The organism is Caproiciproducens sp. LBM24188 (genome assembly GCF_054130445.1).
Genome location: NZ_CP196862.1, coordinates 634,384 through 749,726 on the forward strand (window position 1 = coordinate 634,384; position 115,343 = coordinate 749,726).

The following is a 115,343-nucleotide window of genomic DNA, read 5'->3' on the forward strand; positions in this document are numbered from 1 at the left end:
CTCCCGTAAACCCGTGGCGGCCCTGTGAATTTCAGAAGGAAGAACGGCCAATCATTTTTAATAAAGTTCAGGATTTATGATTTTGCCTTGGAATGGAAAGGGAGAAATGCCTTGAAGCTGAAACTGACCGCTGTTGTTCTTGCGCTTTCGCTGCTCCTTTCCGGGTGCTCGTTTGCGGGCCTGGACGCGGAAACCTTGATGCGCCCGCCCAAGCCCACCGGGGAAAAGGCAGGCATCCATGCGCTGCTGGAAAGCAAGGCCGGCGAAAAGATTACGCTGAAATATCCCAGCAGCGGCGACTACCGCTCCGCCATTATTACCCACGATATCTGCGGGGATAAAAAAGACGAAGCCATGGCGATTTACCAGAAAGGCGACGAGTCCACCGGAACCAACCTGATGTTCATGATGAAGCAGGACGGCCAGTGGACGGGAGTCGGCTTTTTCAACAACCCTGCGGCACAGGTGGATAAGGTCTGCTTCGGTGACCTGAACGGCGACGGAAAAGACGACGTGGTGGTCGGCTGGGGCAGCAGCCTGAACAGCACCAGCACGATCTGTGTATATTATTATAAAAATGGAAAAATGAACGAGCTGAAGCTGAATCAGCCCTATACGGAGATGACCGTGATGGATTTCGACGGGGATGGCTGCGATGAAATCTTTACCGCCAATGTCAGCTCCGGGGACGACCCTGCCCTTGCACGGCTGTATTCCGTCCGGAAAAATACGGCGGAGATTATCGGTTCCTGCCGGATGGACAGCGGGGTAAGCAAATATGCCTCTATGCAGTCGGGCCTGATTAACGAAAAGCAGAACGGCGTTGTGTTGGACGGCTTTAAAAATGCCACGACCCTGGTTACAGAGCTTTTGTACTGGGACAAAACGTCAAAAACGCTGTGCTCCCCGTTTTATGATGGAAAGACGAAAAGCGCCAATACGGCGCAGCGCAGCACTTCGGTAGTGTCCAAAGATATTAACGGGGATAAAATTATTGAAGTGCCCCTGGTTAGCCTGATGCCCGGTTATACCGGATCTTCAGCGGACGATGCGGCTTATATGACCAACTGGAACCGCTACGACACCAAGACCAACACGTTTGTGCGCGTTATGAGCATGGTGGTGAATTATTCCGACGGCTATTGGTTCCTAATCCCCGACGTGTGGCAGGGGAAAATTACGACGAAAACCGACACCGCAACCCGGACGATCACATTTTATGAATGGTCGCCCGCAAAGAAGAACCCGGTCGGGGTAACCGGCGCGCCGCTGCTGAAAATTCAGGTTTTCTCTCAGGCGGAATGGGAGAAAGGTATGGGCACATCCGGCTTTTTCAAGCTTCTTGACAACAACAATCTTGTTTTTGCGGCAAGCTGCCCGTCCCCGGGCCGGCCGCTTTCGTTGAGTACGGAGGACGTAAAGGCCAGCTTTCAACTGATTAATTCGGATTAGGCGCTGCGCCAAGACCGGAACGGAGGAATAAATCGATGAAAAGAATACTGGTGGCGGAGGATGAACAGGCAATCCGCGAATTTGTAGTCATCAATCTAAAACGAGCCGGATACGACTGTCTTGAGGCGGCCAACGGCGACGAGGCCATGCAGATTTATAATCGGGAGCAGGGCAATATTGACGTTGCCGTGCTGGATATTATGATGCCCGGGCAGATGGACGGTCTGGCGGTATGCAAGGAGCTGCGTGCCAAAAGCGGTTCCATCGGCATTATTCTTCTTACGGCTAAAACGCAGGAGATGGATAAGGTAAGCGGGCTGATGATGGGCGCAGACGACTATGTGACAAAACCGTTCAGCCCCAGCGAATTGGTGGCCCGCGTAGATGCTGTTTACCGGCGCGTTGCGCTGGAACAGATGCGCAATGAAAACAATTTCAAGGAAGAGATTGTATCCGGCGACTTTTCGCTGAACCTGCGCAACCGTACGCTGATGAAGAAGGGCGTTCCGGTGGAACTGACGCAGGTGGAATTTCAGATTATGGAGTATTTCTTTTCCAACCCGAAAACGGCGTTGGACCGCACCGATATTTTAAAGCATGTGTGGGGCGACGCGTATTTCGGGGAAGAAAAAATTGTGGACGTCAATATCCGCAGACTGCGGATGAAAATTGAGGAAGAGCCTTCCAACCCACAGCACATCATTACGGTCTGGGGGCTGGGCTATAAATGGGAGGCATAAAGCGGGCAAGGCATTGACCGCTGCTTAAGCCGGCAATCTTTTTGGAGGGGTGAGCAGATGAAGGCAACAGGAATTATCAAGCGATGGCTGCTGAACAGCCTCGGCGTCATCCTGCTGATTTTAGTGATGCTTGTCCTGACGCTTTCGCTGGTCATTCAAAGCTATGTGTATAACGGCATTCAGCAGGCCATTAACGGCCGCTCGGGCGAGCTGACCAATGTGTTTGCTGATTACGGCAGAAAATCCGCCAAGGAATTCAGCACGGCCGCGCGAAACTATGTGGAAAACTTTCCGAATAAGGAAAGTATGGAGCTGATGGTTTACAATTCCAACGGGAAAATCATTATTACATCGGTCGGGTTTGACCCGGACCAGACGCAGCCAATGCCGGACTACAAAGCCGCGCTCAAAAGCGCGGACGGTTATGGCACCTGGACGGGCAAGCTGACCAGCGGGGAAAAGGTGATGGCGGTTACCCGTGTGATGCGCAACGATTACGGCAGTTTTGTCGGGGCCATCCGCTATGTGGTTTCGCTGGAGGAAGCCGACCGCCAGGTGTTTCTGATTGTCGGTATGCTGATTCTGGCCGGGCTTCTGGTTATCCTTTTTGTCATCATTTCCAGTTATTACTTTATGAATTCCATTATTTCGCCGATTAAGGAAATCGGCGCGACCGCTAAGCGCATTGCGCAGGGTGACTTTAATGTGCGCATTCGCAAGCAGAACGACGACGAAATTGGCCGCCTGTGCGACACGATTAATGAAATGGCGGACGAACTGGGCATGGCGGAAAAAATGAAGAACGATTTTATCTCCTCCGTTTCGCACGAACTGCGCACACCGCTTACAGCAATTAAGGGCTGGGCAGAAACCATGCAGGGCGGCGACATTGACCGCCAGACGCAGGAGCGGGGCATGTCCATCATCATTCATGAATCGGAGCGCCTTTCCGGCATTGTGGAGGAACTGCTCGACTTTTCCCGCATGCAGAGCGGCCGCATGACGCTTACCATGGATAAAATCGATATCCTCGCCGAACTGGGCGAGGCGGTTTACATGTTCAGTGAGCGGGCGAAAAACGAACATAAATTTCTGCTTTACGAAGAACCGGAAATTTTGTCGCCGGTTCTGGGCGATATCAATCGGTTAAGGCAGGTTTTTATTAATATTATTGACAACGCCCTAAAATATACCAGCGAGGGCGGCACCATCAGTGTGACCGCATCCGAATCGGACGGCATGATCCGCGTGGTCATCAGCGACAACGGCTGCGGAATCCCGGCGGAGCACCTGCCGAATGTAAAAAAGAAGTTCTACAAGGCAAATCAGACTATCCGCGGTTCCGGCATTGGGCTTGCCCTTGCGGATGAAATCATGGCGCTTCATTCCGGCAGTCTGGAAATTGAAAGCCACGAGGGTGTGGGCACCGCGGTGACGATTGCCATTCCGACCCTGAAACAGCTCGAAACCAAATTTACCGAAAACGAGGAAATGAAAGAAGAAAGGAATACCGAATTCAATGGCTAGAGAACAAACTAAATGCATCACCTCCATCGGCGGGCAGGCTCTTGTGGAGGGCATTATGATGCGCGGCCCGAAAAAAACCGAGGTCGCTGTGCGCCAGAGCGACGGAACAATTTCCCTGCAGCAAATGGAAACCCAGCCGCTCGGCGCAAAATATCCGTTTTTGAAATGGCCGTTTTTGCGCGGCATTGCGGCTCTGGTGGATTCGCTGGGGGCCGGGTATAAGGCGCTTGCCTACTCCGTGGAAAAATCCGGTTTGGAGGAGGACGAAGAGCCTTCGAAATTTGACCGGTGGGTCCAGGAGAAGTTCGGCGATAAAATGATGGGCGCAATTATGACGGCCTCCACTATACTGGGGGTTCTGCTGGCCATTGTACTGTTTTTCGCACTGCCAACCGTTCTTTTTAACCTGGTACGCGACTATATTTCCGGGCCGGCGATCAACGTGTGGCGTTCACCGGTGGAAGGAATTATGCGGATTCTGATTTTCCTGATTTACATCATTCTGGTATCCCGTATGCCGGAAATCCACCGTTTGTTTGAATACCACGGCGCGGAACATAAGACTATTTTCTGCTATGAAAACAATGAGGAGCTTACGGTGGAGAATGTGCGCCGCCACAGCCGCTTTCATCCCCGCTGCGGCACCAGTTTTATCGTTATTATGCTGATTTTGGGCATTTTGATCGGCTTTTTTATCCCGTTTTCCAACCCGGTTCTGCGCACGGTGGTGAAGCTGCTGTGCATTCCGATCGTTGTTGGGCTTGGCTACGAGATGATTCGGTTCTGCGGCCGGAACGACAACTGGCTGACGCACATTGTTTCCGCCCCCGGCATGTGGGTGCAGCATATTACAACCAAAGAACCGGACGACAGCATGATTGAAGTCGCCATTGCGGCGATGCAGGAGGTCATTCCGGAAAACGGAGAGGATAAGATTGTTCTGTGAGTGTTTGTAAAACGGAGTCCGGCGCAGCAACGCTGGGGCAGGTTTACCGGAAGGGCCGCCGCGCGCTTTCCCAGGCGGGAGTCGACAGCCCCGGGTTTGACGCGGACTGCCTGTTCCAAAAGGCGTTCGGTCTGGACCGCCAGAACCGCATCCTTCGGGATGACCAGCCCGCCGAACCGGAAAAAACGGAACAGTATTTGTGCGATATCCACGCGCGGGCAGAGGGCACCCCGCTGCAGTACCTGCTGGGGAAATGGCCGTTTCTGGATCTGGAACTTCGTGTGGGCGAAGGTGTGCTGATTCCCCGCGAGGAAACCGAGCTTTTGGTTCGCACCGCAGCGGAACTGCTTCAGCGCGTTGCTGCTCCCCGCATCATCGACCTCTGTTCCGGAACGGGGGCGGTGGCGCTCGGCCTTTCTACGCTTTTGCCCAGTGCGAAAATTACCGCCGCGGAGCTTTATTCCGGGGCGTATTCTTATTTGACGCGCAACGTGGCGGAAACCGGCCTTTCCCATGTGGAGCCCGTGCAGCTTGATGTGCTGGCTCCGGAAAGCGCGCAGTGTTATTCTGAATGGGACGGCATCGTTTCCAACCCGCCTTATGTGCGCACGGACGAGCTCCCAATCCTTCAGCGCGAGGTGCGCAGGGAGCCGGTCACAGCGCTGGAGGGTGGGGCGGACGGCCTGCTGTTTTACCGTGCCATTGCGCAAAACTGGCTGCCCCGGCTGAAACCGGGCGGCGTCGTTGCGGTGGAAATCGGAGAGCAGCAGGCGCAGGAGGTATCTGCCCTGTTCCGCACACAGGGCATTACACAGATTCGCGTGCACCGGGATTTCAACGGGCTGGAGCGGGTTGTCTGTGGAATCAAAGGAGAGAAATGTTAAACATTTGTTCGAAATTCTTGCCGGATTCTATTGATTTTATCCCCAAAATCGGATATAATTTTGAAATGAAATCAATTTGACACGCCTGCGGCAACGGGAGAAAACCGGAAGGGCGCTTCGGCAACGAAGGGCTCAAAACCGGGATCTGTGAAAGGATGGTTATCGATATGGCGACGACGGAGAAAACGGATAAGAGAGCAGCTCTGGAAACGGCGCTTGCACAAATAGAAAAGCAGTTCGGCAAGGGCGCGGTGATGCGCCTGGGCCAGAACGAGGCAATGCACGTGGAAGCGATTCCGACCGGTTCGCTTTCGCTGGATCTGGCGCTGGGTATCGGCGGGCTTCCCCGCGGCCGTATCGTGGAAATTTACGGGCCGGAAAGTTCCGGTAAAACAACACTGGCGCTGCATTGCATTGCGCAGGGGCAGAAAAACGGCGGCAACGCGGCGTTCATCGACGTCGAACACGCGCTGGACCCGGTGTATGCCCGCGCACTTGGCGTAGATGTGGATTCCCTGTTGGTTTCCCAGCCGGACACTGGTGAACAGGCGCTTGAAATTACGGAGGCACTCGTGCGTTCCGGTGCAATCGACGTCATCGTCATCGACTCCGTTGCGGCGCTGGTTCCCCGCGCGGAAATTGAAGGCGAAATGGGCGACAGCCATGTGGGCCTTCAGGCACGCCTAATGAGCCAGGCGCTCCGCAAACTGGCGGGTGCCATTTCCAAATCCAACTGTGTTGCCATTTTTATCAACCAGCTGCGTGAAAAAGTGGGCGTTATGTACGGCAGCCCCGAAGTAACCCCCGGCGGGCGTGCACTGAAGTTTTACGCTTCCGTCCGCATTGACATTCGAAAGATTGAAACCCTGAAGAACGGGACGGAACAAATCGGTTCGCGTACCCGTGCAAAAGTGGTAAAGAATAAAATTGCCCCGCCGTTCCGTGAAGCCGAATTTGACGTAATGTACGGCAGGGGAATTTCCCGTACGGGCGAGCTGTTGGACCTTGCCGTTAAGCTGGACATTATTCAGAAGAGCGGCGCGTGGTTCTCGTACAAGGAAAACCGCCTTGGGCAGGGCCGCGACAACGTGAAAACTTTCCTCGAGGAAAACACAGAAATAGCGAATGAGATTGAGCAGCAGGTCCGGGATAATATTGCGAAGCTTTACGCCAAGAACACGCCTGCTCCGGCCTCGGTGGCCAAACCAGTAGCGGTGGAAGCGCCCGCGGCGGCAAAGCCGGCTTCTTCCCGCGCGAAAAATGTCAACATCGACGTTGACGCGGATGACTGAGCATGCTCGTTACAGCGATTGAACCCCGCAGAAAAGGGCTTTCCGCGCTGTTTCTGGACGGCGAGTTTGCTATGAATCTGGATACGGAAACCCTGCTGAAAGCCGGGATGAAGCCCGGCGTGGAACTGGATGACGAGCAGCTTCACACGCTGATTCAGTCCAGTGACCGCCGCCGCGCGGAGGAAAAGGCACTTTTTTTGCTGGAACACCGCAGCCATTCCCAAAAGGAGCTGGCAGACAAAATCAGCCGCGTTGCCTCCCGGGAAGCCGCGGAGGCTGCTGCCGCGCGCATGGCGGAGCTTGGCCTGGTGGATGATGAAGCCTACGCGAAATCCCTTGCCGCCGAACTGTTGAACCGCAAGGGATATTCCGCCGCGCGTGCGCGGCAGGAGCTGCAGCGCAGGGGCATTGACCGGGAACTGGCCCAACAGGTGGTGGAGGAATCCGCACCCGACCCAGTCGAGAAACTGATGGAGCTGATTCAACGGCGCTATGCCGGGAATTTGGCGGAGGAAAAGGGCCGCCGCCGCTGCATAGCCGCTTTGCAGCGGCTTGGCTATCATTGGGATGATATCCGCACGGCGCTGCGTCGTGTGGGCGGCGAAGTGGAGTAGCTTTCCCGCCTTTGGGCGGATAAAATTATCGGAATGATCCAATATAAAATGATTCATAATTAACAGACAGGGGAAGTTTGAAATATCTTTCAAACATAAAGTTTTGTCTTTCCCGCAAAAAAGCAGGGCGGGAATTTGGTATACGGCGCAACGCCGTACATGCCTGCACCGTCAAAACCTCCGGTCGACCGTGAAAGGATGGTCACAACAAACATGGCATATCGAATCGGAATGGTGAGCCTCGGCTGCGCCAAAAATCAGGTGGACGCAGAAATGATGATGGCGTCGCTGAAAAAATCCGGTTATCTTCTGGCAAACGACCCCGCAATGGCGGATGTCGCCATCGTCAATACCTGCGGCTTTATCGACGCCGCCAAACAGGAGTCCATCGATGAGATTCTGGAGTTGGCCAAGCTGAAGGCCGAAGGGAAAATTAAGGCGATTGTGGTCACTGGCTGCATGGCGGAACGCTACCGCGAGGAAATCCGCAAAGAGCTTCCGGAAGTGGATGCAGTCGTCGGCATCGGCGCAGACAGCGGAATTGCCGAAGTAATCCAGCAGGTGCTGGATGGCAAAAAAACAGAAACGTTCCCGGAAAAGACGCTGCTGCCGCTGGAAGGGGAACGCGCCCTTTCCACCCCTAGCTATTTCGCTTACCTGAAAATTGCGGAGGGCTGCGACAACCGCTGCGCTTACTGTGCCATTCCGTTTATCCGCGGGGCGTACCGTTCCCGCACCATGGAAAATATTCTGGAGGAAGCGCGCGGGCTTGCTCGGAACGGTGTGAAGGAATTGGTGCTGATCGCGCAGGATACGACTAAATACGGCCGCGACTTGACCGGTAAGCTGATGCTTCCGCAGCTGCTGCGCGAGCTTTGCAAAATCGAAGGAATCGAATGGATTCGTATTCTGTATTGTTACCCGGATGCCATTACGGACGAATTGATTGACACCATCGCTTCGGAGCCGAAAATTGTCAAATATATCGACCTTCCGCTCCAGCACTGCAGTGCGCGGCTTTTAAAGGCGATGCGCCGTTCCGGCAGCCGTGAGGAGCTGACGGCGCTGATTCAGAAAATGCGCGCACGCATTCCGAATTTGATTCTGCGCACCACTTTGATTACCGGTTTCCCCGGGGAAACCGAGGAAGACTTTACCGAACTTGCAGAATTTGTGCGCGAAATTAAATTCGAACGCCTTGGCTGCTTTGCCTATTCCAGGGAGGAAGGCACCGCGGCCGCCGAAATGCCTGACCAAATTGACGACGAAGTCAAGCAGCACCGCATGGAGCTGATTATGGAAGAGCAGATGGGGCTGATGCAGGAATGGGGCGAAAGCTTCATCGGAAAGACCCAGCGCATTCTGGTAGAGGGCTTCGACCGTTACGCGGAGTGCTGGTTCGGCCGTTCTTACGCGGATGCGCCGGACATTGACGGCAAGGTTTTCTTTACGGTATCGGGCAAAAAGCCGAAGCCAGGCGATTTTATACAGGTCAAAATCACGGATTGCGTGGATGGCGACCTGACCGGCGAACAACTGAACTGAAGGAGGCGCCGTAATTGAATCTTCCCAATAAACTAACCCTTTTTCGAATGATACTGGTTCCGTTTTTTGTGGCGGCCGTTTTGGTGCCCGCCCTGCCGAACCACTATTTGTGGGCGCTTTTGCTGTTCCTTATTGCATCGTACACCGATCATTTGGATGGCAAGCTGGCGCGCAAATATAATCAGGTCACCAATTTCGGCAAATTCCTTGACCCGGTTGCAGATAAAATACTGGTGATTTCCGCGCTGGTTTGTTTTGTTCAGCTCGGGTTTGCGCAGACCTGGTGTGTTCTTCTCATCATCGCACGGGAGTTTATTGTGACCTCTATCCGTTTGGTCGCGGTGGACGGGGGAAAGGTGATTGCCGCCAACAAGTGGGGCAAAACCAAAACCGTCAGCCAGCTGATTTCTATCTCCGTCATCCTGCTGCTGCAGTATCTGCTTGAGCTTTCCATCGGCAGTGCACTGCTTTTCCAGATGATCGGCGATATTACGATTTATATTGCCACGCTGCTGACCGTAATTTCCGGCGTTACCTATGTTCAGCAGAATTTCGCATTGATCCGCACTGCGAAATAATGGTTTGGAAAATATGTCTTATTGATTCATACGCTTCTTGTCCACCCTTTCGAAGCATGGTGGAGGCACATAGATTTTCTTGTGAAAAATGTGCAAGAAAACAGCCTTATAAATAGTAAACATATCATATAAGTATATAAAATTGAATATAAACGACAGCGAAACCTTCCGCCGAAGGGTTTACATTGCCGAGTGTTTGGTATATACTATTGTCACATTCTTTACGATTGTTAATATACTGTGTTATAGTATTGAATCGAAAAATGCGTTGAACGGAAGAAGTACCCGCAGAGGAAGCACCAGAGAGAAGGCGTCACCGGCTGAAAGCGCCTTTTGCAGAGCATGCGGCAAAATGCATCCGTGAGCAGGCGGAGGGAACCGGGAGCATTCCCCTAGTATCCCCGCACGGCAGGCACCGTTACCGGCCCCAAAGCGATAAAACGGAGTGGAACCGCGGCAAAATTGGCCGCCTCCGTCCCTTTTGGGGCGAAGGCGGCTTTTTGTGCGGGCGGATGATTTCTCGCTCCGTGGAGATCATACTGGAGGGTATTATGTTTCGTCAGCTAAAAGAAGAACTCGATTCCATTATTGACCGCGACCCCGCCGCAAGGTCAAGGCTGGAAGTGTATTTTCTGTACTCCGGGTTCAAAGCGGTTCGCGCTTACCGCCGGGCGCACTGGTTTTATCAGCACAACATGAAGTTTATTGCCCGGTATATTTCCCAGCGTGCCCGCCACAAAACGGGAATTGAAATCCACCCCGGCGCAAAAATCGGGAAGGGCCTTTTCATTGACCACGGCATGGGCGTGGTCATTGGGGAGACCACCGAAATCGGCGACAACTGCACCCTGTATCAGGGGGTAACTCTTGGCGGAACCGGCAAGGATCACGGCAAACGCCATCCGACTCTGGGGAACAATGTGATGGTGGGTTCGGGGGCAAAAATTCTGGGGCCGTTCCGTGTGGGCGACAACGCCCGCGTGGCAGCGGGCGCCGTCGTGCTGGACGAAGTGCCGGACAACGCTACCGCCGTGGGTGTACCGGCGCGGGTGGTCCGCCTGAACGGCCAGCGCATTGGTGACCTGGACCAGATTCACGTTTCGGACCCGGTTTCACAGGAACTTTGCCGTATGAGTTTTGAATTAGAGAAAATGCAGAAGCGTTTAAATGATATTAACTGCCTGAGAGAGACAAAATAGGGGGAAAGAATTTTTTCACCCGGACTTGGCTGATTGGCCAGATTTGGGTAAGAATGCCAACCTTTTTGAAAGGGCTTGCATCTTTGCTTAGAACAGGAAACCCGGAAAGGATATGAAATAAAATGGAAATTTACAACACGCTGACGCGCCAAAAAGAAGAGTTTGTTCCCATTACTGCCGGTGAGGTGAAAATTTACGCGTGCGGGCCGACCGTTTACAACTACATCCATATTGGAAACGCCCGGCCAATCTGCGTATTCGATGTGCTTCGGCGCTACCTGGAATACCGCGGCATGAAGGTGACCTATGTTCAGAACTTCACCGACATCGATGACAAAATCATTCGAAAGGCGAATGAAGAGGGCACGGATTACCTGACGGTTTCCCGGCGGTTCATCGACGAATACCGCACGGACGCGAAGGGCCTGAATGTCCGCCCAGCCACCATTCACCCGTTGGCCACCGAAAATATTGATGAAATTATTCAGATGGTTTCCGACCTGATTGACAAGGGATATGCGTATCCTGCGGAAAATGGCGACGTTTACTTCCGCACTCTGAAAGACCCGAATTACGGAAAACTGTCGCATCAGCCGCTGGAGGATCTTCAGACCGGCGCGCGTATTGCAACCGGAGAAATTAAGGAAGACGCCATGGACTTTGCCCTTTGGAAGGGCGCAAAGCCAGGCGAGCCGAGTTGGACCTCCCCGTGGGGCGAAGGCCGCCCGGGTTGGCACATTGAGTGCTCTTCCATGGTGCGCCGCTATTTGGGCAAAACCATCGACATTCACTGCGGCGGACAGGACCTGATTTTCCCGCACCATGAAAACGAGATTGCGCAGAGCGAATGCTGCAACGGCGCGCCGTTTGCCAACTACTGGATGCATAACGGCTATATCAATGTGGACAACCGCAAAATGAGCAAGAGCCTGAACAACTTCTTTACGGTCCGCGATGTGGCGCAGCAGTATGGTTACGAGCCCATCCGCTATCTGATGGTTTCTTCCCACTACCGCACGCCCATCAACTACAGCGCGGAAATTATTGAACAGTGCAAATCTGCGCTGGAACGCCTGTATAACTGCCGCGACAACCTGGAATTCCTGATGAAGAACGTCCCCTCCGGGCAGAAAGAGGGCGAACGCGAAGTGATGCGCCGCCTGGAAGGATATCAGGACCACTTTATCGAAGCGATGGAAGACGACCTGAACACTGCGGACGCCGTTTCCGCACTGTTTGACCTTGCGCGCGACATCAATACCAATATCAACGCTTCCACTAATCCGTCCAAAGAGCTTTGCTCTTTCGCACTGAAGCTCTTTACCGAACTCGCGGATGTGCTCGGTCTGCTGTATCAGAAGAAGGAAGAAACCCACGACGAGGAAATCGAAGCGCTGATCGCACAGCGCGCGGAAGCAAGGAAGAATAAAGACTGGGCCACGGCCGACCGTATCCGCGACGAACTCAAGGCGCGCCATGTCATTTTGGAGGATACCCCGCAAGGCATCAAGTGGAAATTTGAATCGTAATCCGTGCGTTTCAGTTCAGTGAAGAAGGGAATCGGTTTGGCAAAGGACAACAATAAAACGAATGTGATGCGGATTTTGGATAAAGCCAAAATCCCCTATCGATTTTATTTTTACGACCACGAGGACGGAAAAATCGACGGCGTTTCGGTTGCACACAAGCTGGGGCAGAACGAAGAGCAGGTGTTTAAAACCCTGGTGACCCGCGGCGCAAGCCGAGAGTTTTACGTGTTCGTGGTGCCAGTGGCAAAGGAATTGGACTTGAAAGCGTGCGCCAGAAGCGTTGGTGAAAAATCGGTCGAAATGATTCGTGTGGATGAGATTAACAAGGTGACCGGTTATATCCGCGGGGGCTGTTCCCCCATTGGAATGAAGAAACAATTCAAAACCGTGATTGACCAAAGCTGCGAAAAAGTCCCCACCATGATTGTCAGTGCCGGGAAAATCGGCGCGCAGGTGGAACTGGAACCCAAAGCGCTGCTGGAGCTGATTGGCGGCTCCGTGGCGGCGATTGCGGAGGAATAACAGACTTACCGGCTGGTTTTATAAAATGAGTCTGGGATTTCCAAAAGCGTGCTGCGGAATGAATTTTTATTCATTCAACAGCACGCTTTTTTCGCCCCGCGAAGTGGCTGCTCGGTGTTGCGGTTTCGTTTCCGACTCCTCTTTTTGACAGATACCGATTTTGTCTATTCCTTTTTTTCGTACGGCTGTTATACTGAAACTGTAAGATCGTTGTTTGATATTGTTTGAGGAGTAAGGTATGGAATACAGGCATAAATTTATGAGGGGAACCGTCCGGTCTATCATCAACAAAGCAATCAACGACATCCGAACGGACCCGCGCCGCGGAATCCGGAATTTGGCGGATTTGGGCGAGTTATTTTCCACTTCACCGGTACAAAGGAAATTTATTGCGCTTGTCCGGAGTGTGTTAAAGCATCCGTGCAATCCGTACAATGAATTGATAGTAAAGATGATTCGCAACGTGGAAACGGAATCTTTGCAGACGCTTAGTTTGAATTTCGGGTATACTGCGCTCAGCTACGGAGCGAAAACACTACGGAAGCGCCAAACAGAGCTCGGATGCCGGATTCCGTGGCTGCTGATTTACCGGTTCGACCAAGCGGAAAGCCAAATGGATGCCCGCGAACAGCTGCTTTCTCTGGTAGCCCAGGGGGCGGAACTCGGTATCTTTTCGTTTCTGCTTCAGCCGTCGAACGTACAAGACCTGGCAACAGCGGGCGAAATCTGCCGTGCCTGCCCGGAATGCCTGTTCTGCATTGCCGCTCCGGCGGCGCTTCTGGCACAGGGGCAGGAAGATTCGCTTCTGCAGATTCCCAATCTGCTGCTGATGGTGGAAATGACGGGTGCCCGCGATTGGCCCGTTTCCCAGTGGGAAGCGGTCGAGCACGTGTTTCACCGCCTGCGGGAGGCTGAGCGCTGCTTCGGCTATTACGCCTATTACAGCGAAGAGGACGTGAAATTTTTCACGTCGCCTGGATTTACACGCCGCATGATCCAGAACGACTGCCTGATTGGGTCTTATATAAACCGCACCCCCGGCTTGGAAGCACTGGAAGACCGCGTTTACAGCTATGTGTGCAGTGAGCGAGGTAGAAACGGAAAACCGCTGTTTGTCATGGACTTTTACCGGGATATTGACTATGTGGCAAAATCCGTTTCCGGCGGGGACTATCTTGTCATTTCTGGGGGCGACGGCACGCCTCAGGTGGAAATCTCCCTTTTGGAAAAAATACGTGGCAATCATCGCCTGCAATCCGCGCAGTAAACCCAAGGATGAAAAGAAAGATACAATTTGTTCATGGTTCTTTCAGGAATCCGAAAAAAGCTTGCTTTATAATAAGTGTATTGTGAATTACGAAAGGACAGCTGAAGAATGGATCGATTCAGACAATGGATGATGGGACGCTATGGCCCCGATCAGCTTACGTACGCCCTTCTGATTGGATATCTGGTGTTGTATTTGGTTGCCCAGATTGCCCGTTTTGGGATTCTGGCCCTGATTGCCATGATTCTGCTTGTACTGGCAGTTGTGCGCATGTTTTCCCGCAACACAACCCAGCGGTACCGTGAAAATCAGGCGTTCCTTCGATTTTGGAATCCGATTTCCGGGTGGTTCCGCCGGATGAAGTATAACCTCCAGGATCGGCAGGCAAACCGGATTTTTAAATGCCCGAACTGCTCCAGCCGGTTGCGGGTGCCCAGAGGCCGGGGAAAAGTAGAGGTAACCTGCCCGGTGTGCAGAACGCGGTTTATTAAAAAAACCTGATTTTGGCCTGCGAAAGAAAGCTTTCATAAACTAGATAAAATCCGCATTCCTTCAAAAAGGGGTGCGGATTTTTTTACCTGCCTGTAAAAAAACGGTGCTGCCGAAACTTCGAAAATTGCGGGATAAATGCAGGACAAAGAACTTCGTTTTAAAAGGCAAATGCTAATTCTTGTATATTTAAACATTAATTTCGTATTTTCGTTTCTTTATTTTTCTAAAAAAGATTGAAAAACAAAGGGTAATTTTATATAATCATTTATATTCCGGAATAATTTCCTGCTCTTAAAGGCTCGCCGGAAAATGCTTCGTCTTAGGGGGGCGTTCGCAAATGGCGGACAGTAATCAAAATGAGATGGTAAAACAGTATGATGAACTGATTTGCAAGCTTCCGGGTGTACTGAATTCAAGCGTTGTATTTTCGGACAGGGGTCTTTCGGAAATTCATGTTCTGGCGGACGACAGCAGGGCGCCAAAGCAGATTGCACGGGATATTCAGTCTGCCATCAGCGCGCAGTACGGGACGAATATCGACCATAAGCTGATCAGCATTGCGCAGATCCCGGCCCAAAACCCGTCTTGTTCACGAACTCGCCTAATTTTTGAAGAAATCAATATTTCCAAAAACAAGGAGCGCTCCTGCGCTACGGTTACGCTGACCGACGGGGAACATTCCTTTTCCGGAACGGCTTCCGCCCTGAATGACCGGCTTGAAGTCAACAAAATGATCTGTCAGGCCACATTGGGCGCCGTTGAAAATTATATGAAGGAGGCCGTTCAGCTTTCCGTCGCCGACGTCAAGATGTTTGACCTAAGCGGGGAAAAGGCAATTGCGGTCTGTGTTGCGGTAAAAAGCCGCGGCCAAGTGGAACGCCTGATTGGCAGTTCTTTTCAGGGTGACGATGCCGGAATGGCCGTAGTAAAGGCGACCCTGGATGCGCTGAACCGCAGGATTGCGACGGCGTAAGGCCCCTTACGGATTGTTTTTTTTATGTTGTTAAAAATCGGGTTTGCAGCAATCAGCACGGTACTGATTTTATAAGCGAAGCGGATATAGCCTGTTCTGCTAGCGTATGAACAGAGTCCAATACAATGGAGGGCTATATCGATGAAAGCAAAAATTATGACAGCCGCTATGGCAATTCTGTCTGTACTGGCTACCGCCGGCGCATTCTTCTCTTGGCAGTAATTTGAATTTTTGCAAACCCGATTTTTTATATTAAAGGGGGAAAGTATGAGTCAATCTTCTAAAATTTATGCCTGCTTTATTTCTACCATTGGACTTATTCTTGGCTCATATTGTACCTACTCGTATGTTCTATCGGTCATGGGAACCTCCGGCACAAAGGGGATAAAGGAAGAATTACTCTCCACTGCGGTCCTTTTTTTGCTTTATATTGTGTGCCGGTGCTTCCCCATTTATATACGCAGCGATTATGCGGTGGACATGTCGTTTATTTGCAGTCTGGCCATGCTGTTGTATCGGGGGCCGGCTGCTGCAGCGGCAATGGCGTTTGTCAGCACACCGTTTGTTGCGGTGCAGACCAGCATGGACCCGAAAAAATGGCACCACATCTTTAATGTTCCGTTTATCAAAACAGCATTTAACGCGGGAAATTATACAATATCGATTTATTTGGCCGGTTCCGTTTATCAAGCCTTGGGCGGAAGCATAGGAAAGATTCAGCTTCCCAGAATGCTGCTCCCCATGATTGTGGCGGCTTTTATGTTCTTTCTCTCAAACGGTGTAATTCTTTTGCTCTTGTTTTCGATTATGAACAAGGTTCCCTTTTTCCCACAGCTCATCAAGATTTTAATCGATTTTTTGCCGAATCTGGCGGCCGCTACTCCGTTGGGCTTTTTCATTGCATGGTGCATGACGCTGGACGGTGGAGCATACCTGGTGGTTCTTTTTATGCTGCCGCTCATGCTGGCCCGCTACAGCTTTGTTTTGTACCTGGATGTAAAAAATAATTATTATAACATGGTCAAAACGCTTTCCGCCGCGCTGGAAGCGAAGGACTGCTACACGGAGGGGCATTCCCACCGTGTGGAAATCTATTCGGAAAAAATCGCCCGGAAAATGCGGCTGTCGAATCGCTCCATCGAGGATATCCGGGTCGCCGCCCTGCTGCACGATATCGGAAAAATCGGGATTGACGACAGTATTCTGAACAAACCGGGCTACCTTACCCCGGAGGAGCGCAGTGTGATTATCCTGCATCCTCAGATTGGGGATAATATTCTGAAAAATGTAAAACTGAGCCATTTAACCCGTGAAATTATCCTGCACCACCACGAGCGTTATGACGGAATGGGGTATCCGGGTCATACCAAGGGAGACGAAATCCCTTTGGAAGCCTATATTGTTTCCGCCGCAGACGCTTATGATGCGATGACCAGTGACCGCCCTTACTGCAACAGCCGGCCTGTGGAACAGGCCATGCAGATTCTGAATGAGGAAAGCGGCAGGCAGTTTCATCCCAAGGTGGTAGAGGCGTTTTTACAGGTGCTGCAGGAAGAAAAAATAACGGCGGAGGAGCGAAAAGCGGTATGATTCTGCTGATATTTGCCCTTGTGGGAGGATTGGCTGCGGTCGTAGAAAATCTGCGCCGCGGCACAAAACCGACGTTGGAGGGCCTGGTCTGCATCCGGGCGTTGTGGCTGCCGATCGTCGGATTCCTGCTTCATGGGCTGATCAGCTGGGCCCCAGCATTCGCGCTAAGGTTTGCGGGACCGCTGATGTCGGCGTACTATTTTTGCATCCTGCTATTTCTGTTTCTCAACCGGTGGGAGAAAATTCCTATGCTTTTTATGGCGCTGGGCTCTCTCTGCAATTTCAGCGTCATCGCGGCAAATGGGTTCCGCATGCCGATTTCCCCCCTAGCGCTTACCGTGTATCCGGGCATGACGCCTGAAGCAGTCTATGCGGAAAAGGTAAATTACTTTGTTGCGGTGAACGGGGCGAACCTTTATCCGCTTGGGGATATTATTCCCGTGCCGCTTGGCCGGCTGGGCGGCTTTGCAAGCGTGGGTGACCTTCTACTGGGGGTTGGGCTGATGTTGTTTTTATGGAAGGTTTTGGCGCCGCCGCGGCGGGAACAACCAAATTCTGCCGAAGCGGGGCAATAAACGGGCACTGCTGCAAAACGGATTAACAGAAAGAGGATACCGCGGGATGATGCAGATTCATTTTGCGGTACCCTTTTCTGTTTCCTCCACATACCGGTTCCCTTTTTGAAACGCATATGATACAATAAATGAATAGTTCCCATTTATTACGGATTGATAGGAAGAAAGAAGGAAAGCGAATGGACGCTGCGCAAAGACGGCAGCAGATTTTAGAACTGCTGAAACAAAGTACCACACCGGTAAGCGCAGGAAAACTGGCTGCTGAGTTCCATGTGAGCCGGCAGATTATTGTAGGGGATATCGCACTGCTCCGTGCGGCAAACGAGGAAATTTCCGCTACCCCAAGGGGTTATATCATGAACCGCAGTACGCCCACGGAGGGAATGATTCATACCATTGCATGCCGGCACAGCCGCGAGAACCTCGGGGAAGAGCTGTATACCATTGTAGACAGCGGCTGCGGGGTGATCGATGTGATTGTGGAGCACCCTGTTTATGGTCAGTTGTCCGGCCAGCTGCAGATTTATTCCCGCTTCGACGTCGACAACTTTTTGGACCGGCTGTCGAAAAACCATGCTGCCCCGCTCAGCAACCTGACGGATGGAATCCATCTGCATACGGTGCTGTGCCGTTCGGAACAGGCATACGAAATCATGCTGGATCAGTTGAGAAAAAAGAATATTTTATTTCAAAAATAGACTTGACATTCCGGACACGTTTCTTTAAAATAGTCATTACAGGTGTAAAGACACATGTAATGACTATTTTTATAAGAGAAAGGAACGGAATTATGAAACGTGATTCAAAACTGCAGACCATTACCATTGCCGCCCTGCTGAGCGCGATCGGCATTGTTATTCCTATGTTTTGCCCAAAAATCGTTTTGGAACCGGCTTCCTTTACCTTGGCAAGCCATGTTCCGGTCTTTATTGCGGTATTTATTTCTCCGGTTGTGGCGATTGCCGTATCACTGGTAAGCGCCGTCGGATTTTTATTTGCAGGCTTCCCGTTGGTTGTGGTATTGCGTGCACTGAGTCACCTGGTGTTTGCGACGATAGGTGCACTGATCCTGAAAAAATCCCCCAATGCCCTGCAAACTATGGGCAAATCCGCCCTGTTTGGCTTCTTCCTGTCCATCATCCACGCGGCCTGCGAGGTGGTTGTGGTCACGCTGTTCTATTTTGGCAATGGAATGTCAAAGGCTTATTACGCGCAGGGCTATGTCGTTTCGGTGCTGCTTCTGGTTGGGGTCGGTTCGGTGATTCACAGTATGGTCGATTATTCCATTTCCATGGTGGTTTGGAAACCGCTGGTGAATGTCATCACGATTCCGGTCAGTGCAAAGGTTTTGCCGAGCCGCCGCAAGCCGGTTTCCGACCAGTAATCACAGCAGATATTAAAAATAATAAAGAACACGATTCGATAAATAAAACATAAAAATATGAAAAGCTGTCTGGCACTTCATTGACAGACAGCTTTTCTATATTACTCTAAAAACATTAATAAAATCGTAAAAATATCCAAAATTTTTATAAAAAAGATAGTACAAAAGGTAAATAATGTGACATAAAATGCAGTTTTGCTAAAAAGTTTTTCGAATGACAGATAATGTTGTGGCAGTATGACGGTGATTTTATCGAGCCAATTGTTACAAGAATCACAAGAAAGTAGTATAATAGACATACTTGTGAATGTGAGCAGATTTTTGTGAAAAAAATGAGGGGGTATCTAATTGCAAGTTGCAGCATTCCTGATTTGTTTTCCGTTTATTGCAGCAGTTGTTCTTGCACTGATGAAGAAACACGGGAAACCAAGAAAATATGTCGTTTTTGGCAGCAGCGCCCTGATTGTGGCCGCCATGCTGTACTTTGTCATCGGGCTGTTAAGCTCGGGCAAAGCGGTGGAGTATCTCGAAAACACGCATACCATCGATCTCATAATGTTGATTGGTGAAATCTTTCTTATGTGTTTGGTGGTTTTCCTGTCGTTCCGTCATAAAAAATATTATGCGGCCCTTTTGTCTGTGGTGCAGACCGGCCTGATTGCCTGGCTGGATCTTTCCGGTGCGGACGAAACGGAAAAGTTTCACATTTATGCAGATAAACTCACAGTTGTTATGTGCCTCATTATCGGAATCGTCGGCACCATGATTTGTGTGTACGCGGTTGGTTATATGAAGGATTACCACTCACATCACACGGAATTTAAGGACCGTCGTTCCTTTTTCTTTGCTATGCTTTTTGTGTTCCTGGGCGCCATGTTCGGTCTGGTGCTTTCCAGCAATTTGACCTGGATCTATTTCTTCTGGGAAATTACCAGCGTCTGCTCGTTCCTACTGATTGGCTACAATCAGTCCGAACAGGCAATCAACAATTCCTTTAAGGCTTTGTGGATGAACCTGTTGGGCGGCTTGGGCTTTGCACTCGCAATTGCCTACTGCTCGCTGGTGCTGCATGTATCGAACCTAGAGGAACTTGTCACAGCCAAACCGGCTGCGGGGGCTGTGCTAATTCCTGTGATTTTGCTTGCTTTTGCAGGGTTGACCAAAAGCGCGCAGATGCCGTTTTCCGGCTGGCTGCTGGGCGCCATGGTCGCTCCAACGCCGACTTCCGCATTGCTGCATTCCGCAACAATGGTAAAGGCCGGTGTGTACTTACTGATCCGTCTGGCTCCTGCCATGTGCGGAAACGCTGCCGGGTTCATGGTAACCACGGTGGGTGGATTTACATTCTTTGTTGCTTCTTTGCTCGCTATTTCGCAGAGCGACGGCAAAAAGGTTTTGGCGTATTCCACGATTTCCAATCTTGGTTTAATTGCCGCGTGCGCTGGGATCGGAATGCACGAAGCGGTCTGGGCGGCTATGCTGCTCATGATGTTCCATGCGGTGTCTAAGTCCATGCTGTTCCTGTCTGTTGGTGCGGTGGAAAACCGGACTGGCAGCCGCAATATTGAAGATATGCACGGACTCATTGTCCGTCTTCCTGGCTTGGCGTTCATCATGATCATCGGTATTGCCGGCATGTTCCTTGCACCGTTCGGCATGCTGATTTCCAAATGGGCGGCTTTGAAGGCGTTCATTGATTCCAACAATATTCTGCTGGTTGTTTTCCTGGTATTCGGCAGCGCCTCCACGCTGTTCTACTGGACGAAATGGTTGGGCAAGCTGATTGCTGTGCCGCACCAGTCGGGTCACCTGACCAATACCACCAAAGTCAGCCAGTGGTTCGCCCTGATTACCCACGCAGTCATTATGATTGCGCTGGTCATTACGTTCCCACTGGTATCGCATAGTTTGGTGGAGCCTTTCCTTGCGGATATGTTCCACAACACCGTGCCGGATATTATCAGCACCGGCAACATCAATATCATGTTGATGATGCTGTGCCTGATCGTGATTCTGCCGGTTGCCGCACGAATCCTTACGTTCGGTAAGAAAGACACGCGCGTGTTGTCCTACATGAGCGGTGCAAACGCCGGGGACGACCGTTCCTTTGTGGATTCGTTCGGGAACAAAAAGGATCTGTACCTTGCCAACTGGTATATGGAGGACTATTTCGGCGAGAATAAGCTGCTGAAGCCTTCACTGATTCTTTCTTCCGCGGCAATCGTTATTGTTATGGTTATTGCGATTGGGGGTGCAATCGGATGAACATCTCCGTGGTGTCATTGTTGCTATACTTAATTCTCGGCCCGTTTGCGGGCGGCCTTTTAGCCGGTATCGACCGCAAAATCACGGCTCGGATGCAGGGCAGAAAGGGCCCTTCGGTGCTCCAGCCCTTCTACGACCTTTACAAGCTGTTCAACAAACAGTCCGTTGTGGTAAACGATCTTCAAGATTTTCTGGTTGCCGGATTTTTGGTGTTCATTATTTTTACCGGCTGCCTGTTCTTCTCCGGCGGCGACCTGCTGCTGGTGTTCTTTGCGCTGACTTTGGCAGGCATCTTCTTTGTGATGTCGGCCTGCTCGGCAAGTTCTCCGTATGGTTCCATGGCTTCCCAAAGGGAACTGATGCAGATGATGGCTTACGAGCCGATGGTGCTTTTGGTGGCAATCGGATTCTATATTGTAACCGGTAGCTTTGCCGTCAAGGACATCATCCATTTCAGCAATATTCCGGCGGTTGCCTATATGCCCGGCATTTACCTTGGATTTTTATGGGTGCTGGTCATTAAGTTCCGCAAGTCCCCGTTTGACCTCAGCACAACGCATCATGCACATCAAGAAATGGTCAAGGGGCTTACCACGGAGCTTTCCGGCAATATTCTTGCTCTGGTGGAAGTTTCCCACTGGTATGAAAACGTGTTCCTGCTGGGCGTAGTTGGCTTGTTCTTTGCCACTTCCGACTGGTGGAGCGCGATCGTGGTGATAGTAACCGTGGCAATTTCTTATTTCCTTGAAATTTTGGTTGATAACGTATTTCCCCGCGTCAAATGGGATTTCATGCTGAAAAGCACATGGATTGTTACCCTGGTCGCCGGGGTGATCAATCTGATGGTCATCAGCTTGATCAAGTTGAGATAAGGGGGCAGAAAATCCATGTTAAAAGTATCTAAGTCACCGTGGCTTCTGCACTACGATGGTTCCAGCTGCAACGGCTGCGATATTGAGGTGTTGGCTTGCCTTACGCCTCTTTATGATGTGGAGCGTTTCGGCATCATCAATACCGGAAACCCGAAACACGCCGATATCTTCCTGATTACGGGCGGCATTAACAAGCAGAACGAATCCGTTGTAAAGCAGATTTATTCCCAGATGCCGAATCCAAAAGTTGTGGTGGCAGTCGGCATTTGCGCCTGCAACGGCGGGGTTTTCAAAGATTGTTACAATATTATGGGCGGCGTTGATAAAGTTATTCCGGTTGACATTTATGTGCCGGGCTGCGCCGCAAGGCCGGAATCCATTATGGACGGTGTGGTGAAAGCCATCGCCCTGTTGGACGAAAAGCGTAAATCAGTTGGAAAGGAAGCGGCAGAATGACAGACGGGGAATTGATTACCATTACACTGAGCGACCTGGTGCCGAAAGTACTGCAGATGAAACACGACGGTTACCGTCTGGCCCAAATCTGCGCGGTCCGTACCAAAGAAGGATATGAACTGAGCTATTCCTTTGCCAAGGAATATGACATGGTGAACCTTCGCCTTGCAATCGGGGAAGACGATGAGGTAACCAGCATCAGCGATATTTATGAGCCGGCATTCCTTTACGAAAATGAAATGGTGGACCTGTTCGGCGTGAAAATCAAGCTGATTTCACTCGATTACCAGGGCAAGCTGTACCGCATTGCTAAGGAAACGCCCTTTAAATAAAGGAGGAATATACCATGTCTACCCGAAGCGTTGTACCGTTTGGGCCGCAGCATCCGGTTCTGCCGGAGCCAATCCACCTTGACCTTGTGCTTGAAGACGAAAAGGTGGTCGAGGCGGTTCCTTCCATCGGTTTTATTCACCGCGGGCTGGAAAGCCTTGTGGGTAAAAAGGATTTTAACGATTACACTTATATAGCGGAACGTATTTGTGGAATTTGCAGCTTTATGCACGGTATGAGTTACTGCGAAGCTGTGGAACACATTATGAACATTGAAATTCCGGAACGCGCCAAGTACCTGCGCACCATCTGGTGCGAACTGTCACGTCTGCACAGCCACCTGCTGTGGTTGGGCCTTCTGGCCGACGGGTTCGGCTTTGAAAGCCTGTTTATGCAGAGCTGGCGTCTGCGCGAAAATATTCTGGATATGGTCGAAGCTTCCACCGGCGGTCGTCTGATTTCCTCCGTCAATAAGATTGGCGGTCAGCTTAAGGATGTTCCGAACGACATGATTCGCGGATTTGTGGCCAAGCTGAAGGATATGGAAAAGGATATCCGCGAGATGACCGATACGTTCCTGAACGATTACACAGTCAATTCCCGTCTGCGCGGCGTTGGCATACTGACCAAGCAGCAGGCGCTGGATCTTGGCGCAGTGGGCCCGTTCATGCGTGCAAGCGGCATTGCCCTGGACACCCGCAAACGCGGCTACGCAGCGTATTCCAACATTGAACTGGAACCCATTACCAGCGATATCGGGGACTGCTATGCCCGCACCTATGTGCGTATTCAGGAAATTTTCCAGTCCATCGACATCATCCGTCAGGCCGCGGAAAAAATTCCGGACGGCGAGGTGGCAGTGCCGGTTAAGGGCTTCCCGAGCGGGGAATACTTTATGCGCGTGGAGCAGCCCCGCGGCGAGGCTATTTATTACGTGAAGGCCAACGGAACCAAGTTCCTCGACCGTTTCCGTGTGCGCACCCCAACCTTCGCCAACCTGCCTGGCATGCTGGAAACATTGAAGGGTTGTCAGCTGGCTGACGTTCCGATGATGATTCTGACGATTGACCCGTGCATCAGCTGCACCGAAAGGTAAGGGGGGTTCGTAATGAATATTTTTTCTTTTGCGAAAACAGAGCTGAAAAACCTGTTCTCCACGCCTGCAACCCGGGCCTATCCGCTGGAACCGCGGAACTACCCGGAGCGCACGAGAGGGCATGTTGTAATTGATATTAACACCTGCGTCCTGTGCGGCATGTGCTCCAGAAAATGCCCTGCAGATGCGATTAAGGTTGACCGCGCGGCGGGCACCTGGTCGATTGAACGCTTTGGCTGCGTACAGTGCGGCAACTGCGTGGTAAGCTGCCCGAAAAAGTGCCTGAGCATGGGCCAAGCTTATACGGAACCGGACGCACAGAAGCGTACGGATACCTTTACCAAACCGGCAGATCAGATGAAGCCCCCGGTGGCACCCGCGGCAAAGCCTGCAGCGGCTGCAGCTGCCAAACCGCAAAAGCCGGCGGAATCGGCTGCCTCTGCGGCGGAAGAGAAAAAGAATGCCTAAGGGGATCCACTGATTTCAGCTATTTTAAAGCCGAAAAGATTCGTAGCTTTGAATGGGCTGTTTGATGATGGAATCAGCGGTTTTCTAGGGATTTTTTCCGGTTTCGGTTATCGGTGCGGATTTTCATGGCCGCCCGTGATCGAATCGGGGATTGCCGGAGGCAGTGCCATAAGGCAATAGAAAGTAAAGTATAGGAATACCATGACGCTATCAATTTTTGTTCTTGGCGTGGTGCAGGGAGTCGGTTACCGTCCCTTTGTGGCGCGCCTTGCCGAGGAGCTCGGCGTAAAAGGTACGGTTCGAAATAACAGCGGCGTCGTTGAAATTACCGCCGCCGCCGACAAACAGGCGATGGAGAATTTTCTCCATCGCCTTAAATCGCAACAGCCGTCCGGTGCACAGGTGGCGCGCGTTGTCACCCGGCCGGTGCCGGAGCAGCAATTTGCGGACTTTCGGATTATCGAAAGCTCCCGCAGTAATGCAGAAACGCCGCTGTTCCCGCCTGACCTGCCGATTTGTGAGGACTGCCTGAATGAGATGAGGAACCCCGCCGACCGGCGTTACCGTTACCCGTTTATCAGTTGTGTGGCCTGCGGCCCGCGGTACAGCATTTTGGAAAGCCTTCCTTATGACCGGGAAGGCATTACCATGCGGGACTTTCCTATGTGCGGCGACTGTGAAACGGAGTATACCACACAGACGCGCCGCCGTCATGCACAGACCATTTCCTGCCTGGAATGCGGTCCGCAGCTTTTGTTTTCCCACGGCGAGGAAACGCGGAGCAAAGAAGACGCCCTGCAGAAAGGGATTTCCCTGCTTCAGAGTGGGGCGGTGCTGGCGCTGAAAGGAATCGGTGGGTACCAGTTTGCCTGTCTGCCCACGAATCCGGAAGCAGTGGAGCGTCTGCGTCAAATCAAGCGGCGCGATAAAAAGCCGTTTGCGGTCATGTTCCCAAACATGGAATCCATCCGTGCGGTGTGTTCCGTCAGCGAAGAAGAAGAAACGCTGCTCCGCTCCCCTGCAAGGCCGATTGTTCTGCTTGGGAAAAAGGCGGAACCGTTTTGCGACGGGGTGAGTGGCGAAAGCCGCTTTTTGGGGGCTTTTCTGCCCTACACGGGGCTGCATCAGCTTCTTACAGACGCGTGCGGCCCGTTGGTCATGACCAGCGGCAACCTTTCGGGCGAACCAATTCTCATCCGGGATGAGGACGTGCTGAATTTGGAGCCGGACCTGCTGGGCGGTGTGCTTTACCATACGCGGCGGATCGTAACCCCGCTGGATGATTCCGTTGCGCGGGTCATCTGCGGAACGCCGCAGTTAATCCGGCGAAGCCGGGGCTATGTTCCTGCACCGCTGTTTTTGGAGCAGCAGGCGGAAAAGCCGATTCTCGCCATGGGCGGCGACCTAAAAGCCTGTTTCTGTCTGATGCAGGGCGGGCGCGCCTACTTGAGCCAGTATTTCGGCGATTTGGAGGAGTACGCTTCGGAGCAGGTTTACCGGCAGAACTTAACCCGTATGGAACGGATTTTCGGCATTTCGCCCGCGGCGGCGGTGTGTGACTTGCACCCGGGTTACCGGACGGGCAAAATTGCAGAACAAACCGGCTTGCCGTTGCTGAAAATCCAGCACCATCACGCGCACGTTGCTTCAGTGATGGCAGAGTATGGGCTGAGCCATTGCCTGGGTGCGGCGTTTGACGGCACCGGGTACGGGACGGACGGCTGCGTCTGGGGCGGCGAGTTCCTGTACTGCCGGGGCACTTCGTTTGAACGGGTTGCCCAGCTCAGCTATGTCACGCTCTGTGGCGGCGATGCTGCGTCGAAGGATGCGGCGTTAACCGCGCTTTGTTACCGGCTTGCGGCGGGGGAGGAAACGGACGACCCGCGCGCCCCCATGGTGCGCGCCGCGCTGAACCATCGCATCAACACGGCGGAAAGCTCCAGCATGGGGCGTCTGTTTGATGCCGTAAGCGCACTGCTGGGCATCCGAAGCTATAACACCTACGAAGGGGAATGTGCCATTGCGCTGGAAAACGCAGCGGCTCAGGCGAAAACACAGGAAATAATCCCCTACCCGTTGGACTTTGAGATCAAAGAGGATCGTGGTATAATGAAACTGGACCAGGTTGCTCTGGTACAGTCCATTGCAAAAGCCGTTCGTCAAGGCGTAGAAGTGCCCGCGATTACACTGGGCTTCCATCTTGCGCTGGCCCGTGCCGTGCAGGAGGTTTTCCGTACGGTGCGGCGAAAAAACGGCGAAACGGTCGCTGCCCTCAGCGGCGGTGTGTTTTCCAACCGCCTGCTAACGGAGGAATGTGTGCGTCTTCTGACGGAGGACGGATTTACGGTTTATCTAAATTCCGATGTTCCCTGCGGCGACGGCGGAATTAGTTTGGGACAAGCATGGCTGGCGGCGCAGATGGTACCGGAAACAGACGGTTCTCAGTGGTCCCGAAAGGATGGTTGAATAAAATGTGTGTTGCATTGCCGGGAAAAGTAGTCCGTGTGGACGGAACTAAGGCACAGGTGGATTTTAGTGGAAATCTGGTTACCGCGGAAGCGGGTCTGGTAAAAATTAAGCCGGGCGATTATGTGCTGGTTCATGCGGGCTGTATTCTGCAGGTGCTTTCCGAAGAAGAGGGAAACAGCATCAGCGCATTATTTAAGGAAATCGAAAGCTTATGACAAAATATCAGGAATATCTGCAAAACTATGATGGTGAACCCATGCGTATCATGGAGGTATGTGGTACGCATACGGCGGCGATTTCGCACTGCGGGATTCACAGCATTCTTTCTCCGAAAATCAAACTGATTTCCGGGCCGGGCTGCCCGGTGTGCGTAACGGTAACCGCATATATCGACCGGCTGGTGGAACTGGCGCTGACCCCCGGCTGTGTTGTGGTGTCGTTTGGCGATTTGCTGCGGGTCCGTGGAAGCAGCCGGAGCCTGAACGACGCAAAGGCGTTGGGCGGGCAGGTGCGCATGGTGTACACACCGATGGATACCTTAAAGCTTGCGGCGGCGGAACCGGATAAAACCTTTATTTTTGCTGCGGTCGGCTTTGAAACAACCGCCCCGGTTTATGCGATGCTGCTGGAAGAGGCACTTCGTGCCGGAATCCAGAACATTCGTCTGTTGACTTCGCTGAAAACAATGCCGCCGGTTATTGACTGGGTCTGCGCTAATCAGGGCGGCATCGATGGTTTTCTGGCACCCGGTCACGTGAGCGTTATAACCGGGAGTGAGATTTTCCGCCCTCTGGCAGAACGGTACTCCATTCCGTTCGTGGTTTCCGGCTTTGAACCGGAACAGATTCTGCTTTCGCTTTACGCTTTGGTGAAATGCAGGGGAATGGGCAAGGCCCTGAATCTGTATCCGTCCGTGGTCACCCCTGGTGGGAACCATACGGCACAGCAGTCGGTGGAAAAATACTTTATGCCGTGCGATGCTTCCTGGCGTGGAATGGGGTTGATTCCCGGTTCCGGACTATGTCTGCGCCCGGAATACCAGCAGTTTGATTCCGGCAGCGTGGCGCTGACGGAAGACCATGACGCTAACCCCGCCTGCTGCTGCGCAAAGGTGTTGACCGGCGCAATCGGGCCGCGGCAGTGCCCGTTGTTTGGCAAAGTCTGCACACCGCAGTCCCCGCAGGGCGCTTGCATGGTGTCCACGGAAGGCAGCTGCTATCAATATTATGTAAACAAAAGAGAATAAAGGGCAAATAGATGGAAAGGGAAATCGCTTTCTATATATTTCCAATTATACTTGGTATGGTAAAATATGGAAAGTGCTATTGCTTTACATAACTCTGCATCTGTAAAGCGTTACTCCTTTTCACACTTTATTTTGGGGCGGTTTTTCGCCTCATTCGTCAATTCCTTTTCCATTTTGTCGAACGAGTTTGGTGTTGAAATTTTATTCCGGATGCTCAGACCGGTATCTGCGAGAGGATGGTCATCAATATGAAAATTACATTGGCGCATGGAAGCGGAGGAAAAGCAACTTCAGAGCTGATTCATGAAATCTTTGCAAACCGGTTCAATAATCCGGTTTTGGCAAAGATGGAGGATTCCGCCGTGGTGCCTGGTGCGGAAACCATTGCCATGACAACGGACAGCTTTGTGGTGACCCCCGTGTTTTTTCCGGGCGGCAATATTGGGCGGCTGTCCGTATGCGGAACCGTTAACGATCTTCTGATGAACGGCGCCGAGCCGAAATATCTGACCTGCGGGTTTATTATTGAAGAGGGTGCCGACAGCGAGGATTTGGCCCGCATTGCCGATTCCATGGCGGAAACGGCCCGCGAAGCCGGCGTTTCCCTTGTGGCCGGCGACACGAAAGTAATCGACGGCAAAGGCGGGGTGTATATCAATACAGCGGGCGTTGGTTTTGTTCCGCGCGGCCGGGTAGTGAGCGCTTCCCAATGTGAAACCGGCGATGTGGTGCTGCTTTCCGGTTATTTGGGGGAACACCACGCGGCGATATTAAGCTCCCGTATGGGCATTGAAAATCAGATTCAAAGCGACTGCGCGCCGTTGAACGAAATTGTAAACGCGTTGTTCCGTGCAGGGGTGCGGGTTAAAGCGATGCGCGATGTGACGCGCGGAGGGCTTGCCACCGTGCTGAACGAATTTGCGCAGTCCTCTGGCTGCTGCATAGAGCTTGAAGAAGACCGGCTTCCGGTTTCTCAGGCGGTAAAAGGCTTTTGCGGAATTCTTGGGCTGGACCCGCTTTACATGGGAAACGAAGGAAAGCTGGTGGCGGTCGTGGAACGGGAAGACGCCGAAAAAGCGCTGCAGGCCATGCGCTCCGCCCAATACGGAGCCAATGCCGCCCAAATCGGAAGTGTCATTTCCGGGCAGACCGGAACGGTTTTGGTGAAAACCGGAATCGGCGGAACCCGAATTGTCACGGAACTGTATGGCGAGGGTTTGCCGCGTATTTGCTGATGGATAGACGATAAAAGCAGGAAAAAGCGAGGATGCTTTTTCCTGCTTTTATGTTTTTTCCGGGGAATTATTGGTGCTGGTTTTGCTGCTTTTCGTGCCTGAACTTATTCGGGCACGGATTTCCGCGCCAATCCACGTGGCGATCGGCAAAATGATTTCATAAGGAACGGAAGAGATGGCACCATATGGAACAAAATTGAAAAACTGCTCCAAGTCCTTGTACAGCAACTGCATTAATGTGATGATGAGGATTGCGCATGATGCGGTAAAGGCTTTGTAATTCGGTAGTTTGAAAATGTGACTGAGTCCTAACGACGAAGCATACAGGCATACGCAAAACTTAATAGAGCCGTTCAGCATTAGATTAATACCGATTAATACTTCAAAACGGGAAAAGAATTCTTTTAGCGATATAATGCTGACCGCTTCATAGGATGGAAAGTAATACATGTTGGTGGAAAGGCCTAATATGGCTACGTCTCGGACCGCTACAATAATATAAATAATGGTGTTGAAAACGAGAGCTTTCAGAAAAATTTTTTTAATATTTTCTTCTGGCTGCATATTGGAAATAAGAGAGAGGCACAGGACTGATTCTCCAAGCGGCAGAATCAGTCTAATGGCTGATACTTTAAGGATCGCAGGAAAATCGGAATTCATTACGGGAAGCATGTTGCTGAATTCCATATTTTTGAATCCTGCGAAAAAAGTGAATAAAATAAAAGTAACAATCACGAGCCAAGTGAATTTTGCAAGGCGTGCGATATTTTCAGGGCCGCGTGTCACGACCAGAGCGCCAACCAGAACCATAAACGCAGCGGTGATCAGTTCTGGTGTTTCAGCCAAATTGACCACACGGATAAAAACAGCTAAAATCTTGGTCAGCTGGCTGGCAAGCAGAATGGCGTACATGGTATAAATGGCCGTAATAATACGTCCAACTATTTTACCGAAAACTGCGTCATTGATTTCAAACAGATTTTTTCCAGGATATAGCTTTATTAGTCGGTCATAGATGCAAATTATTGGAAGAAATAAAAGCGCAGAAATCAGAATACAGATCCAGAAATCCTGTTTCACTTCTTTGTTGCTGGCGGTGACCACCAGACTGCCGGTCCAGAACATAAACAGGATGCTCTGCATTTGTTTTCTTGTAATTTTTTGGTTACTCATAATACTACCTCATGGTATCTTCAACATGGATTGAATCGCGTGCTGTATCACTGTGGTAATGGCAGGAAACTGAACCCCCATCACAATCATAATGTTTACAATGAGAGTGATGAGATAAACCGGGATAGAGAAAAACAGCCCTTTGGTTTTCTTTTCTCGAATCGCTGGGATCAGATCTGTGAAGATTAACACGGCATAAAAAGCGCCGATTATCAAATAATTATCCATTTTCACTCACCTTAATTTTGTCTTTTGCAACGCCGGTGTTGTCAATTTTTACCCTGGCAGTAACTTTGCATTTTGCTTTTATAAATTCCTGATCCCACTTATCTTTTACTTTATTCCAATAATCCGGATGGTACTGACTTATCGTTTTTCCAAAGCAGAAAATATCGCATCCAAAGTTTTTCTGGGTTTTTTCAACAAGCTGTTGAATCCCACTCTCCACGTATTTTTGGGCGGAAGCTTCCAATTTTTCAATCCCGTCCTGTGTAACATAATTTTTTACGGTTGTGTCATCTGCAAGCGAGGCTTGCACTTCTACATTGATATTCATCGTAACCTGGTCGCCTTGAATCTCGGGGGTTATTTTGGTTTTACTGCCGAAAATCTCGAGCGTAATATTTTGGCCGTCGTTTTCGGGGCTGAATACTAACAGGCCGCCCTGCACTTTATTTCGGACAAATAAAAAGAATTTCGTATCTTCTCGTTTGATATATCCGACCAGCTTGTCTTTTTTAAAAATGGCGGATCCATCCAGTTCGGCGGTTTCAAGTTCGCCCTGCTGTATGGGCTTAATGGTCGCAAGAACCAAAGCACAGCCGTCGCCGTCCAGAAGATTAGCTGCTTCGTATAGCTGAACGTTTGGGGATTCTGAGAGGTTTTCTTTGCTTTCTGAAATTGCTTTCCAAATGTCCAGTGAAATCAGAGTACTGGAGACTCCTTGCCTCTGAAGCATTTCGCCCGCAGTGGGTGCGGTGGATACGACCGGAATCATGGTAATGCGCAGCTCCTGGTCACGGAGCACAAAGTCAAAGATAGGCGCCACACCGCTTGCAGCAAGATCCTTACTGATTACCAAAATTTTTGCATCCGGGAAATACAGCCTTCGTTCGCTGTCTGCGACGGCGTTTCGAATCGCCTCAAAGATTGTTTTTCCTTGGGTGATTAAATATCTCGGCTTGGGCTGCTGCTCTTTCGGGTCTAAAAATTCAAAGGTCACTTCATACGGATATCCGTCTTTCCCTTTATCCACTGCAAAACCGGTTACTATAGCGATCTCTTCCAGTTCACGGTAGTTCCAGCAGCCGGTCATGCACAGCATGGAAACGGTCAGCAAGGCCACCAGAAATACTTTCAATGTTTTCATTGGGAATCTCCTTTGCTGGCATTGCGTATTCTGTTCGGGGAAAGATACTTCGGCCTTGTAATCATATTCTTCCATGAAGTACGGTGAAGAATATCCTTTCGATCTTGTTGGTCATTCGAATAGGCACTGGTCAAAATCGGTACACCAAACGAAGTAACACTGAAAATGTAAGCCAAAAAGGCCAGCATTCCAAACATGTACCCATATAGCCCTATAAATCCGCTAAGGAACAATAAAATGAAGCGCAGTGGAACGCCAATGCCCTTAATTAAAGGAACCATTAATCCGGCAATTCCGGTGACAGCTACAATAATAATCAGCGGCGCGCTCACAATTTTTGCCTGCACAGCGGCTTGTCCAATAACCAGAGCGCCGACGATGCTTAGCGCTGTTCCCATATTGCCCGGCATTCTGGAGCCGGACTCCCGCAGCATTTCAAATATGACGAGCATAAAGGTGCCCTCCACTATGGTCGGGAAAGGGACGCCCTGACGGGCAGCGGCGATACTCATAATCAGGGAAGTTGGAAGCATTTCCTGATGGAAGGTAGCGAGGGAAAGGTACAAAGCGGGCATGCTGATAGAAAAAATAAAGGCGAGAATACGCAGTATACGGTTGATAGAGGCAAACATGTAATTGATAAAATAATCCTCATCACTCTGAAAATATTCAATAAAGAGATGGGGAACGGTTAAAACCACGGGGGTTCCGTCTACTACCAGCGCAACGCGGCCCTCCAGCAGTTTGGCGGCGATAACATCGGCCCGTTCCGAACTGCCAATCGTTTCAATGGGAGAATTCGGTTTATCCTTAATAATTTCACTGATATAGTTCACGTCTAAAATGCCGTCAATATTAATTTTTTGCAGCCGGGATTTTAACTCTTTCAATACTTCCGGCGCTGCAATTCCGTCAATGTAGCAGATGCAGGCGTGCGTTTTCGTGCGCACACCCAGGTTTAGATATTCCATTTTGAAATCCGGAGTGCGAATGCGCCGCCGTAGCAGGGAAAGATTCACCATAAGCGATTCGGTAAAGCCCTCCCGTGGTCCTTTTAGAACTCTTTCATTTTCCGGTTCCTCAATGGAGCGGCTCTGCCATCCCTTTGTGTTCAGCACCAGAGCCTCCATAAATCCGTCTGCTAGAAGGACGGTGTCGCCGTAAACAATGGCTTGTACGATTTTTTCCATGTCGGTGGTTTTTTCTACGCTATCGGAAAGCGTAATATTCTTTGCAATCAAATCGATTAAATCCGGTTCTTTTTTATCCGGGCGATATTCTAAAAGCGGACGGATGATATCCTGATTGATTAGCCGGTTATTTACCATACCGTCACTAAAAAACAGACAGAATTTTATTGCCGGGTCGGTCGGTGTTTCCAACTGGCGCATCGTCAGCGTATCATTATTTTTAAAAATGGTGCGGATTAGCACAATATTGTCTGTCAGGCTGGTTGTTAGCTTTGACTCTTCCACAATTTGACTGCTAAGTTTGCCGGATTCCAAAAAAATCGCCTTCTTTTCGTCAGTGTGATTTCTTCATGAAATGATTGCTGCTGAAATAATAATATTTACGAGAAAAAGAAAATTATTCATAAGGCAGTGTCAGGCGGCGGGCATTTAATCATTCCGAAGCAAGGCGGCGACGGCATATTTGCATAAAAAGGCACAGCCGAAAACGGTGCTTTTACGCCATTCGGGCTGTGCTCTTTGTATTTTGAACGAAGAAAGGCTACTTTAGACTTGTTTGCAACATGGCGTAAATTCTGAAAAGAAAGAAAACCACCCATAAAACAGGGCAGGAAAACCGTTCCCATCGTTTTTTCAAAGAAACACCGGAATCAAGACTGGTGTTTCTTGGTTCCTCCCAACGTTTTTTACAAACGGGGCCTAAGTATCGTTATGTTTTTTATATTTCATCTTGGTTGCCATGCCACCCCGGATATGCCGCTGTGCTTTATTGATTTCAAGTATCTGTTTTACTTGCCGGTACAGCTGGGGGTCCACATATTTTAATCGCTGTGAGACGTCTTTATGTACGGTGGATTTGCTGACCCCGAACTTTTTCGCCGCGCCGCGAACGGTGGTCTTGTTTTCAATTATGTATTCGCCGAGCTCCACGGCGCGCTCCTCAACAACACCTTTCACTGTTACACCCTCCAAACAAATCCGATTGCTAAATAGGTATGCTTGGAAGGGGAAAAATAGTACAACAGATGCCTGCCGAAAACAGCATGTTTTAGGCAGGAAGAACGGGCACTGGTGTCGGCACCCATGGAAACAGTGTAGGCCGGAGCGAATTTTGGGGAATTCTTGGATATAGGAAGGAAAGTTTGTCATGGCAGAGCTTTGAAAAGTTTATCGAGTACAGGTTGGAAGTGAAGCTAGAAGCATGTCGAATGAGAAGCAGCAGCCTTCTGGAGGAACAAATTTATCAAATGAATATTTATACAATGCGTGCTCTCTTTTAAGGAGGTACAAGAAAAATTTTGCAGAAATTGAGGTAATATTTTCTAAATTGATGCAGTTTTAATTTCAATATGTAATTATCTTTCTTGATTTATTTTGTATAATTGTTATCAAAAATGTAATGAGGACGGAGACAATGTGAGTACAGCCTAAAAATAAAATGGAAGCTGAATGAATCCTGGAATGAAAACGATTTGAATTAACAGTAGCATGTCGATTAAGGCAATTTGCTATTTCCCATGAGAGTAATGTATATCGTAATGATCGCCGACGCTGTGGATGCGATTACATCTGGCCGACCTTATAAGCAGCCTACTCAAGAAATGAAGGATGCAATCACAATACTAAGAAATGACGAAGGAAAATACCATCCAGAGTACCTTACTTGGTTGGAGAACATACTGCAATAGAGTTTGCAATATTGCATTACTGTCCGCTGCCAGATGCAGTACAGAATATAAGGTATCCTCAGTCTTTCTATGAAATAGACCTACTGATGCGAACGATAATGGTTCGAGAAAGCAACACTACATAGGTACAATCGAAAAAAGGAAGCATCGCTATTTTTCAGCGATGCTTCCTTTTGCTTTTAGTCCACTGTTGCCACTAGTTCGATTTCAGCCAAAACGTTTTTTGGTAGTGTTTTGACCGCAACACACGAACGAGCCGGTTTTGAAATAAAGTACTTGCCATAAATCTCATTAAAAGCAGAAAAATCATCCATGTTTGCGATAAAGCAAGTTGTTTTGATTACATTTTCAAAACTGCTTCCAGCTTCCTGAAGTAATGCGGCAAGGTTTTTTATAATTTGCGTGGTTTGTGCTTGAATTCCATCGGGCACTTCTCCTGTTTCAGGGTTAATCGGAATTTGCCCCGATGTATAGAATATTCCGTTGACAATAACCCCCTGAGAATATGGGCCAATGGCACTTGGAGCTTTTTCTGTGTTAATTACCGTTTTCATTCTCATTCTCCCTTAATTTCCTTTTTGAATTTTTGATATATCGATAGATGCTCTGTTCAGAGACATTTAATGCCTCCGCTGCAACCATTACCGCTCCCTTCATTAAAAAGAGTCCTTTTGCCTGCATTTCTGCAACAATATCCTGCTTTTCCTGAATGGATAGCTGATCCACAGAATTGGATTTTGTATGCTCCTGAATGATGTTATTAGTCATATCCTCTAAGGAGAGGTTGAAATTTTCCCGAATGTATTCATCCTGTGGAATGGTCAAAAACTCACTAATCAGGTCTTTTGCTTTTAGCAGTCCGCTGATATCAATATTCACGCAAAACAGGCCAATCAATTTACCTTCATTTGTTATAAAGTATGTTGAAGAACGAAATGTCTTTCCATTATTCCCTTTGCCAATGTAATTGCATACATATGGCTCATTATGATAATCATGATTGCTGACCAGTTCCAGCGCGTAATCTGTAATGGGCCCGCCAACTTTACGGCCGGTGAGACTGGGTTCCGTAATATATAGGATGGATTGTTCTGCGTTGGACAAGTCTGAAATTACCACCTCACAATAGCTTCCAACTGTTTTCGAAATGAATTCAGCCATAGGAATGTACTGCATCAGTATTTTCTTACTATCCATAACAATGTCCTCTCACTTTACCAATATGATAATTTATTTTTATTAATACGACTTTACAAGCCATATTATAACAGAATAATCTTGAAAAATCAAAGTAAAAATAATAAATTTTTATTATTTGTTTTTAGGAAAAGACTTAATATTATAAGAATTATTCTTATTTTTATCGAATCCATTGTTGAATTTAATATTTTTAACATTAATATTGCAATAATTTTATTGCTAATTTTTGTTGAGATAAACAAACTTAAAAAAATAATTTATCATCCGTTGACCAGATAAAAAATATTATTATACTTAAGTCGCAAATTTCGGACAAATAATTGTATGTTGTGAAAAGAGGCTATTTTTTATGACGCAATCCAATTCTGAGTATAAAAAAGATTCCAAACTGATTACTGCTCATTATGCGGAAAACTATGAGCATTATTACAACGCAATCGTGCCGCCTATTTTTATGAACTCATTAAATGTTTTTGAGCACATTGATGCGTATTACGATTGTGATACCAAGGATATCAATACATACGTTTATGGCAGAGTGCAAAATCCAACGGTTCGTATTGTGGAAGAAAAAATCGCCGCATTGGAGCATGGCGCGAAAGCTGCACTGTTTGCTTCCGGTATGGCCGCCACAACTACAGCGATTCTTTCTACATGCAAAATGGGAAGCAACGTTGTTTGTTTAAGAAACGCATATGGGCCGGTAAAAACATTTCTAGATAACTACTGTGTAAAACACATGGGAATGACCGTTACTTATGTGAAAGGTGATTCGCTTGAAGAATACGAACAAGCGGTTACTGATAAAACAGATTTGATTATGTTGGAAAGCCCGTCCTCCGTTGTCTTTTCTTTGCAGGATATTCGCGGCGTGGTAAAAATCGCTCACCAGCATGGTGCCAAGACGATTATCGATAATACATTCTGCACACCGATTTATCAGCAGCCTTTGGACATGGGTGTCGATCTGGTCATGCATACGCTTTCCAAATACATGGGAGGCCACAGCGATCTTATCGGCGGAGTTCTGGCTTCAAAAGATGAGGACTTAATGAATTACATGCTGGATCAAAGAGAGCTGATCGGCGGTATCATCGGGCCTGTGGAAGCCTGGTTGGTATTGCGCGGACTGCGCAGCTTGGAAGTGCGGATCGCACAGCATAATCAAACAGCGCTGAAAGTTGCAAAATACCTTGAAAATCACCCCAAGGTGAAACGGGTCTATTATCCCGGTTTGAAATCACACCCGCAATATGAACTTATGAAAACTCAACAAACTGGAAACACCGGTTTACTAAGCTTCGAGATAAATGGTACGGTAGAACAGGCAAAAGCCGTTGTTAACAACTTGTCGATTTTTAAAATAGGAGTGTCATGGGGCGGTTTTGAAAGCCTTGCATGCATGCCGCAGCTTCGCCTCGATGAGAAAACCTGCAACTGGTTGGGAGCTGGTCAGGGTATTATCCGTTTACACTGTGGCTTGGAAGGGGCTGAAAATCTAATCGCGGATCTTGCTTCAGCCCTTGAAAAGATATAAATGTGGATTTGAGTTGAATCTGAACGTAGGAGGGGGAAAAGGTAACCGTGGATAAGAAAAAAACTTTTAGGAGGAAATGTATGAAAACCAGAAAAGTCGCAGCTTTCTTGGCCACTATTATGGCAGTTTCATCAACTTTTGTAGGTTGTAGTAATGGGACGAATTCTAGCAGCAATAATGCGCAAGACAATTCAGGGAACGTCACGATTACAATGGTTGAATCTTTAACCAGTCCTGAACGTACGGCAGTGCTCCGCGAAATTGCCGATAAATATCAGGAGTCGCATAAAGGGGTTACTGTTAACATCATTTCTCCTCCACTCGAAAACGCAGATACAAAAATCACTCAAATGCTTCAGGAACAGCAGGATGTTGATATTGTCGAAGTACGTGACAGTACCTTAACTCAGTTTGCAACAAACAAGTGGATTGCAGCGCTCGAAAAATACGTGGATCAGTGGGATGAAAAAGATACGCTCACGACTTCCGCCAAAGAGGCAATGAAAACATTCCAGAACACAGATTATCTCATTCCTTATGGATTCTATCACAGAGCAATCTTTTATCGGAAAGACTGGTTCCAGAAAGCCGGTCTGGAAGCACCGAAAACCTGGCAGGATATCTATGATGCGGGCAAGAAGCTGACGGATGCTTCCAACTCGAAGTACGGATACTCCTTCCGTGGAGGCTCAAGCGGCTATCAGTATGCCGACACATTGTACTGGAGCTACATAGGTGTGGAAGAGCTGGCAAATCCAAATGCAGGCTACTATACCAAGGAAGGCAACGGTAAGACCATTTTTACACTGCCTAAAGTAAAGGAAGCATTACACTTCTACAAATCCTTGTTCAAAGACGTTTCCCCGAAAGATTCCGTTGCATGGGGATTCTCTGAAATGGTTCAGGGCTTTGTCGGCGGTACCACCGCGATGCTGATACAAGATCCTGAGGTTATTGCCACATGCTCCTCCAGCATGAAAGACGACGAATGGGATATGGTTGCGTTCCCCGCAGGACCTTCCGGAGAAGCTGTGTCGCCGAATGGCTTTGCCGGATGGGGGTTAACTTCCTTCAGTAAGCACCCCGATCAGGCCGCTGATTTCCTGCTCTTCCTGTCGAATTCGGAGAACAACACATATTTCGCGAAGAAGTATTCCACGATCCCGATTCATTCGGATGCAGCAGAAAAAGACAGCTATTTCTCAACTGGCAAATTCGCACTTTATTTGAAAACAGAAGAACAGCCGGACGTATATAAATATGCAATTCAGCCACAAATGTACGAAGCATTTGCACAGTGCAAAACAGAAGTCGATAAGAAATATCAGCAGTATTTGAATGACACAATTACCGACGATCAGCTGCTGAAATGGCTGGATGAGTTCTGGACAGAGGCATACAAAGCCGAAGGCAAGAAATGGTAAACTAGCAGAGCTCTCTATAAAAGCCACAGAGTGGTCATATCGACCACTCTGTCTTTTTCATAGAAGAGAAGCGGGGGGTTACAATGAACAAAAAAATTACGCTGAAACGAAAAAATGGTCTATTTATTTTTCTAATGTTATTACCTGCTGTTGCCTTGCCCTTAATCTTTACCTACTATCCTATGATAAAAGGAGGATTAATGGCGTTCCAAAGCTATAATCTGGTAAACATTAATAATATAAAATGGATTGGGTTCGATAACTTTACAAATTTGTTTTCTGGTTCGGAACAGGATGACTTTAAATTAGCGCTGTGGAATACTGTTAAGTGGGTGTTTATTTCACTTGCCTTTCAGTTTTTAATTGGTTTTGCCTTAGCACTGTTGCTTAAAAAGACGTTCCATGGATCAGCAGTTTACCAGGGCCTGATTTTTTTTCCGTGGGCCGTCTCGGGATTTTTAATTGGAATTATGTGGCGCTGGATGTTTAACGGTACGTCAGGCGTCATTAACGATATTTTGATTCGTATGGGCATCCTTGATCAGCCGTTTGGATTTTTAGCCAACACATCTACTTCTTTGGCGTCCGTAATCGTCGCAAATATTTGGTACGGAATTCCGTTCTTTACCATTATGATTACTGCTGCGTTGCGTGGGGTTGCTCCGGAATTGTATGAGGCAGCTGACGTTGACGGTGCAAATGTTTTTATTAAATTCTTCAAAATTACAGTTCCTTCTATTAAATCCGTTTTAATGTTGACGGTCTTATTGCGCGTCATTTGGATTTTCAACTTCCCAGATTTAATTTATTCTATGACAAACGGAGGTCCGGGCGGATCCTCCAACATCATCACCTCGTTAATGATGCAAAAGGTACAGAGCCTGGATTACGGTGCTGCATCGGCAATTGGACTTTTATGTATTCTGTTTTTGAGCGTCTATACCATCATTTATCTGCTGTTTACAAAGTTTACAGGCTTTGTAAAGTAAACATGAAAGATTAAGAAGGGAAATCAGCCAATTGCTTCAAGCGACGAGGAAAAGCTTGCGTTTGCTTCTGGCAGAAAGGTTTAGGCCCGCAACTTGTGCCGGGGTCAGACCGTCAAGAGCGGAATGAGGGCGGACAAAATTGTAAAAGAAGAGAAAAACCGCGATAAGATTGTTGGCGGAATCGAACGAGGCAAATCCCTGTTTGGTTTTGTACCACGCCTTGAATTGCTTGTTAAAGCATTCGATCAGGTTGTTGGTAATATCATCGCTGAAGCTCTGGACCCGGATATGTTTCACGCCAAGCACTGCTTTTACAGGAACTTTGTAAGCACTGTAGCGGTCGGTGACGATGGCTCCGGGTTTACCGAGATGTTTAACGGAATTTAGTAAGGAAAACGCCTGAGGGCTGTCCCTGTGCCTGGAAAGGTGGAAGCTGAGAACAAAGCGGGTTTCGCTGTCCACAATTAACCAGAGGTAATACTTCATGCCTCGGATTTTTACTACAGTTTCGTCCGCGTGCCATTCGTCGGAGTTGAAATTGAGCGTTGGCATCAGTTCAAGCGCGATGTTTTGAAACAAAGGCGCGAATTTCGTACACCAGTTACTGATAGTAGTGTGGGAAACCTGAATATTCATGACAGTACGCAGAATCAAAGCAATATTACGGAAAGAGTTTTTTCCCAGATAAAACATCGACAGTGCCGTCAGGATAACATGCACTGGATAACGCATCCGCTTGAAATCTGTTTTCCCCGACAGCTTCGACATGGAAGGTGCCGTAACGGCAGCCGGTTTCGGCACAAAAATGGAATGGCCGCACTTCTTGTCGCAGCATTGGTAGTTTGAGTAGTATTTGTGGTCATGGTGAAGGAACATGGCTTTTCCGCAGACAGGGCAAGTCGGATAAGGACGCACGCGCGGCCTTCCGGGTTTGTCAGCCGCATGGGCATCCGGCGCAAATTGATGCCCGCATACACGGCAAAGATATTTCTGGTTTCCATATTTATCTTTGCCATAACGATAAAAGTTTTGATGGTTGTTGCATTTCGGACAGCAAATCTGGTATGATTTTGTCATGAGGACTCGTCTCCTTTCGGGAGTACATTGTTTTGTGTCAAAACCATTGTACCAGAAGGGCTGACGAGTCCTCAACTTTCATTTAACTTTACAATACGAGTTTACAGATTCGGAGGAATAAGGAATGAAAGGACATCAGGCAAGTAAAGCAATTGGAAAAACAATTAAATACTTATTCTTATCATTATATCTGATCATTGTTATTTTTCCGTTTCTTTGGATGCTGCTGACATCATTAAAATCCTCTCAGGGTGAAATTTATGCATTTCCTGTGAGATATTTACCGCAGGCTCCTTCCTTTGTGAATTACAGTTCTATGTTATGGAAAGGCAATTTCTCACGTTATATGCTCAATTCCTTTATTGTTTCGGGCATTGCTGGAGTCGGGTCTGTATTTATCGGAATTTTAGCGGCATATGTCATTTCCCGCTATCGGTTCAAAGGCCAGGGAGCCATTCTGTTCTTCTTTTTATTTACACAGATGATTCCTATGTTCATTATGCTGGCACCTCTTTATCAGATGCTTTCCAAGATGAACATGCTGAATAATATCTGGACCCTCGCCCTTCTCTATGTTAATATGATGATACCATTTTCGGTTGTTACACTTCGAGGATTTTTTTCAGGGATTTCTTCTACGATAGAAGAGGCTGCCCAAATTGACGGCTGTGGAAGATTGCGTGCGCTATTTAATGTTATTGTACCTATTATGCTGCCGGGTATTGCCGCTACATTCATTTTCGCTTTTATCAATTCCTGGAACGAACTTTTTATGGCCATTATGTTTATCGATGTAGACCAGTTCAAAACCATTCCTGTTGGATTGAATGCACTCATTTTAAAGTACGATATTAAATGGGGTGAAATGTCCGCTGGAGCGATTATGGCACTAGTCCCAACGATTATCTTATTCTCATTTGCACAGAAATATATGGTTGAAGGTCTATCCGCAGGAGCGGTTAAGGGTTAAGCTAAAATAAAATCATATAAAACAGGCTGTTACAAAGTAAAAATTTGCAGCAGCCTGTTTTCACATTTAAGACTCCCCTTCATATGCGAATGCTTGAATAACTTATTTGCTCTGCTGCCGAAATTGATTGGGATGGTTTAATGAAATACTGGTTGGTAGATTTGGCACAGGATGGATTCTATGCAGAAAATCTCAAGAATCCGCAGAGCTACCGCATTCGCTATCGGACTTATCCGGATGTGTAGGAGTGAGAATAATATGTCCGGCATAACAGTTTCAGGGATTCTCAAATTAGACGGTTAATGGAAATTCAAATTAAAAATTGGATGGTTATGGAACAACCAAGAGCAACAGAAAATCCTCCACGGAAATGGCCTGTTTCATAGGTACTTGGGGGTTTACCAATTTCGATATTTTTTATTAGAAATTATATGGTAATATTCTTGCCATTTATATAAAATTGAGATAAAATGAAAAATATGTAAAGTGAGTGGTGTGCTTGAAAAAAGTTCTTTACTGTGCTTCTACTATTGAACATATCAAAAATTTTCATATTCCGTACTTAAAAGCCTTTCATGATAACGGATATGAAGTATGGGTTCTTTCAAATAAAACCGAAATCCTACCATATACAGAATATGTAGTGGCATGCCCACTTCAAAAGAACTTTATCAGTGTTACAAATATTAAAACGATTTTTACCATTAGAGAGTTAATAAGAAAACAAAATTTCGATATTATAAGTACACATACCACCCTAGCAAGTGTAGTTGTTCGGGCAGGTATTATGCTATTAAAAAGAAGACCGAGGGTCTTTAATACATGCCATGGCTATCTTTTCAATGAAAAGGATGGTTTAAAAAAATGGCTGTATCTCCTGCCAGAAAAAATTTGCGCTTCCGTTACAAATAATGTAATGGTTATGAATCATGAAGATTATGAGATTGCAAAAAGACATAAGCTTTATAAAAACAACCTATATTTTATTAAAGGAATGGGTATCGATTTATCTCAGTTTTATCAAGCATCACAACATGAAAAAATGGTACAGCGCATAGCACATGGTTATTCTGAAAATGATTTCTTATTTGTTTATGCAGCCGAGTTTTCAAAACGTAAAAATCAAAAGTTGCTCATAAAGGCTTTTGCTAATGTATGCGGAAAGATGCCTAATGCTAAGCTCTTATTAGCCGGAAGCGGGGCACTTTTAGAGAATTGTAAAAAACTTGCTGAACAATTACATATAAACGGACAGATACGCTTTTTAGGATATGTAGAAGATATGCGGGGCTTATATATTATGTGTGATGTTTCTGTAACAACTTCAAGAATTGAAGGGTTACCTTTCAATGTTATGGAGTCGATGGCCTGTGGACTGCCCGTAATAGCAAGTGATATCAAAGGACATAGGGAGCTTGTGGAGGATGGAAAAACAGGCGTTTTATTTAAAAGCGAGGATAAAAATATAACCCAATTAGAAAATGCGCTTTTAATGTTGTATTCATGTCCAGATAAGCGCAAAACATTTTGTAATGCAGGAATTGAAAAAGTTAAAGAATATGCATTGCAAAAAGTAAAAGGTCAAATTGAACAAATTTATGCAATAAATGATCGAGGGAATCTATGATAAATTTTCTAAATAGGGAAGAAAATACTTCGTTTTCAGATGGTGAACAAGCTGTTTCAGACCAAATCAATCTAAAAAAAGTTTGTGCTTTTATTTTATCAGGATATATCATTTTAGCGCTCCTTTTCTACATTTTAGCCGGGGAGCAGCTGCATTTTCGCAGTTCCAGAGGAAATGTTAAAATGCCAGTGCCAAATTTCGGCACTGTGGAAATGGTAGCAGGAGCTAAGGTTGAACAGACTTTTACGCCGAACATACAGCGCTTTAAACAGGTTTCTGTTACATGGGGTACTTATGGCCGTCGCAATAAAGGGACAGTTTTGATTGAATTGTACAATTTGAAGGATAACAATAAAATTCTATCGCAAACGGTTGATGTTTCTAAGTTGACAGAGGGAGCCGTTACTACGGTGGCTTCTGAAAAATATTTAGAAAACCTATACGGAGTTCCGCTGCTTCTTCGGATTACTTCCCCGGATTCTGTTACTGGCAGTGCCGTTTCTCCAATGATGAAGACAGATGCGGAGCCCAAAGCGGGGCAACAGTTGTATTTGAACGGCAAGGCAGTCAATGGGGTACTGGCCTTTTCTGCAGAAGGGCAGGATTACATCTGGCTTGGGTTACACTACTGGAAATTTATAGCTTCTGGTGGTATTTTGTTGGCGGCCTATCTGATTTATATCCTGATGCGGGCAAAGAGAAAGCAAAAAAGTGTTCTTCTGAACGCTCTTGTTGCTATGAAAAAGTACCGGTTTCTGATTCATCAACTGGTCTCTAGAGATTTCAAAACAAAATATAAACGTTCTATTCTCGGCGTATTCTGGAGCTTCTTGAACCCGTTGCTGATGATGGCTGTACAGTATTATGTTTTTTCAACGATTTTCAAAACAGATATTGTTTTTTACCAAGTGTACCTGCTTACAGGTATTATTATGTTTAACTTTTTTTCTGAAGCGTGTGGTATGGCCCTTACTTCTATCCTAGGAAATTCCAGTCTAATCACCAAAGTTTATGTACCAAAATACATTTATCCATTGACGCGTACCCTGTCTTCTTTGGTCAATCTGGCAATTTCACTGATTCCACTGTTTGCGGTAGTGTTCTTTTCTGGTGTGCCATTTACACAATCCTTCTTACTGTTTCCATTTTTTTTACTATGCTTGGCTGTTTTTTGTTTGGGGTTGGGAATGATGCTGGCGGCCGGCATGGTGTTTTTCAGAGATGTACAGTTCCTGTGGGGTGTTTTCAGTATGATGTGGATGTATGCTACGCCTATTTTCTACCCTGAAAGCATTTTGCCGGACCAGTTCAAGTTTGTGTTGCAGATTAATCCACTTTACTATTTTATAACCTTTGCCCGTACCTGCATTATCAACGGTATTTCACCGGAACCGATTGCATATGTTCAGTCGTTTCTGCTTGCGCTGGGAATGTTACTTGTGGGAGCTTTTGTTTTTAAGAAAACGCAGGATAAGTTTATCCTGTATATTTGATTAGGAGCAGTGCCATGTCTGAAAATATGATTGAAATACAGAATGTATCCATGCGGTTTCGGTTTGCCAATGACAAGATTATGTCCCTAAAAGAGTTTGTGACTGCAAAACTACGCGGAAAGCTAGCTTACAAAGACTTTTGGGCACTGAAAAATGTTTCCTTTGATGTTAAAAAAGGAGAAGTAGTGGGAATAATTGGCCGAAATGGAGCAGGGAAAAGTACATTGCTGAAAATCATTTCTAGCATTTTGAAGCCAACAGAGGGAACTGCGATTTGCCATGGGAATGTCGTCCCTATGTTGGAACTGGGCTCTGGATTTGACGCCGATTTAACAGGTCGTGAAAATATTTTTTTAAATGGTGCCATTCTAGGATATACAAAGGAATTTTTGGAAAGCAAATATCAGGAAATTCTGGATTTTTCAGAATTAGGACAGTTTATTGATATGCCGATCCGCAATTATTCTTCTGGGATGATGATGCGTCTAGCATTTTCTATTGCCACGTTAGTTAATCCGGAAATCTTAATTGTGGATGAAATTCTTTCTGTTGGAGACGAGGCATTTCAGAAAAAAAGTTATGCCCGTATGATGGAACTAATGAGTGGCGGCACAACAGTCCTTTTGGTATCTCATGATTTAGAGCAAATTCGCAACATGTGTAGTCGTGTTGTTTGGTTAGAACACGGTAGTGTACATATGTTTGGAAATGCGCAGGAGGTCTGTAATGCCTACTCGCTTTAATGACTTTTCGGATGTCCGGCTGTATGTAATATATCATAAAAACATGATTATGCCGGAGATCCCTGCACTAACTTTTTTACGTTCTGATTTACATGAGAAGGACAATATTGCAGACAAAAAAGATTACTGTGAACTGCGAGCTCAATATTATGTCTGGAAAAATCAAAAATCCGACTATGCCGGATTTTTTCATTATCGCAGGTATCTGGAATTCACAGAGGAAAAACTTGTTCATTTGCCGGCCGGGAAAAGGCCTGTTCCTTATAGAATTCAGCGCTTTCCTCAGAGAAATCAGTATAAAGAGAGGGTGTTTGGATCCATTATACCTAAATTTGATGTGATTGCACCGGTATGGGAATATACAGGAATATCTGTATGGGAACGCTATGCGACTGCTTCCGGACAACGAGGAAATGACCTGAAGCTAGTATATGATATTATCCGTGAAAAATATCCAGCTTATTTATCTGCCGCAAATGAATATCTGGATGGAAAAGGCGAATATTACGGTAATATTTTTATTATGAAATGGCAATGTTTTGATGATTACTGCCGGTGGCTTTTTGGCATTTTAGAAGAATTTGATAAAAAAGTGCAGAACCCCTTGCCCAGAACAGATGGATATTTGGGGGAGAGGCTTTTTGGAATCTATTTCACCTGGCTGTACCATCAGCCTGGAATACGGTGTGCGGAACTGCCGAGGATTCATTTTTATGAATATGATGATAGAAATCATGCGTTTTTGTGTGCGAAATTTGTCAATTTCTTTCTACCACCTGGCAGTAAAAGGCGTGCAACGCTGCGGCGTTTTGCTGTAAATTAAAATGATTTTGGAGGATTAACATGAGCGATATTAAAATTTTCGTATCACACCGGATTGATCAGGATAGTGTTACGATTGACAATCCGCTTTACGTGAATGTACGCTGTGGCGCAGTTTATGATAAACGTTCTCCTGAAGAAATCGGCGGCATGCTAGGGGATGATACGGGGGATAATATTTCGGAAAAAAGAGATTCTTTCTGTGAATTAACGGTTCAGTATTGGGCTTGGAAAAATATTCAGGCCGATTATTATGGATTGTGTCATTATAGAAGATATTTATCTTTTAGTAGTAAAATATTTAAAACTAATACTTACGGCGTGATTCCAAAGGCTTTTTTAGATACACAAGTAATTAAAACATTTTCTCTTGTAGAAGATGTAATGAGAGAATGTATTGAACAATATGATATTATTACAGCTGTTCCAGTAGATGTCAGGATGCTCTCTCCTGAAATTAAAAATATATATGATTATTGCCACTTAAGCAATAATGATTTTAATTTAGATGATATAGAACTTCTGTTAGATGTAATCAAAGAATTATATCCTAATTTTTATGAAATTGCAGTTAACTACTATAAACAACCATATTCTCGATGGTATAACTGCTTTATTATGAAAAAGGAGATTTTTCATAATTTTTGTAAATGGCAATTCAATATTCTTTTTACACTTGAGACTCGACTTAAAATGGATAGATATTCAGCTCAAATGAAACGTGAACTTGGTTTCTTTGGAGAACATCTATACGGAATTTATTTTAATTACTTGAAGAGTAATTTTAATTATAATATTTTGGAGAAACAGATACTTTTTATCGAGAATACAGAAAAAGAAATTCAATTAAGACCTTTTTGTGAAGAAAACAATATTCCTATAGTGCTTATGTCAAGCAATTTCTATGTTCCTTACTTGAGTGTTGTCATACAATCTATCATTCAACATGCAAATGAAAAAAACAATTATGATATTATAGTATTAAACAAAGAGATTACTTCTGATAATAAAGACATTTTGTTAGGTATGTGTTCAAAGTACAATAATATATCACTACGATTTTATGATCCCTCTAGTAAAACCAATAATAGAAACTTTTATGTTGCAGCATCAACTTATTCTGAAGAAGCATATTATCGCCTTTTGGTACCTTGGATTTTAAAAGATTTTGAGAAAGCTATTGTTCTTGATTGTGACTTAATTGTCAAACGGGATTTAGCTGATTTGTTAAACGTTCCAATGACATCTGATCAATGTATTGCTGCTGTAAAAGATGTAGTATATCAAGGAATGCTTAACGGAATCGAACCAGATTTGAAAATATATTGCAAAAATGAGATGAAGCTTAAAAATCCATATAATTATGTAAATACTGGTGTTATGGTTTACAATTTAGTTGCTATTCGAAATATAATGACTGAAGAAAAAATTCTTAATTTTGCTTCATCACATAAATTTCGGATTCAAGAGCAAGATATTTTAAATGTTATATATGAAGATCATATTTATTTGTTGGATTTGCGTTGGAACTATTATGTTAAGGTAAATGAAATAATCAAAACTTGTATCACCTATGCACCTGCGGAATCTGCTATGATATATGATGAATGTCGTAAGACACCGTATATTATCCATTATGCTAATAATCCAAAGCCATGGAATGCACCTTCTGTTGATTTGGGCTATGAATGGTGGCAATATGCCAGACTATCGCCGTATTATGAAGAGATTATTTTACGCATGACAGCTTCAAATGAGACTCGTCTGGCTGTATGCGATTTGCAAAGTAGATTAGGCTTATTTGATCACCGAACAGGTGCTCGCAAACTAGCCGACAAGCTTTTACCCAAAGGAAGTCGACGTAGGGAATTTGCAAAAAAGCTATTACCAAAAGGTTCTCGCCGCTGGAACTTCTGTAAGCAAATCTATTTTATCATTCGTCCAAAGTACAGACCGAAAAAGCAGGAGGATGACGAATTGGAAGACATCGCGTAAAGATGGTGCTCTGAAAGATGATTAACATTCGAATTTTTGTATCGCGCCGATTGGATATCGACAGTTTGAATATTTCTAATCCTTTGTACATTCCAGTGCATTGCGGAGCTTTTCGTCAATCAATTACTTCCCCTTATCTCGGGGATAATACCGGCGACAATATTTCTGAAAAGCAGCCATATTATTCTGAACTGACCGTGCAGTATTGGGCATGGAAAAATCAACAGGCAGATTATTACGGCTTGTGCCATTACCGCCGGTATTTATCTTTTTCGGACAAACGATACCGTACAAATGAGCAAAACATGGTTGTAGAGCCTATATTATCACCGGGAGCAATTCGGCGGCACAAATTGATGGATAGTAGTAAAATGCAAAGCGTTATTAGTAAATATGATGCTATCGTATCAGAAAGCGCTGATGTTACGAAGATTCCCATTCCAAGTGGTGGATTTCCAAAAACAGTCCGGGAACTTTGGGAAGGACATAACGGAGTCTTTATTTACAAAAAGGATTTAAATGTTCTTTTGCAGGTTATACACGATTTACATCCGGAATATATGGATTCTGCGTTGAAATATCTGTCTGGTTCGGCGCATAGAGGTTATAATTGCTATATTCTACGGCGCGATTTGTTTTTTACAATGTGCCAGTTCCAATTTGATGTTTTAGATGAATTAGAGCGCCGTATAGATATAAGTACATATCAGGGAAATCTGAAACGGGTTTTCGGATATATGGGCGAGATCATGTATGGTATTTATATTTATGATTTGCAGCAGAAGGGTATTTATAAAGTGCAGGAACTTCAGTTGGTTTATTTTGAGGAAACACGACAGCTAAAGAATTTTATGCATAGGGTTTGGTTGATCGCATTAGCTTACCTAACATTTGCATTAAGACACAGTTCCGAAATTATTTTACCCAAGGGTTCAGTAAGACGAGAGAAGGTAAAGAAATTTATAAAGCGTTTACGCGGTATTTAAAATGAAAGTGAGTGGATTTTGATGAAGGCAGTCATTCTAGCAGGCGGATTTGGTACGCGTATCAGTGAGGAAAGTCATTTAAAACCAAAGCCGATGATTGAAGTTGGCGATCAGCCGATTCTCTGGCATATAATGAAATATTATTCCTATTACGGAGTAAACGAGTTTATTATTTGCGCGGGCTATAAGCAGCATGTGATCAAGGAATACTTTGCAAATTATTATCTTCACCGGTCTGATATTACTTTTGACTTTACGAATCATAACCATATTACCGTACATAACAATGTTGCTGAGCCATGGAAAGTAACCGTTGTAGATACCGGCTTAAACACGATGACTGGCGGACGAATCAAACGTATTAAAAATTATATCGATGACGAGCCATTTATGATGACTTACGGAGATGGCGTTTGTGACGTGGATTTGGACAAGTTATTGGCTTTTCATAAGAAGCATGGAAAGTTGGCAACGATGACAGCGATTCAGCCTGGTGGGCGTTTCGGGACGCTGGAAATAAAGGATGATTTTACTATTTCAAGGTTTGCGGAAAAACGGAAAGAAGACGGTGGCTGGATTAACGGTGGATTTATGGTACTTGAGCCAAAGGTAATCGATTATATTGAAGATGACAGTACTACCTTCGAGAGAGAGCCACTCGAAAAACTTTCAGAAGAGGGACAATTGGTTGCTTATCAACATGACGGATTCTGGCAATGCATGGATACTCTTCGTGACAAAGAAAAATTAGAGTCTTTATGGATGTCTGGAAAAGCGCCCTGGATGAAGTGGTAAGGAGAATACAATGACAAATTTAGAATTTTTTCGTGGAAAAAGAGTGTTTGTAACCGGCCATACTGGCTTTAAAGGGTCTTGGCTTTGTCGTATTCTTTTAAATGCTGGCGCTGAAGTTACTGGATACTCTTTACCTGCACCTACTGAGCCAAACTTGTTTTCTATGGCGGATTTAGAAAACAATATGAATTCTATCATTGGAGACATTCGTGATGAAGCAAGTTTAAAGAAATCCTTTGACATGGCGCAACCGGAAATTGTTTTACATCTGGCTGCACAACCTATTGTTCGAGAAAGCTATCAATCACCTGCCTATACATACGAAACAAATGTGATGGGTACGGTTAATATTCTGGAATGTATCCGGCAAAACACCTGTGTGAAAAGTTTTTTAAATGTAACCACAGATAAAGTATATCAAAACAATGAATGGCATTGGGGATATCGTGAAAATGAGCCTTTGGACGGATATGATCCGTATTCCAATTCAAAAAGTTGCTCTGAACTGGTAACCCACAGCTATAAAAACAGTTTTTTTTCGGATGGTTCGGTAGCAATCAGTACCGCACGCGCAGGAAATGTTATTGGCGGCGGGGATTTTGCTAAGGACCGTATTATTCCGGACTGTGTGCGCGCTGTGCAAAAAAAAGAAACGATTATCGTAAGAAATCCTCACTCTACCAGACCATATCAGCATGTACTTGAACCGTTGTTTGCGTATCTAATGATTGTGCAAAAGCAGTACCAAGATAGGAAATATGCAGATTGGTATAATGTTGGTCCCGATGAATGTGATTGTGTTACAACAGGAGAATTGGTTGATTTGTTCTGCAAAACATGGGGCGAAGGAGCATCATGGGAGGATCGATGGACAGGTGGCCCACACGAAGCAAATTTTTTAAAACTGGATTGTTCTAAGATTAAAGCAACTTTTGACTGGAAGCCTACTTGGCATATCACGGATGCTATTGAGAATACCTGTAATTGGACAAAAGTATGGCTTTCTGGGCAGGATATTCCATCTGAAATGGATCGGCAAATTAAAGAATATAGGGAGAAAATGCAATGAAAAAAGTTGTTATATCTGGGGCAAATGGTTTTGTCGGTGGAGCCGTAACCCGCGAATTAATTTCGCACAACATAGAAGTCATAGCATTGGATATGGAGGGTTGCAGCGGAAATCTGCCCAAGTCTCCTTTAGTTACTTTTATCCCGATGTCTCTGGATAATCTAACTTTGCTAAAGGATAAAATACAGGTCGGTTGTTGTGATACATTTTTTCACTTTGCTTGGGCCGGTTCCGCTGGCTCCGCCCGTGCGGATACAGCTCTTCAATTAAAAAATGCTCAATGGACAATAGACTGCTTGCGTTTCGCTAAGGAACTTGGATGCAGAAGGTTTATATGTGCAGGCAGCATAATGGAACATGAGACCATTGCTGCTGCGTTTTCAGCAGGCAATAAACCTGGTCTGGGATATATTTATGGAAGTGGTAAATTGGTAGCACATACCATGTGCAAATCGGTAGCTGCCGACATTGGTATGGATTTAGTATGGGCACAGATTACAAATGCCTACGGCGCTGGGGAACGTTCTCCTCGCTTCGTGAATACTACTTTGCGCAAAATCATTCATGGGGAACCGTTGCAATTTACTGCCGGTACACAGAACTATGACTTTGTTTATATCGATGATGTGGCACGTGCATTTCGTTTAATTGGAGAAAATGGGAAACCGTTTTGTGAATACATTATAGGTAGTTCGAATGCTAAACCTCTTAGAGAATTTGTATTGGAAATGAAATCAGCGGTAGCACCGGAAAAAGAGTTTATTTTCGGAGATATACCATTTACCGGAATTAACTTACCGCTTTCTGCTTTTGATTGTTCCAAAACAGAAGAAGATACTGGATTTAAATCTCAAATAAGCTTTGCAGAAGGCTGTAAGCGTACTTTGGACTGGTTGAAAGAGGTGGAAAAATGATGCAAAAGTTTTCTTTTCAACAAACTGATATTAACGGCTTGATTTTAGTTAAGCCTTTTGTGGCAGAAGACGTTCGCGGTTATTTCATCAAAGACTACTCTCAGGAAGTGTTTGAGCAAAATGGAGTAACACATGACTTAAAAGAAGTATTTTATACGAATTCACATAGAGGAGTGATTCGTGCATTGCATTTTCAGCGCGAAAAGCAACAGCCTAAATTGGTTCGTTGCGTATGGGGACACGTCTATGATGTAGTAGTCGATTTGCGCAAAAATTCGCCTACCTTTAAAAAATGGCTTGGTTTTGAACTTTCAGAAGAAAACAAAGATGAGTTGTTGGTTCCTGCTGGCTGTGCTCATGGATATTTAGTATTGGAGCATTCTGTGGTTTCATATAAATGCGCGGAAAAGTTTTATGGAGAGTACGATGATGGTATCAAGTGGAACGACCCGGAAATCGGTGTGAAATGGCCGCTTGAACGTGTAGATAATCAGATTATTTTAGCAGATAAAGATAAGAATCTTCAAACATTTTCAGAGTTTATGGAAAAGTACGGTGGCTTTTAAATGGATTATTTAGTAGTAGGCTGTGGTCTATCTGGTTGCGTGGTAGCGCGGAATCTAGCCGAACGGGGTCATAAAGTTACCATATGGGAACGAAGGGATCATGTTGCGGGGAATATGTATGATTATGTGGATTCATATGGTATTTTAGTACACAAATATGGTCCACATACCTTTCACACCAAGAAAAAAGATTTGTACGATTATATATGTCGCTTTGCTAGCTGGGAAGATTATAAACTTACCTGCATGGCTGAAATCGATGGTATCGTAACGCCGACTCCGTTCAATTTTCAAACGATTGATGATTTTTATGACCCTGAGCAAGCAATGACACTGAAAGCGCATATCAAAGCAGCTTTCGGGGATAGGCAGACAGCGACTGTGGTGGAAGTGATACAGCATGAAGACCCATTAATTCGAGCATATGGCCAGTTCTTGTTTAACAAGGATTACAGCCTGTATACCGCAAAACAGTGGGGTGTATCGCCTGACAAAATTGATGTCAGCATTTTGCAGCGTGTTCCGTTACGTTTTTCTTATGATGTAGGCTATTTTGATGATGAGTATCAGGTTATGCCTCGGTCAAGTTATACGGATTTTTTCAAGAGCCTGATAGACCATCCTAATATTACAGTCGAATTCAATATTGATGCGGCTACGCGCCTTTCAATCAAAGATTCTCAACTGTTTCTTGATGATCAGGCCTGTCCATGTCCGGTTGTTTATACGGGAGCTCTTGATGAACTATTTGACTGTGTAGTAGGACCACTGCCCTACCGTTCTTTACACTTTGAATGGATGCACGAGGACATTGAAAGTAAGCAGAAAGCACCTGTGGTTGCTTATCCGCAGGCGGAAGGATATACCCGCATTACTGAATATAAAAAATTGCCAGTACAAAAGGTAAGAGGTACTACTTATGCGGTAGAGTATCCCCTACCTTATCATAGTGGCAGTCAATCAGAACCGTACTATCCAGTTTTAACTGAAGAAAGCAAACGGCAGTATGCCAGCTACAAGAAATTAGCCAATAAGGTTGATAACCTTTATTATTGCGGACGTTTGGCAGACTTCAAATACTATAATATGGATCAGGCGCTAGAACGGGCTTTGGAATTATGTAATATATTATAAGATTGTAAGTATGATAAGAATGAAGAAAAATGTAGCCAGGTTCTGTCACCTCCATGGCTTTCTCTTTCTTCCGCCGCAATATAAACCGTTAATTTATGAGTCATGCTCACTTATACCAAACTTTCTCCACACCTTTATATAACTTAGCCGGGCGCCACGGCACGCTTTTCTAGAAATCCGATTGTTAAAAAAGTATGCTTGGGGAAAATCGTGTAACAGAGACTGCACCGAAAGAAATGCTTTGAAAATTTGATAAAGCATAACCCGATCCAAATTTCCTTCTTGGTTCCTTTAAATCCAGAGGAAGAAATAGAAAGAGGCTTGACGGCAATCCAGCAGCCTGATATTATAAAATTAAGTTGCGCGGCTGTTGCGCAAATAGTTGTAGATTTTATTTGGAATATGAGGCGTCAAGCAGTATGAGCCAAAATGGACAGCGGTCATACACGATCGGTGATATCGCAAAAGAGTTGGGGGTTAGTAAAACCACCATATCCCGTGCCATTTCCGGAAAAGGTAGAATCAGCAAGGAAACTCAGGAACGCGTTCGACAATTTATTATCGAACACAATTATCAGCCGAATATCATGGCCAAAGGACTTGCACAGAATAAAACCTTTAACATTGGACTTGCTATGCCGGAGGAGTTCGGAATTGGGGACCTTCCTTTTTTTCAGCATAGCGTAAATGGAATCTGCCAGACAGCAGCGCAAAACGACTATGATGTCATCTTGTTTCGCATTACCAGCGACAATCTGTCGCAGATGAAGCGAATTATTAAAAATCATAAAGTCGATGGAATCATTCTCACCAGAACACAATGTGACGATTATCCGGTACGGTTGCTCAAGGAAAATGGGATTCCTTTTGTGGTTATCGGTTCTTCCTTGGATACCGAAGTGACGCATGCGGACAATGACCATATCAGCGCGTGCAAAATGCTCACCGAATTGCTGCTGAACCGTGGATTGAAGCATTTTGCGTTGATTGGCGGCAACATGGAGTACTTTGTCAATAAAAGTCGGCTCCGTGGCTACCAGATGGCCTTCGAAGAGCATCCTGGAGAAGAAGTTACCAGTGTCACCTATTTGAACGTAATCAAGGAGTTTCAAATTGTGAAAGCAGTCGATGACGCGTTATCGGTCGGTACAGACTGCATTGTCTGTATGGATGATTTTATCTGTTCCCGTGTTGTTGCGCAGTTAAGCGAGCGATCTGTCCGAATTCCGGACGATGTATCGGTTGCTACGTTCTACAGCAGCATGCTGTTGGAACATAATAATCCGCTGATTACCGGCTTGGAATTTGACGCGGCAAAAATCGGCGGAATTGCGTGTCAAATGTTGATCGATATATTGGATGGAAAGCATGTGAGCGACTATGTAAGCCCCGATTACCGTCTTTTTATGGGCAATTCCGTCAAATAGAGAATAGAGAGGCAACAAAAAAGTGCTGCAGAAAATGCGGCACTTTTTTGTTGCGCTAGTTGCGCAAATGAATTCAATGGCAGTTGTATATATTTCATAAAATAGTATTAAATTGGTTGTGTAATATAGAATGTTGACACATTATTGATCGGCTGTGTCAAGAGAAGTTCGCAATTTAGGGGCTCCACGAAATAAATTAAGCTGCGTTTAGCAGAAGTGTCTGAATCGATTTAGGATTCAAATATGCTCTGGAAACGGACCAATCTTCAGCGTATTCCATGAGATATGTTGTTACCAGCCGCAAGTAGGAATCGTTGTTTGGAAATATCCCAACGACGTTGGTTCTGCGCCGGATTTCCTTGTTCAGCCGTTCCAGCATATTGGTCGATGAAATTTTACGGGCATCAAGCTCGGGGAATGCATAGAAAGCCAGTGAGTCCTCCAGCCCATCTTCCAGAAGCTCGATTGCCTTGGGAAACCGCTTCCCATATTGCTCCGACAACTGCTTTGCGCGCTGTTGGGCTAATTGGAGAGAAGGTGCCAGCCAGATTTCTTTTAGTTGGGCTGCAAAGGATTCTTTTTCTTTCTGCGGTATATGAGCCAGAATATTTCGCATGAAATGCACTTTGCAGCGCTGCCAGGATGCGCCGGGAAAACTTTCTCGGATGGCGGCAATCAGCCCTTTGTTCGCATCGGAAACCACCAGCAGCGGCGTTTTCAAACCGCGATCCAAAAGACTTTGAAACAACTGGGAATAGCTCTCTTTGGATTCATCCAGCATCGGTTCTACGGCGAGAATGTCCCTGTGTCCTTGCTCGTTGACGCCGCAGACAACCATCACCGCCATGCTGACGACACGGCCATCCATACGGACTTTTTCGTACAGGGCATCCGTCCAAATGACAGGATAACGAGTATCCGTCAGAGAATGGTTGCGAAATTCCTGTACCTGTTCATTGAGTCCTTTTGTCATCTCACTGACCTGACTGCGGGAGAGGTTCTCTATCCCCAGACTGTGAGCCAGCTTTTCCATCTTCCGTGTAGACACGCCCTGCACGAACGCCTCCTGAATAACCTGTATCAGCGCCGCCTCGCTGCGTTTGCGTTCCGTGACAAAGAAAGGGATGTATCCCTGACTGCGCAGCTTTGGCACCATGAGATACATCGTCCCTACGCGAGCATCCAGCCGCCGGGGGCGATATCCGCAGCGGTAGTCGCTTCGAGACGGATTATGCGCATTCTTTTCCGCTCCCACAAGGCCGGAAACCTCCGCCTCCATCAGTTGAGCGCAGAGCCATTCCAGCATACTGAGCATCGGGTCGGGCTCCGCCATACATTTCAGTAGCAATTCCGTAAGATCTGTGTTATTCTTTCCTTGAGTCATTGGGGCCAACTCCTTCTTTGAATGTCTCGATACCATTCATTTTATCGGAGTCCCAATGGCTTTTCTATACCTTCGCGAAATTGCGAACTTTATTGTACTCTATCAAGGACAACCGGTTGCGCTATAGGCAATCGAATGGACCGAATTATTTATGAAGGAGACAGTGAGTATGAAAAAGGTCATCGCGATGTTGCTTACTCTCGCTCTGACTGCCGGGTTACTTTCTGGGTGCGGCCAGGCTAACAGCAACTCATCCGCTGCTAGTGCAGCCACAAGCGCACCCTCATCTACAGCCGACACAGCAAGCCATAAACTAACCGTTTGGTGCTGGGATATGAATTTCAATGGTGCTGCCATGAATAAAGCCGCTGAAATTTACAAGAAGACCGACCCGAATTTTGAACTGGAAGTGGTCGACCAAGGGGACTGGGATACCGTTCAGACAAAATTATCCACGATTGCTTCTTCGAAAGATTACTCTCAGCTGCCGGATATTATCCTGATTCAGGATAACGCATTCCAGAAAAACTATAAGGGCTACCCCGATGTTTTTGTGGACCTGACCAACAAAATTGATTACAGCAAGTTTGCGGAAGGAAAAACCAAGTATTCGGTGGTAGACGGCAAAAACTACGGTGTGCCGTTTGACAACGGCGCTGTCATTTACGGTTATCGAACCGATATTTTGGAACAAGCTGGTTATACCATTGATCAGTTCACGAACATCACATGGTCAACCTGGTTAAAGCAGGCGAAGGATGTTCTCCAAAAGACCGGAAAACCACTTCTTTCCTGCCAGGCGGGTTCTTCCGATATTATCAATATGATGCTGCAGTCCGCCGGTGCCTCTTTGTTTGATGCGCAGGGCAATGTCAATATTGTGAATAATGACGTTCTTTACAAAGTAGCAGATACATATATGCAGATGCTGAAGGACGGAACCTGCATCGAGTGCACCGACTGGTCCGGCTACACGGACTCTTTCACAAGCGGTTCTGTTGCAGGCACCATGACCGGCTGCTGGATTGCGGCCACCATACAGAAAGCCGAGGATCAGAAAGGAAAATGGAAGATTACTAATATTCCTTCCTTGGATGGCGTGAAAGGCGCAACCAACTACTCGAATAACGGCGGGTCCACCTGGGCGGTTACTTCTAATTGCAAGAATGTAGATCTTGCGGCAGACTTCTTCGCAAAGACATTCGCAGGTTCCACCGACCTGTATGATGGTGTTGCGAATGCAGGCGTTCTGGCAACTTATCTGCCGGCGGCGAAATCCTCCGTTTACAGCCAGCCAAACGAATTCTTCGGTGGTCAGCCGATTATGCAGATCATTACCGAATATGCAAGCCATGTTCCGGCAATCAATGGCGGTGCGTACTATTACGATGCCCGCGATGCGGTCTGCAACGCAATCGTTAAAATTCAGTCCGGTACCGATGCCAAAACAGCATTCCAGGAAGCAGAGGATACTGTGAATTTCAGCATGGGCAAAAATTAACTTTTCCGGAATAATCATTTCATGATTGTTGTACGGCGGAGAATACCGCGCGGTATTTTCCGCCGTATATTCACATTATTTATGAAAAGGGGATCTTCCCGTGAAGATAATGCGAAAAAATTACGATGCAAATAGCGATACGGGGAGCAGCAAGGCGGCCGTTTTACCTTCCACGCAGGATTCTGGCCATCGGCTTACGCTCAAAAGACGCCAGTCATTGGCTGGCTGGATCTATATCTTCCCGGCTGCGCTCCTAATCGTTGTAATGAGCTTTTATCCTATGATTCAGGCGCTGATCCTGTCATTCAAGACGGGTGTCAGCAACAATATGAAGTGGGCGGGGGTCTATAACTATACCCGTTTGGTTCAGGATAAAGTTTTTATTCAAGCGCTTTTGAATACCTTCATTTACCTGTTGATTCAGGTTCCTATCATGCTGATTCTGGCATTGATTTTGGCATCCATCCTGAACAAACCGTCGCTCAAATGCAAAGGGCTTTTCCGCACCCTGATTTTCCTGCCCTGCGCAACTTCGCTCGTATCGTACTCCATCATTTTCCGCACCTTGTTTGCCATCAACGGTTATATTAATACGGTCCTGATTCATTTGGGAATCCTCTCGACCGCGTACAACTTCCTCGGGCATCCGAACAGCGCACGCATTGTGATTATTATCGCATTAATCTGGCGCTGGACCGGATACAACATGGTTTTCTATCTGTCCGGTTTGCAAAACATCGATTCATCGGTTTACGAAGCGGCAAAGCTGGATGGTGCGTCCAAATCGCAGACCTTCTGGAAGATTACGGTACCGCTTTTAAAGCCTATGATTTTGTTGACCGCAATCATGTCTACCAACGGAACGCTTCAGCTGTTCGATGAATCTGTCAACATTACCAGCGGCGGACCGGCAAACGCCTCCATTACCTTGTCCCATTACATCTATAACCTGTCGTTTAAGTACATGCCGAACTTTGGATATGCAGCGGCGATTTCCTATGTGATTCTGGTCATTGTGGCTGTTTTGGCGTTCCTGCAAATGAAAGTGGGTGATACGCGTGACTAATCAAACCAGAAAACATAAAAATCCCAAAGATGTCAGTGTTGGAAACTATATCTTTCTGATTATCGTTTGTATTATTTCCGTATTCCCACTGTTTTGGATGTTTGTTGCATCTACAAACAAAAGCGTTGATGTCGTTTCGGGCACGCTGATTCCCGGCACCTATATTGCGGAAAACTATAAAAAACTGATTGCGGGCACCAACCTTTGGACGGCTATGTGGAATTCGTTCAAATATTCCGTTACCTTAACGTTCTTCTGTCTGGTGGTTTGCTCGTTGGCAGGCTATGGCTTCGAAGTGTATCACAATAAGGCGAAGGACCGGTTGTTTTCGGTGATTTTGCTGGCGATGATGGTCCCCTTTGCGGCCACCATGATTCCGCTTTATCAAATGTGTTCCGAGATGGGGCTGCTCAATACAACAGCTGGCTTTATTTTACCAACCATTTCTACGCCGTTTATGATTATGCTGTTCCGTCAAAATTCCCGCTCTTTCCCGCACGATATTATTGAAGCGTCCAGAATTGATGGTTTGGGTGAATTACAGATTTTTTTGAGGATGTATATCCCGACGCAGAAATCCACATTTGCGGCTGCTATGACCATTACCTTTATGAACGCATGGAACAGCTACCTGTGGCCGAAGGTGATTATGCTGAAGAACGACAGCATTACTATACCGATGTTGATTGCCGGCTTGAAATCTGGTTATGTTACGGACTACGGTGTGTTAATGCTTGCAGTTTTGTTCTGCACGCTGCCTACGGTTCTAATTTTCTTTGTTCTTCAAAAACAGTTTGCACAGGGCATTACAGGCTCCGTGAAATAAGAGCAAGGTATCAATCGAAATAAACACCATAGACGTGTAAAAAATCATGTTTTACGAATGAGCAGCATTCTTTTCGGCTTAAGGAATTGAAGAACCGGGTTGTTGTAACCGGGGAAGTCCTGGTTTCCGGCCAAATTCGATGCAGGGCACTGGGTACCCACGGTCATGTAGGATTCGATTCCGTGGGATACCGGATAGCGAAGTCCGTGCTCGTAAGCTCTTTACGTTCCACATGAAAGGGATTTATATATGGACAAAATGATTTTAAACTTGATTCACCGGCCCGAAATGGTGCCGGAGTATGCTGAAAAAATAACCGGCCGCGGTAAGGCGGAAGATATCGGGCGAAAGTCCCTCCTTACAGAGAGCCTGGATATTTTCAAAACCCAGCAGCGCCTGGCCCATGAAAATGGGCTGAAGACCACGATTCAAATGACCTATTCAAGCCTTTTCAATGAGGAAGCGGTTCGTCTTGCCAAGGAACATCACAAACAATATGGGGACGAAATTGCATTGACCCTTCTGGGTTTGCCCTGCAAGGAATTCCGCGAAAAGTACAAAACCAAGGACTTTTGCATTTGGATGTTTTCCTTGGAAGATAAAAAGACGATTGTGCGCGATGTTTTTGAAAAGTTCCATGAATGCTTTGGCTTTTACCCAGAATCGACCGGTTCCTATTTTATGGATGCGGAACTGATTAACTACATCAAAGAAACTTATCCGACCGTCAAATGTGCCGTGGCCACTTGCTGGGAAGAGGGTCCGAAGGCGTACCATACCTGCAACAACAGTTGGTATACTTTTCTGGACGGAGGCCCGTGGGCCCCGTGGATTCCGTCGAAGGCGAACTCGCATGCACCGGCTGCCAACGCGGCGGAAGACAGCGGTATTGTCGCCATTCCGCATTTAAGCCGTGATTTGATTGCGTGCTATGACGGCAATGGTTCCAACTTCGGCACGCACCCGCAAAATGTTCTGCGTGGTATGATTTACCGGGATGGGGAGTATCCGTATCTGTATAATCTGATTGATCAATTCCGTTATCAGGCGAAGTTTAACAATGGTTATTCTTATAACATGATGTTTGTCGGCCCGGGCTGGATGAATAAAATGGGCCGGTGGGAAGCCCCCTATGAGTTGCTGTACAAAGCGTATAGCGATGGATGTGCCTATTATGGCCAATTAAAGAAGGAAGGCAAACTTGCCGATATGACCATGAGCGAGTTCGCCGACTACTACCGGATGAAAAAAAATTATACAGAGCCGGAGTGTGCGCTTTGGCGGGATATCCTCTATGGCAGCAAAAAACAGGTGTTTTGGTACTGTGACCCCTATATGCGCGCCTGCGTCAATATGGATGAGGGCGGAGCAGTGGTTGACTTAAGACCCTATGTCGCAAAAATTGACTGGCCGGTCGGAATCGGGACAAAGCATGTGCAGAACGCCAGTTATCCGTTCCTAATTCAGGAAAAATACCGCGCAGGCTATTTTACGCATTACGCCGGCGAAGGAACCGTGCGCAGTGCGAAGATGGTACATAACGGAGAACAGGTTGACCTTTGCCTGTGCCGCACGAAGGCACATTTTACACAGGAAGGCAAGTGCCGGATCCTCACTTTAGACCCTGTGGAGATTGAATTTTCGGACTTGACCATAAAATTACAGACAGTCATTACATTTGAAGAGGGCAGCAGCCGGATTCGCTTTGACCGCAAAATTATAGAGATGAGCGACCCAAATGCCGAGGTATCCATTGATGAATACATGGTTGCATGCTATGGTACCACCGAGTATCCGGAGGACATGACACCACTGACCCTGGAACTCGCGAAAGATGATGTAAAAACGAAGCTGGCGTTTGCATACAAATGCCGCGAGCAGTCAATGGATGGCGCCGATTATACGGCCTGCATTCTTCCACCGATTGATACTCGCGTTTCTCTGACCTGCCAGGGAAGAGAGAAAACGGGATATTTTAAAGAGGGTTACGCATTCAGCCCCATGTTTACGCTTGGCTACACCGGGAAATTGAAAAATGGGGAGGTCTTCACAACATGGCTCAATCTGGAAAAGGCCGATTAAACTATCGCTGCCCATCCTGCTTTATGCGTGATTTGGACATCGATATGTTTTACGATAAGGAAAAGGACGAATTCTATTGCATACGCTGCCAGTATACCGGTAACGAGAAAGATGTTCTGGAAAAAAACGAAATGGCTCGCTTTCGTTACCGCGATATGTGCAAGCGGTACGAACTCGATGATTTTGAGAAGTTTGACGATTAGAATAATTGCAGCCAATCTGCACCGATTGGCTGCAATTACTGTTATATAGCAGGAGTGTGTGGAATGAAACAATGGTATGTTGGAATGGACTGTTCCTCGTTGGAAGAGGTGGAGCAGTGCGGAGGCCGGTTCTTTGACCGTGGGAAGGAAGAAGACGTGATACAGATTCTGAAACACTACGGCGCAAATCTGATCCGTCTTCGTCTTTGGAACAATCCTTATTCCGAGTCCGGGGAACCGTATGGTGGCGGTACGAACGATTTTCCCCGTACGGTGCGCCTTGCCAGGCGGGCGGCAGAGTTGGGGATGGACTGGTTGCTGGACTTTCACTACTCAGATTTTTGGACGGACCCGCAAAAGCAGTATTTGCCCAAAGCCTGGCGCGGCATGTGCGGTGCAGAACTGGAGCAGGCCGTATATTGTTACACAAAGGAAACGCTGCAAAGTTTAGAGAATCAAAAACTGCTGCCGCATATTGTTTCTGTCGGGAATGAAATTACAAATGGTTTGCTTTGGTCAAAGGAAAAGAAACCGGGACCCGCGGAAATTGCCAGGCTGGTCAGTGCCGGTATACATGCAGTAAAAGAAGTTTCGGAAACAATACTGGTTATGATACATTTGGACAACGGCGGCCGAAACGACCTTTACCGCGCATGGTTCGACCGCTATTTTGAGTATGACGGTTCAGATTTTGACTTGATTGGCTTAAGCTATTATCCCTTCTGGCATGGGTCGCTGGAAGATCTTCAGAATAACATGAATGACCTGGCGCAGCGCTATGGCAAAGCGATGATTGTTGCAGAAACCAGCATGGCGTTTACACTGGAAGATTATTTAAGTAAGTCGGAGCGCGCGGCCGCCGTCGGGCGTGGTTTAGCCGTAACGCCGGAACTTGCGAAACGGGTGCCGTTCCCGGCAACACCCCAAGGGCAGGCCGACTTTCTTCGTGCACTGATGAAGAAAATTCATGATGTCCCCGGCCAGTTGGGGCGTGGGTTTATCTACTGGGAACCGGCGTGGCTTCCGGTAGAAGGTTCCGCTTGGGCGCTTGAACCAGGCTGCAAATATATCGGCGAAACGGGCAGCGGCGGGAACGAATGGGCGAATCAGGCGCTGTTTGATTATCGGGGGAACCGCCTTCCTGCATTGGAAACCATACGGGATTTCTACCGTAATCTCCAAAAAGAATCATTTTGATTTTATAGGCCCCTGTGATTGGATTTCCTCAAAATCATAAACGCAGGGGCCGGTCTGTCACACCCGACAAACCGGCCCCGTGAATTTATATGTGGATTACTCCTCACGTACCAACAGCACATCATATGGACTCAAGTGTTCCGCTGCGCTTAAAAGATTGCCGGACAAAAGATCCGTTTTCCCCTCGAATTCTTTCGGAAGGGGAAGGGTCCGGTCCGTTAGGTTGATGATGAAATAATAGCGTCTTTGACCGATGGTGCGGCAGGTTACTTCCAATTCTGTGGCTTCGTCTATAACCGGAGAAACGAGGGCAGCATTCACAACCTGGTCCAACACTTTCGCCAATGCTTCCTCAGGAAGCTGCGTTCCAACATAGAATGTATTCCCCCGGCCGAATTCATGTTTGGTCACAGCCGGCGAGTCTGCATAAAAATTGCTGGTGTAATCGGCCAAACTGGTCGCACCTTCCAGATGAATGATGTCGCACAGCAGATTACAGGTTGACGTGGTTCCGTCGGTAAATTTCAAGGTGTTGGTTTGCTCCGGCGCAAGTGCATCAATTTCTTCCACCCAGATTCCGGCCATCTTGCGCAGGGGACCGGGATACCCGCCAAGGTGGATATTGTCCGATTGATCCACAAGGCCGCTCATGAAACCCGTCACCAAAGTTCCGCCGTTTTTCACATATGTTTCCAGTGCTTCCTGCATGCCGTCTTTTACCATATACAAGACCGGGGCAACAACAGCTTTGTACCGGGAGAAATCTGCGTCTACCGGAATTATATCCACAGGAATGTTTCTCTTATAAAAATAGCTGTAATATTGGTGGATTTGATCCACATACTTCAAATCCTGGCTGGGGCCACTGGTATATTCCAGTGCCCAGTAATTATCCCAATCGAAAATAATGCCAACCTGAGCAGGGTTCTCCGCACCCAAAAACTGATCGCCTAATGCCGCGAGTTCTTTGCCCAGCTGAGCCACTTCGCGGAAGACCCGGGTGTTCTTTGTACCCACATGCTCAATGACCGCGCCATGGAATTTTTCACAGCCGCCGACGGAACGGCGAAGCTGGAAAAACTGGATGGTGTCCGCGCCGTGGGCCAGTGTTTGGTAACTTTGCGCCCGCATTTGGCCGGGCTTTTTCAGGGAGTTGTACGGCTGCCAGTTTTGCTGGCTTGGCGTTTGTTCCATCAGCATGAACGGTCTGCCTTTTAACCCCCGCATTAAGTCGTGGCTCATCGCCACCAGGCTCCACGGCGTGTTGTAAGCAGGGTAGTTGTCCCACGACACAATATCCATTTCTTTTGCCCATTTAAAATAATCTAGATTTTTGTAGGTGCCCATCAGATTGGTTGTAATTGGCGTGTTCGCATCAAAGCGGCGGATGGCGTCGCGCTCCATTTTGAAGTTTTCAAGTATGCTGTCGGAGTTAAAGCGGCGGTAATCGATGGAGATGCCCGCGAAGGCTGTTTTGTTGGGGCCAAGTTCCTCGCTCAGGGCGTTGGGAAGCACGATTTCATCCCAGTCGTAAATTGTGTGTCCCCAGAATTCCAGATTCCATGCTTGATTCAGTGCCTCAAGGGTCTTGTACTTTTGTTTCAGCCAGACCCGAAACGCCTTTTCACAGTTTTCACAAAAACATTCTCCGCCGTATTCATTGTTGACATGCCAGCAAACCACATGCTTGTTGCTGCCGTAACGTTCCGCCAGCTTTTCCGCCATGCGGCGTGCGAATTTTTGATAGACCAAACTGTTCGGGCAGGCGTTGTGGCGCTGCCCAAATTTGTGGTGGCGTCCCTCGTAGTCGGTCCGCATGACCTCCGGATACTTTTTCACCATCCACGCGGGCACAGCGGCGGTGGAAGTAGCCAGAACAATGTTGTAATTTTCCCTGCTGAGCATCTCGATGATCTCATCCAGCTCGTCAAAATTGTAGGTATCCTCTGCGGGTTGAATTTTTGCCCACGAGAATACATTGATGGTTACGCTGTTTATATGCGCATCGCGGAAGAAGTGCATATCCTCGGTCCAGATTTCTTTCGGCCATTGGTTAGGATTGTAGTCCCCGCCGTATAAAATTTGCTGAAATACTTTTTCCATCCATTTGCCTCCAGTTTGGCATTATTTTAAATCGAATGATTTTATTATAGGGGAAACAATCAAAACAAGGTATAATAGGTTAAGCTAAATAATATAACATTTCGAAACAAGGTGGATGTAACATGCCGATCTATTTTAGCTTATCCCCACACAACCTTCCACTTACGGTTGACAGTATTGGCAACCAATGGAATCAGGAGCATGTGCGGCGTGCCAGGGGCTATCCCCATTATCACTGGCTGCAAACAAATCGTGGCGTTGGAGAAATTGACTTGAGCGGAAAACGGCTGGTCCTGCCGCAGGGGTGCGGCATTTTGATTGCGCCGTTTGTTCCCCACGTGTATTATTCGAAAGAAGGGGAGTGGACCACCTCGTTTGTAACCTTTGCGGGGGAACTTGCTTCCGGCATTAATAAAATTGTTGGGTATGAACCGTACATTCTGGCGCAGGATACCGCGGAATTTTCGTTTCAAAATTGGATTGACCAAACAATCGCCTGCTATGAATCGCATCAAATTGACCCGGTGCGGCTTTCAATCGGCTGCTATTCTTTTTTAATCAATATTCAGCGCCTGCGGAAGTATCGGGATTTTACACATCATCCGCTTTATCAACAATATGTTGCGCCGGTAATAAAAGAAATTGAAACATCTTATTCCGAAGACTTAACGGTCTGTAGGCTGGCCGGTACCGTTTATGTTACGCCGCAGTATTTGTCCCGGTTATTTCATCGCTTTCTCGGAATGTCAACAGGGATGTTCCTCCGAAATTTTCGCATGAACAAGGCGAAAGAACTGCTCATCACTCATCCCGAACTTGAAATTCAGCAAGTTGGTTACCGGGTTGGCTACCCCGATGCAAGCCATTTTATCGCGGTATTCCGAAATACCATTGGCAACACGCCTTTAGAGTTCCGCCAAATGCATATCAGCAAAAATTAATCATTTCGAGTCGTAAATCGGTTTCTGTTTCTCCCTTTCAATTTTTGGAGGAGGAGAGGAATAAAAGCTAAGGGTTACACATTCTTCGCTGGAGCGTGTATGAATCCTTAGTTTTATTTATTGCGAGCATATCTAATTAATTTTCCACTGCTCTGGTTTATCACTGCAAAACCTGATATGATAGAAACGATAACGTTACCATAGGAGGCAGGAGTAATGGCTACTTTAAAAGAAGTTGCGGCCGCTGCAGGCGTTGCGCCCATTACCGTGTCCAGAGTAATCAATGCCCCGGAAACGGTAAAAACCGAAACGCGTGAAAAAGTGAAAAAGATTATGGCGGCAATGCACTATATTCCTAATGTGGCGGCAAGAAATCTGGTGACCAACCACACCGGAATTATCGATATCTTTATACCCGAGTGCCTGGATTTGAGCAATCCGTTTGTCATGTATTTGATCGCAGGAATCAGTGAAGTGCTGAGCGAACACATGTATTCGTTTTTGATTTTAAGAAATCGAAACCAGGAGCATTTATGTGATGGTTATATTGTGACTGGGCTGCTGAAAAACGAAATATTGGATTTTTATCATTATGCGAGGGAGAGAAACCGACCGCTTGTATTGTTTGGGCATACGGCATTATCGGATGTAGACTGTATTGATGTAGATAATGTGTCCGGTGGTAAAATGGCAGCGGAATACCTGCTTCGTAACGGGCATAGAAAAATCGCCATGATCAACACGGATGAGAAAAAGGATTACACGACAGACCGGCTTTGCGGCTATAAACAGGCACTGGACGAGTTTAAAGCTGAGTTTTGCGAAGAAAATGTGATTTCTGCCCCGAACCATATTCAGGGAGGAATGGAAGCGGCGGCAAAATTGCTTTTGCATGGAAAATTTTCAGCGATTTTCTGCGCAACCGATATTCTCGCAATAGGAGCGGCTGCCGCCATAAGGAAAGCAGGCTTGGAAGTTGGCCGCGATATCTCGCTGATTGGGTATGACGGACTTGGGTATCATCTTTTGAATCTACCCCATATCACAACCATACGTCAGCCTATTTTCCAGGTTGGTAAAATGCTGGCTGCCGATTTGCTGGACCGGCTGAATGGGAAAACAGAAAAAACCAGCAGGCTGATACAGCCGACTTTGCTGGTGGGGCAGTCGGTCAGGCAGTAACTTCCTGACCGCATAAAAATGATAACATTACCATAGTCAAGGATACAAAAATTCACAAAATGGATCATCTTAATTGAACTTGTTGTACATATTGCTTATAATGATAACGCTATCATTATTTGGAGGAATCTGTAATATGGGTTTTAAGAAGGATTTTATATGGGGTGCAGCAACCGCTTCCTACCAGATAGAGGGAGCCTACCAAGAGGATGGGAAGGGGCTTTCGGTATGGGACACTTTCTGCAGAGTGCCCGGCGCGGTTTTTCAGGGGCAAACAGGTGATGTTGCCTGTGACCATTACCATCGATTCCGCGAAGACATTGCACTTATGAAGAAAATTGGAATCAAGGCTTACCGGTTTTCCATTTCTTGGCCCCGTATTCTGCCGGACGGAACGGGAAGGGAGAACGTGCAGGGGCTGAAATTTTACGATGCATTAGTGGATGAACTATTAGCAAACGGGATTGAACCGTATGTTACGTTGTTTCATTGGGACTATCCGCTCGCATTGTATCACCGCGGCGGGTGGATGAATCCGGACAGTCCTTTGTGGTTCGAAGAGTACACCGAAAAAATCGCGAAACATTTTAAAGGCCGTGTCCGAAATTATTTTACCATAAACGAGCCGCAATGCTTTATCGGCCTTGGCCACTGCCAGGGAGTGCATGCGCCGGGATTAAGGCTTTCGGAGAAAGACTGCCTGATTTGCCTCAAAAACGTATTGCTTGCTCACGGGAGGGCAGTGAGGAAACTGCGCGAGTTTGGCGGGGAAGTAAAAATAGGGATGGCTGCCTGTGGAGGAATTAAAATTCCAACTTCCCCCAGCGAAGCCGATGTTCAGGCTGCCCGGCAAGCAACTTTCCATATTTCAGATGACCCGGAAGAAGTCCTGTCCAGTGTTTCGCTGTGGGGCGACCCTGTATTTTTCGGCGATTATCCCGAAGCTTTTCAAAGGCAGTACCACGGGAAATACGTCCCTTTCACTGAAGAAGAAAAAAGCCTGATTTCTCAGCCGATTGATTTTTTCGGTCAGAACATTTACCACGGCACGCCGGTCAGCGCGGCGGAAGACGGCGGCTGGAAACCGGCCCTTTTTGGCGCCGGCCATGCGAGAACAGCCATTGGCTGGCCCGTAACGCCGGACTGCCTTTACTGGTGTGTTAAATTCCTTTATGAGCGGTACGGCAAACCGGTTGTGATTACGGAAAACGGGATGTCTGCACATGACGTGGTTTCCTTGGACGGAAAGGTGCACGATCCCAACCGGATTGATTTCCTCCATCGTTATCTGTTGGAACTGAAACGCGCCGCAGAGGAAGGATATGAGGTGGACGGGTATTTTCAATGGTCGTTATTGGATAATTTTGAATGGGCCAGAGGATATGATGAACGGTTCGGCCTGATTTATGTGGATTTCCAGACGCAGAAACGCATTTTAAAAGACAGCGCGCTATGGTACCGTGAAGTTATACGGTCAAACGGAAATCACTTATTCCCGGAGGGCAACAATGTACAGTAAAATCTTTACAACAGCCTATCAAAACGGGAAGGCGGTTTCCTCACAACGGATTATTCCTTTCCGGGCTGACCCAGGGGTCGAAAACCATGTTGTTAACCTGTATCCGGATGTAAATTATCAGGTGTGGGATGGTTTTGGCGGCGCAATCACGGAAGCATCGGGATACCTGTATTCCCAAATGGATGAGGTCCGTAAAAAAGAGCTGGTGAACGCCTATTTTGGTGCGGGCAGCAACCATTACCGGATGGTGCGCATCCCGATTGACAGCTGCGATTTTTCACTGGGAAGCTATAGCGCCATGAATGATCCGGAGGACATAGAATTAAAAAACTTTTCTCTGTCCAGAGCAGAGCAGTATATCTTCCCTTTGCTGGAAGCGGCACAGCGGGCGGCCGGAACATCGCTGGAGATAATGCTTACCCCATGGAGCCCGCCTCCTTTTATGAAAACCAATGGCCAAAAGACAAGTGGAGGTTCTCTCAAAACAGAGTACCGGGATTTATGGGCAAGTTACATCTGCCGTTATCTTTTGGAATATAAAAGACGCGGCTTTTCCGTCCGGTATCTTACGGTGCAGAACGAGCCGAAGGCAGCTCAAAAGTGGGATTCCTGCCAATATACGGCGCAGGAGGAGAAAGAATTTCTCCGGGATCATCTTTACCCTGCCATGCGAAAGAATAACATCAACGATGTGAGCATCTGCATTTGGGATCATAACAAAGAGCGGGCGTTTGAACGCGCCCGTGATATTATCGATGAAAAAACGTCCTCTATGGTAGGGGGAGTCGCTTTCCACTGGTATTCCGGTGACCATTTTGACGTGGTTTCACTATTAAGGGAAACGTTCCCAGAAAAGAAACTGATTTTTTCAGAGGGCTGCGTGGAATACAGTCATTATAATAAAAATGATGAACTCCGCAATGCCCAGATTTACGCGCACGATATCATTGGAAATTTAAACGCGGGAATGAATGCTTTTTATGATTGGAACCTTGTGCTCGACCAGAATGGCGGCCCGAATTATGTGGGGAATTTTTGTGACGCGCCGGTGATGTATCATACGGAGCAATCCATGCTGTATAGAAAACTCTCTTATACATATATTGGGCATTTTAGCCGGTACATCATGCCCGGCGCCAGAAGAATTGCTTCCAGCAAATATACGGATGAATTGGAAGCAACGTGTTTCCGGAACCCGGACGGTACCCTGGCTGCTGTTTTATTGAACCGAACCCCAAAAGTTCTGCCGGTTGTGCTGCGGCTGTGGGGACAAATATGTGAGATGGCGCTTCCGGAGACCTCAATTTGTACTGTAAACGTCGGCAACATCCAGTAAAATGAATGAAAACCCAGACGGGATGAAAGAAAAGCTCATAGTAATATGAGCTTTCTTTCATGAAATTTAATTTAGGGGCTGAAGAGTAATGAGGACGATGAACGGACGATTGAAAAAGCGGACACCTCAAAAGCTTCAAACTCGGATCATCATTTACTTTACCGCGGTTTTGCTGTTGATTTTGCTGCTGATTGTTTTGCCGTGGGGCATTTATATTCAGAAAAGCGTACAGGAGGATAACCGAAAGCTGGTCACGCAGCAGCTGGAGGGTGCGGATGGTATCTTAAGCTCCAACATTGAAAAGTGGAATAATATTATTGACATTCTTATGCTGAATCGGCAGTTTGAAAGCCAGGTTCGCGATCCTAATAAGTTTAACAGACAAATTGCAATTAACAATACTCTGACCAGAATTCTGATTAATGACCTTGACCTGATTTCGGTTGTCTATATAGACAATGAGCAAAACTACTACCTAATGTCCAATTCATGGCATTTGTATCATGTATACCCGGCCATGCTCGCCAAAGATCTTGCCCAGGTGCATCAGGATTTCAGTAAGTGTGAAATGACATATTTTTATAACGGCGGGGATGTTGTGGAAATGACCAAAGACAAGGAGCCGTTTGTGTCTTTTGTACGCCCGGTATACAGCATTGCAGACTTTCAGCAGATTGGGACGATAATCTTTAATATCACATCCAGTCGTTTGGGGGAAATTATCGGGAACCAAATGGGACAAAACGCGCAGGTTTATCTTTATTCTGAAAATGGAACGGTCATCGCCCGGACCCCGAACGCCAAAGAGGAATCCACCGACCTGCCGAACTACATACTTAGCCGGAAGGAATTCAATCTTGTTCATACAAAGGATCAAAGCAAGATACTATGCAAAAAGAAGTCAGCACTGTCAGATTTATACCTTTTAAGCGTTACCCCGGTGGAAGGCAGCTTGAATTTTAAAAACACTTCGGTGCTGGTGATTCCAGTGATCCTTTTGACCTGTGTTTTGATTTATATGAGCCAGATTTATATTACGAAACGAGTGGGCAAACCCCTTGCGGATATGTGCGCTCATATGCGGTTGGCGGAAGAGGGCAAGTTTGTACCGATCAAAACGAGGAAGAAAAAATCCCGGGATGAAATCACGCAGCTGCAGCTCTTTTTTAACCGCATGATCGAGGCCATTGACGCTTTAATGGACGACATCGTAGAGAAAGAAAAAATGAAGCGAAAGCACGAGGTTGCCCTGCTTCAGGAGCAGATTAAGCCGCATTTTCTGTATAACGCACTGGATGCCGTGAGCGCCCTTTTGCTGATTGAGGACACGGAAAAAGCCTACACGTTAACACAGTCCCTCAGTTCGTTTTACCGGACCAGCCTGAGCGGTGGGTACGAAATTGTATCATTGCAGAGCGAGCTTGAATGCATTCGAAATTATATGACCGTTTTAAATATCCGGTTTGATAATAAAATTGCTGTGCACTATGAAATTGAAGAAGGCTTAAGGCAGGAATCGGTTTTAAAGCTGGTTTTGCAGCCTCTGGTCGAAAACGCGGTATATCATGGCATTCGCCCGCGGGATGGTATGGGCAGCATCTGGATTACGGCGAAACGGCAGGAACCTGGTATGGTTCTCAGCGTGAAGGACGACGGAGTTGGAATGTCCCAGGAACGAATTCAGGAAGTCCTGAGCAAACAGTCCCATGAGAAGCAGAACGGTTTTGGGCTTTACAGTTTAATCGAAAAAATCAACCTTTTTTACAACGAGAAGGGTCTTCTGAAAATAGAGAGTCAGCCCGGAGCTGGAACCGCAATTTATCTTTACCTGCCGCTGCTGAACGTACCTGATCGAAAAAACGGGGAGGGGAACACGCATTGATTTCCGTGATGATTGTGGACGATGAACGCCTGGAACGCATTTTGATTGCAAAAAGCTACGAGTGGCAGACAAACGGGTTTGAAATTGTGGCAGAGGCTTCCAACGGAGAGGAAGGGCTTGCCCTGTTTCAGGAAAAACGCCCGCAGCTGGTTATAACCGACATCAATATGCCGCGGATGAACGGGCTGGATTTTGCCAAAAGCATCCGCGAAATCGAGCCAAGAACACAGGTGATGATTTTAACGGGATTCCACGAGTTTTCCTATGCACAAAGTGCGGTCAATATCGGGGTGTATTCCTTTTTGCTCAAACCCTTAAACCGGAACGAGCTGGCAGCAATGGCGAAAAAAGCAAAAACGGCCATTTTAGCCGATCAGCGGGAGGAAAAGGAGAAGCTGAAAGTACAAAGCGAACTGCACCACATGGTGCGGGATGGCTTCCTGCAAAGATTGGTGAACGGGCGGGTCAGTCAGCTGGAATTTGAAGAACTGGTACAGGATGCCGAGCTTCGCATCCTGAAAAAGAAACTATTTTGCATTTATGCAAAATCCTCTTTCACTGCCCCAGAAGAATGGCACTGCATCCGGTTTGAATATTTTCTAGGTGGGACGGTGGTACTGGTTTCGCCTGAACAAGGAGAAACCGAAGAGTCCTTAGCGGACGAAATCAATGCAAATGATTTGGGTGCGGATAATTACATTGGAGTGAGCTGTTCCTTCTTTGGGCCAGACGAGATTAAGGGTGCTTTCCGACAGGCTTGCGAAGCAGCGGATGCCCTTCAAATGGTGGATACCTGTGGATGCAGCACATACAGCCGCCTTTTTTCAGAGGGGTCGGTCTTATCGGCGCACAAAGAATCGGATGCCATACTCCAAGATTATATTGAATTGCTGACGACCGGCAGGTGGCGGGACGCACTGAGGCTGGGCAGTGATTACCTGCAGATGGCAGAGTCCAACTATGCTTCCTGTTCCCTCCGCTTATCCCTCCGGCATCTTTTGACCATCAGCTTTGAATGTTTGGGTGACACGGGAGTGGTCATACCGGAGGACATCTGGAATAATGTAATAGATTCTGCCAATTCCGTGTCAAATCTTTTCCATGCCAGAAGATGTTTTGCAAACGGAATGCGAATGATTCGAAAGTGCATGAATGGCCTGGAAAGCGGCAGGCGGCACAGCAAGATTGTGGAGCAGGCGTTGAACTACATTCAAACAAATTACAGCGACGCGCAGCTTTCCCTAAAGACACTGGCCCGGTCGCTTTATATCAACGACAGCTACCTCAGCAGAGTTTTCAAAAAGGAAGTCGGCAAAGGGATTGCCGAATATATTGTCGATACACGGATTGCCCGGGCGCAGGAATATTTAAAGGATCCGTCCCTCAAAATTTACCAAGTAGCCGAACGAGTCGGCTTTAATGACCCTCATTACTTTGGGCAGTGCTTTAAAAAAGTAATGGGATTGACAGTCCGGGAATACTGCAATCTTCCATAAGTAAGAAGTAAATATATTGACCAATAAAGTAAAAATTTTTATCTGGAAATTTTTACTTTTGTGGTATGGTATTTATGGTTCTAAATTCATGGGTGTTTTCCCAAAAACATCATGATTTTGAAGGAGGAGTTTTTGTGAAAAGTATTCTCAAACCGTCACTCTGCACGGTATTAGCATGCGCCTTGTTATTGGGAACCGTAGCATGCAGCAGTACCGGCGCGGCAGGTTCGCAGAGTGCGCAGTCCGGTCAGGCAGGCGCGTCGTCATCCACGGAAAAAATCAAATTGAATCTTTGGCACCAATGGACGACCGATACGGATGCCATGCGCATTGCAACCGATCAGGCAGTCAAAGACTACATGGCGGAGCACCCGAATATCGAGATTGAAACGCATATGTTGGAAAACGAAGCCTATAAAACAAAAATCAGCACAGAGTTCGCCGGCAGCGCTTCGGGAATTGACTTGTTCTTCTATTGGGGCGGCGGCCGTGGCGGAAAACTGCAGCAGGCCGGAAAGCTGCTTCCGGTTGGCGATTACTTGACTAAGGAGCAGCTTGCCACCATTAAACCCGGCGCGGAGAAACAATTTACATACGACGGAAAACTTTACGCAACTCCGATTTATTCCTGGTATCTTCCCCTGTACTGCAATACGGAGCTGTTTGATAAGGCGGGGGCGAAAATCCCGACAACCTACGAAGAACTGGTGGACGCCTGCAAGAAGCTGTCCGCTTCCGGTGTAAAAACACCTCTGGCAATGGGCGTGAAAGAATCCTGGCAGGCAGCCTTTGTCTTTGAGTCGATCGCGATGCGTGAAGTCGGCGCCGAAAATATTCTGAAGCTGTTGGGCAATGAAATTCAGTTTGACGACCCGGGCTATTTGGAAGCGGCAAAGAAGACGCAGGAGCTCTATAAATTAGGCGCTTTCGGCCAAAACCCGACCGAGGTTTCCTCGGCGGATGCGGACCAGATGTTCCTGACTGGAAAAGCCGCCATGCGTTTGCAGGGCAACTGGTTTACGGAAAGCATTTATGTGGATAAGAATACCAAGGTAAAGGATAAGGTCAAGGCAGTTGCGTTCCCAATGTTCTCCAAAGGGAAGGACAGCGACTATGTGGGTGGCTTTATTGATTCCATCTTTATCAATAAGAACACGGCCCATCCGCAGGAAGCAGTCGATTTTGACATTTTCCTTTGCAAGCGTCTGGCTAAGGCACGCGACGAGAGCGGCCAGGGTTCTTCCGGATTTACGGACCCAGTAGACGAAAGCAAACTTCAGCCTGTCGCGAAACAGGTGGCCGACCTTGCAAACAAAGGCGTGAACGGCGTGATTGCATGGGACACCGCATTGGATGAAAATACTGCCACAACGCACTTGGAACAAGTGCAGTCCCTCTTTACAGATGCCGGAGATCCACAGGCTGTGTATAATGCGCATGTGGAGGCAATGAATAACCGATAACCGGATTTCCGGTTGGCCCCCTGTGTACTACCCACACAGGGGGTTTTATTCAAACATTGGAGAGGGAGGGCTCTTTTTTGAACAGGTATCTGGGAGACAAAAAATTCATTCTGCTGTTTGTTTTACCGGCATTGCTGGTGTTTGTTTTATTTGCCATCGTGCCGCTGTTTATTACGGCCTATTACAGCTTGTTTCTCTATAACGGCGTTAGTAAAATGAGTTTTACATTTATGAACAACTATGTAAAACTGATAAATGATAAAAATTTTCAGCACGCTGCCTGGAACGCTGTTGTGCTGATGTTGGCATCCCTACTGATTCAGCTTCCAATTTCTTTTATCCTGGCAAATATTTTGGCAAGGGGAACCCGCGGGGAAAAAACCTTCCGAACCATCTACTTTGTTCCTGTTTTAATCTCTAGTACCGTAATTGGCCAGTTGTTCCTGAACGTTTTTAATAGCGAGCATGGACTGCTCAACGCACTAATCAAGCTGTTTTCTCCCAATTTTCAGTTTTCGTGGCTGACGAATTCCCATACGGCTTTTCTTACCACGGTAGTTCCTGCCGTTTGGCAGTACATCGGTTACCATATGCTTATTTTATATGCCGGTATGAAATCCATCCCGTCTGATTATTACGAAGCGGCGCAAATTGACGGCGCAACCGGGTGGACAGCCACCTTCCGCGTGACGATTCCGCTTTTGGCACCGGTTATAAAAACGTGTGCGATTTTTGCAATTGTCGGTTCCATTAAGGCCTTCGACCTGATTTATGTGATGACCAACGGTGGTCCGAACAATGTGAGCCATGTGCCCGCAACCTTAATGTATAACAACCTGTTCAAACGCGGTCTGTTTGGTTACGGCAGTGCGCAGGCATTCAGCATCGTCGTAGCCTGCCTTTTACTTAGCTGGCTGGTTACCATGCTGTTTCGAAGAGCGGAAGAGAACGCTACCATGTAACATAGGGAAGGGATTTTATGAGCAAAACAAAACAGTTGAAAAAGACTGTGAAACTGATTCTTTTGATCCTGATTGCAGCAGTACAGCTATTCCCACTGTACTGGCTGTTAACTTACTCCTTGAAAACAAACGCCGAAATCTTGGGGGACAACATCTTGGGGCTCCCATGGAACTGGCAATGGGGGAACTATTACCGGATTTTTGCAAGCGGCGAAATCATCCGATATTTCCTGAATTCGGTCTTTTTTACCGGCGTTACCATTGTGGTGGTAGGGGTGTTTACCGCAATGGCCGCCTATGCGATTACCCGCATGAAATGGAAGATGAGCGCCGCCGTACTGATGCTGTTTACCGTTGGAATCATGATTCCGACCCATGCCGCCTTACTACCGCTCTTTCAGTTTTTGGATAAGATGGGGATTAAGGGCGGGTATCTTGGTCTGCTGCTGCCGTATATTGCTTTCGGAATCCCGATGAGCGTTATGATATTGTGTGGATTTTACCGCTCCATTCCAAAGGAAATGGAGGAAGCGTCTTTTATAGACGGCTGCGGTATCATGCAAATGTTTTTTCGAATCATATTGCCGATTATAAAACCCGCTCTTGCCACCGCATCCATTTTTACCTTTATGGGAACATGGAACGAGCTGCTGTTTGCAACGACTTTTCTGGACGATGACGCATTTCGTACGCTGCCGGTCGGAATTATGGCGTTTTCGGGCGTTTACAACACGGATTTGGGATTGATTGGTGCAGGACTTGTCGTGGCTACCATCCCGACGATGATTATATATGCGCTGTTTAGCAATAAGGTCCAGGAAAGCCTGGTAGCCGGTGCGGTGAAAGGATAACTGGAGCGCTTCGCGGTGTGATATAAGTTTTAATATAAAATAAAACAAAGGCGGGAAACGTGTGTTTCCCGCCTTGTAATATGTTTACTCTTGGAATCGTTCACAGGATGGGATTTTAGCGGTTCACCGACCGGACCATGCGGCGGTAGGTGTGGCGCACCCCTTTTATGGCAATGGAATATGCCATAATGTTTTCCGGAAGCGCCATGCCAATATACCCCGAGTCCCCAATATGATGAATGTCGGTGCCGGTCATTTTGCACAGCAGGGCAATCTGGCGAATGGTTTCCTGGTCGGCCCCTTCCTGTGAGGTTCCAATTGCCGTCAGCGTCAGCGCCCCCAGGCTGTGGGCATACCTAACTAGGCTGCGGATGTATTCCATGGTAATTCCGGGTACGGTTGCTGGGGCCGGAAGCAAAATAATATCTGCGCCGGCGTTTACAAATTCGTGGATGTCCTGTTGCGTAATCAGATTTTCTCCCGATTCGGAGAGAATGCCAGAAGCATGCATTTTGCCTGCGGCAAGAATGATGCGGTCGCCCAATTCCTGAGAGATTGCTTTTAACGATTCCGTAATCGCGCGGTTTTGAACGCCGATTCCGGGGTTCCCAGTCAGCAAAATCATGTCCGCGCCCATGTCGCACAGGGTACGGGCGTTCGAAACGGTTGCCCGGCGCCCCTCGGTCAAAGCCCATACCTGATTTTCAGAGCCCGCTGCACTTTCGGGATCGGCCGGTTCCAGGTTGACGGCGATGACCCTTCCGGTCAAGCGCTTTAGTTCCCGGATTGTTTCAGCCTTTTCCACGGGAGGCAAAGCGTAAATGAGGGGATTGTTTACGTCAAACAAATTCAAAATTAACATATCCGCCCCCATGCCAGCGGCGAACTCTGCATTCGTAACCGTTTCAAGATAAGGGGGCACCGCACCGATCGTTTCACAGGCCATAACGCGCCCTTCACTGAGCGCAATGGACTTCAAAAGATCGGCTTTCCCCATCTGAGCAATATCTCCGCTATTGCAGTCAATTAGACGTTTTACCATCATTCTTCACCTTTCTTCTATCGGCGTTCGATTTTCTTAATGGCAGTGATTGCAATCATTGTCATCCATTTCCATCATTATAGAATTGTCCCCGCAAACTGACAAGAGCGGTTTCTAAATTTTATTATGCTCAGGTAGAAAATAGTTCTCTTAAGCGGTGAAGAGTGCGGGTTAGCTGCATGAAAAAACATTTTTCATAGAATTGCTTAACATATGAAATGTTTTATATCATAATTTTATAAATTTATAATTGACTTTTGAATCTGCTCTCGCTATAATTAAGGAGAAGAAAGAATTAATACACTGGTGTCACAAAATTACATATTGGGCTGTCACTGGTAATGCAGGCAAAACCAAAGTTTTACAGGTCGTATTTATGCGCCCTGTGAAAGTTTGGTTTTTTTGTTTTTAACCAGAAAGAGTGGATATTATGAAAATTTTCAAGTCCATTAATAATAATATTGTTACGGCCCTGGACAGCGATGGCGTGGAAGTCATCGTCGTCGGAAAAGGGATTGGTTTTCGTGCGAAAGAGGGAACAGAACTGAAGCCTGCTTCCATACAAAAAATCTACCGCATGGAAAATCAAAAGGATACCGACCGGCTGAAGGCCCTGTTTTCTTCTTTACCGCCCTTGTATATTGAGGTGACGGATGAAATTTACAGTTACGCCAAACGCGTCTTAAATAAGCGTCTGAATGAACGCGCTTATATTTCGCTTGCGGATCACATCCATTTTGCCGCGCAGAGGCACCGGGACGGACTGGATTTTTCCAATGCTCTTTTAAATGAAATCCGCCGGTTTTACTCTGTGGAATACCAGATCGGCCTGTACGCTCTGGAAATTATCTGGAAGCGCCTTGGTATCACTTTTCCCTGCGATGAGGCCGCCTCTATCGCCATCCATATTCTGGACGCCGAATATGACATCTCAGTAAAGGGAACATTTGACGCGGCAAAGCTGATGAATGGAATCCTGGATATTGTAGAAAATAAGGAGCATTTCCAAATACGCGACGGCGATTACTACCATGAAAGATTTTTGACCCATCTGAAATTTCTGACCCGGCGGATTGTGAAGAACGAGCCCTTCACGGGTTCCGACAACGGGCTATATACGTTACTTTGTGAAAAGTTTCCGAAGGAAACGCATTGTGGGAAAGCCATTGCGGAATATGTTCATCAAACATGCGGGGTGGAACTTCCGCAGCAGGAAATCGCCTGCATCGCGATTCACCTGTGTTTCATGCAGCAAAATGCATAAACACTGTTTTACCCTTAATTTTGCAGCAGAGAGGTTTTATTATGTTTTTTGGAATAGGAAAGAAAAAGGAAACGATTGTATATGCTCCCATTTCGGGCAGGGTAAGGCCACTGTCTTCTCTGAAAGACGAAACGTTCCGCTCGGGCGTTTTGGGACCGGGAATCGCGATTGTGCCGGACAACGGCCGCGTTGTAGCCCCCGCCGACGGCACGCTGAGTCAGATGTTCGACACGGGCCATGCGTTCAGCATGCTTACATCTTCCGGAGCGGAGCTGCTGGTTCATGTCGGATTGGATACCGTTCGCTTGAAGGGGAAACATTTTACACGGATTGGGAAAACCGGCGATGCTATCAAAACCGGAGAGCATATGATTGACTTTGAAGAGGAAGCCGTTCGCGGTGAAGGATATGATACCTCGATTGTAGTTGTAGTTCTAAATCAAGATGACTTTAAGAAAATCCGTTTTACAGAGGAAGAATCCGTGCAGGCGGGCAGCCCTCTGATTTGGCTGGAATCAAAGTGATACAGGGAACAGAAGGGAAACTGGAGAAAATGGATATTTTCACAGGAAAAGGCGTTTCGCACGGAATTGCATTCGGAATTGTCTCCGTGCTGCAAAGCGCCAGTGCTTTGGTGGATGAAAGTCCGGCCGAAAACCCGGAAGACGAATGGGCTTTCTTTACAAATGCGAAAAAACAGGCAGATGAAGAACTGGCAGCGCTTTTTGAAACCACGCGCCGTGAAATTGGCGAAAAGGAAGCCATGATCATCGACGTGCAGCGCATGATGCTGGACGATGGGGATTTCAATGACGCGGTGGCGGACTTGATTCATAACAGCCGGAAACACGCGGCGGCGGCCGCGGCCCAAGCCGGAAAACAGTTTTCAGAATTCTTTGCCGGTTTGGATGACCCCTATATGCGTGCCCGCTCTGCAGATGTGGCTGATGTTTCCAAAAGGCTTGTGCGTCTTTTAACCGGTGGGCAATCAGTTCAACAGGAACTGCACCAACCGTATGTGCTGCTCGCGGAGGACCTCAGTCCCAGCGAAACACTTCAACTTGACAAGACGTTTTTGAAGGCCATTGTTACCAGGGGCGGAACCGAAAATTCCCATGCTGTCATTCTTGCTCGGGCCTTGAATCTGCCCTGCGTGATACAGGCCAATCTGCCGGATCTGAATTCCTGCGGGAACCGGACTGCTGCGGTCGATGGGAATGAAGGAAGACTTTACCTGGAACCGGATGAAGATACCACAAAACGGCTGCGTGCGCTGCAGGAAAAACACCACAGTGCCGCACTTCAGCTGGAAGCCCTGCGCGAACTCCCCACCGTCACAAAGGACGGCAGAAGCATTCGCCTTTTCGCCAATATTGCCGGGCCGGACGACCTTGAAAAAGCGGCGCAAAACGGCGCCGAAGGAATCGGCCTTTTCCGCAGCGAATTTCTGTATCTTGGAAGAGATTCCTACCCGGACGAGGAAGAGCAGTTTGAAGCTTACCGCAAAGCGGCCGAAGCGATGCAGGGCCGAACGGTTATCATCCGCACAGCGGACATTGGCGCGGATAAGACAGCGCCGTATCTTCAGCTTCTGCATGAAGAAAATCCTGCCCTCGGGTTGCGGGGAATCCGGCTCTGCTTTGCACGGCCGGAGGTTTTTAAAACACAGCTGCGTGCTATTTACCGCGCGGCGGCTTATGGTTCGGTTGCCGTTATGTTCCCGATGATTATATCCCGCGCGGAACTCCGGCGCTGCCGTGAGCTGGCGGAGAAAGTCCGCAGCGAACTAGAGCGGGAAGGAAAAACGGTTGGCCAGCTTTCCTTCGGCGCAATGATTGAGACACCGGCCGCTGCGCTGGCAGCCGGAGATTTGGCACAGGAAGTGGACTTTTTCAGCGTCGGCACAAACGACCTTACACAGTATACACTTGCCGTTGACCGCCAAAATTCCGAAGTCGGGCAATATTGTGACCCCCACCATCCGGCTTTGCTGAAGCTGCTGCAATTTGTGGTCGAAGCGGCTCACCAGGCCGGCATCTGGGCCGGCATCTGCGGCGAGCTGGCCGCAGACCCGGACTTGACCAAAACATTCTTGCAAATGGGATATGATGAGCTGTCGGTTTCACCCGGTTCTCTTTTAAAACTGCGGCAAAACATCAGGAACCTCAATCTTTCCGAAGAATGAATCACAGCGCTTAGGAGGTAACTTCAAAATGAAAGAATTCCGTTATCGAATCACCGACGAACTTGGGCTCCACGCAAGGCCTGCGGGTCAGTTAGTAAAGGTGGCCACTGGGTTCGAATGTGAAATTAAAATCGGGACCCCCGAAAAGATGGTAGACGCAAAGCGCATTATGGGTGTTATGGGGCTTGCGCTGAAACAGGGCGACGAGGTGACGCTCACCTTTAACGGCCCGGATGAAGCAGAGGCGTTAAACGCCCTGGAAACATTCCTGAAAGGCAATCTGTAAAGCACAAACCGGTACACTGGGCGGGCGAAACAGGTGCCTATGCCTGCAACGCCTGTCATAGCATAAAATTTACAGGAGGAATGGAATTATGATGAAGACATTGCAAAGACTCGGCAAGTCCCTGATGCTACCGGTGGCATGTCTGCCGGTTGCGGCACTTTTCCTTGGCATCGGCTACAGTATTGACTCGGCCGGATGGGGCGCGAACAACGCCGTTGCGGCATTTCTGATCACAGCGGGCGGCGCTCTGATCAACAACATCGCGATCCTGTTTGCCATTGGTATTTCCATCGGCATGTCCAAAGACAACGACGGCACCGCGGCGCTTGCCGGACTTGTTTCCTGGCTGATGACACAGGCTTTGTTGGCACCGGATTCCGTGGCTATGCTGAAGCACATTAAGGTGGAAGAGGTAGACGCGGCATTCAGCAAAACCAACAATGTGCTGATCGGCATCATCTGCGGATTAATCGGCGCTTATTGCTACAACAAGTTCCGTGATTCTAAGCTGCCGGATGCATTCGCGTTCTTCAGCGGAAAGCGGAGCGTCGCGATTGTTACGGGCGGAATCTCCATCCTTTCATCCGCAGTTTTGTTCTTCGTATGGCCTCTCGTTTACGAAGCATTGGTTCTATTTGGCAAAGGAATCCTGAGCCTGGGTGCTTTGGGTTCTGCTCTGTACGGCTTCTTCAACCGTCTGCTCATTCCGTTCGGTCTGCACCACGCGCTGAACGCCGTGTTCTGGTTTGATACCGCAGGGGTGAACGACCTGGGCAACTTCTGGGCTGGCAAGGGCACCTACGGTGTAACGGGACAGTACATGACCGGCTTCTTCCCGGTTATGATGTTTGGTCTGCCTGGCGCAGCTCTGGCAATGTACACAACTGCTAAAACAGAGAAGAAGAAAATCGCAGGCGGCCTTCTTTTCTCTGCAGCAATCGCTTCTTTCATCACCGGTGTAACGGAACCCATCGAATTTTCTTTCATGTTCCTTGCACCTGGACTGTACTTGGTCCATGCGGCTCTGACCGCTGTCTCCATGGGTATTATGACCCTGCTGCCGATTCGCGCGGGCTTCAACTTCAGCGGTGGTCTGATTGACCTGATTTTGAGTTCGGGTACCCCGATGGCAGAAAATCCGTGGATGATTCTTCCGATTGGTGTCGTTTTCTTCTTTATTTACTTCTTCTTGTTCCGTTTCATTATTCTCAAGTACGATCTACATACGCCCGGACGTGAAGATGACGATTATGAAGAGCAGGACAAAGACGTTACGCTTGGCAGCAGCGATTTTGCCGGCGTAGCAGCTAAGGTTTTGGAAGGTCTCGGCGGAAAAGAAAACATTAAAGAGCTTGACAACTGCATTACCCGTCTGCGTGTGGAGGTGAAAGACTACACTGCTGTCAATGAAAAAACAATTAAATCGGCCGGTGTTGCAGGTGTGATTCGTCCCAGCAAGACGAGTGTTCAGGTCATTGTGGGAACACAAGTGCAGCATGTTGCCGATGAAATGAAGAAACTGCTATAAAACAGCGCGGCATACCAAGAAGACTAAGGTAGGCAGGCTGCATTTTAGCAGCCTGCCTCCTTTTTGCAAAAGGAGGGATGACAGGTTCGGGTTGGAGATATCATTTTTGGATATCTTTCATAAAAGTTGATACAATCTTTTAGCATAATCAAGCACATTAACATGCTTCAACAATGTCATTTGTTGATCAAATGATTTAATAAAGAAAGAAGGATGGGTTTGATATGATGTTAACCAGGAAAAAAATGAGGACAATTTCCACTTCGCTTCTTTTAAGTTGTTGCCTAGTCTCAAGCATGATGATTATGCCCACATCCGCTCACGCGGCAACCGTTGAAAAATCAGCGGATGAGATTGTGAGCGCAATGTCGGAAGAGGAAAAGATTGAACAGCTATTGATGCCGGATTTCCGCCAATGGAAAGACAGCGGGCAAACGGCTGTGTCGGACATGACTGTTTTAAGCGATGAAGTAAAACAGATTTTGCAGAAGTATAAATTTGGCGGAATTATCCTTTTTGCAAACAATGTGAAACAAACCGAACAAACCGTAAGGCTTACGGATGATTTGCAGAAAGCAAATGCCGAAGGCGGAAACATTCCTTTGCTGATTGCAACGGATCAGGAAGGCGGCAGCGTCGTTCGTTTAGGTTCCGGCTGCCGTATGACCGGAAATATGGCATTAGGTGCCACACGTGACGAACAGGCAGCATTTGATACCGGCGATATTATGGGCAGTGAGCTGCGTGCGCTGGGAATTAATGTGGATTATGCGCCTGTTATGGATACGAACGACAATCCCAAAAACCCGGTGATTGGCCTGCGTTCTTTTTCAGACGATCCTCAGTTGGTAGCAAAACTTGGCATACAAGTCATGAAAGGGCTTCAAAGCAATAACATTGCCACAGCCTTAAAACATTTTCCGGGTCATGGAAATACCGCTACCGATTCACATACCGGTATGCCCGTTGTAAATAAGACAATGGAGCAGCTCGAAAAAGTAGAATTAGCTCCATTCCAAGCGGCTATTGATGCGGGCGCGGATATCATCATGACAACGCACATCCAGTATCCGAATATTATTACAGAAGAACTTCCCACTAAGAATGGCGGAACCATAAAGCCCCCTGCAACCCTCTCCAAACAAATCCTTACCGGCCTTCTGCGTGATAAAATGGGCTTTGACGGCGTTGTTGTTACCGATGCGATGAACATGCAGGGAATAACGGATAATTTTAATGAACCGGAAGCTACCTTATATGCCATTAAGGCCGGCGCGGATATGGTTGTTATGCCGACGATTCTTCGCAGCAAGGCAGATGTTCCTAACAAGCTTGATCCAATTATTGAAAAGATCAAAACAGAGGCAAAAGCAGACGAGGAACTTCAAAACCGGATTGAGGAATCTGCAAAACGGATTGTACAGTTGAAGATTGACCGTGACATTATGACGCTTGACGAAACTCCGATTGATGAAAAAATAGCAAATGCAGAAGCAGTTGTAGGTTCCGATGAGCATCACGACCGGGAGCGCGAAATTGCTGATGAAGCAGTTACCGTAATTAAAAACGACTACCATGTTCTTCCGATTAAGCCTAAGGAAAATCAGAAATTCCTCTTAATCGGCCAATACTCCAACGAATTGCCCGCTCTGCAATTTGGTTTGGAGCAACTTATCAACGAGGGCAAAATCAATACGGTACAATTCAAAACAATGCACTATTATCCTGGCAATTATACCGATGAACAATTTGAAGAAGCCATTAAAGATGCGGATTATGTCATTGCGATTACCGAAACCACCAGCGAAGCGAAATTGGACCCCTCGAATTGGGTAACCAGTACGCCCACCAAGATTGTTAACTGGTCTAAACAATGGAATAAGCCGTGTGTCCTTGTCAGCATCGACAAGCCATATGACGTAGCAAACTATCCAAATGCGGATACGATGCTTGCGGTTTATGGGAGCAGCGGCATGGATCCGACCGAAGGCGGAAAGCGGCCTACCACAAACTATGGCCCCAATATTCCTGCCGCACTCGACATTATCTTTGGCGCGTTTGATCCGGTCGGAACACTTCCTGTAAACATTCCTGTTATTACAAACGGCGTTATGAGCGATACGGAAATACAATATCCACGTGGTTATGGACTGACCGGCCCCTTAACGCTCGATAAGACGGAACTCTTGAATGCCGTTACGAACGCCGAGAATTTGTATCCGAACAATGATAATGGAAAGTTTACAAGCGAGAGCTGGGCAGCCTTTACTACCGCGCTTGCAAACGCGAAATCTGTTCTGGAAAACAACGCCGCAACGCAAGCCGATATTGACACAGCCAAGAATGCTTTGAATACGGCGATACAGAACTTGCAGACGCATCATAAATCTCGTTCGGATGATTCCTCCAGAGGTACTTCTGTAATATCCTCTACCGCCACTTTCCAGAGTGATACGAATGCAGACTTCTTCGTTAACGACGTTAACGGCTCATATGTATTCAAGATCACAAGTCTAAACGGCCAGATTCCGAACTTTGTAATCGGCACCGCCGGTGTGTTCACCACACAGCTTATCAAGGTGGACGGCAATGATTACTACTTTAAGATTACTGCCAGTGGAACCGCGGGCGCCCAGGCAGGCATTTATGTGAACGGTGTCAAGATTGCGACTGTCACCGTCGGGAATCCGGCAGGGAATGTAAAGAGCGATACCACTCTTCCGTTCCATGTCAAAGTAGGTGCATCCTATGTTTTCAAACTCACGGCTGACACGAAACCTACTTTTGTAACCGGAACCGCTTCCGTGTTTAAGGTTGAGTTTGTCAAAGCAGTAGGAAATGACTATTATTACAGGGTAATAGCGATCGGCAAGGCTGGTCAGGCGGCTGGGTTCTATATCAATTCCAGCAAAACATCCGTTACGGTTGCAACCATCGCTTAATTCCAAAAATCACCCAAAGAGGTCGGGGGCAGTATACCATGTGGTATGCTGCCCCTGACTTTTTCAGGTAACAAGCAGCAAAATCTGGGTGTGAGAACCTCTCACCGTGCGAAACAACAATGGACAGCTCAAGTTAATTCGTGCCTAATACGGAAACGCTTCTTTGTTTAAAACGGAAAAAGGCGCATGGTGTGCAGCCAAACGGTTCGCACCATGCGCCCTTTTCATGTGGGCAAGGCAATGCTCATTTTTGTGTTAAAAAGGTGACATACGGATACAAATTAATTCGGTTCTGCAGCAGAATCCACACGTTATAAAGGAATCCGATCAGCACCACCGCTGCGGTGGCATAGTAATAAATGTATTTATGCATATTCAGCTTGCTTTTTACCTGACGGCGTTCCTGCAGGGCTTTTTTCTTTTGCTCTTTGCTTTTGTAGGCTTTTAAAGATTCCGCATTGGTTCCAACCTCTGCCAGCACACTTTCTGTGCCGACACTGGCCAAAAGTTCCGGAATAATCAAAATGGCAGAGGTGAAGAACATCATGCCGAAACGCTGGAACAGGAAATGCTGGCAGGTCATGATGTACAGAAGACCGGAATAAACGGAAAAATTAATCAGCACCACATTCTTGGGGTCGCGCTTCAAAATAAAGTCCTTCACAATCAGAATGGTAACCATGGTAATGACAGGAATTGCGGCGGTCTGCCAGTCGCGCCCCATCATGTAATAAAGCCCCTGCTTCGTCGCGTAGTATTGATAAACGTATTTGGTGATAAAGTGAAACAGCGGCCAGGAAAATATCATAATCAGCGCCGTCAACCCCGCATAGGTCGTCAGCGATTTCCAGTTTACCTTTATGTGTGCTATAAAGTAAACCGGAATCATAATGATCATCGATTTGTGGAAGGTGCAGGCCAATAATATAATCAGCAAATACGGGAGAAATTTTTTGTTTTTTAAGTAGTGAACCGAAAACAGGAAAATCGAGATGGCAATCGACTGCCGCAGAAAGCTGAGCGTATTGCCAAAGAATCCGAAGCTTGCAAAAATAAACATTCCAATCCACGGAATGGGGGAGTATTTGTAGAGCAGAATCGCGGTCAGACCAACGGAAAGAATGGAAACGAAAAGCATGAAAACATGTACGTCACCGGTAAACAGAGAAACAAAATAATTCAGCAGACTGTATCCGGGTTCAATCCGGTAGCCGTTCGCGCTGCTGATTAAAAATGACCAGCCGCCGTTCCTTACCTGTGTAAAATAGTCGGCGTACTGCTTGTAGTCGATTCCAACCGTATTCGCGCGCAGATACGACATCGCAATCATGACCACGGATACGATGACTAGAAAAATGGCATTGTTGGTTTTGCTCTTTTTGATTTCGCAAAGGCAAATTCCCAGAATAATGATTAGCAGCAGAAGTAAATTATATGCTAACATAGTCAACCTGCTTCCTTATCGTATATGGAAATATCAGACAAATTTTAGCCTATTATATCATTTTGGAAGAAATTGCACAAGACTACGACTGCCAAAATAGGGCAAAAATTACCAAATAATTCTTGCCTTAGGGGTGGAAATCCTTTACAATATAGAATATTCCAGAATATACGAGGCAAGTGGATTATGATTAAAGAAAATCAAAAGATACTGAATGCGGCTCTGGCAATTATCGATGCCGGAATCTGTTTTTTATCCATGGTTTTGGCTTTTCTACTGCACTTTATCAATTATCAGGGCTCGTTTTATATCGGCATCAACTATTATCTTCGTTTATTGATTTTCGTCATCCCCGCTTACTTTTTTATTTTTAATTATTTTGAACTGCATGATTCTTTCCGCCACAAATCCCTCCATGCTGAAATTTCCAAGGTGATTCAGTCTAATTTTGTCGGGATTATTTTCATTTTTGTCTTGGTGTTTTTCCTGAAGGAAGTCCATGTTTCCAGAATGGTCATCTTTCTGTACGGAGTGATTGATTCCTTCCTTACCTCCTTATGCCGTTTCTTTCTGCGGAAGCTGCTCCGGCACATGCGGGCAAAGGGATACAATTTAAAGCACCTTCTTCTGGTTGGGTGGAACGAAGTATCGGCTGAATTTTACGACAAGGTCATGGCAAACCGCAGCCTGGGGTATGATTTCATCGGATATGTGAGCCACGCCAGAGTAAACACAGCTGGCCGCAAAATCGCCTATGTTGGAGGGTTTGGCACGTTGCCCAGGCTCCTGGAGCAAAAAGGAATTGATGAAGTCATTATTTCGCTCGATTACAATGAATTTTCGGAACTGGAAGCCATTATAGAGGTTTGTGAAAAAGCAGGGGTCAAATCCAATTTACTTCCGTTCTATACCAAATATCTGCCGACCAAGCCGTATATTGACGAAGTGGAAGGAATGCCGCTGATAAATATCCGCAAGGTTCCGCTGGATAATATGATTAACAGCTTCTGCAAACGTCTTTTCGACATTGTTGTTTCCCTGATTGCGCTGATTGTATTTTCTCCTGTGATGCTTCTGACTGCCGCCGGAGTGAAAATGACTTCCCCGGGGCCGGTGATTTACAAACAGGAGCGGATTGGCAGAAATAAGCGCCCCTTTCAAATGTATAAATTCCGTTCCATGAAAATGGATGATGGAACATCGGATATGACGACATGGGGCACGAAAAACGATGACCGGCGTACGAAATTCGGCTCTTTCATCCGAAAGTGCAGCATTGACGAGCTGCCGCAGCTTATCAATGTTTTGAAAGGCGATATGAGTTTGGTTGGTCCCCGGCCGGAACGTCCGTTTTTTGTGGACAAGTTCAAGGAGGAAATCCCCCTTTATATGCTCAAACACCTGGTTCGCCCGGGAATGACCGGATGGGCGCAGGTGAATGGATGGCGTGGGGATACTTCTATCGAAGAGCGGATTAAATGCGATATCTATTATATTGAAAACTGGACACTCCCGCTGGATATTAAGATTTTATTCCTTACGGTGTTCAAGGGTTTTGTCAATCACAGTGAGGAATTGTAGTCGTTTCCCACAGTATGGTTTTTAAGCACAAAGATCCGTTCGGGCGTTCTGCCAAGTTGAATCGAGTGGATACATAACCGAATCAATAAGAAAAAAGTTCCAATCGGCCACAGACCGGTTAGAACTTTTTCTATGGGTGCAAACGCCGCAACCGAATCTATAAGGTTACGCAGACTGCTCTTCCTTTTCCGGCTCGGATTTCAGGGTGAACTGGTTGACCAAATTCTTTAACGACTGGGCCTGTGCGGACAGTTCTTCACTTTCCGCGGCGCTTTCCTGCGCGGTTGCGGAGTTCGTCTGTACCACGTTCGAAATTTGCTCCACACCCAAAGTTACCTGTTCAATTCCCTTGGATTGCTGGTTGGTGGCGGCTGAAATTTGTTCGATTGTACTGGTGATTTTTTCTGCACTTTCCACCACCCGAAGCAGGGATTTTGCGGTTTCATCCGCAATTTTCGTACCGTTTTTCACCTGCTCCATGCAGTTTTCAATGAGAACGGTGGTGTCCTTTACGGCCTGGGCGCTTTTACCTGCCAAATTTCTCACCTCGTCGGCTACGACGGAAAAGCCCTTGCCGGCCGCTCCGGCCCTTGCGGCCTCGACCGCCGCGTTCAGGGCAAGAATATTGGTTTGGAAGGCAATGTCATCAATTGTTTTAATGATTTTGCCAATTTCACCGGAGGACTCGTCAATCTGACGCATGGAGACGACCATTTTCTCCATGTATTGGTTGCTCAGCTCGATTTCGGAACGAACGGTGCTTACGTTCTTGCTGGCCCCTGCAGCCTGCGCTGCGTTTAAACGGACATTTTCAGAGATTTCCTCAATGGTTGCCATGAGCTCTTCCACAGAGCTTGCCTGTGCGGCCGCCCCCTGTGCCAATGCCTGAGCGCCCAGTGAAACATGTCCCGCTTCTCCGGAAACTTGTTCTGCCGACTGATTGATCTGCCCCAGCGTGTCATTTAACGAAATCAGTATGCTCTGAAACGACTTTTTGATTTCAACATAGTCCCCTATGTACTCCAGGTTGGTGTCAACGGTTAGGTTGCCGTGCTCCATTTCACTGAGAATCCGTTTGATGTCGGCAATATAGGCACGGATTGTTTCAGCGGAACGTTGAAAAGCGGCGCCAAGCTGACCAATCTCATCGTTCGTTGTTGTCTGAATCGTAAGGTTTAAATCGCCCTTTGCCATTCTTTCTGCGTTCTCTGCCATTTCCTTGAGCGGTTCCTTGATGTTTCGGGACATTTTCAGCGCGATGATGAGCGACAGCAGAACCGCAAGCAAAATCACCGCCAGGGTGACTCCTTTCGCTGCGGCAGAATGTGTGGCAAGGTCGGCCGATACCTTACGGCCGCTTTTCGTTTTTTCATTGACCAGAGCGTTGGTGTCGGTGAAAATTTTATTGGCGAGCGGCGTCGCCTGTTTGCTTAGAATATCCTGTGCCTGGTCAATTTCTTTGCTTTTCACAAGGTCGGTAATTTGTGACAGATACTCCGTGTATTTCTTTAGATTGTCCTCAATATCGTTGTACAGGCTCAATTCCTGGCTGCTGGTCAGACTCTTTTTTATATTTTGAAAATAGGCGTTCATTTGATCACTTGATTTTTCCAGTTGGGTCGCATAAGCATTTCGTTCCTTGATATCTGTTGTATAAAGCAAATCACGAAGCGTAGCGCTGCTGCCTTTGAATTCCGTGTTGAACAGGCCGATGTCACCCTGTGCAAATCCATAATTCTCTAAAGCGTCGTTATACTTTTCCTCTATATTGGAAACTGCAAGGAATCCAACAATGCCACCAATGCTGCAAACTATTGTTACAAAAATAAAAGAAAGTGCCAATCTTCTGCCGATTTTTTTGTTTCTCAACATCCGCATATACCCCTTTTAATCTTGTTCCTGTAATTTCACCATTCCGGTGGAGCAAAACGCCCAAATTTTTTTTGCTTCTTCTTCTCTTTTCTTTTACAAGAGTCCCCAAGGCGATTCCTGGGCTGTTTTAAAGACCCAGGAAGTCACGGAATACGCGGCTCACCTGTGCTGCTTCGGCTGCATTTTCCATTTCACTGAAAATACGCAGAACCGGTTCCGTTCCCGAAAAGCGGCAGATGATCCATCCTCCATTTTTAAAATAGACCTTGCATCCATCTATGTAGGAAATTTTTTCTATTTCTTGGTCAAAATGTGGTATTTTCTTCTCTTCGAAGAGAAGGTGCTGCAATTCTTTCTTTCGCTCGCTGGTCATGCGGCAATCAAACTCGTCCATGAAGAAGTTACCGAATTTCTGGTGGATTTCATCAAGAATATCATGCAGCGGACGGCCGATTACGCTAATCATTTCCACCAGCAGCGAACCGGCGTAAACACCGTCTTTGCCGCGAATATGGCCGCGCACGGTCAGTCCGCCGGAAGACTCACCGCCGATCAGAGCATTGGTTTCTTCCATTTTGGACGAGATGTGCTTGAACCCGACCGGTACCTCATAGCACACTTCCCCAAAGCTTTCCGCCATCCGGTCCAGGCAGTGGGTTGTGGCAATATTGCGCACCGCGGGGCCTTTCCATCCCTTGTACTCATGCAGGTAATAGTACAGCAGAACCAGAATGTCGTTGGGGTGGATAAAGTTTCCCTTGGAATCGATCAGGCCGATTCGGTCGGCGTCGCCGTCGGTGGCAATGCCCAAATCATAGCCGTTCTGAACCACCATCTGCGCCAGGTGCGACAGCGTTGAGCTGTTCGGAGCGGGAAGCCGCCCGCCGAACAGGGTGTCGTGCCGGTCATGGATGACTTCTACATTACAGCGGCAGGTCAGCAGAATCGTCTGCAGGGTTGTTTTGCTTACGCCAAACATGGGGTCCAGCAGAATTTTCATATTTTTTTTCTTAATGGCCTGCGTATCAATAACATTCAAAATACTGTCGATATAATTGTTCTGTGGGTCAATCTCTAGAATCAACCCGTCTGCGGTTGCTTTCTCATATTCCATCGTATGGATTTCCGACGGATCGATTTTGGCAATCTCTTCTTCAATCCGGTTAGTTACTTCTTCCGTCGCATCCCTTCCCCCGGAGGTGAAAATTTTAACCCCATTGTATTCCGCTGGATTATGGCTTGCCGTAACCGCCATGCCATAAGCGGCGTTTTCCTGCAGCACCTGAAACATAATCAAAGGCGTCGGCACATCATGATTAATTAAGTGTACCGGAATGCCCCCGGCCGCGAGGGAGCAGGCAATCCATTTTGCTCCAAGGTCGGACAGGAACCTGCGGTCATACCCAATCACGACCGGACGGTCCTCTACGTGGTCTTTTTGCATCATTTTTGTTAATGCAGCAGAGAGCAGCTCCAAATTACTCCGTGTGAAATCTTCCCCGATGATGGCGCGAAATCCACCGGTGCCAAACTTGATCATATTGAATTCCTCCCGTAGAATTTGGGGCTATTCTATCATTAAAAATTCTTATTTTCAAGATTATGACCATACGTATTGCACAGTTTTGATGTTAAAAATGATTAATTTTAGTAAATGTGACAAAATACTCAACAAAAGTATAGGATCGTCACATTGTATTTGCTCGGCTGGAATGTAATAATTAAGACACGATAACGCGGGGGATGGAACCCCGGAATTCGAAAATTTTATTAACAGAGGGGACAGAGTGTATGAAAAAGTTTGTCAGCGCACTTTTGGCAGTAACCATGCTTGCCGGCGTGCTTTCCGGATGCGGCAGCTCCGAAAGTGCATCATCGCAGGGACAAAGCCAAGCGGCGTCTGAAGCGCAATCGGCACAGACATCCAATTCCAAGCATGTTACGGTTTATTCTCCACATCCTGCGGATCCGCTGAATGCAGGCATTAAGGAATTTCAGGAAAAGACCGGTATTACGGTGGACCTGGTTGCCGCAGGAACCGGCGAGCTGTTGAAGCGCATCGAGGCCGAAAGCGAAAGCCCGCAATGCGATGTGTTCTGGGGCGGCGGAGCGGACTCCCTTGCAGCGTACAGCAAGTATTTTGAAAAGTTTACACCCGAAGATATCGACAACATTGATAAGCAATATGTCAGCGATGACGGCCTTTGGACCGGCGAATCCCCGCTACCGATGGTCATTATGTACAACAAAAAGCTGGTCGGCGAGAACGACGTGCCGAAGGGCTGGGGCGATTTGATTAATGAGAAGTTCAAAGGAAAAATCGCTTATGCGGACCCGGCGAAATCCGGTTCTTCCTACACCATTATGTGCACCATGCTGACCGCGTTCGGCAAGGACGATGGCAAGGGCTGGGATTTTATGAAGAAGTTTGTTGCGAACCTGGACGGAAAGATCCTCGGCTCCTCCGGCGATGTTTATAAGAAGGTTTCCGACGGCGAATACAGTGTTGGTTTGACTTTGGAAAAAGAAGCGATTAAATATGTTCAGGCCGGCGCAGACGTTGGCATTGTCTATCCGTCAGAAGGTACCTCCGCTGTTCCGGATGGCATTGCACTTGTTAAGGGCTGCAAGAACAAGGAAAACGCCGAAACCTTCATGAACTTCGTGTTAAGCAAGGAATGCCAGACCATGATGGCAACCGACTTTGCTAGAAGAGGCGTAAGACTGGACAGCCAGGTTCCGGAAGGACTTCCGCCGATGAAGGATGTGAAACTGGTAAACTACGATTTCAAATGGGCTTCCTCTCAGAAAACAGAGCTTATGGAAAAGTGGAAAGAGATCGTTGTCGGCTGATTAATGTGTTGAAACGGTCCCGATAAGTTTCGTGCGATCCGTTCGCGTGCAGGCGTTAAAAGCATATGGGCGCCTGCACGCTTTCTATCATACGGCAAAACCGGGCAGCGCCTATGCTCGCCGCCGAACGCGTGTGCAACAGTGTATGTTAAAAGGGGTTGAACAGATTGAGCCATAGTGTAAAAATTTGTAACGTAGTGAAACGGTACGACGATTTTGTTGCGGTAAACGATATTTCATGTGAGATTAAACAAGGTGAATTTTTTACTCTTCTGGGTCCTTCGGGCTGCGGAAAAACCACACTGCTTCGAATGATTGCAGGATTTAATACAATTGACGGTGGAAAAATTTATTTTGACGACAAAGTAATTAATAATATAGAAGCCTATAAGCGCGATATTGGAATGGTGTTCCAGAACTACGCCATTTTCCCACACATGACGGTTTTTGACAACGTTGCTTATGGACTGAAAGCACGCAAAGTACCGAAAAGTGAAATCGAGCCAAGGGTATTGAAAGCCCTAGACCTAGTGCAGATTATGAATCTGAAGGACAGAAAACCGTCCGAACTTTCAGGCGGCCAGCAGCAGCGCGTTGCCCTTGCCAGAGCAATCGTCATTAAACCTGGTGTTCTGCTGATGGACGAACCGCTTTCCAATTTGGACGCTAAGCTGAGAGTCCAGATGCGTACCATTATCCGTAAGCTGCAAAGGGATTTGAATATCACTACCATCTATGTTACGCATGATCAGGAAGAAGCGCTTGCTATTTCCGACCGGATTGCAATCATCAACTCCGGCCGCATTATGCAGGTCGACACGCCGGCAACCATTTACAAAAAGCCGCAGAATACTTTTGTTGCAGGGTTCATCGGCACTTCCAATTTCATGGATGGCAAAATCGAGCAGATTGGCCCCGACGGAGTTGCCCGCATTAAGCTGGATGCCGGGTTTGAGTTTTCGATCAAGCTGAAGAAAAAATATGAGGGCCGCGTGAAGATTTCGGTTCGCCCGGAACAGTTTATTATGAACGACAGCGGGGAATCCGGGCTGCCCGGTGAAATTCAGATGTACACCTTCCTTGGTGACTTTGCCAACTATGAAGTAAAACTGAAAAACGGGCAGATCATTCAGGCCAACGAATACACAAAGGATATTGATTTTGTCCGGGAAATTGGCCATAAAGTGAACCTGGGCTTTAATCCGGAAAAAGTCAGCATATTTAACGAAGAGGGAACGGAGGTGCTTTCATGAACGCTGAAAGTGCCCCCCGCAGAAACCTTACAAAATATTTTAATTTCTGGAACTTTGTAAAGTACGGTTCCCTCCTGTTGCTGCTTGTATTTTTGGTTTATCCATTTTTCTCCGTTATCATTCACAGCTTTCTTGACAGCGACGGCGGATTTACTCTGGCATCTTATAAAACCTTTTTTACGAAGCCGTATTACTACCGCACCCTGTGGAACAGCCTTGCAACTTCCGGCCTTTCTACCATTTTTGCGGTTTTGCTCGGTGTTCCCCTTGCCTACATAACTACCCGTTTTAACGTGTACTGGAAAAAGTGCATCAACATGCTGATCATCATGTCGCTGATGTCGCCTCCGTTTATCGGTGCCTATTCCTGGATTATGCTGCTTGGCAGAAACGGCCTCATTACAAATCTGTTTGCCAAAATGGGCATTACCACCCCGCCGATTTACGGCTTTGGCGGAATTGTTCTGGTGTTTACGTTAAAATTTTTCCCGTATGTTTACCTGTATGTTTCGGGAGCAATGTCGAGCATCGATCGTTCCTTGGAAGAAGCCGCTGAAAACCTCGGCTCCAGCAAACTGAAACGAGTTCTGACCATTACCATGCCGGTTATTATGCCGACCCTCGCCGCCGGTGCGATTATGGTATTTATGTCGTCCCTGGCAGACTTCGGCACCCCGATGCTGATTGGCGAAGGCTACAAGGTACTTCCCGTTCTTGTTTATGAGGAGTACATGAGCGAAATGGGCGGCAACGCCAACATGGCCGGCGCGCTCAGTGTGGTCATTATCTGCTGCTCCACGGCCGTCCTTCTGATTCAAAAATATGTGGTAGCGCGCAAGAATTACGTTATGACGGCGCTTCGTCCCCCGATTGTGGAACAACTGACCAAGGGCAAACGGATTTTGCTGACCGCACTCTGCATGCTGGTTGCTGTGATCGCGTTTTTGCCGCAGATTGTTGTTATTGTAACGTCCTTCATCAAGACCAACGGACCTATTTTCGTGCAGGGCTTCGGTTTGGAAAGCTATGAAAAAATCTTCTACAAGCTTTCCAAAAATATTACGAATACGTTCCTGTTTGCCATCATTGCGATTGTCATTATTATTGTGTTTGGTATGCTTCTTTCTTACCTTGTGGTAAAGAAGAAGAGCAAAATCAGCAGTGCGCTGGATCTGCTTTTGATGTTCCCTTATGTTATTCCTGGCGCTGTTCTTGGTATCAGCATGCTGGTTGCCTTTAACAAGAAGCCGCTCATGCTTTCCGGCACCGCCATTATCATGATCATCGCTTATGTCATTCGCAAGATGCCTTATACCATTCGTTCCAGCAGTGCGTTGCTGTATCAGATTGACCCAAGCATTGAGGAGGCTTCCATTAACCTTGGGGTATCCCCAATGAAGACTTTCTTCAAAATTACAGCCAGAATGATGGCGCCCGGCGTTTTGTCCGGCGCAATCTTAAGCTGGATTACCACCATCAACGAGTTGAGCTCCAGCATTATGCTGTACAGCGGAAAAACGGCAACCATCTCGGTTGCAATTTATACCGAAGTGGTTCGTTCTAGTTTCGGAACCGCTGCAGCGCTGGCGTCAATTCTGACGGTCACCACAATTTTGTCACTGCTGCTCTTCAACTGGGTCAGCAAAGGAAAGGTTTCCGTAATTTAATTTCATTCGAGCAGGGGAGCGAACAGCAAGTCGCCCCCCTTGCTTCTGTTGAGGAATCCTGAAATTCACGGACTCGTTGTATAATGGAGCTGATGAATTTTAAGTGGGTGAAGATATGCGCTCGGAAAGAAAGGGAAAAATCAGTTTTTTCTCTCGGCTTTTTATTTGCTTTGCGGTCATCAGCATTGTTCCCGTTGTGGTGTTGGGTACGCTTACTTACACCATTTCGTCGAATGTTTCCATGCGGAACGTGGAGGATCAGTCGTATAAAACCGTTCATAATGCAACAGTGAGTCTGGATCGGGTCATTGGGGAGTACCGGTCCGCGCTTTCTTATTTCTGTACGGATGATGACATGATCAATCAAGTAAGCAGCTCGACCATTACCCAGGCAAACCGAACGAGTATCTACCAGAAGATGTACATTCTGCTGGCGGGCAAGTCGACCAAAGTGGCGATGCATCTGATTAAGGCGGATGGGTCATTTCAGCTGTCCACCTCCGACATACCGGATGTTTATAATATTCGGAACCACAGCGATTGGGGTGTGTTCCGCAAACTGAATGCATCCCCCGGCACGGTCACTTATTCGAATCATTATATTTCGAAAAGCGGAAAAAGCTATTGCATGGCAGTGGCAAACAGTATTATGAAGGACGGTAAGGTGATTGCGTACGCTATTATCGATATTCCGTCGGATGTATTCCAAACCGCGCTGGATACGGTGAATGTATCGCTTCCGGTCCGCTATGCGGTGGTGGATGAAAACAACTACTTTTTATACGATGAAATATTCAGCAGCCAGAACGTAAGCTTTCTGAATACGGATTTGCGCAACCAAATGCTTCAGGCAGGGGAAAATAGACACATTTATTTGGAAAAACCGAAACAGATTCTCTCGTGGGACGTAACGGCGGGTGACTATCCGATTCGGGTTATCTCCTCGGTTCCGGTTGAGCTGGTGGTCATCAACAGCAACTACATTATGGAAACCGCCATTGCGGTTGCGCTGGGTTCCATTATCTTGTGTGTGCTGATTTCCCCTATGCTTGTGCGCCGCCTGACCAAACCCTTGAACACGATTGTCCACACGATGAACAAGGTTCAGAACGGCGACACCGATGCGCGTGTTGATGTACATAACGACGATGAGTTCGGCTATATTGGACGGAGCTTAAATGCCATGCTCGACCGCCTGAACGAACTGTTTACCACGAATCTGGAAAAGCAGAACCGGCTGCGCCTGGCAGAACTGAAATCGCTGTATTCCCAAATTAATCCTCATTTTCTTTACAATACACTGGATTCCATCAAGTGGCTTGCCAAACTGAACGGCGTGGACGACATTGTGCTGATTGTTTCCCAGCTTGGAAAGCTTTTAAAATACAGCATCCGAAATCAGAAAGAATCCGTCCAGATTTCGGAGGAAATCGGACTGGTTGGAAGCTACCTGTCCATTCAAAAGATACGATATGACGACAAGTTCGACGTTTCCATTCAGGTCCATGACGACATTATGGACTGTTATGTCCCGAAGTTCATTATTCAGCCGATTGTGGAAAATGCGATTATCCACGGAATTGAGGACAAAATTGGGAAGGCGCATTTGGCCATTCGCGGCTGGCACGAGGAAAACCGAATTATTTTCGAGGTAGAAGACAACGGCGTGGGAATCAGCGAAGAAAAGCTGAACCAGATTATGCAGTCCGCTCACGCAAAATCGCTCGACAGTGACAGCATTGGCATTGCAAACGTAGATAAGCGGATCAAGCTGTACTACGGCGAAGATTACGGACTGGATATTCAAAGCCAGGAGAATGTTGGCACCATCACACGGATTACAATGCCTTTTTCAACTTTACCACTTGGAAATGAAACTGTAGGGGGTTCCGAAAATGATTCGAGTAGTAGTCGTTGAAGATGAGATTCTGGTTAAGAAAGGCTTAATTTTGACCACGGATTGGCAGAAGTATGGCTGTGAAGTTGTGGGGGAAGCTTCTAACGGCATGGAAGGGATCCGCGAAATCAGCCGCATCCGGCCCGATATTGTTATTACCGACGTTCGTATGCCGGGCCTGGACGGAATTCGTATGATTGAGCAGGTTAAGTCGAACGGTATTAAGCCGGAGTTCGTGATTATCTCCGGTTACAGCGAATTTGAGTACGCCCGACAGGCGGTGAAACTTGGGGTCCGTGATTATTTGATTAAACCAATAGATGACGACGATCTGGATGCGGCGCTGAAAAACACGTGCCAAGCGGTGCGTGATAAGCAGCGTATCGACAAAATAGAGAATAAAATGAACGATATGTCGGACAGCCGCATTATGTTATTTAAAGAGTACCTGCTGGACGGAAAGAAAGACAACAACTATGTTGCGCTTGCGGTAAAGCATATCAGCTTAAACTACCAGAAGGATATCAGCGTGAAAAGCGTGGCGGACAGTCTTTTCATCAGCGAAAGTTATTTAAGCCGCCTGTTTAAAAACGAGGTCGGGCAGACGTTCGGCGATTATTTGACCTATTATCGGATTAAGAAAGCTTGCGAACTTCTGAAAAGACCAAAGGAGAAAATTTACGAGGTAGCCAATCAGGTGGGATATAAGGATCAGCGTTACTTCAGTTTGATTTTCAAAAAGCTGGTAGGCGTTACACCAAAAGAATTCCGGGAGAAACTGGATTAGAAAGGCTGTTGGAATTATGATAAAAAATATAGTATTCGATATGGGAAACGTTTTGCTGGCATACACTCCGCAGGAGTACATGAAGACGATTACATCGGATGAGGCGGCTGCGGCCGCCGTTCTGAAGGAACTGTTCCAGGGGGAAGAGTGGCGGCAGCTCGACGAGGGCACCATCACGGAGGAGGACGCCGTACGGCAGGTAAGCGCCAGAATTCCCCAATATGCCGCATCTGTGCAAAAGGCGATGGACAACTGGCATTCTGATTTGACGCCGATGTGCGGGATGCCGGAAATCATCAAAGCCCTAAAGCAGAACGGCTACGCCATCTATTTGCTGTCTAATACCAGCCTGCGTTTTTTCCAATATCAGAACAAGGTCGAAATGTTCCGGTACTTTGACGGGTTCCTTGTTTCGGCAAAGGAAAAGCTTCTCAAGCCGGACCCTGCCATTTTCCAATGCCTGTGCGAACGGTACCACCTGGTTCCGGACGAGTGCCTGTTTATTGATGACCTGCAGACGAATATTGATGGTTCGGAAAAAGCAGGGTTTCATGGCCACCGGTTTCAGGGGGCGGAGGAATTGCTCAAGTACCTTCAGGCAAACCACATCCTCTAATGGACTTGGAAAAGTTCCGCGCGGCATGAAAACGCCGGCGCCGAGGTGCAGTTTAAGGATAAAAAGGATAGAAAGCCGGGGATTCCCGCCTCTCTTTCTAGAGAGAGCAGGGGAATCCCCGGCTTTCTATGTTTTGGGGTTTTCCCGGTTCCACTGATTCCGCCGCCGTACGGAAAACCAAATCGCGGCTGCCCTAGGGAACCACGGATAAAACAATTCATAAGCCGTGAAGACCGGTCATTTTACGACTTTGAATTGTTCCCTGTGATTCCAAGGAACCGATGATCCCATGGAACAATGATTCCTTGGTATCTATGGATTTCTTGGAATAATGAGTTCCTTAGTAAATCTGTTGGCATCCGTGGATGGCGCTATCAAGATGCTCGTCCGTGCAGCGCCGGGCAGCTTCCCGGTCGCGCGCAAAGACGCAGTCCGCGAGGGAACGCGTGTTGTCGGAAAGGGCGTCCGTTCCAAAGCGCCGGCAAAACCGCAGCCAGAGCTGGGTGACAACGGGTTTAAATGAGACGTAGATGAGTGGCAGAATGCTGTTGTTACCCACAACGGCTAGTTCATGGTGGAAAGCAAAAGCGGCCTCGATGGTTTCATCCACCGAGCCGGCCGTTTCCACATTTGCCACAAGTTGCTGAAGACGGTCCATGTCCTCGTCGGTAGCCGCTTCTATGGCGGCATCCGTGGCCAAGTGTTCGAGTGCCCTGCGAACCTCTAAAATGGAGCGGATTTCATCGCGGCCAAGCGTTTCACTGTGATATTCCATAATGGCATTCAGCGTGCTGATGTTGCCGTTACGACCATAATCAGCCACAAAAACGCCTTGCCGCGGGCGTATTTCAAGAAAGCCCTGCCGTTCCAGTTCCGTAAGGCCGCTGTTAACCACGGTGCGGCTTACCTGCATTTGCTGTGCAATTTCCCGTTCCGTCGGAAGCTGTGTGCCAATCGAAAGCTGCCCGGACAGAATGTTTTCACGAATCTGGCGAACAAACAGTTCCTTTAAGCTGGGAGCACTAAGCTTTTTGAATTCCATGGAAACGTCCCCTTTGGCTGTGGTATGACCAAAACCAGACATATTTTACCATACAGCTTTACTGAAATCAAGAGTTGGTTTTTGTGTATAAGCATAATTTTTAGCTGAGATTATTGCGATATTATGTGTACTTGTTATAATGTTGTCAACAAATGTAAAGCAATAAAAATTATTTGGCCTGTCCACAGTTCCGGGCATACCAAAACGAATTCTTCACAAGATGGGAGCGTGAACAAGAAACTATGAACGGATTTAAAGTGCTTCAGGTCCGGCAGAGCGTTTTCGCGGACAATGACCGACGAGCGGAGCAGCTCAGGCAGGAACTGAAAACACAAGGGGTCTTTCTGCTGAACCTGATGTCCAGCCCGGGCGCAGGAAAAACGACGCTGCTTTCCCGCACCATTGAATCCCTGAACGGAAAGCTGAAAATTGGCATAATGGAAGCGGATATTGATTCGGACGTAGATGCGAGAACGATTGAAGGCTTTGGCGCGAAGGTCATTCAGCTGCATACAGGCGGCATGTGCCACCTTGACGCGGAAATGACCCGGCAGGGGCTGGAGGCGCTTGGAACCAATGACGTGGAGCTGGCCATTCTGGAAAACGTCGGCAATCTTGTGTGCCCGGCGGAATTCGATACCGGCGCGGTCAAAAAGGCGATGATACTCTCCGTACCGGAGGGCGACGACAAGCCGCTCAAATACCCGCTGATTTTTTCCGTGTGTGACGTGGTCCTGATTAATAAAATCGATGTTCTTCCGTATTTTGATTTCGACATGGAACGCTGCGCCGCCAACATCCGGATGCGCAATCCCGCGGCGAAAATCATCCCGGTCTGTGCGCGCACGGGTGAGGGAATCGATGCGTGGACCGACTGGCTTTGCAATGAGGTAACCGCATGGCAAAAACCGTAAACCGGTTTTGAAAACTATTGGAGGGAAGGAAAGCGATAACATGGCAGAACTAAGGCCGAAAATTGTGAAACTGGCGAAAATGGTGGGCGGCGTTGCCGGCATGATGAATAAGATTGACGAGAACGCTCCCGAGTATTATGCCCTGAACGCCGTTGTTACGGACGACATGGCCGATGTTGCGCTCGCAATCGGGCTGCGGCAGCCGCGTACGCTCGAATATATCGTGGAGAAGTGCGGCAAATCCCGAGAGGAAACCCTTGCACTGCTTGCAAAGCTGACGGAAACCGGCGTTTGTAAGGTCTGGACGGACAAAGAAGACGGCAGGGACCGCTACTTTGTGAATATTTTTGCGCCCGGTATGCTTGAAATGATGGTGAATAACCGCGAGCAGCTGGCGGCTCATCCTGAAATCGGCAAAGCATTTGAGGAATACACCCGCAGGCGGCTTGCCCCAATGGCGGCCCTTTTCCCAGAAGGACTTGCCATGATGCGCGTTATCCCGGTGGAAAGCGCAGTGAAAGATCTCCCGGAAACCCAACCTTGGGAACGCCTTTCCTACTATCTTGACAAATATGACACCTTCAGCGTGTCGGACTGCTCCTGCCGCCAGTCCCGCCGGGTGCTGAATGAGGGCTGCGGTCATCTGGAAAAGGAGATCTGCATTCAAATGGGAACCGGAGCGGAGTATTACATACGTACCGGCCGCGGGCGGCAGGTCAGCCGCGAGGAAGTTGAGCAGATTTTAAAATTTGCCGAGGACAATGGCCTAATGCATGAAATGCCCCACACAGACGGTCTGGGAGAATCTGCGGCAATCTGCAACTGCTGCGGCTGCGCCTGCTTTTCCATGCGAATCGCAACGCTTTTTAAAACCCCGGATGCCATCCGTTCCAACTTCAGTGCTGTGGTGGATGCGGAAAAGTGCGTGGCCTGCGGCCAATGCGTTGAAAACTGCCCGACGAATGCGCTGAAACTGGGGCGGCGGCTTTGCGCCAGGGAACCTCTCCCGGTGCGCGCAGAACGTACCGCGCGGGACCATGTGTGGCGCGAAAAGGACTGGAACAAAGACTACCGTGAGAACCGGGAGGATGTCGCTGAAGAGGGTACGTCTCCTTGCGAGACCGCCTGTCCAGCGCACATTGCCGTTCAGGGATACATCAAGCTGGCGGCGCAGGGCCGCTATCGCGAAGCGCTGGAGCTGATTAAAAAGGAGAACCCGTTTCCTGCTGTCTGCGGCCGCATTTGCCCGCACGGCTGCGAAAGTGAGTGCACCAGAGGCGATATTGACGAGCCGATTGCCATCGACGAAATTAAAAAGTTTATCGCAGACCGGGAATTAGACAGCGCCGTACGGTATATTCCGCCCATGCGTTACCATCTGGGCAACAAGGTCGCGATTGTAGGAGCCGGCCCGGCTGGGCTTTCCTGTGCCTACTACCTTGCGATTGACGGGTATCATGTGACGGTATTTGAAAAACAGAAAAAATTAGGCGGAATGCTCGCGCTGGGCATTCCTTCTTTCCGGCTTGAAAAGGATGTGTTAAACGCCGAGATTGATGTGCTGCGCCAAATGGGCGTTGAGTTTAAAACCGGACTTGAAGTTGGCCGGGACGTTACCCTGGACGAACTGCGCCGTCAAGGCTACGAAGCGTTCTATCTTGCCATCGGTGCGCAGGGCGGACGCAGACTTGGAATCGACGGGGAGGACGCGCAGGGCGTTATTTCCGGTGTTGATTTTCTGCGTGAAGTCAACCTTGGGCACGCCGTAAAGCTTTCGGGAAAAGTCGTCGTCATCGGCGGCGGCAACGTAGCCATCGACGTTGCGCGCACTGCGGTGCGGGAAGACGCAGAGTCCGTTGCTCTGTACTGCCTGGAAAGCCGGGAGGAAATGCCTGCGCTTGATGAAGAGATTGAAGAAGCGGAGCGGGACTCCGTTGCATTCCACAACGGCTGGGGGCCAAAACGGATTCTTACGGAGAACGGAAAAGTCACCGGTGTAGAGTTTAAGCGCTGCGTTTCCGTGTTTGACGGAGAGCATCGCTTTGCTCCGAAATACGATGAGCAGGACACCAAGATTGTTCCGGCGGACACCGTGCTGCTGTCCATCGGGCAGTCCATTCAATGGGGAAGCTTACTGGAAGGAAGCCGGGTGCAGCTGAATCGGGGCGGCACAGCAAAGGCCGACAGCCTGACCCTCCAGACGGACGAACCGGATGTTTTTGTGGGCGGCGACTGCTTAACCGGACCTAAATTTGCCATCCACGCCATTGCCGCTGGAAAAGAGGGCGCGATTTCGATTCACCGCTTTGTACAGCCCGGCCAGACGCTGACCCTGGGCCGTGACCGGCGGAATTATCACGCTTTTGACAAGTCTAATCTTGCCGTACCGCTCCTCAGCTTTGACAACACGCCCCGTCAGAAAGCCAGCCATTCCTCAGCGAAAAAAGACCGCTTTGCGGATGATCGGCTTACCTTTACGGAAGAACAGCTGAAAAAGGAAACCGAGCGCTGCCTTGGCTGCGGCGCGGTTCAGGTAGATAGCTACATGTGCGTGGGGTGCGGAATGTGTACGACGAAGTGCCGGTTTGATGCAATCCGCTTGGAACGCCGCTATCATTCCGTTCCCGATACATATGAAAAACTTCCCTTTAAAATTGCGGCCAACGCCATCCAGCGCAGCGGAAAAATTGTGGTCACCTCGGTGAAAGAACGGCTTGGGAAGGGATGATTCCATGCATGAATTGGGCATTCTCAGCTCGTTGGTTCATACCATAGAAAAAATCGTAACCGAGGAAGGACTTACCGAGGTCGAAAAAATCGTCATCGAGGTCGGGGAGCTTTCCGGAATAGTCCCACGCTATATTGAGCAGTGCTATCCTGCCGCCGTTTATAAAACTTTTATGGAAAAGACTGCGCTTGAGCTGGTCACGGTACCGGGAATTGTGAAATGCCGGGATTGCGGGCTGGTGTTCAATGCCGCGGCAAATGACCTTCGCTGCCCGGACTGCAGCGGGCAGAATCTGGAAATCCTCGAGGGCAACGATATGATTGTCAAGGAACTCGTCTGCCGGTAAACCGGCAGCGCATATAATAAGGAGGAATCTTCTATGTTTGTATTTTATGAAGGCATTCCCACCGTATTGGTACTCCTTGTCTGGCTTTGTGTGTTCGTCAGCCTCTTTGTGCTCAACGAGGTGGGCCGCCGCTTTAAATGGGTTGGGTTCAGCTTCTTTGTCATTCTGCCCGTTGTACTGACAGTACTGTGGCTGACCGCTTTTCGCGGCAGTGCTTACATGGACTGGTTCCACTTGGCAAAGGTTTATTCCTCAACGGCGGGCTGCATCGGTTTCTGGTGTATCCGTCATGTAAAGGGGCTGTCTAAAAATAAGATTGCCTTATGTTTTCCTCCACTCATCCTCGCCATTAATATCTGCGAGGCGGTTGTACGCGACTTTCAGGTTGGCCAGTACACCACCCCGGTGGTTGAATATGCCAATAACCAAATCCAGTACTACATTGGCGGCTCATGGAACTATATGAACGGAATTGCCGGCATCCTTAACATTCTTACCATTACCGGCTGGTTCGGTATCTGCATCCGTACCGTGACCGAAAAGGATAAAAGCCGCGACATGCTGTGGCCGGATATGCTTTGGTTCTGGATTATTGCGTATGACCTTTGGAATTTTGCGTATACCTACAACTGCCTGCCGACCCATGCGTGGTACTGTGGCCTGGCGCTGCTTTTGGCACCAACTCTGTGTGCGTTCACCGTGGGGAAGGGTGCATGGCTGCAGCACCGTGCGCAAACCCTGGCTTTGTGGTGCATGTTTGCGCAAACGTTCCCTTCTTTCCAGGACGCGAGCCACTGGATGGTGCAGTCCGCGGCCAGCCATTCCATCGCGCAGGAGGCGGTAATACAGGGGCTACTTGCTCCGGACGGATACACCATGAACGCCGCCCCTGGCATCTACACAGTTGCCTCAGCTTCGCCGGATACCACGGCGCTTTTTGTGGTAAGCCTTTTGGCGCTGCTTGCGAATGCAGCGGTCTTTGTTTATATGATTGTTCATATTGCGAAGACAGGGCGCAACCCCTATGCTTCTGAACTTTATACCGACCTTACGGCGCACGCCAGAGTCAAAAAGCTTGCGGCATAAGGCGAAATTTTTCCGCGTTGCTTGCGGTAAAATGTGAATTAAAAAAGAGGTACCGCGAAATGAATCTAAATTCATTTCGCGGTACCCTTATTTTGATGAGACAAGATGATTGCTTTTTACTGCTTCGCCTTGTGAAATTTAAACTGGCGTGAAGTCTTCTGTTGTATAAATTTATCGGAAGCACCCGGCCTACGGCTCCGGGAAAGCCGTTACCCGTTTGCACACACTCGCTGGACAGAACTTCCTACTGTGGTGGTTTCTCCGGAATGAAAAAGCAAAGTTCCTGTCGCTAACTGTTTTCCATCAGACGGAAAATCCGAAATAGCGGATCGCATTATTATAGGAAATATCCTGAACCATTTGCCCAAGCGCTTTCATGTCGCAGGGGTATTCGCCGTTTTCCACCCAAGTGCCGATCAGGTTGCAGAGGATGCGGCGGAAATACTCATGACGGGTATAGGAAAGGAAGCTGCGGGAATCGGTCAGCATACCCACGAAATTGCCAAGTACGGAAAGGCTGGCAAGGCTGGTGAGCTGATCGATCATGCCGTTCTTGGTGTCATTGAACCACCAGGCAGCGCCGTGCTGGATCTTGCCCGCTGCCTCGGTGCCCTGGAAGCATCCGATCACGGTATCAAGGTAAGCGTTGTCATTCGGATTCAGGGAATAGAGAATGGTCTTCGGAAGGCTGTTTTCCTGATTCAGCACGTCGAGCAGCTTGTAAAGTCCTTTGCCGCCCATTTCCGGAGAAATGCAGTCAAAGCCGGTGTCCGGGCCGAGCTTGTTGAACATTAAGGTGTTGGTGTCGCGTGCGGTGCCGTAATGGAACTGCATGACCCAGCCGCGTTTGGCATACTCGTGTGCAAGGAAAATCAGTACCGCATATTTGTATTCGTCCACTTCCTGCGCGGAAAGCGCTTTTCCGGCAAGACCGGCTTCCAGAATTTGATTCAGTTTTTCTTTGGAAGCGGGGGCGTAAATAACCTCGTTCAGGCCGTGGTCGGAAGCTTTGCAGCCCATTTTTTCAAAATAATCCAGCCGATTGCTCAGCGCTTTGCAAACATCGTCAAATTTCGAAATGGTGACGCCGGAAACCTCCGCCAGCTTGTCCATATAAGCGGCAAAGGTGTCCTTTTCAATATTCATGGCTTTGTCGGGGCGCCATGCGGGAACTACCTTCACTTTGCAGGACGAGTCGGACTGAATCTGCTTGTGGTATTCCAGTGTGTCCACCGGGTCGTCTGTGGTGCAGATCAGGGTGACCTTGGACTGATCAATAATGCCGCGTACACTCAGGGCATCCGATTTTAGCTTTTCATTGCAAAGGTTCCAGACCTCTTCTGCGGTATCCCCGTTCAGAACGCCATTGTAACCGAAATACTTTTTCAGTTCCAGGTGAGTCCAGTGGTACAGCGGGTTGCCGATTGCCTTTGTCAGGGATTCGGCGTAAGCCTGGAATTTTTCGCGGTCGCTTCCGTCGCCGGTAATATATTTCTCATCGACGCCGTTGGAGCGCATCATTCTCCATTTGTAATGGTCGCCGCCGAGCCAGACTTGTGTAATGTTTTCAAATTTGCGGTTTTGCGCAATTTCCGCCGGGTTTATGTGGCAGTGATAATCGACAATCGGCATTTGTTCCGCATATTCGTGGAACAGTTTTTTTGCAGTTTCGTTGGAGAGCAGGAAATCCTTATCCATAAATTCCTTCATTGTGAGTGTCCTCCTTAATAATGTATCGGTAAATCATTATCGGGTAGAATAATGATTATCGTATCAGTTTCCAGCGCGATTATACATGGGGAGTAGAGTCCATACGAAATGTTTCCCGCTCTGTAAGCTGTGCGGAAAGAAGAATTTTGTGCGGCGCCGGTTTGCCATCCAGAAGATCCATCAGCAGATTGACCGCGGTGGGACAGAGTGTGTCTAACATATTATCCACGCTGGACAGGGAGGGGGAAGCACATTGTGCCAAAACAGAGTTGTTGAAGCCAATAATCGGCAGAGTCAGTCCCCTGCCCGCGAGCGCCTTTTGTGCGCCCACTGCCAGCAGATCTTCGGAAGCGAGCACAGCATCGAATGATTCTCCGTTTTCCAGCAGGGACTTCACCTTGCTGCGTACTTCCTCTAGATTTTTGTTCACCTGAACAGCCAGAAGATCTTCTTCGGGAAGCCCACAGCTGCGCCAGCCTTCCCGGTAGCCGGCAAGCTTTTGGCAGCCGCTGTAAGTCAGTGTATCATATAAATACAGAATCCGGCGGCTTCCCTGCCGGTAAAGTAGTTCCACATTGCGGGTGAGCGCCTCCTTTTCGTCGCAGAGAACGCAGTAGACATTCGGCAGTTCCACAAGACCGTTGATGATAACCACGGGAACCTGTTTGGATGCTGCGCCAATGTGAGAGTTATCCGTATTTTCCTGAAAGGCAGAGCCGATTAGAACGACGGCGTCCACGCGCTTTTGCAGCAGTAGTTCCAGATACTTTTTTTTGTCCTCCAGCCGGCTGCCCGTACAGCAGAGCAACACGTCAAACCCGTGGCGGCGCAGGTTGCCCTCCACCAGGGAAACGGCTTTGGCATAAAAGGTGTCGGAAACGTCCGTACAAAGGATACCGACCATTTTCATTGTATTCAGGCCCAATCCCCGCGCAAATGCATTTGGGGTGTATGCTTCCTCCTGCATAACGGAGAGCACTTTTTCGCGGGTTTTCTGACTTACGTTTTTGCCGCCATTCAACACGCGCGATACGGTGGCAATCGAAACTCCGCTGCGCTGGGCAATGTCATAAATGTTCATAATCAGGGTGATCCTTTCGGACCGGCCAAACGTTTTGACCGGCGCTGGCTTGCGGAATTCTGCGGTGTGCCAAACCGCCCGTCGAAAAATATGATTTTCAATTAATATCTAATATTGATTTTATATACGGATATCTTCATATTTTTCACATACAATAATGTAAGCACTTTCATCCAAAATTATAACATTATGCACCAATAAAATCAATACTAACTAAATTTTTTTATTTATTGGATAGTCTATTGACTTTTAAAAGCGACGTGATAGAATACGTAATTGTAAGCACTTACAATTTTACAGGAGGAGACACCATGAAAAAAATTAATGAGCTCTATACTCGTATAGAAAGACCGATTAAAGTGGTTCAGTTCGGCGAGGGAAACTTCCTGCGCGCCTTTGTGGATTATATGATTGACGTTGCAAACGAAAAGGGCGTTTTTAACGGTGATGTTGCGATTGTAAAACCGATTCCATTCGGTAGCCTGAATCGGTTTCATGAACAGAATAATCTTTACACCGTATCCATGCGCGGAAAGATGAATGGCAAAAAGTACGAGGAAAACCGTGTGGTTACTTCTGTGCAGAAAGTGGTCGACAGCGGCGAGGAGTACGGCGATTTCATGGCTTTGTCTCACCTGGATTCCCTCCGCTTTGTGGTTTCCAACACTACGGAGGCTGGCATTGTGTACGACCCGGAGGATCGATTTGAAGCGGAGCCGCCGAAATCTTACCCGGGCAAGCTGACCAAGTTTCTGTATGAGCGTTTCCGTCATTTCAACGGCGCTGCGGACAAGGGCCTGATTCTTCTGCCGGTGGAGCTGATTGAAAACAACGGCGGCAAGCTGAAGGAATGCGTGCTGAAGCTGGCCGACCAGTGGAAGCTCGGTGCGGAATTTACCGCCTGGGTGAAAGAAAATAATATTTTCTGCAGTACATTGGTAGACCGCATTGTAACCGGCTACCCGAAAGCAGAAGCTGAAAAGCTTTGGGAACAGCTCGGCTATGAGGATGATTTGCTGGATACCTGCGAGCCGTTTGCCCTTTGGGTGATTGAAAGCGAAAAGGATATTTCTGCGGAATTCCCGCTGGATAAGGCAGGGATGCACGTGGTGTTCACCAAGGACCAGCGCCCGTTCCGTGAGCGTAAGGTCCGCATTCTGAACGGCGCCCATACGGCAACGGTGCTTGCTTCGTACCTGATGGGCAAGAATATTGTTCTGGACTGCATGGAAGACAGCCTCATCCGCAGCTATATGGACACCATTGTGATGAAGGAAATCGTTCCAACTGTAAAACTGCCGCGGGAAGAGGCGGTTGCTTTCGCAAATTCCGTATTCGAGCGGTATGAAAATCCGTTTGTGAAGCACGAACTGCTCTCCATTGCTCTGAACTCTGTTTCCAAGTGGAAAGCCAGAATTCTGCCGACTTTCCGTGATGTTTACCAGGCAACCGGCAAGATCCCGCGTCTGCTTACTTTCTCATTTGCGGCGCTGGCAGCGTTTTATACCTCTGATAATCTGAAGGATGGAATGCTGGAGGGCACCCGCGACGGCCAGCCTTATCCGATCCGCGATGACAAGGCGGTTCTGGACTTCTTTGCCGCGAACAGCAAGTCCCTGCCAACCCGTGAATTCGCCCAGCTGCTGGCGGGTAAGAAGGAATTCTGGGGCGAGGACCTGAACCAGTACAAGGACTTTACCGATACCGTTGCCAAAGATCTGGAACGTTTGAAGAAGGACCCGATTTCTGCCATGGCGTCTGTCATGGATGAAATCAAAGAGTAAGAGGTATTCCATGATTAGTAAAATTTATCGAATTCATACATCCGATAATGTTGCAGTGGCAATCGAACCGATTTCCAAAGGGGAGACGGTTGGGGAACAACTGACCGCGGCGGAGTACATTCCGGCCGGTCATAAGATTGCGCTGAAAAAAATCCCCGCCGGGGCGGATATTGTAAAATACGGGTTCCCCATTGGCACCGCGGTCCGGGATATCCTGCCCGGGCAATGGGTGCACACCCATTGTGTGGCAACAAAGCTGGGCGGCCTGCTGAAATATGAATATCATCCGAACGGCAAACCGCTTAAGCCGATTGCTCCGAAAACCTTCATGGGTTACCGCAGGGCGGACGGCAGCGTTGGCATCCGTAACGAGGTCTGGATTATTCCAACCGTTGGGTGCGTGAGCGCGATTGCCAAGAAGATTGAGGAAGAATCGCAGCAGTTCAAGACGGACGCGCTGGACGGAATTACGGCGTACAGCCATCCGTACGGCTGCTCCCAGCTGGGCGACGACCAGCTGAATACGCAGAAAGCGCTCTGCGGCCTGATTCGCCACCCGAACGCCGGCGCAGTGCTGGTGCTCGGCCTTGGCTGCGAAAACAATAACCTGGACGAATTGAAAAAGGTTTTGGGCAGCTGGAATCCTGACCGAGTCAAGTTTATGAACTGCCAGGACCACGAAGATGAGGTGAAAGCTGCGCTTGTACTGATGCGCGAGCTGTGCGCCTATGCTTCCTCCTTTACTCGGGAGGAATGCAGTGCTTCCGAACTGATTGTAGGCCTGAAATGCGGTGGTTCCGACGGCTTTTCCGGCATCACGGCGAATCCGCTGGTGGGTTCCTTCTCCGACCGCCTGATTGCACAGGGCGGCAGCACCATTTTGACGGAGGTTCCCGAAATGTTCGGCGCGGAAACCATCCTGATGAACCGGTGCGAAAACGAGGAAGTTTTCCACAAGACCGTGGATTTGATTAATAACTTTAAATCTTATTTTATGCGCTACGGACAAGAGATTGACTCCAATCCGTCACCCGGCAACAAGGCGGGCGGCATCACTACGCTGGAGGACAAGTCACTCGGCTGTGTGCAAAAAGGTGGTACCGCTTTGGTGCGGGACGTTCTCCGCTATGGCGATCCACTGCAAAAGAAAGGGCTTAACCTTCTGCAGGGCCCCGGCAACGATCTGGTGGCGGCGACGGCGACTGCAGTTTCCGGCGCGCATATGGTTTTGTTCACCACTGGGCGGGGCACACCGTTCGGGTGCCCGGTTCCGACTCTGAAAATTTCCAGCAATACCGCGCTGAAAGAGAAGAAGAGCAAGTGGATTGATCTGGATGCGGGTCGGCTGCTTTCCGGCGCTTCGATGGAGGAGGTTACCGACGAACTGTTTGATTTGGTTCTGCGTGTGGCTTCCGGCGAAGCACAGGCAAAATCCGAAGCGCTTGACAAGCGCGACGTGGCAATTTTCAAGGATGGCGTAACGCTGTAATGGGTGGCAGCCGCAAGATGTAGGGATTCCTTTCATTTTACGGCTGCCATTTTTTCTATCGATTTGGTTTTGAGCAGGACCGCGAAGTCTGGATGAGAGCAAGTCATAGCCTGCTGTTTTTAGGCAGAATTTGCAGAAACAGTCTTTGTACCGGAATACCCCGGAACTGGAATGGGATGCTAAGAAAAAGCAAGCTGAAGACTCCGTTTTAAAAATATACAAAATGGCAGCGTGAAATTCTTGCTTGTATCCAAATTGCATTTTTGAATACAACGTGGTAATCTGGATACATAGGAAAGAAATCACACCACAAGATATAAGGGGTATGCTAATTGGAAAATATTCCGGTAAACAGCAGCGAATATATTTATCGGTGCTTGAAGGAAGAAATTCTCCATTTAAAATTGAAGCCGGGGCAATCCATCAGTGAAAACGAACTATGCAAACGCTTTTCGGTGTCACGCACGCCGATTCGTTCGGTTATGCAGCGCTTGAGCGGCGAAGGGCTTATGAATATCGTTCCTTATAAAGGTTCGTTTGTGGCACTGCTGAATTTTAACGACATCGAACAGATCATCTACATGCGCATTGCTGTGGAGAGCGCCGTCCTGCGTGATTTTATTCCTCTCTGCACGCCTCTGCTGGAAGAAAAACTGCGCTATATCATCCGGAAGCAAATGGTGCTGATGGAAGAGAAAGACCTTGATATGAGCCGATTTTATGAGTTGGATTCGCAGTTTCACGAGGTATGGTTCAAAACGGCAGGGCACAATATGCTTTGGGAACTGATTCAGAAATCCGAGGTCGATTACACTCGGTTCCGCATGCTGGACATTGTGGCGGTGCAGAACCTGCCCGCTATAATTGAAGAGCACAAGGAACTGTTTCAGCTGATTCACGAGCGCCGTCCCGAAGGAGTACAGCCCCTGATTGAAAAGCATCTCAACGGCGGAATCCACCGCCTGCAGACCCGTATTCACACCGAACTCCGGGATTACTTCCAGCCGGAATCCGGTACAGACGAATAAATTAAACCGAAAAGGAGAGTTTAAAATGGACATTCGCTATTCTGCCAATCAAAAGGATTTTCAGCGTTACACCACTGAGGAAATCCGCAAGGAATTTTTGATTGAAAACCTTTATCAACCTGACCAGGTGGTTGCTGTCTACTCCCATGTGGACCGCATGGTAACCCTGGGGTGCATGCCGGTAAAGGAAACCGTCTCCATTGAAAAAGGAATTGACTGCTGGAAAAACTTTGGGACAAACTATTTCCTGGAACGCCGTGAAATCGGTATTTTCAATATCGGCGGCGACGGCGTGATTCAGGCGGACGGGGTTTCCTACGACATGGGCTTCGAAGACTGCCTGTATGTAACCAAGGGCACCAAGCAGGTTCTGTTTTCCAGCAAAGACCCGAACAAACCGGCTAAATTCTACATGGTTTCCGCACCGGCACACAAAGCCTGCAAAACCACATTTATTTCCATTAAGGACGCAAACAAACGCCCGCTGGGTTCCACAGAAACCGCGAACAAGCGCGTCATCAACCAATTTATTCACCCTGATGTGCTGGAAACCTGCCAGCTTTCCATGGGAATGACCTGCCTGGAACCGGGCAGTGTTTGGAACACTATGCCCTGCCATACGCATGAACGCCGTATGGAAATCTACACGTACTTCAATATTCCGGAAGGAAACGTGGTATTCCACATGATGGGCGAAGGCAATCAGACCCGCCACATTGTGATGCAGAATGAGCAGGCGGTCATCAATCCTTCTTGGAGCATTCATGCTGGCTGCGGCACCTCCAACTATACGTTCATTTGGGCCATGGGCGGCGAAAATCAGGCCTTCGATGATATGGACGACATTGCCAACACAGATTTACGGTGATCTTTTTTAGTATAATTTAGATAGAAGAAGGAGAGAACAATTATGATTTCAAATGAAAGCTTTCGCCTGGACGGAAAAGTCGCGCTGGTAACCGGCGCTTCCTATGGCATTGGTTTTGCCATCGCCTCCGCTTATGCCAATATGGGTGCAACCATTGTGTTTAACGACATTAAGCAGGAATTGGTGGACAAAGGGCTTGCCTCTTACAAAGAAGCAGGGATCAATGCACACGGCTATGTCTGCGACGTAACGGACGAAGCCGCGGTTCAGGCTCTTGTCAAAAAGATTGAGGAAGAGGTTGGCACCATTGATATTCTGGTGA

General features: G+C 47.5%; 99 protein-coding genes and 1 other annotated feature (1 of these 100 running past the window's edge). Of the genes, 82 read left to right on the forward strand and 17 right to left on the reverse strand.

What is annotated here, in order from left to right; all coding sequences use genetic code 11:
• Positions 1-111 precede the first annotated feature (111 nt).
• The 29 genes from ACSVDI_RS02910 to hypE all read left to right on the forward strand — a co-directional run bounded on the left by ACSVDI_RS02910 (position 112) and on the right by hypE (position 29,546).
• The gene (locus ACSVDI_RS02910) at positions 112-1,452 is read left to right on the forward strand and encodes an FG-GAP-like repeat-containing protein (RefSeq protein ID WP_457944582.1); all 1,341 of its coding nucleotides are present in this window, start codon (positions 112-114) and stop codon (positions 1,450-1,452) included.
• A 35-nt stretch (positions 1,453-1,487) separates the two neighbouring features.
• A complete protein-coding gene (locus ACSVDI_RS02915) occupies positions 1,488-2,192 on the forward strand; it encodes a response regulator transcription factor (protein ID WP_457944584.1) in 705 nt (234 codons plus the stop codon).
• Positions 2,193-2,249: 57 nt separating this feature from the next.
• Positions 2,250-3,719 (forward strand): sensor histidine kinase, encoded by a 1,470-nt coding sequence (locus ACSVDI_RS02920; RefSeq protein ID WP_457944586.1) that lies wholly within the window; start codon positions 2,250-2,252, stop codon positions 3,717-3,719.
• Positions 3,712-4,665, forward strand: a complete 954-nt coding sequence (locus ACSVDI_RS02925) for a DUF1385 domain-containing protein (protein ID WP_457944588.1) — start codon at positions 3,712-3,714, stop codon at positions 4,663-4,665. Before ACSVDI_RS02920 ends, ACSVDI_RS02925 begins: the two co-directional genes overlap by 8 nt.
• Positions 4,662-5,549: a peptide chain release factor N(5)-glutamine methyltransferase gene (gene prmC / locus ACSVDI_RS02930; protein ID WP_457944590.1), complete on the forward strand. Its 888-nt coding sequence runs from the start codon at positions 4,662-4,664 to the stop codon at positions 5,547-5,549. Before ACSVDI_RS02925 ends, prmC begins: the two co-directional genes overlap by 4 nt.
• Positions 5,550-5,716: 167 nt before the next feature.
• Positions 5,717-6,841 carry a recombinase RecA gene (gene recA, locus ACSVDI_RS02935; protein ID WP_457944592.1) on the forward strand — a complete coding sequence of 375 codons (1,125 nt, stop codon included), beginning with the start codon at positions 5,717-5,719 and terminating at the stop codon, positions 6,839-6,841.
• A gap of 2 nt (positions 6,842-6,843) precedes the next feature.
• On the forward strand, positions 6,844-7,455 hold the full coding sequence (locus ACSVDI_RS02940; RefSeq protein ID WP_457944594.1) for a regulatory protein RecX: 612 nt from the start codon (positions 6,844-6,846) through the stop codon (positions 7,453-7,455).
• Positions 7,456-7,668: 213 nt separating this feature from the next.
• Positions 7,669-9,000: a 30S ribosomal protein S12 methylthiotransferase RimO gene (gene rimO, locus ACSVDI_RS02945; RefSeq protein WP_457944595.1), complete on the forward strand. Its 1,332-nt coding sequence runs from the start codon at positions 7,669-7,671 to the stop codon at positions 8,998-9,000.
• A gap of 14 nt (positions 9,001-9,014) precedes the next feature.
• Entirely contained in the window at positions 9,015-9,578 is a 564-nt protein-coding gene (pgsA, locus tag ACSVDI_RS02950) for a CDP-diacylglycerol--glycerol-3-phosphate 3-phosphatidyltransferase (protein ID WP_457944597.1), read from the forward strand.
• A 259-nt stretch (positions 9,579-9,837) separates the two neighbouring features.
• Positions 9,838-10,055 (forward strand) — a binding site (T-box leader).
• A 74-nt stretch (positions 10,056-10,129) separates the two neighbouring features.
• Positions 10,130-10,777 (forward strand): serine O-acetyltransferase, encoded by a 648-nt coding sequence (cysE, locus tag ACSVDI_RS02955; RefSeq protein ID WP_457944599.1) that lies wholly within the window; start codon positions 10,130-10,132, stop codon positions 10,775-10,777.
• Positions 10,778-10,899: 122 nt separating this feature from the next.
• Positions 10,900-12,306, forward strand: coding sequence for a cysteine--tRNA ligase (gene cysS, locus ACSVDI_RS02960; protein WP_457944601.1), 1,407 nt, complete (start codon positions 10,900-10,902; stop codon positions 12,304-12,306).
• A 36-nt stretch (positions 12,307-12,342) separates the two neighbouring features.
• Complete coding sequence (ybaK, locus tag ACSVDI_RS02965) at positions 12,343-12,828, forward strand: Cys-tRNA(Pro) deacylase (RefSeq protein WP_457944603.1); 486 nt, start codon at positions 12,343-12,345, stop codon at positions 12,826-12,828.
• 238 nt (positions 12,829-13,066) lie between these two features.
• On the forward strand, positions 13,067-14,095 hold the full coding sequence (locus ACSVDI_RS02970; protein ID WP_457944604.1) for a hypothetical protein: 1,029 nt from the start codon (positions 13,067-13,069) through the stop codon (positions 14,093-14,095).
• 108 nt (positions 14,096-14,203) lie between these two features.
• Complete coding sequence (locus ACSVDI_RS02975; protein WP_457944606.1) at positions 14,204-14,596, forward strand: BRcat domain-containing protein; 393 nt, start codon at positions 14,204-14,206, stop codon at positions 14,594-14,596.
• A gap of 328 nt (positions 14,597-14,924) precedes the next feature.
• Positions 14,925-15,560, forward strand: coding sequence for a hypothetical protein (locus tag ACSVDI_RS02980; protein ID WP_457944607.1), 636 nt, complete (start codon positions 14,925-14,927; stop codon positions 15,558-15,560).
• Positions 15,561-15,827: 267 nt separating this feature from the next.
• Positions 15,828-17,150 (forward strand): HD-GYP domain-containing protein, encoded by a 1,323-nt coding sequence (locus ACSVDI_RS02985; protein WP_457944608.1) that lies wholly within the window; start codon positions 15,828-15,830, stop codon positions 17,148-17,150.
• On the forward strand, positions 17,147-17,725 hold the full coding sequence (locus ACSVDI_RS02990) for a DUF5317 family protein (protein WP_457944610.1): 579 nt from the start codon (positions 17,147-17,149) through the stop codon (positions 17,723-17,725). The genes ACSVDI_RS02985 and ACSVDI_RS02990 overlap by 4 nt, the downstream gene beginning before the upstream one ends.
• Before the next feature lie 179 nt (positions 17,726-17,904).
• Entirely contained in the window at positions 17,905-18,423 is a 519-nt protein-coding gene (locus ACSVDI_RS02995) for a 3H domain-containing protein (protein WP_457944612.1), read from the forward strand.
• Positions 18,424-18,515: 92 nt separating this feature from the next.
• Positions 18,516-19,109, forward strand: a complete 594-nt coding sequence (locus ACSVDI_RS03000) for a hypothetical protein (RefSeq protein ID WP_457944614.1) — start codon at positions 18,516-18,518, stop codon at positions 19,107-19,109.
• A gap of 348 nt (positions 19,110-19,457) precedes the next feature.
• Complete coding sequence (locus ACSVDI_RS03005) at positions 19,458-21,374, forward strand: NADH-quinone oxidoreductase subunit 5 family protein (protein ID WP_457944616.1); 1,917 nt, start codon at positions 19,458-19,460, stop codon at positions 21,372-21,374.
• Positions 21,375-21,382: 8 nt separating this feature from the next.
• On the forward strand, positions 21,383-22,246 hold the full coding sequence (locus ACSVDI_RS03010) for a respiratory chain complex I subunit 1 family protein (protein ID WP_457944618.1): 864 nt from the start codon (positions 21,383-21,385) through the stop codon (positions 22,244-22,246).
• Positions 22,247-22,261: 15 nt separating this feature from the next.
• On the forward strand, positions 22,262-22,702 hold the full coding sequence (locus ACSVDI_RS03015) for an NADH-quinone oxidoreductase subunit B family protein (protein WP_457944620.1): 441 nt from the start codon (positions 22,262-22,264) through the stop codon (positions 22,700-22,702).
• Positions 22,699-23,034, forward strand: a complete 336-nt coding sequence (locus tag ACSVDI_RS03020; RefSeq protein ID WP_457944622.1) for an NADH-quinone oxidoreductase subunit C — start codon at positions 22,699-22,701, stop codon at positions 23,032-23,034. Before ACSVDI_RS03015 ends, ACSVDI_RS03020 begins: the two co-directional genes overlap by 4 nt.
• Positions 23,035-23,048: 14 nt before the next feature.
• Entirely contained in the window at positions 23,049-24,128 is a 1,080-nt protein-coding gene (locus ACSVDI_RS03025; RefSeq protein ID WP_457944624.1) for a hydrogenase large subunit, read from the forward strand.
• 12 nt (positions 24,129-24,140) lie between these two features.
• On the forward strand, positions 24,141-24,596 hold the full coding sequence (locus ACSVDI_RS03030) for a 4Fe-4S dicluster domain-containing protein (RefSeq protein WP_457944626.1): 456 nt from the start codon (positions 24,141-24,143) through the stop codon (positions 24,594-24,596).
• A gap of 201 nt (positions 24,597-24,797) precedes the next feature.
• Positions 24,798-27,062, forward strand: coding sequence for a carbamoyltransferase HypF (gene hypF / locus ACSVDI_RS03035; RefSeq protein WP_457944627.1), 2,265 nt, complete (start codon positions 24,798-24,800; stop codon positions 27,060-27,062).
• Positions 27,063-27,067: 5 nt separating this feature from the next.
• On the forward strand, positions 27,068-27,280 hold the full coding sequence (locus ACSVDI_RS03040; RefSeq protein ID WP_457944629.1) for a HypC/HybG/HupF family hydrogenase formation chaperone: 213 nt from the start codon (positions 27,068-27,070) through the stop codon (positions 27,278-27,280).
• Positions 27,277-28,311, forward strand: a complete 1,035-nt coding sequence (gene hypD / locus ACSVDI_RS03045; RefSeq protein ID WP_457944630.1) for a hydrogenase formation protein HypD — start codon at positions 27,277-27,279, stop codon at positions 28,309-28,311. Before ACSVDI_RS03040 ends, hypD begins: the two co-directional genes overlap by 4 nt.
• Positions 28,312-28,559: 248 nt before the next feature.
• Positions 28,560-29,546 (forward strand): hydrogenase expression/formation protein HypE, encoded by a 987-nt coding sequence (gene hypE, locus ACSVDI_RS03050; protein WP_457944632.1) that lies wholly within the window; start codon positions 28,560-28,562, stop codon positions 29,544-29,546.
• Positions 29,547-29,594: 48 nt separating this feature from the next.
• Here hypE and ACSVDI_RS03055 read toward each other — a convergent pair whose 3' ends face one another.
• From ACSVDI_RS03055 to ACSVDI_RS03085, 7 genes are all read right to left on the reverse strand, one after another.
• Positions 29,595-30,719 carry a GerAB/ArcD/ProY family transporter gene (locus tag ACSVDI_RS03055; RefSeq protein WP_457944634.1) on the reverse strand — a complete coding sequence of 375 codons (1,125 nt, stop codon included), beginning with the start codon at positions 30,717-30,719 and terminating at the stop codon, positions 29,595-29,597.
• A 9-nt stretch (positions 30,720-30,728) separates the two neighbouring features.
• Entirely contained in the window at positions 30,729-30,947 is a 219-nt protein-coding gene (locus ACSVDI_RS03060; protein WP_457944635.1) for a hypothetical protein, read from the reverse strand.
• The gene (locus ACSVDI_RS03065) at positions 30,940-32,088 is read right to left on the reverse strand and encodes a Ger(x)C family spore germination protein (RefSeq protein WP_457944637.1); all 1,149 of its coding nucleotides are present in this window, start codon (positions 32,086-32,088) and stop codon (positions 30,940-30,942) included. Before ACSVDI_RS03065 ends, ACSVDI_RS03060 begins: the two co-directional genes overlap by 8 nt.
• Entirely contained in the window at positions 32,085-33,593 is a 1,509-nt protein-coding gene (locus tag ACSVDI_RS03070) for a spore germination protein (protein ID WP_457944639.1), read from the reverse strand. The genes ACSVDI_RS03065 and ACSVDI_RS03070 overlap by 4 nt, the downstream gene beginning before the upstream one ends.
• 384 nt (positions 33,594-33,977) lie before the next feature.
• Positions 33,978-34,235, reverse strand: coding sequence for a sporulation transcriptional regulator SpoIIID (spoIIID, locus tag ACSVDI_RS03075; RefSeq protein WP_457944640.1), 258 nt, complete (start codon positions 34,233-34,235; stop codon positions 33,978-33,980).
• A gap of 910 nt (positions 34,236-35,145) precedes the next feature.
• Complete coding sequence (locus tag ACSVDI_RS03080; RefSeq protein ID WP_457944642.1) at positions 35,146-35,520, reverse strand: RidA family protein; 375 nt, start codon at positions 35,518-35,520, stop codon at positions 35,146-35,148.
• Positions 35,504-36,163: a helix-turn-helix transcriptional regulator gene (locus tag ACSVDI_RS03085; protein ID WP_457944644.1), complete on the reverse strand. Its 660-nt coding sequence runs from the start codon at positions 36,161-36,163 to the stop codon at positions 35,504-35,506. The genes ACSVDI_RS03080 and ACSVDI_RS03085 overlap by 17 nt, the downstream gene beginning before the upstream one ends.
• Before the next feature lie 352 nt (positions 36,164-36,515).
• Between ACSVDI_RS03085 and ACSVDI_RS03090 the strand changes: the two genes are divergently transcribed.
• The 3 genes from ACSVDI_RS03090 (at position 36,516) to ACSVDI_RS03100 (ending at position 40,116) form a co-directional block, all read left to right on the forward strand.
• Positions 36,516-37,703, forward strand: a complete 1,188-nt coding sequence (locus tag ACSVDI_RS03090) for a trans-sulfuration enzyme family protein (RefSeq protein WP_457944646.1) — start codon at positions 36,516-36,518, stop codon at positions 37,701-37,703.
• A 47-nt stretch (positions 37,704-37,750) separates the two neighbouring features.
• The gene (locus ACSVDI_RS03095) at positions 37,751-39,127 is read left to right on the forward strand and encodes an ABC transporter substrate-binding protein (protein ID WP_457944647.1); all 1,377 of its coding nucleotides are present in this window, start codon (positions 37,751-37,753) and stop codon (positions 39,125-39,127) included.
• Between the two features lie 83 nt (positions 39,128-39,210).
• Entirely contained in the window at positions 39,211-40,116 is a 906-nt protein-coding gene (locus tag ACSVDI_RS03100) for a carbohydrate ABC transporter permease (RefSeq protein WP_457944648.1), read from the forward strand.
• A gap of 36 nt (positions 40,117-40,152) precedes the next feature.
• Here the strand turns inward: ACSVDI_RS03100 and ACSVDI_RS03105 are convergent, their stop codons facing one another.
• A complete protein-coding gene (locus ACSVDI_RS03105) occupies positions 40,153-41,193 on the reverse strand; it encodes an IS6 family transposase (protein ID WP_059031389.1) in 1,041 nt (346 codons plus the stop codon).
• A gap of 124 nt (positions 41,194-41,317) precedes the next feature.
• Here ACSVDI_RS03105 and ACSVDI_RS03110 point away from each other — a divergent pair, with 124 nt between their 5' ends.
• From ACSVDI_RS03110 to ACSVDI_RS03170, 13 genes are all read left to right on the forward strand, one after another.
• Complete coding sequence (locus ACSVDI_RS03110) at positions 41,318-42,163, forward strand: carbohydrate ABC transporter permease (protein WP_457944649.1); 846 nt, start codon at positions 41,318-41,320, stop codon at positions 42,161-42,163.
• Positions 42,164-42,662: 499 nt separating this feature from the next.
• Positions 42,663-43,790: a glycosyltransferase gene (locus tag ACSVDI_RS03115; RefSeq protein WP_457944651.1), complete on the forward strand. Its 1,128-nt coding sequence runs from the start codon at positions 42,663-42,665 to the stop codon at positions 43,788-43,790.
• Positions 43,787-45,283: an ABC transporter permease gene (locus ACSVDI_RS03120; protein ID WP_457944653.1), complete on the forward strand. Its 1,497-nt coding sequence runs from the start codon at positions 43,787-43,789 to the stop codon at positions 45,281-45,283. The genes ACSVDI_RS03115 and ACSVDI_RS03120 overlap by 4 nt, the downstream gene beginning before the upstream one ends.
• A gap of 14 nt (positions 45,284-45,297) precedes the next feature.
• Positions 45,298-46,026, forward strand: a complete 729-nt coding sequence (locus tag ACSVDI_RS03125; RefSeq protein ID WP_457944655.1) for an ABC transporter ATP-binding protein — start codon at positions 45,298-45,300, stop codon at positions 46,024-46,026.
• Positions 46,010-46,849: a DUF4422 domain-containing protein gene (locus tag ACSVDI_RS03130; protein ID WP_457944656.1), complete on the forward strand. Its 840-nt coding sequence runs from the start codon at positions 46,010-46,012 to the stop codon at positions 46,847-46,849. Before ACSVDI_RS03125 ends, ACSVDI_RS03130 begins: the two co-directional genes overlap by 17 nt.
• 20 nt (positions 46,850-46,869) lie before the next feature.
• Entirely contained in the window at positions 46,870-48,843 is a 1,974-nt protein-coding gene (locus ACSVDI_RS03135) for a DUF4422 domain-containing protein (RefSeq protein WP_457944658.1), read from the forward strand.
• A gap of 17 nt (positions 48,844-48,860) precedes the next feature.
• A complete protein-coding gene (locus ACSVDI_RS03140; RefSeq protein WP_457944659.1) occupies positions 48,861-49,829 on the forward strand; it encodes a DUF4422 domain-containing protein in 969 nt (322 codons plus the stop codon).
• 21 nt (positions 49,830-49,850) lie between these two features.
• On the forward strand, positions 49,851-50,624 hold the full coding sequence (gene rfbF / locus ACSVDI_RS03145) for a glucose-1-phosphate cytidylyltransferase (RefSeq protein WP_457944661.1): 774 nt from the start codon (positions 49,851-49,853) through the stop codon (positions 50,622-50,624).
• Between the two features lie 10 nt (positions 50,625-50,634).
• Positions 50,635-51,693 carry a CDP-glucose 4,6-dehydratase gene (gene rfbG, locus ACSVDI_RS03150; protein WP_457944663.1) on the forward strand — a complete coding sequence of 353 codons (1,059 nt, stop codon included), beginning with the start codon at positions 50,635-50,637 and terminating at the stop codon, positions 51,691-51,693.
• Positions 51,690-52,607 (forward strand): NAD-dependent epimerase/dehydratase family protein, encoded by a 918-nt coding sequence (locus ACSVDI_RS03155; RefSeq protein WP_457944665.1) that lies wholly within the window; start codon positions 51,690-51,692, stop codon positions 52,605-52,607. Before rfbG ends, ACSVDI_RS03155 begins: the two co-directional genes overlap by 4 nt.
• Entirely contained in the window at positions 52,604-53,173 is a 570-nt protein-coding gene (rfbC, locus tag ACSVDI_RS03160; protein WP_457944667.1) for a dTDP-4-dehydrorhamnose 3,5-epimerase, read from the forward strand. The genes ACSVDI_RS03155 and rfbC overlap by 4 nt, the downstream gene beginning before the upstream one ends.
• Positions 53,174-54,307, forward strand: coding sequence for a UDP-galactopyranose mutase (gene glf, locus ACSVDI_RS03165; protein WP_457944669.1), 1,134 nt, complete (start codon positions 53,174-53,176; stop codon positions 54,305-54,307). It abuts the gene before it with no gap.
• Between the two features lie 419 nt (positions 54,308-54,726).
• On the forward strand, positions 54,727-55,734 hold the full coding sequence (locus tag ACSVDI_RS03170; protein WP_457944671.1) for a LacI family DNA-binding transcriptional regulator: 1,008 nt from the start codon (positions 54,727-54,729) through the stop codon (positions 55,732-55,734).
• 196 nt (positions 55,735-55,930) lie between these two features.
• Here the strand turns inward: ACSVDI_RS03170 and ACSVDI_RS03175 are convergent, their stop codons facing one another.
• Positions 55,931-57,118 (reverse strand): IS256 family transposase, encoded by a 1,188-nt coding sequence (locus ACSVDI_RS03175; protein WP_457944673.1) that lies wholly within the window; start codon positions 57,116-57,118, stop codon positions 55,931-55,933.
• 169 nt (positions 57,119-57,287) lie between these two features.
• Here ACSVDI_RS03175 and ACSVDI_RS03180 point away from each other — a divergent pair, with 169 nt between their 5' ends.
• The 6 genes from ACSVDI_RS03180 (at position 57,288) to ACSVDI_RS03205 (ending at position 63,993) form a co-directional block, all read left to right on the forward strand.
• The gene (locus ACSVDI_RS03180) at positions 57,288-58,619 is read left to right on the forward strand and encodes an ABC transporter substrate-binding protein (protein ID WP_457944675.1); all 1,332 of its coding nucleotides are present in this window, start codon (positions 57,288-57,290) and stop codon (positions 58,617-58,619) included.
• A gap of 109 nt (positions 58,620-58,728) precedes the next feature.
• Positions 58,729-59,685: a carbohydrate ABC transporter permease gene (locus ACSVDI_RS03185; RefSeq protein ID WP_457945592.1), complete on the forward strand. Its 957-nt coding sequence runs from the start codon at positions 58,729-58,731 to the stop codon at positions 59,683-59,685.
• Complete coding sequence (locus ACSVDI_RS03190; RefSeq protein WP_457944677.1) at positions 59,678-60,511, forward strand: carbohydrate ABC transporter permease; 834 nt, start codon at positions 59,678-59,680, stop codon at positions 60,509-60,511. The genes ACSVDI_RS03185 and ACSVDI_RS03190 overlap by 8 nt, the downstream gene beginning before the upstream one ends.
• Positions 60,512-60,760: 249 nt before the next feature.
• Positions 60,761-62,593, forward strand: a complete 1,833-nt coding sequence (locus tag ACSVDI_RS03195; protein WP_457944679.1) for a hypothetical protein — start codon at positions 60,761-60,763, stop codon at positions 62,591-62,593.
• Positions 62,566-62,796: a hypothetical protein gene (locus tag ACSVDI_RS03200; protein WP_416201278.1), complete on the forward strand. Its 231-nt coding sequence runs from the start codon at positions 62,566-62,568 to the stop codon at positions 62,794-62,796. Before ACSVDI_RS03195 ends, ACSVDI_RS03200 begins: the two co-directional genes overlap by 28 nt.
• Positions 62,797-62,859: 63 nt before the next feature.
• Entirely contained in the window at positions 62,860-63,993 is a 1,134-nt protein-coding gene (locus ACSVDI_RS03205; protein WP_457944681.1) for a glycoside hydrolase family 53 protein, read from the forward strand.
• Between the two features lie 96 nt (positions 63,994-64,089).
• Here the strand turns inward: ACSVDI_RS03205 and ACSVDI_RS03210 are convergent, their stop codons facing one another.
• Positions 64,090-66,096 carry a beta-galactosidase gene (locus tag ACSVDI_RS03210; protein WP_457944683.1) on the reverse strand — a complete coding sequence of 669 codons (2,007 nt, stop codon included), beginning with the start codon at positions 66,094-66,096 and terminating at the stop codon, positions 64,090-64,092.
• Between the two features lie 122 nt (positions 66,097-66,218).
• Between ACSVDI_RS03210 and ACSVDI_RS03215 the strand changes: the two genes are divergently transcribed.
• The 9 genes from ACSVDI_RS03215 (at position 66,219) to ACSVDI_RS03255 (ending at position 77,728) form a co-directional block, all read left to right on the forward strand.
• On the forward strand, positions 66,219-67,037 hold the full coding sequence (locus ACSVDI_RS03215; RefSeq protein WP_457944685.1) for an AraC family transcriptional regulator: 819 nt from the start codon (positions 66,219-66,221) through the stop codon (positions 67,035-67,037).
• A gap of 216 nt (positions 67,038-67,253) precedes the next feature.
• On the forward strand, positions 67,254-68,219 hold the full coding sequence (locus ACSVDI_RS03220; RefSeq protein WP_416201274.1) for a LacI family DNA-binding transcriptional regulator: 966 nt from the start codon (positions 67,254-67,256) through the stop codon (positions 68,217-68,219).
• A gap of 136 nt (positions 68,220-68,355) precedes the next feature.
• Positions 68,356-69,738 carry a GH1 family beta-glucosidase gene (locus ACSVDI_RS03225; protein WP_457944687.1) on the forward strand — a complete coding sequence of 461 codons (1,383 nt, stop codon included), beginning with the start codon at positions 68,356-68,358 and terminating at the stop codon, positions 69,736-69,738.
• Positions 69,728-71,074 (forward strand): glycoside hydrolase family 30 protein, encoded by a 1,347-nt coding sequence (locus ACSVDI_RS03230; RefSeq protein WP_457944689.1) that lies wholly within the window; start codon positions 69,728-69,730, stop codon positions 71,072-71,074. Before ACSVDI_RS03225 ends, ACSVDI_RS03230 begins: the two co-directional genes overlap by 11 nt.
• Positions 71,075-71,162: 88 nt before the next feature.
• Positions 71,163-72,956, forward strand: coding sequence for a sensor histidine kinase (locus tag ACSVDI_RS03235; RefSeq protein WP_457944691.1), 1,794 nt, complete (start codon positions 71,163-71,165; stop codon positions 72,954-72,956).
• Between the two features lie 5 nt (positions 72,957-72,961).
• Positions 72,962-74,452, forward strand: a complete 1,491-nt coding sequence (locus ACSVDI_RS03240; protein ID WP_457945593.1) for a response regulator — start codon at positions 72,962-72,964, stop codon at positions 74,450-74,452.
• A gap of 134 nt (positions 74,453-74,586) precedes the next feature.
• Positions 74,587-75,915 carry an ABC transporter substrate-binding protein gene (locus ACSVDI_RS03245; protein ID WP_457944693.1) on the forward strand — a complete coding sequence of 443 codons (1,329 nt, stop codon included), beginning with the start codon at positions 74,587-74,589 and terminating at the stop codon, positions 75,913-75,915.
• Positions 75,916-75,992: 77 nt separating this feature from the next.
• Positions 75,993-76,877, forward strand: coding sequence for a carbohydrate ABC transporter permease (locus ACSVDI_RS03250; protein ID WP_457944695.1), 885 nt, complete (start codon positions 75,993-75,995; stop codon positions 76,875-76,877).
• 17 nt (positions 76,878-76,894) lie between these two features.
• Entirely contained in the window at positions 76,895-77,728 is an 834-nt protein-coding gene (locus tag ACSVDI_RS03255) for a carbohydrate ABC transporter permease (RefSeq protein WP_457944697.1), read from the forward strand.
• Positions 77,729-77,843: 115 nt separating this feature from the next.
• Here ACSVDI_RS03255 and ACSVDI_RS03260 read toward each other — a convergent pair whose 3' ends face one another.
• On the reverse strand, positions 77,844-78,773 hold the full coding sequence (locus tag ACSVDI_RS03260) for a DUF7916 family protein (protein ID WP_457944699.1): 930 nt from the start codon (positions 78,771-78,773) through the stop codon (positions 77,844-77,846).
• Positions 78,774-79,200: 427 nt separating this feature from the next.
• On the opposite strand from ACSVDI_RS03260, the gene ACSVDI_RS03265 reads away from it, so the two are divergent.
• From ACSVDI_RS03265 to ACSVDI_RS03290, 6 genes are all read left to right on the forward strand, one after another.
• Positions 79,201-80,034, forward strand: coding sequence for a PRD domain-containing protein (locus ACSVDI_RS03265; protein WP_457944701.1), 834 nt, complete (start codon positions 79,201-79,203; stop codon positions 80,032-80,034).
• A 41-nt stretch (positions 80,035-80,075) separates the two neighbouring features.
• On the forward strand, positions 80,076-80,558 hold the full coding sequence (locus tag ACSVDI_RS03270) for a PTS sugar transporter subunit IIA (RefSeq protein WP_457944702.1): 483 nt from the start codon (positions 80,076-80,078) through the stop codon (positions 80,556-80,558).
• A complete protein-coding gene (gene ptsP / locus ACSVDI_RS03275) occupies positions 80,540-82,219 on the forward strand; it encodes a phosphoenolpyruvate--protein phosphotransferase (protein ID WP_457944703.1) in 1,680 nt (559 codons plus the stop codon). Before ACSVDI_RS03270 ends, ptsP begins: the two co-directional genes overlap by 19 nt.
• Before the next feature lie 28 nt (positions 82,220-82,247).
• Positions 82,248-82,505 carry an HPr family phosphocarrier protein gene (locus ACSVDI_RS03280; RefSeq protein WP_457944705.1) on the forward strand — a complete coding sequence of 86 codons (258 nt, stop codon included), beginning with the start codon at positions 82,248-82,250 and terminating at the stop codon, positions 82,503-82,505.
• Positions 82,506-82,593: 88 nt separating this feature from the next.
• On the forward strand, positions 82,594-84,033 hold the full coding sequence (gene nagE / locus ACSVDI_RS03285; protein ID WP_457944706.1) for an N-acetylglucosamine-specific PTS transporter subunit IIBC: 1,440 nt from the start codon (positions 82,594-82,596) through the stop codon (positions 84,031-84,033).
• Positions 84,034-84,338: 305 nt separating this feature from the next.
• Complete coding sequence (locus ACSVDI_RS03290; protein ID WP_457944708.1) at positions 84,339-86,975, forward strand: glycoside hydrolase family 3 N-terminal domain-containing protein; 2,637 nt, start codon at positions 84,339-84,341, stop codon at positions 86,973-86,975.
• Positions 86,976-87,219: 244 nt separating this feature from the next.
• On the opposite strand, the gene ACSVDI_RS03295 is transcribed toward ACSVDI_RS03290, so the two are convergent.
• Positions 87,220-88,419: an EpsG family protein gene (locus tag ACSVDI_RS03295; RefSeq protein WP_457944710.1), complete on the reverse strand. Its 1,200-nt coding sequence runs from the start codon at positions 88,417-88,419 to the stop codon at positions 87,220-87,222.
• A gap of 186 nt (positions 88,420-88,605) precedes the next feature.
• On the opposite strand from ACSVDI_RS03295, the gene ACSVDI_RS03300 reads away from it, so the two are divergent.
• Positions 88,606-90,000, forward strand: a complete 1,395-nt coding sequence (locus tag ACSVDI_RS03300) for an undecaprenyl-phosphate glucose phosphotransferase (protein WP_457944712.1) — start codon at positions 88,606-88,608, stop codon at positions 89,998-90,000.
• 165 nt (positions 90,001-90,165) lie between these two features.
• Here ACSVDI_RS03300 and ACSVDI_RS03305 read toward each other — a convergent pair whose 3' ends face one another.
• Together ACSVDI_RS03305 and ACSVDI_RS03310 are read right to left on the reverse strand one after the other, a co-directional pair.
• Positions 90,166-91,872 (reverse strand): methyl-accepting chemotaxis protein, encoded by a 1,707-nt coding sequence (locus tag ACSVDI_RS03305; protein ID WP_457944714.1) that lies wholly within the window; start codon positions 91,870-91,872, stop codon positions 90,166-90,168.
• 127 nt (positions 91,873-91,999) lie between these two features.
• Positions 92,000-93,412, reverse strand: coding sequence for a phosphoglucomutase/phosphomannomutase family protein (locus ACSVDI_RS03310; RefSeq protein ID WP_457944716.1), 1,413 nt, complete (start codon positions 93,410-93,412; stop codon positions 92,000-92,002).
• 251 nt (positions 93,413-93,663) lie between these two features.
• Between ACSVDI_RS03310 and ACSVDI_RS03315 the strand changes: the two genes are divergently transcribed.
• The 6 genes from ACSVDI_RS03315 to ACSVDI_RS03340 all read left to right on the forward strand — a co-directional run bounded on the left by ACSVDI_RS03315 (position 93,664) and on the right by ACSVDI_RS03340 (position 100,945).
• Complete coding sequence (locus ACSVDI_RS03315; protein ID WP_457944718.1) at positions 93,664-94,725, forward strand: extracellular solute-binding protein; 1,062 nt, start codon at positions 93,664-93,666, stop codon at positions 94,723-94,725.
• Between the two features lie 167 nt (positions 94,726-94,892).
• Positions 94,893-95,978, forward strand: coding sequence for an ABC transporter ATP-binding protein (locus ACSVDI_RS03320; RefSeq protein ID WP_457944720.1), 1,086 nt, complete (start codon positions 94,893-94,895; stop codon positions 95,976-95,978).
• Complete coding sequence (locus tag ACSVDI_RS03325) at positions 95,975-97,645, forward strand: ABC transporter permease (RefSeq protein ID WP_457944722.1); 1,671 nt, start codon at positions 95,975-95,977, stop codon at positions 97,643-97,645. The genes ACSVDI_RS03320 and ACSVDI_RS03325 overlap by 4 nt, the downstream gene beginning before the upstream one ends.
• A gap of 115 nt (positions 97,646-97,760) precedes the next feature.
• A complete protein-coding gene (locus ACSVDI_RS03330) occupies positions 97,761-99,563 on the forward strand; it encodes a cache domain-containing sensor histidine kinase (protein ID WP_457944724.1) in 1,803 nt (600 codons plus the stop codon).
• Entirely contained in the window at positions 99,541-100,329 is a 789-nt protein-coding gene (locus tag ACSVDI_RS03335; RefSeq protein ID WP_457944726.1) for a response regulator transcription factor, read from the forward strand. The genes ACSVDI_RS03330 and ACSVDI_RS03335 overlap by 23 nt, the downstream gene beginning before the upstream one ends.
• Before the next feature lie 16 nt (positions 100,330-100,345).
• Positions 100,346-100,945 carry an HAD family hydrolase gene (locus tag ACSVDI_RS03340; protein ID WP_457944728.1) on the forward strand — a complete coding sequence of 200 codons (600 nt, stop codon included), beginning with the start codon at positions 100,346-100,348 and terminating at the stop codon, positions 100,943-100,945.
• 340 nt (positions 100,946-101,285) lie between these two features.
• Here ACSVDI_RS03340 and ACSVDI_RS03345 read toward each other — a convergent pair whose 3' ends face one another.
• Entirely contained in the window at positions 101,286-101,987 is a 702-nt protein-coding gene (locus tag ACSVDI_RS03345; protein ID WP_457944729.1) for a FadR/GntR family transcriptional regulator, read from the reverse strand.
• Between the two features lie 242 nt (positions 101,988-102,229).
• On the opposite strand from ACSVDI_RS03345, the gene hypB reads away from it, so the two are divergent.
• The 4 genes from hypB to ACSVDI_RS03365 are packed head-to-tail and all read left to right on the forward strand — an operon-like array spanning position 102,230 to position 107,061.
• Positions 102,230-102,901 carry a hydrogenase nickel incorporation protein HypB gene (gene hypB / locus ACSVDI_RS03350; RefSeq protein WP_457944731.1) on the forward strand — a complete coding sequence of 224 codons (672 nt, stop codon included), beginning with the start codon at positions 102,230-102,232 and terminating at the stop codon, positions 102,899-102,901.
• 40 nt (positions 102,902-102,941) lie between these two features.
• The gene (locus tag ACSVDI_RS03355) at positions 102,942-105,629 is read left to right on the forward strand and encodes an FAD-dependent oxidoreductase (RefSeq protein WP_457944733.1); all 2,688 of its coding nucleotides are present in this window, start codon (positions 102,942-102,944) and stop codon (positions 105,627-105,629) included.
• A 4-nt stretch (positions 105,630-105,633) separates the two neighbouring features.
• On the forward strand, positions 105,634-105,975 hold the full coding sequence (locus ACSVDI_RS03360) for a hydrogenase maturation nickel metallochaperone HypA/HybF (protein WP_457944735.1): 342 nt from the start codon (positions 105,634-105,636) through the stop codon (positions 105,973-105,975).
• Between the two features lie 33 nt (positions 105,976-106,008).
• On the forward strand, positions 106,009-107,061 hold the full coding sequence (locus tag ACSVDI_RS03365; protein WP_457944736.1) for a DUF5692 family protein: 1,053 nt from the start codon (positions 106,009-106,011) through the stop codon (positions 107,059-107,061).
• 303 nt (positions 107,062-107,364) lie between these two features.
• Here the strand turns inward: ACSVDI_RS03365 and uxaC are convergent, their stop codons facing one another.
• Positions 107,365-108,771 carry a glucuronate isomerase gene (uxaC, locus tag ACSVDI_RS03370; protein ID WP_457944738.1) on the reverse strand — a complete coding sequence of 469 codons (1,407 nt, stop codon included), beginning with the start codon at positions 108,769-108,771 and terminating at the stop codon, positions 107,365-107,367.
• A 79-nt stretch (positions 108,772-108,850) separates the two neighbouring features.
• Positions 108,851-109,852 carry a LacI family DNA-binding transcriptional regulator gene (locus ACSVDI_RS03375; RefSeq protein WP_457944739.1) on the reverse strand — a complete coding sequence of 334 codons (1,002 nt, stop codon included), beginning with the start codon at positions 109,850-109,852 and terminating at the stop codon, positions 108,851-108,853.
• A 311-nt stretch (positions 109,853-110,163) separates the two neighbouring features.
• On the opposite strand from ACSVDI_RS03375, the gene ACSVDI_RS03380 reads away from it, so the two are divergent.
• From ACSVDI_RS03380 to ACSVDI_RS03400, 5 genes are all read left to right on the forward strand, one after another.
• Complete coding sequence (locus ACSVDI_RS03380; protein WP_457944740.1) at positions 110,164-111,636, forward strand: tagaturonate reductase; 1,473 nt, start codon at positions 110,164-110,166, stop codon at positions 111,634-111,636.
• Positions 111,637-111,649: 13 nt separating this feature from the next.
• Positions 111,650-113,125, forward strand: coding sequence for a UxaA family hydrolase (locus ACSVDI_RS03385; RefSeq protein ID WP_457945594.1), 1,476 nt, complete (start codon positions 111,650-111,652; stop codon positions 113,123-113,125).
• A gap of 332 nt (positions 113,126-113,457) precedes the next feature.
• Positions 113,458-114,153: a GntR family transcriptional regulator gene (locus ACSVDI_RS03390; protein ID WP_457944741.1), complete on the forward strand. Its 696-nt coding sequence runs from the start codon at positions 113,458-113,460 to the stop codon at positions 114,151-114,153.
• A 25-nt stretch (positions 114,154-114,178) separates the two neighbouring features.
• Positions 114,179-115,021, forward strand: coding sequence for a 5-dehydro-4-deoxy-D-glucuronate isomerase (gene kduI, locus ACSVDI_RS03395; RefSeq protein ID WP_457944743.1), 843 nt, complete (start codon positions 114,179-114,181; stop codon positions 115,019-115,021).
• Between the two features lie 42 nt (positions 115,022-115,063).
• On the forward strand, positions 115,064-115,343 hold the start of the coding sequence (locus tag ACSVDI_RS03400; RefSeq protein ID WP_457944745.1) for a gluconate 5-dehydrogenase. It continues 506 nt past the right edge of the window; 280 of the gene's 786 nt are visible here — the first part of the coding sequence; its start codon is at positions 115,064-115,066; its stop codon lies beyond the right edge, outside the window.

What these genes read in the sequence shown, in the direction of transcription:
- ACSVDI_RS03330 (WP_457944724.1), top strand. Translation starts at nt 97,761, where the DNA reads ATGCGCTCGGAAAGAAAGGGAAAAATCAGTTTTTTCTCTCGGCTTTTT.
- ACSVDI_RS03055 (WP_457944634.1), bottom strand. Translation starts at nt 30,719, where the DNA reads ATGAGTAACCAAAAAATTACAAGAAAACAAATGCAGAGCATCCTGTTT.
- rfbC (WP_457944667.1), top strand. Translation starts at nt 52,604, where the DNA reads ATGATGCAAAAGTTTTCTTTTCAACAAACTGATATTAACGGCTTGATT.
- ACSVDI_RS03205 (WP_457944681.1), top strand. Translation starts at nt 62,860, where the DNA reads ATGAAACAATGGTATGTTGGAATGGACTGTTCCTCGTTGGAAGAGGTG.
- rfbG (WP_457944663.1), top strand. Translation starts at nt 50,635, where the DNA reads ATGACAAATTTAGAATTTTTTCGTGGAAAAAGAGTGTTTGTAACCGGC.
- ACSVDI_RS03135 (WP_457944658.1), top strand. Translation starts at nt 46,870, where the DNA reads ATGAGCGATATTAAAATTTTCGTATCACACCGGATTGATCAGGATAGT.
- ACSVDI_RS03290 (WP_457944708.1), top strand. Translation starts at nt 84,339, where the DNA reads ATGCCCACATCCGCTCACGCGGCAACCGTTGAAAAATCAGCGGATGAG.
- ACSVDI_RS02975 (WP_457944606.1), top strand. Translation starts at nt 14,204, where the DNA reads ATGGATCGATTCAGACAATGGATGATGGGACGCTATGGCCCCGATCAG.
- ACSVDI_RS03000 (WP_457944614.1), top strand. Translation starts at nt 18,516, where the DNA reads ATGAAACGTGATTCAAAACTGCAGACCATTACCATTGCCGCCCTGCTG.
- ACSVDI_RS03295 (WP_457944710.1), bottom strand. Translation starts at nt 88,419, where the DNA reads ATGTTAGCATATAATTTACTTCTGCTGCTAATCATTATTCTGGGAATT.
- ACSVDI_RS03195 (WP_457944679.1), top strand. Translation starts at nt 60,761, where the DNA reads ATGGACAAAATGATTTTAAACTTGATTCACCGGCCCGAAATGGTGCCG.
- rimO (WP_457944595.1), top strand. Translation starts at nt 7,669, where the DNA reads ATGGCATATCGAATCGGAATGGTGAGCCTCGGCTGCGCCAAAAATCAG.
- ACSVDI_RS03180 (WP_457944675.1), top strand. Translation starts at nt 57,288, where the DNA reads ATGAAAAAGGTCATCGCGATGTTGCTTACTCTCGCTCTGACTGCCGGG.
- ACSVDI_RS03360 (WP_457944735.1), top strand. Translation starts at nt 105,634, where the DNA reads ATGCATGAATTGGGCATTCTCAGCTCGTTGGTTCATACCATAGAAAAA.
- ACSVDI_RS03375 (WP_457944739.1), bottom strand. Translation starts at nt 109,852, where the DNA reads ATGAACATTTATGACATTGCCCAGCGCAGCGGAGTTTCGATTGCCACC.
- ACSVDI_RS03155 (WP_457944665.1), top strand. Translation starts at nt 51,690, where the DNA reads ATGAAAAAAGTTGTTATATCTGGGGCAAATGGTTTTGTCGGTGGAGCC.
- ACSVDI_RS03305 (WP_457944714.1), bottom strand. Translation starts at nt 91,872, where the DNA reads ATGTTGAGAAACAAAAAAATCGGCAGAAGATTGGCACTTTCTTTTATT.
- ACSVDI_RS02920 (WP_457944586.1), top strand. Translation starts at nt 2,250, where the DNA reads ATGAAGGCAACAGGAATTATCAAGCGATGGCTGCTGAACAGCCTCGGC.
- ACSVDI_RS03080 (WP_457944642.1), bottom strand. Translation starts at nt 35,520, where the DNA reads ATGAAAACGGTAATTAACACAGAAAAAGCTCCAAGTGCCATTGGCCCA.
- ACSVDI_RS03315 (WP_457944718.1), top strand. Translation starts at nt 93,664, where the DNA reads ATGAAAAAGTTTGTCAGCGCACTTTTGGCAGTAACCATGCTTGCCGGC.
- ACSVDI_RS03060 (WP_457944635.1), bottom strand. Translation starts at nt 30,947, where the DNA reads ATGGATAATTATTTGATAATCGGCGCTTTTTATGCCGTGTTAATCTTC.
- ACSVDI_RS03230 (WP_457944689.1), top strand. Translation starts at nt 69,728, where the DNA reads ATGTACAGTAAAATCTTTACAACAGCCTATCAAAACGGGAAGGCGGTT.
- nagE (WP_457944706.1), top strand. Translation starts at nt 82,594, where the DNA reads ATGATGAAGACATTGCAAAGACTCGGCAAGTCCCTGATGCTACCGGTG.
- cysE (WP_457944599.1), top strand. Translation starts at nt 10,130, where the DNA reads ATGTTTCGTCAGCTAAAAGAAGAACTCGATTCCATTATTGACCGCGAC.
- ACSVDI_RS03090 (WP_457944646.1), top strand. Translation starts at nt 36,516, where the DNA reads ATGACGCAATCCAATTCTGAGTATAAAAAAGATTCCAAACTGATTACT.
- hypF (WP_457944627.1), top strand. Translation starts at nt 24,798, where the DNA reads ATGACGCTATCAATTTTTGTTCTTGGCGTGGTGCAGGGAGTCGGTTAC.
- ACSVDI_RS03125 (WP_457944655.1), top strand. Translation starts at nt 45,298, where the DNA reads ATGTCTGAAAATATGATTGAAATACAGAATGTATCCATGCGGTTTCGG.
- ACSVDI_RS03310 (WP_457944716.1), bottom strand. Translation starts at nt 93,412, where the DNA reads ATGATCAAGTTTGGCACCGGTGGATTTCGCGCCATCATCGGGGAAGAT.
- hypB (WP_457944731.1), top strand. Translation starts at nt 102,230, where the DNA reads ATGAACGGATTTAAAGTGCTTCAGGTCCGGCAGAGCGTTTTCGCGGAC.
- glf (WP_457944669.1), top strand. Translation starts at nt 53,174, where the DNA reads ATGGATTATTTAGTAGTAGGCTGTGGTCTATCTGGTTGCGTGGTAGCG.
- ACSVDI_RS02980 (WP_457944607.1), top strand. Translation starts at nt 14,925, where the DNA reads ATGGCGGACAGTAATCAAAATGAGATGGTAAAACAGTATGATGAACTG.
- ACSVDI_RS03030 (WP_457944626.1), top strand. Translation starts at nt 24,141, where the DNA reads ATGAATATTTTTTCTTTTGCGAAAACAGAGCTGAAAAACCTGTTCTCC.
- ACSVDI_RS03040 (WP_457944629.1), top strand. Translation starts at nt 27,068, where the DNA reads ATGTGTGTTGCATTGCCGGGAAAAGTAGTCCGTGTGGACGGAACTAAG.
- ACSVDI_RS03065 (WP_457944637.1), bottom strand. Translation starts at nt 32,088, where the DNA reads ATGAAAACATTGAAAGTATTTCTGGTGGCCTTGCTGACCGTTTCCATG.
- ACSVDI_RS03025 (WP_457944624.1), top strand. Translation starts at nt 23,049, where the DNA reads ATGTCTACCCGAAGCGTTGTACCGTTTGGGCCGCAGCATCCGGTTCTG.
- ACSVDI_RS03255 (WP_457944697.1), top strand. Translation starts at nt 76,895, where the DNA reads ATGAGCAAAACAAAACAGTTGAAAAAGACTGTGAAACTGATTCTTTTG.
- ACSVDI_RS03105 (WP_059031389.1), bottom strand. Translation starts at nt 41,193, where the DNA reads ATGACAAAATCATACCAGATTTGCTGTCCGAAATGCAACAACCATCAA.
- ACSVDI_RS03280 (WP_457944705.1), top strand. Translation starts at nt 82,248, where the DNA reads ATGAAAGAATTCCGTTATCGAATCACCGACGAACTTGGGCTCCACGCA.
- rfbF (WP_457944661.1), top strand. Translation starts at nt 49,851, where the DNA reads ATGAAGGCAGTCATTCTAGCAGGCGGATTTGGTACGCGTATCAGTGAG.
- ACSVDI_RS03260 (WP_457944699.1), bottom strand. Translation starts at nt 78,773, where the DNA reads ATGATGGTAAAACGTCTAATTGACTGCAATAGCGGAGATATTGCTCAG.
- ACSVDI_RS02995 (WP_457944612.1), top strand. Translation starts at nt 17,905, where the DNA reads ATGGACGCTGCGCAAAGACGGCAGCAGATTTTAGAACTGCTGAAACAA.
- ACSVDI_RS03335 (WP_457944726.1), top strand. Translation starts at nt 99,541, where the DNA reads ATGATTCGAGTAGTAGTCGTTGAAGATGAGATTCTGGTTAAGAAAGGC.
- ACSVDI_RS03215 (WP_457944685.1), top strand. Translation starts at nt 66,219, where the DNA reads ATGCCGATCTATTTTAGCTTATCCCCACACAACCTTCCACTTACGGTT.
- ACSVDI_RS03185 (WP_457945592.1), top strand. Translation starts at nt 58,729, where the DNA reads ATGCGAAAAAATTACGATGCAAATAGCGATACGGGGAGCAGCAAGGCG.
- ACSVDI_RS03270 (WP_457944702.1), top strand. Translation starts at nt 80,076, where the DNA reads ATGTTTTTTGGAATAGGAAAGAAAAAGGAAACGATTGTATATGCTCCC.
- ACSVDI_RS03085 (WP_457944644.1), bottom strand. Translation starts at nt 36,163, where the DNA reads ATGGATAGTAAGAAAATACTGATGCAGTACATTCCTATGGCTGAATTC.
- ACSVDI_RS02940 (WP_457944594.1), top strand. Translation starts at nt 6,844, where the DNA reads ATGCTCGTTACAGCGATTGAACCCCGCAGAAAAGGGCTTTCCGCGCTG.
- ACSVDI_RS03130 (WP_457944656.1), top strand. Translation starts at nt 46,010, where the DNA reads ATGCCTACTCGCTTTAATGACTTTTCGGATGTCCGGCTGTATGTAATA.
- ACSVDI_RS03175 (WP_457944673.1), bottom strand. Translation starts at nt 57,118, where the DNA reads ATGACTCAAGGAAAGAATAACACAGATCTTACGGAATTGCTACTGAAA.
- ACSVDI_RS03170 (WP_457944671.1), top strand. Translation starts at nt 54,727, where the DNA reads ATGAGCCAAAATGGACAGCGGTCATACACGATCGGTGATATCGCAAAA.
- ACSVDI_RS02985 (WP_457944608.1), top strand. Translation starts at nt 15,828, where the DNA reads ATGAGTCAATCTTCTAAAATTTATGCCTGCTTTATTTCTACCATTGGA.
- ACSVDI_RS03355 (WP_457944733.1), top strand. Translation starts at nt 102,942, where the DNA reads ATGGCAGAACTAAGGCCGAAAATTGTGAAACTGGCGAAAATGGTGGGC.
- ACSVDI_RS03120 (WP_457944653.1), top strand. Translation starts at nt 43,787, where the DNA reads ATGATAAATTTTCTAAATAGGGAAGAAAATACTTCGTTTTCAGATGGT.
- ACSVDI_RS03365 (WP_457944736.1), top strand. Translation starts at nt 106,009, where the DNA reads ATGTTTGTATTTTATGAAGGCATTCCCACCGTATTGGTACTCCTTGTC.
- ACSVDI_RS03235 (WP_457944691.1), top strand. Translation starts at nt 71,163, where the DNA reads ATGAGGACGATGAACGGACGATTGAAAAAGCGGACACCTCAAAAGCTT.
- ACSVDI_RS02990 (WP_457944610.1), top strand. Translation starts at nt 17,147, where the DNA reads ATGATTCTGCTGATATTTGCCCTTGTGGGAGGATTGGCTGCGGTCGTA.
- ACSVDI_RS03110 (WP_457944649.1), top strand. Translation starts at nt 41,318, where the DNA reads ATGAAAGGACATCAGGCAAGTAAAGCAATTGGAAAAACAATTAAATAC.
- ACSVDI_RS03100 (WP_457944648.1), top strand. Translation starts at nt 39,211, where the DNA reads ATGAACAAAAAAATTACGCTGAAACGAAAAAATGGTCTATTTATTTTT.
- ACSVDI_RS03020 (WP_457944622.1), top strand. Translation starts at nt 22,699, where the DNA reads ATGACAGACGGGGAATTGATTACCATTACACTGAGCGACCTGGTGCCG.
- uxaC (WP_457944738.1), bottom strand. Translation starts at nt 108,771, where the DNA reads ATGAAGGAATTTATGGATAAGGATTTCCTGCTCTCCAACGAAACTGCA.
- cysS (WP_457944601.1), top strand. Translation starts at nt 10,900, where the DNA reads ATGGAAATTTACAACACGCTGACGCGCCAAAAAGAAGAGTTTGTTCCC.
- ACSVDI_RS03140 (WP_457944659.1), top strand. Translation starts at nt 48,861, where the DNA reads ATGATTAACATTCGAATTTTTGTATCGCGCCGATTGGATATCGACAGT.
- ACSVDI_RS03265 (WP_457944701.1), top strand. Translation starts at nt 79,201, where the DNA reads ATGAAAATTTTCAAGTCCATTAATAATAATATTGTTACGGCCCTGGAC.
- hypE (WP_457944632.1), top strand. Translation starts at nt 28,560, where the DNA reads ATGAAAATTACATTGGCGCATGGAAGCGGAGGAAAAGCAACTTCAGAG.
- ACSVDI_RS03345 (WP_457944729.1), bottom strand. Translation starts at nt 101,987, where the DNA reads ATGGAATTCAAAAAGCTTAGTGCTCCCAGCTTAAAGGAACTGTTTGTT.
- ACSVDI_RS03325 (WP_457944722.1), top strand. Translation starts at nt 95,975, where the DNA reads ATGAACGCTGAAAGTGCCCCCCGCAGAAACCTTACAAAATATTTTAAT.
- ACSVDI_RS02970 (WP_457944604.1), top strand. Translation starts at nt 13,067, where the DNA reads ATGGAATACAGGCATAAATTTATGAGGGGAACCGTCCGGTCTATCATC.
- ACSVDI_RS03200 (WP_416201278.1), top strand. Translation starts at nt 62,566, where the DNA reads ATGGCTCAATCTGGAAAAGGCCGATTAAACTATCGCTGCCCATCCTGC.
- ACSVDI_RS03380 (WP_457944740.1), top strand. Translation starts at nt 110,164, where the DNA reads ATGAAAAAAATTAATGAGCTCTATACTCGTATAGAAAGACCGATTAAA.
- recA (WP_457944592.1), top strand. Translation starts at nt 5,717, where the DNA reads ATGGCGACGACGGAGAAAACGGATAAGAGAGCAGCTCTGGAAACGGCG.
- ACSVDI_RS03015 (WP_457944620.1), top strand. Translation starts at nt 22,262, where the DNA reads ATGTTAAAAGTATCTAAGTCACCGTGGCTTCTGCACTACGATGGTTCC.
- ACSVDI_RS03300 (WP_457944712.1), top strand. Translation starts at nt 88,606, where the DNA reads ATGATTAAAGAAAATCAAAAGATACTGAATGCGGCTCTGGCAATTATC.
- ACSVDI_RS03225 (WP_457944687.1), top strand. Translation starts at nt 68,356, where the DNA reads ATGGGTTTTAAGAAGGATTTTATATGGGGTGCAGCAACCGCTTCCTAC.
- ACSVDI_RS03340 (WP_457944728.1), top strand. Translation starts at nt 100,346, where the DNA reads ATGATAAAAAATATAGTATTCGATATGGGAAACGTTTTGCTGGCATAC.
- ACSVDI_RS02915 (WP_457944584.1), top strand. Translation starts at nt 1,488, where the DNA reads ATGAAAAGAATACTGGTGGCGGAGGATGAACAGGCAATCCGCGAATTT.
- ACSVDI_RS03220 (WP_416201274.1), top strand. Translation starts at nt 67,254, where the DNA reads ATGGCTACTTTAAAAGAAGTTGCGGCCGCTGCAGGCGTTGCGCCCATT.
- kduI (WP_457944743.1), top strand. Translation starts at nt 114,179, where the DNA reads ATGGACATTCGCTATTCTGCCAATCAAAAGGATTTTCAGCGTTACACC.
- ACSVDI_RS03210 (WP_457944683.1), bottom strand. Translation starts at nt 66,096, where the DNA reads ATGGAAAAAGTATTTCAGCAAATTTTATACGGCGGGGACTACAATCCT.
- ACSVDI_RS02925 (WP_457944588.1), top strand. Translation starts at nt 3,712, where the DNA reads ATGGCTAGAGAACAAACTAAATGCATCACCTCCATCGGCGGGCAGGCT.
- hypD (WP_457944630.1), top strand. Translation starts at nt 27,277, where the DNA reads ATGACAAAATATCAGGAATATCTGCAAAACTATGATGGTGAACCCATG.